The sequence below is a fragment of the Allosphingosinicella indica genome (assembly GCF_900177405.1).
GTDB lineage: Bacteria > Pseudomonadota > Alphaproteobacteria > Sphingomonadales > Sphingomonadaceae > Allosphingosinicella > Allosphingosinicella indica.
In genome coordinates this window covers 797,501-911,282 of the sequence record NZ_LT840185.1, presented here as the reverse complement: position 1 = coordinate 911,282, position 113,782 = coordinate 797,501, and the positions used below count along the sequence as shown (strand labels likewise).

The 113,782-nt window shown below is 67.2% G+C and carries 100 protein-coding genes, 2 tRNA genes and 1 pseudogene (2 of these 103 cut by a window edge); 53 read left to right on the top strand and 50 right to left on the bottom strand.

What is annotated here, in order from left to right:
* The 3 genes in view from B9N75_RS04560 to B9N75_RS04550 are tightly spaced (at most 55 nt apart) and all read left to right on the top strand, a layout consistent with a single transcriptional unit that may run on beyond the window.
* On the top strand, positions 1-1,924 hold the 3' portion of the coding sequence (locus tag B9N75_RS04560; RefSeq protein ID WP_085217723.1) for a S9 family peptidase. 119 nt of this gene lie to the left of the window's left edge; 1,924 of the gene's 2,043 nt are visible here — the last part of the coding sequence; its start codon lies beyond the left edge, outside the window; it ends in the stop codon at positions 1,922-1,924.
* A gap of 55 nt (positions 1,925-1,979) precedes the next feature.
* Complete coding sequence (locus B9N75_RS04555; RefSeq protein WP_157123693.1) at positions 1,980-2,387, top strand: endonuclease domain-containing protein; 408 nt, start codon at positions 1,980-1,982, stop codon at positions 2,385-2,387.
* Positions 2,384-2,776 carry an acyl-CoA thioesterase gene (locus tag B9N75_RS04550; RefSeq protein ID WP_085217722.1) on the top strand — a complete coding sequence of 131 codons (393 nt, stop codon included), beginning with the start codon at positions 2,384-2,386 and terminating at the stop codon, positions 2,774-2,776. Before B9N75_RS04555 ends, B9N75_RS04550 begins: the two co-directional genes overlap by 4 nt.
* Here B9N75_RS04550 and B9N75_RS04545 read toward each other — a convergent pair.
* The gene (locus tag B9N75_RS04545; protein ID WP_085217721.1) at positions 2,773-3,465 is read right to left on the bottom strand and encodes an alpha/beta fold hydrolase; all 693 of its coding nucleotides are present in this window, start codon (positions 3,463-3,465) and stop codon (positions 2,773-2,775) included. The genes B9N75_RS04550 and B9N75_RS04545 overlap by 4 nt on opposite strands.
* Positions 3,466-3,910: 445 nt before the next feature.
* Positions 3,911-5,170 (bottom strand): serine--tRNA ligase, encoded by a 1,260-nt coding sequence (serS, locus tag B9N75_RS04540; RefSeq protein WP_085217720.1) that lies wholly within the window; start codon positions 5,168-5,170, stop codon positions 3,911-3,913.
* Positions 5,171-5,269: 99 nt separating this feature from the next.
* Here serS and B9N75_RS04535 point away from each other — a divergent pair, with 99 nt between their 5' ends.
* The 3 genes from B9N75_RS04535 (at position 5,270) to B9N75_RS04525 (ending at position 8,287) form a co-directional block, all read left to right on the top strand.
* The gene (locus B9N75_RS04535; RefSeq protein WP_085217719.1) at positions 5,270-5,962 is read left to right on the top strand and encodes a glutamine amidotransferase-related protein; all 693 of its coding nucleotides are present in this window, start codon (positions 5,270-5,272) and stop codon (positions 5,960-5,962) included.
* 42 nt (positions 5,963-6,004) lie between these two features.
* Entirely contained in the window at positions 6,005-7,186 is a 1,182-nt protein-coding gene (locus tag B9N75_RS04530) for an LL-diaminopimelate aminotransferase (RefSeq protein WP_085217718.1), read from the top strand.
* A gap of 237 nt (positions 7,187-7,423) precedes the next feature.
* A complete protein-coding gene (locus tag B9N75_RS04525) occupies positions 7,424-8,287 on the top strand; it encodes a winged helix-turn-helix transcriptional regulator (protein WP_197685134.1) in 864 nt (287 codons plus the stop codon).
* Positions 8,288-8,290: 3 nt separating this feature from the next.
* Here B9N75_RS04525 and B9N75_RS04520 read toward each other — a convergent pair whose 3' ends face one another.
* The 7 genes from B9N75_RS04520 to B9N75_RS04490 are packed head-to-tail and all read right to left on the bottom strand — an operon-like array spanning position 8,291 to position 14,476.
* Complete coding sequence (locus B9N75_RS04520) at positions 8,291-9,997, bottom strand: class I adenylate-forming enzyme family protein (protein ID WP_085217716.1); 1,707 nt, start codon at positions 9,995-9,997, stop codon at positions 8,291-8,293.
* Positions 9,998-10,009: 12 nt separating this feature from the next.
* The gene (locus B9N75_RS04515) at positions 10,010-10,810 is read right to left on the bottom strand and encodes a DUF1295 domain-containing protein (RefSeq protein WP_172840809.1); all 801 of its coding nucleotides are present in this window, start codon (positions 10,808-10,810) and stop codon (positions 10,010-10,012) included.
* Positions 10,811-10,836: 26 nt separating this feature from the next.
* Positions 10,837-11,601 (bottom strand): SDR family oxidoreductase, encoded by a 765-nt coding sequence (locus tag B9N75_RS04510; RefSeq protein WP_085217715.1) that lies wholly within the window; start codon positions 11,599-11,601, stop codon positions 10,837-10,839.
* Positions 11,601-12,134: a nuclear transport factor 2 family protein gene (locus B9N75_RS04505; RefSeq protein ID WP_085217714.1), complete on the bottom strand. Its 534-nt coding sequence runs from the start codon at positions 12,132-12,134 to the stop codon at positions 11,601-11,603. The genes B9N75_RS04510 and B9N75_RS04505 overlap by 1 nt, the downstream gene beginning before the upstream one ends.
* 14 nt (positions 12,135-12,148) lie before the next feature.
* Positions 12,149-12,667: a limonene-1,2-epoxide hydrolase family protein gene (locus tag B9N75_RS04500; RefSeq protein ID WP_085217713.1), complete on the bottom strand. Its 519-nt coding sequence runs from the start codon at positions 12,665-12,667 to the stop codon at positions 12,149-12,151.
* Positions 12,664-14,061, bottom strand: a complete 1,398-nt coding sequence (locus B9N75_RS04495) for a spinster family MFS transporter (protein ID WP_085217712.1) — start codon at positions 14,059-14,061, stop codon at positions 12,664-12,666. The genes B9N75_RS04500 and B9N75_RS04495 overlap by 4 nt, the downstream gene beginning before the upstream one ends.
* 10 nt (positions 14,062-14,071) lie before the next feature.
* A complete protein-coding gene (locus B9N75_RS04490) occupies positions 14,072-14,476 on the bottom strand; it encodes a nuclear transport factor 2 family protein (protein WP_197685133.1) in 405 nt (134 codons plus the stop codon).
* Between the two features lie 179 nt (positions 14,477-14,655).
* On the opposite strand from B9N75_RS04490, the gene B9N75_RS04485 reads away from it, so the two are divergent.
* The 3 genes and pseudogenes from B9N75_RS04485 to B9N75_RS04475 form a co-directional block, all read left to right on the top strand.
* The gene (locus B9N75_RS04485; protein ID WP_085217710.1) at positions 14,656-16,923 is read left to right on the top strand and encodes a TonB-dependent receptor; all 2,268 of its coding nucleotides are present in this window, start codon (positions 14,656-14,658) and stop codon (positions 16,921-16,923) included.
* Between the two features lie 52 nt (positions 16,924-16,975).
* Positions 16,976-18,445: a carotenoid oxygenase family protein gene (locus B9N75_RS04480; RefSeq protein WP_085217709.1), complete on the top strand. Its 1,470-nt coding sequence runs from the start codon at positions 16,976-16,978 to the stop codon at positions 18,443-18,445.
* 321 nt (positions 18,446-18,766) lie between these two features.
* A pseudogene (locus B9N75_RS04475) lies at positions 18,767-18,955 on the top strand (carotenoid oxygenase family protein); the annotation flags it as partial.
* Positions 18,956-19,390: 435 nt separating this feature from the next.
* Here B9N75_RS04475 and B9N75_RS04470 read toward each other — a convergent pair.
* The 6 genes from B9N75_RS04470 to B9N75_RS04445 form a co-directional block, all read right to left on the bottom strand.
* Positions 19,391-19,798: a RidA family protein gene (locus B9N75_RS04470; protein ID WP_085217708.1), complete on the bottom strand. Its 408-nt coding sequence runs from the start codon at positions 19,796-19,798 to the stop codon at positions 19,391-19,393.
* 26 nt (positions 19,799-19,824) lie between these two features.
* Positions 19,825-20,313, bottom strand: a complete 489-nt coding sequence (locus tag B9N75_RS04465; RefSeq protein ID WP_085217707.1) for a VOC family protein — start codon at positions 20,311-20,313, stop codon at positions 19,825-19,827.
* Positions 20,314-20,399: 86 nt separating this feature from the next.
* On the bottom strand, positions 20,400-21,785 hold the full coding sequence (locus B9N75_RS04460) for an FAD/NAD(P)-dependent oxidoreductase (protein ID WP_085217706.1): 1,386 nt from the start codon (positions 21,783-21,785) through the stop codon (positions 20,400-20,402).
* On the bottom strand, positions 21,778-22,056 hold the full coding sequence (locus B9N75_RS04455; RefSeq protein ID WP_085217705.1) for a (2Fe-2S)-binding protein: 279 nt from the start codon (positions 22,054-22,056) through the stop codon (positions 21,778-21,780). Before B9N75_RS04455 ends, B9N75_RS04460 begins: the two co-directional genes overlap by 8 nt.
* The gene (locus tag B9N75_RS04450) at positions 22,053-23,228 is read right to left on the bottom strand and encodes an NAD(P)/FAD-dependent oxidoreductase (protein ID WP_085217704.1); all 1,176 of its coding nucleotides are present in this window, start codon (positions 23,226-23,228) and stop codon (positions 22,053-22,055) included. Before B9N75_RS04450 ends, B9N75_RS04455 begins: the two co-directional genes overlap by 4 nt.
* A 6-nt stretch (positions 23,229-23,234) precedes the next feature.
* Positions 23,235-24,158, bottom strand: coding sequence for a dihydrodipicolinate synthase family protein (locus tag B9N75_RS04445; protein WP_244552424.1), 924 nt, complete (start codon positions 24,156-24,158; stop codon positions 23,235-23,237).
* Between the two features lie 194 nt (positions 24,159-24,352).
* Between B9N75_RS04445 and B9N75_RS04440 the strand changes: the two genes are divergently transcribed.
* Complete coding sequence (locus tag B9N75_RS04440; RefSeq protein ID WP_085217702.1) at positions 24,353-25,276, top strand: LysR family transcriptional regulator; 924 nt, start codon at positions 24,353-24,355, stop codon at positions 25,274-25,276.
* Here the strand turns inward: B9N75_RS04440 and B9N75_RS04435 are convergent, their stop codons facing one another.
* From B9N75_RS04435 to B9N75_RS04415, 5 genes are read right to left on the bottom strand one after another with little or no spacing between them, the layout of a single operon-like run.
* Positions 25,277-26,734: a sodium:solute symporter family protein gene (locus B9N75_RS04435; RefSeq protein WP_244552423.1), complete on the bottom strand. Its 1,458-nt coding sequence runs from the start codon at positions 26,732-26,734 to the stop codon at positions 25,277-25,279.
* A complete protein-coding gene (locus B9N75_RS04430; RefSeq protein WP_085217701.1) occupies positions 26,731-26,985 on the bottom strand; it encodes a DUF3311 domain-containing protein in 255 nt (84 codons plus the stop codon). The genes B9N75_RS04435 and B9N75_RS04430 overlap by 4 nt, the downstream gene beginning before the upstream one ends.
* Entirely contained in the window at positions 26,982-28,448 is a 1,467-nt protein-coding gene (locus B9N75_RS04425; RefSeq protein WP_085217700.1) for an indolepyruvate oxidoreductase subunit beta family protein, read from the bottom strand. The genes B9N75_RS04430 and B9N75_RS04425 overlap by 4 nt, the downstream gene beginning before the upstream one ends.
* Entirely contained in the window at positions 28,448-30,571 is a 2,124-nt protein-coding gene (locus B9N75_RS04420; RefSeq protein WP_085217699.1) for a ferredoxin family protein, read from the bottom strand. The genes B9N75_RS04425 and B9N75_RS04420 overlap by 1 nt, the downstream gene beginning before the upstream one ends.
* A gap of 7 nt (positions 30,572-30,578) precedes the next feature.
* Entirely contained in the window at positions 30,579-31,367 is a 789-nt protein-coding gene (locus tag B9N75_RS04415; protein ID WP_085217698.1) for a cyclase family protein, read from the bottom strand.
* 106 nt (positions 31,368-31,473) lie between these two features.
* Between B9N75_RS04415 and B9N75_RS04410 the strand changes: the two genes are divergently transcribed.
* Positions 31,474-31,971, top strand: coding sequence for a MarR family winged helix-turn-helix transcriptional regulator (locus B9N75_RS04410; protein ID WP_085217697.1), 498 nt, complete (start codon positions 31,474-31,476; stop codon positions 31,969-31,971).
* On the opposite strand, the gene B9N75_RS04405 is transcribed toward B9N75_RS04410, so the two are convergent.
* On the bottom strand, positions 31,955-33,763 hold the full coding sequence (locus B9N75_RS04405) for a DUF885 domain-containing protein (protein ID WP_085217696.1): 1,809 nt from the start codon (positions 33,761-33,763) through the stop codon (positions 31,955-31,957). The genes B9N75_RS04410 and B9N75_RS04405 overlap by 17 nt on opposite strands.
* Positions 33,764-34,008: 245 nt before the next feature.
* On the opposite strand from B9N75_RS04405, the gene B9N75_RS04400 reads away from it, so the two are divergent.
* The 6 genes from B9N75_RS04400 to B9N75_RS04375 all read left to right on the top strand — a co-directional run bounded on the left by B9N75_RS04400 (position 34,009) and on the right by B9N75_RS04375 (position 42,950).
* On the top strand, positions 34,009-35,304 hold the full coding sequence (locus B9N75_RS04400; protein ID WP_085217695.1) for an amidohydrolase family protein: 1,296 nt from the start codon (positions 34,009-34,011) through the stop codon (positions 35,302-35,304).
* 16 nt (positions 35,305-35,320) lie between these two features.
* Positions 35,321-36,574: an amidohydrolase family protein gene (locus B9N75_RS04395; RefSeq protein WP_085217694.1), complete on the top strand. Its 1,254-nt coding sequence runs from the start codon at positions 35,321-35,323 to the stop codon at positions 36,572-36,574.
* A gap of 125 nt (positions 36,575-36,699) precedes the next feature.
* The gene (locus B9N75_RS04390; RefSeq protein ID WP_085217693.1) at positions 36,700-37,185 is read left to right on the top strand and encodes a hypothetical protein; all 486 of its coding nucleotides are present in this window, start codon (positions 36,700-36,702) and stop codon (positions 37,183-37,185) included.
* A 104-nt stretch (positions 37,186-37,289) separates the two neighbouring features.
* Positions 37,290-39,608, top strand: coding sequence for a TonB-dependent receptor (locus B9N75_RS04385; RefSeq protein WP_085217692.1), 2,319 nt, complete (start codon positions 37,290-37,292; stop codon positions 39,606-39,608).
* A 7-nt stretch (positions 39,609-39,615) separates the two neighbouring features.
* Complete coding sequence (locus tag B9N75_RS04380) at positions 39,616-41,145, top strand: tannase/feruloyl esterase family alpha/beta hydrolase (protein ID WP_210189348.1); 1,530 nt, start codon at positions 39,616-39,618, stop codon at positions 41,143-41,145.
* Positions 41,142-42,950 (top strand): DUF885 domain-containing protein, encoded by a 1,809-nt coding sequence (locus tag B9N75_RS04375; protein ID WP_085217690.1) that lies wholly within the window; start codon positions 41,142-41,144, stop codon positions 42,948-42,950. The genes B9N75_RS04380 and B9N75_RS04375 overlap by 4 nt, the downstream gene beginning before the upstream one ends.
* 10 nt (positions 42,951-42,960) lie before the next feature.
* Here the strand turns inward: B9N75_RS04375 and B9N75_RS04370 are convergent.
* Positions 42,961-43,053 (bottom strand) — tRNA-Ser (locus B9N75_RS04370).
* A gap of 182 nt (positions 43,054-43,235) precedes the next feature.
* Here B9N75_RS04370 and B9N75_RS04365 point away from each other — a divergent pair.
* Both B9N75_RS04365 and B9N75_RS04360 read left to right on the top strand, forming a co-directional pair.
* On the top strand, positions 43,236-44,000 hold the full coding sequence (locus B9N75_RS04365; RefSeq protein ID WP_085217689.1) for a DUF1134 domain-containing protein: 765 nt from the start codon (positions 43,236-43,238) through the stop codon (positions 43,998-44,000).
* 88 nt (positions 44,001-44,088) lie between these two features.
* Positions 44,089-45,597 (top strand): aldehyde dehydrogenase family protein, encoded by a 1,509-nt coding sequence (locus B9N75_RS04360; RefSeq protein WP_157123692.1) that lies wholly within the window; start codon positions 44,089-44,091, stop codon positions 45,595-45,597.
* Between the two features lie 77 nt (positions 45,598-45,674).
* On the opposite strand, the gene B9N75_RS04355 is transcribed toward B9N75_RS04360, so the two are convergent.
* Positions 45,675-46,580: a hypothetical protein gene (locus tag B9N75_RS04355; RefSeq protein WP_157123691.1), complete on the bottom strand. Its 906-nt coding sequence runs from the start codon at positions 46,578-46,580 to the stop codon at positions 45,675-45,677.
* Between B9N75_RS04355 and B9N75_RS04350 the strand changes: the two genes are divergently transcribed.
* On the top strand, positions 46,551-47,090 hold the full coding sequence (locus B9N75_RS04350; RefSeq protein WP_157123690.1) for a hypothetical protein: 540 nt from the start codon (positions 46,551-46,553) through the stop codon (positions 47,088-47,090). The two genes, B9N75_RS04355 and B9N75_RS04350, sit on opposite strands and share 30 nt — an antisense overlap.
* Before the next feature lie 51 nt (positions 47,091-47,141).
* Here B9N75_RS04350 and B9N75_RS04345 read toward each other — a convergent pair whose 3' ends face one another.
* Positions 47,142-47,393 carry a hypothetical protein gene (locus tag B9N75_RS04345; RefSeq protein WP_085217686.1) on the bottom strand — a complete coding sequence of 84 codons (252 nt, stop codon included), beginning with the start codon at positions 47,391-47,393 and terminating at the stop codon, positions 47,142-47,144.
* Positions 47,394-47,527: 134 nt separating this feature from the next.
* Here B9N75_RS04345 and B9N75_RS13910 point away from each other — a divergent pair, with 134 nt between their 5' ends.
* Positions 47,528-47,698: a hypothetical protein gene (locus B9N75_RS13910; protein ID WP_157123689.1), complete on the top strand. Its 171-nt coding sequence runs from the start codon at positions 47,528-47,530 to the stop codon at positions 47,696-47,698.
* Between the two features lie 7 nt (positions 47,699-47,705).
* Here the strand turns inward: B9N75_RS13910 and B9N75_RS04340 are convergent, their stop codons facing one another.
* Positions 47,706-48,395 (bottom strand): Crp/Fnr family transcriptional regulator, encoded by a 690-nt coding sequence (locus B9N75_RS04340; protein WP_172840807.1) that lies wholly within the window; start codon positions 48,393-48,395, stop codon positions 47,706-47,708.
* 208 nt (positions 48,396-48,603) lie between these two features.
* Between B9N75_RS04340 and B9N75_RS04335 the strand changes: the two genes are divergently transcribed.
* The gene (locus B9N75_RS04335) at positions 48,604-49,365 is read left to right on the top strand and encodes a sulfite exporter TauE/SafE family protein (protein WP_085217684.1); all 762 of its coding nucleotides are present in this window, start codon (positions 48,604-48,606) and stop codon (positions 49,363-49,365) included.
* A 21-nt stretch (positions 49,366-49,386) separates the two neighbouring features.
* Entirely contained in the window at positions 49,387-50,322 is a 936-nt protein-coding gene (locus B9N75_RS04330) for a peptidylprolyl isomerase (RefSeq protein ID WP_085217683.1), read from the top strand.
* Positions 50,323-50,414: 92 nt separating this feature from the next.
* On the opposite strand, the gene B9N75_RS04325 is transcribed toward B9N75_RS04330, so the two are convergent.
* On the bottom strand, positions 50,415-50,684 hold the full coding sequence (locus tag B9N75_RS04325; RefSeq protein ID WP_197685132.1) for a hypothetical protein: 270 nt from the start codon (positions 50,682-50,684) through the stop codon (positions 50,415-50,417).
* 206 nt (positions 50,685-50,890) lie between these two features.
* Between B9N75_RS04325 and acnA the strand changes: the two genes are divergently transcribed.
* Positions 50,891-53,572: an aconitate hydratase AcnA gene (gene acnA / locus B9N75_RS04320; RefSeq protein WP_085217682.1), complete on the top strand. Its 2,682-nt coding sequence runs from the start codon at positions 50,891-50,893 to the stop codon at positions 53,570-53,572.
* A complete protein-coding gene (locus tag B9N75_RS04315) occupies positions 53,569-53,838 on the top strand; it encodes a CBU_0592 family membrane protein (RefSeq protein WP_342039341.1) in 270 nt (89 codons plus the stop codon). The genes acnA and B9N75_RS04315 overlap by 4 nt, the downstream gene beginning before the upstream one ends.
* Before the next feature lie 109 nt (positions 53,839-53,947).
* Here the strand turns inward: B9N75_RS04315 and B9N75_RS04310 are convergent, their stop codons facing one another.
* The 3 genes from B9N75_RS04310 to ygfZ all read right to left on the bottom strand — a co-directional run bounded on the left by B9N75_RS04310 (position 53,948) and on the right by ygfZ (position 58,313).
* Positions 53,948-55,567 carry a DEAD/DEAH box helicase gene (locus B9N75_RS04310; protein WP_085217681.1) on the bottom strand — a complete coding sequence of 540 codons (1,620 nt, stop codon included), beginning with the start codon at positions 55,565-55,567 and terminating at the stop codon, positions 53,948-53,950.
* Between the two features lie 190 nt (positions 55,568-55,757).
* A complete protein-coding gene (locus B9N75_RS04305) occupies positions 55,758-57,413 on the bottom strand; it encodes a M28 family metallopeptidase (protein WP_085217680.1) in 1,656 nt (551 codons plus the stop codon).
* 168 nt (positions 57,414-57,581) lie between these two features.
* A complete protein-coding gene (gene ygfZ / locus B9N75_RS04300; protein WP_085217679.1) occupies positions 57,582-58,313 on the bottom strand; it encodes a CAF17-like 4Fe-4S cluster assembly/insertion protein YgfZ in 732 nt (243 codons plus the stop codon).
* Between the two features lie 56 nt (positions 58,314-58,369).
* Between ygfZ and B9N75_RS04295 the strand changes: the two genes are divergently transcribed.
* The 5 genes from B9N75_RS04295 (at position 58,370) to B9N75_RS04275 (ending at position 63,847) form a co-directional block, all read left to right on the top strand.
* Positions 58,370-59,698: a dihydroorotase gene (locus tag B9N75_RS04295; protein ID WP_085217678.1), complete on the top strand. Its 1,329-nt coding sequence runs from the start codon at positions 58,370-58,372 to the stop codon at positions 59,696-59,698.
* Between the two features lie 92 nt (positions 59,699-59,790).
* The gene (gene sucC, locus B9N75_RS04290; protein WP_085217677.1) at positions 59,791-60,990 is read left to right on the top strand and encodes an ADP-forming succinate--CoA ligase subunit beta; all 1,200 of its coding nucleotides are present in this window, start codon (positions 59,791-59,793) and stop codon (positions 60,988-60,990) included.
* 217 nt (positions 60,991-61,207) lie between these two features.
* The gene (locus tag B9N75_RS04285) at positions 61,208-61,957 is read left to right on the top strand and encodes an electron transfer flavoprotein subunit beta/FixA family protein (RefSeq protein WP_085217676.1); all 750 of its coding nucleotides are present in this window, start codon (positions 61,208-61,210) and stop codon (positions 61,955-61,957) included.
* Positions 61,954-62,883 (top strand): electron transfer flavoprotein subunit alpha/FixB family protein, encoded by a 930-nt coding sequence (locus tag B9N75_RS04280; RefSeq protein WP_085217675.1) that lies wholly within the window; start codon positions 61,954-61,956, stop codon positions 62,881-62,883. Before B9N75_RS04285 ends, B9N75_RS04280 begins: the two co-directional genes overlap by 4 nt.
* A gap of 46 nt (positions 62,884-62,929) precedes the next feature.
* Entirely contained in the window at positions 62,930-63,847 is a 918-nt protein-coding gene (locus tag B9N75_RS04275) for an energy transducer TonB (RefSeq protein WP_085217674.1), read from the top strand.
* Positions 63,848-63,866: 19 nt separating this feature from the next.
* Here B9N75_RS04275 and B9N75_RS04270 read toward each other — a convergent pair whose 3' ends face one another.
* Genes B9N75_RS04270 through nhaA form a run of 3 tightly spaced genes read right to left on the bottom strand, consistent with a single transcriptional unit; the run spans position 63,867 to position 67,442 of the window.
* The gene (locus B9N75_RS04270; protein ID WP_085217673.1) at positions 63,867-64,868 is read right to left on the bottom strand and encodes a histone deacetylase family protein; all 1,002 of its coding nucleotides are present in this window, start codon (positions 64,866-64,868) and stop codon (positions 63,867-63,869) included.
* A 13-nt stretch (positions 64,869-64,881) separates the two neighbouring features.
* The gene (locus B9N75_RS04265) at positions 64,882-66,174 is read right to left on the bottom strand and encodes a hypothetical protein (RefSeq protein WP_085217672.1); all 1,293 of its coding nucleotides are present in this window, start codon (positions 66,172-66,174) and stop codon (positions 64,882-64,884) included.
* Positions 66,171-67,442, bottom strand: coding sequence for a Na+/H+ antiporter NhaA (nhaA, locus tag B9N75_RS04260; RefSeq protein ID WP_085217671.1), 1,272 nt, complete (start codon positions 67,440-67,442; stop codon positions 66,171-66,173). Before nhaA ends, B9N75_RS04265 begins: the two co-directional genes overlap by 4 nt.
* Before the next feature lie 67 nt (positions 67,443-67,509).
* Between nhaA and B9N75_RS04255 the strand changes: the two genes are divergently transcribed.
* A complete protein-coding gene (locus B9N75_RS04255) occupies positions 67,510-69,000 on the top strand; it encodes a DUF389 domain-containing protein (protein WP_085217670.1) in 1,491 nt (496 codons plus the stop codon).
* On the opposite strand, the gene B9N75_RS04250 is transcribed toward B9N75_RS04255, so the two are convergent.
* The gene (locus tag B9N75_RS04250) at positions 68,997-69,473 is read right to left on the bottom strand and encodes a PaaI family thioesterase (RefSeq protein WP_085217669.1); all 477 of its coding nucleotides are present in this window, start codon (positions 69,471-69,473) and stop codon (positions 68,997-68,999) included. The genes B9N75_RS04255 and B9N75_RS04250 overlap by 4 nt on opposite strands.
* 101 nt (positions 69,474-69,574) lie before the next feature.
* Between B9N75_RS04250 and B9N75_RS04245 the strand changes: the two genes are divergently transcribed.
* Together B9N75_RS04245 and B9N75_RS04240 are read left to right on the top strand one after the other, a co-directional pair.
* A tRNA-Pro gene (locus B9N75_RS04245) sits at positions 69,575-69,651 on the top strand.
* Positions 69,652-69,751: 100 nt separating this feature from the next.
* A complete protein-coding gene (locus B9N75_RS04240; RefSeq protein ID WP_085217668.1) occupies positions 69,752-71,830 on the top strand; it encodes an amidohydrolase family protein in 2,079 nt (692 codons plus the stop codon).
* A gap of 140 nt (positions 71,831-71,970) precedes the next feature.
* On the opposite strand, the gene B9N75_RS04235 is transcribed toward B9N75_RS04240, so the two are convergent.
* A complete protein-coding gene (locus B9N75_RS04235) occupies positions 71,971-73,623 on the bottom strand; it encodes a tetratricopeptide repeat protein (RefSeq protein ID WP_085217667.1) in 1,653 nt (550 codons plus the stop codon).
* A gap of 113 nt (positions 73,624-73,736) precedes the next feature.
* On the opposite strand from B9N75_RS04235, the gene B9N75_RS04230 reads away from it, so the two are divergent.
* Both B9N75_RS04230 and B9N75_RS04225 read left to right on the top strand, forming a co-directional pair.
* Positions 73,737-74,273: a glycoside hydrolase family 108 protein gene (locus tag B9N75_RS04230; RefSeq protein ID WP_085217666.1), complete on the top strand. Its 537-nt coding sequence runs from the start codon at positions 73,737-73,739 to the stop codon at positions 74,271-74,273.
* Positions 74,270-74,554 (top strand): 3TM-type holin, encoded by a 285-nt coding sequence (locus B9N75_RS04225; protein ID WP_085217665.1) that lies wholly within the window; start codon positions 74,270-74,272, stop codon positions 74,552-74,554. The genes B9N75_RS04230 and B9N75_RS04225 overlap by 4 nt, the downstream gene beginning before the upstream one ends.
* A gap of 117 nt (positions 74,555-74,671) precedes the next feature.
* Here the strand turns inward: B9N75_RS04225 and B9N75_RS04220 are convergent, their stop codons facing one another.
* The 5 genes from B9N75_RS04220 to hslV all read right to left on the bottom strand — a co-directional run bounded on the left by B9N75_RS04220 (position 74,672) and on the right by hslV (position 80,722).
* Positions 74,672-76,510, bottom strand: a complete 1,839-nt coding sequence (locus B9N75_RS04220; RefSeq protein WP_172840805.1) for an autotransporter domain-containing protein — start codon at positions 76,508-76,510, stop codon at positions 74,672-74,674.
* Between the two features lie 124 nt (positions 76,511-76,634).
* Positions 76,635-77,942, bottom strand: coding sequence for a M20/M25/M40 family metallo-hydrolase (locus B9N75_RS04215; RefSeq protein WP_085217663.1), 1,308 nt, complete (start codon positions 77,940-77,942; stop codon positions 76,635-76,637).
* Positions 77,943-78,085: 143 nt separating this feature from the next.
* On the bottom strand, positions 78,086-78,655 hold the full coding sequence (locus B9N75_RS04210; RefSeq protein WP_157123688.1) for a RodZ family helix-turn-helix domain-containing protein: 570 nt from the start codon (positions 78,653-78,655) through the stop codon (positions 78,086-78,088).
* Positions 78,656-78,809: 154 nt separating this feature from the next.
* A complete protein-coding gene (hslU, locus tag B9N75_RS04205; protein ID WP_085217661.1) occupies positions 78,810-80,111 on the bottom strand; it encodes an ATP-dependent protease ATPase subunit HslU in 1,302 nt (433 codons plus the stop codon).
* A 74-nt stretch (positions 80,112-80,185) separates the two neighbouring features.
* Positions 80,186-80,722, bottom strand: a complete 537-nt coding sequence (gene hslV, locus B9N75_RS04200; RefSeq protein WP_085217660.1) for an ATP-dependent protease subunit HslV — start codon at positions 80,720-80,722, stop codon at positions 80,186-80,188.
* 132 nt (positions 80,723-80,854) lie between these two features.
* Here hslV and B9N75_RS04195 point away from each other — a divergent pair, with 132 nt between their 5' ends.
* Complete coding sequence (locus B9N75_RS04195) at positions 80,855-82,042, top strand: Yip1 family protein (protein ID WP_085217659.1); 1,188 nt, start codon at positions 80,855-80,857, stop codon at positions 82,040-82,042.
* Between the two features lie 116 nt (positions 82,043-82,158).
* Here the strand turns inward: B9N75_RS04195 and B9N75_RS04190 are convergent, their stop codons facing one another.
* On the bottom strand, positions 82,159-82,356 hold the full coding sequence (locus B9N75_RS04190; protein WP_085217658.1) for a DUF4170 domain-containing protein: 198 nt from the start codon (positions 82,354-82,356) through the stop codon (positions 82,159-82,161).
* An 8-nt stretch (positions 82,357-82,364) separates the two neighbouring features.
* Positions 82,365-83,645 (bottom strand): isocitrate lyase, encoded by a 1,281-nt coding sequence (gene aceA, locus B9N75_RS04185; RefSeq protein ID WP_085217657.1) that lies wholly within the window; start codon positions 83,643-83,645, stop codon positions 82,365-82,367.
* Between the two features lie 127 nt (positions 83,646-83,772).
* Between aceA and B9N75_RS04180 the strand changes: the two genes are divergently transcribed.
* Positions 83,773-85,173 (top strand): helix-turn-helix domain-containing protein, encoded by a 1,401-nt coding sequence (locus B9N75_RS04180; protein WP_085217656.1) that lies wholly within the window; start codon positions 83,773-83,775, stop codon positions 85,171-85,173.
* 7 nt (positions 85,174-85,180) lie between these two features.
* On the opposite strand, the gene B9N75_RS04175 is transcribed toward B9N75_RS04180, so the two are convergent.
* From B9N75_RS04175 to B9N75_RS04165, 3 genes are all read right to left on the bottom strand, one after another.
* On the bottom strand, positions 85,181-86,218 hold the full coding sequence (locus tag B9N75_RS04175; protein WP_085217655.1) for a hypothetical protein: 1,038 nt from the start codon (positions 86,216-86,218) through the stop codon (positions 85,181-85,183).
* Positions 86,215-87,594, bottom strand: coding sequence for a glycosyl transferase family protein (locus B9N75_RS04170; RefSeq protein ID WP_085217654.1), 1,380 nt, complete (start codon positions 87,592-87,594; stop codon positions 86,215-86,217). Before B9N75_RS04170 ends, B9N75_RS04175 begins: the two co-directional genes overlap by 4 nt.
* 124 nt (positions 87,595-87,718) lie before the next feature.
* Positions 87,719-88,096, bottom strand: a complete 378-nt coding sequence (locus B9N75_RS04165; RefSeq protein ID WP_085217653.1) for a YkvA family protein — start codon at positions 88,094-88,096, stop codon at positions 87,719-87,721.
* A gap of 55 nt (positions 88,097-88,151) precedes the next feature.
* Between B9N75_RS04165 and ppa the strand changes: the two genes are divergently transcribed.
* From ppa to B9N75_RS04150, 3 genes are all read left to right on the top strand, one after another.
* The gene (gene ppa, locus B9N75_RS04160) at positions 88,152-88,691 is read left to right on the top strand and encodes an inorganic diphosphatase (RefSeq protein ID WP_085217652.1); all 540 of its coding nucleotides are present in this window, start codon (positions 88,152-88,154) and stop codon (positions 88,689-88,691) included.
* 110 nt (positions 88,692-88,801) lie between these two features.
* Positions 88,802-90,784, top strand: coding sequence for an autotransporter assembly complex protein TamA (locus tag B9N75_RS04155; protein WP_085217651.1), 1,983 nt, complete (start codon positions 88,802-88,804; stop codon positions 90,782-90,784).
* On the top strand, positions 90,784-94,977 hold the full coding sequence (locus B9N75_RS04150; RefSeq protein WP_085217650.1) for a translocation/assembly module TamB domain-containing protein: 4,194 nt from the start codon (positions 90,784-90,786) through the stop codon (positions 94,975-94,977). The genes B9N75_RS04155 and B9N75_RS04150 overlap by 1 nt, the downstream gene beginning before the upstream one ends.
* A gap of 35 nt (positions 94,978-95,012) precedes the next feature.
* Here B9N75_RS04150 and B9N75_RS04145 read toward each other — a convergent pair whose 3' ends face one another.
* Complete coding sequence (locus B9N75_RS04145; RefSeq protein ID WP_085217649.1) at positions 95,013-95,561, bottom strand: type 1 glutamine amidotransferase domain-containing protein; 549 nt, start codon at positions 95,559-95,561, stop codon at positions 95,013-95,015.
* A 97-nt stretch (positions 95,562-95,658) separates the two neighbouring features.
* Between B9N75_RS04145 and B9N75_RS04140 the strand changes: the two genes are divergently transcribed.
* Genes B9N75_RS04140 through B9N75_RS04130 form a run of 3 tightly spaced genes read left to right on the top strand, consistent with a single transcriptional unit; the run spans position 95,659 to position 98,242 of the window.
* Complete coding sequence (locus B9N75_RS04140) at positions 95,659-96,675, top strand: DNA topoisomerase IB (protein WP_085219401.1); 1,017 nt, start codon at positions 95,659-95,661, stop codon at positions 96,673-96,675.
* Positions 96,573-97,865, top strand: coding sequence for a mechanosensitive ion channel family protein (locus B9N75_RS04135; protein WP_244552422.1), 1,293 nt, complete (start codon positions 96,573-96,575; stop codon positions 97,863-97,865). The genes B9N75_RS04140 and B9N75_RS04135 overlap by 103 nt, the downstream gene beginning before the upstream one ends.
* Positions 97,862-98,242: a VOC family protein gene (locus tag B9N75_RS04130; protein WP_085217647.1), complete on the top strand. Its 381-nt coding sequence runs from the start codon at positions 97,862-97,864 to the stop codon at positions 98,240-98,242. The genes B9N75_RS04135 and B9N75_RS04130 overlap by 4 nt, the downstream gene beginning before the upstream one ends.
* A 120-nt stretch (positions 98,243-98,362) precedes the next feature.
* Here B9N75_RS04130 and B9N75_RS04125 read toward each other — a convergent pair whose 3' ends face one another.
* Both B9N75_RS04125 and putA read right to left on the bottom strand, forming a co-directional pair.
* Positions 98,363-98,833 carry a hypothetical protein gene (locus B9N75_RS04125; protein WP_244552421.1) on the bottom strand — a complete coding sequence of 157 codons (471 nt, stop codon included), beginning with the start codon at positions 98,831-98,833 and terminating at the stop codon, positions 98,363-98,365.
* A gap of 140 nt (positions 98,834-98,973) precedes the next feature.
* Positions 98,974-101,973 (bottom strand): bifunctional proline dehydrogenase/L-glutamate gamma-semialdehyde dehydrogenase PutA, encoded by a 3,000-nt coding sequence (gene putA, locus B9N75_RS04120; RefSeq protein ID WP_085217646.1) that lies wholly within the window; start codon positions 101,971-101,973, stop codon positions 98,974-98,976.
* 91 nt (positions 101,974-102,064) lie between these two features.
* On the opposite strand from putA, the gene B9N75_RS04115 reads away from it, so the two are divergent.
* From B9N75_RS04115 to B9N75_RS04075, 9 genes are all read left to right on the top strand, one after another.
* Positions 102,065-102,520: a MaoC family dehydratase gene (locus B9N75_RS04115; protein ID WP_085217645.1), complete on the top strand. Its 456-nt coding sequence runs from the start codon at positions 102,065-102,067 to the stop codon at positions 102,518-102,520.
* Between the two features lie 41 nt (positions 102,521-102,561).
* Complete coding sequence (locus tag B9N75_RS04110) at positions 102,562-103,740, top strand: acetyl-CoA C-acyltransferase (RefSeq protein ID WP_085217644.1); 1,179 nt, start codon at positions 102,562-102,564, stop codon at positions 103,738-103,740.
* A gap of 29 nt (positions 103,741-103,769) precedes the next feature.
* Positions 103,770-104,696 carry a hypothetical protein gene (locus B9N75_RS04105; protein ID WP_085217643.1) on the top strand — a complete coding sequence of 309 codons (927 nt, stop codon included), beginning with the start codon at positions 103,770-103,772 and terminating at the stop codon, positions 104,694-104,696.
* A gap of 64 nt (positions 104,697-104,760) precedes the next feature.
* On the top strand, positions 104,761-106,005 hold the full coding sequence (gene hisS, locus B9N75_RS04100; protein WP_085217642.1) for a histidine--tRNA ligase: 1,245 nt from the start codon (positions 104,761-104,763) through the stop codon (positions 106,003-106,005).
* A 97-nt stretch (positions 106,006-106,102) separates the two neighbouring features.
* Positions 106,103-107,176 carry a peptide chain release factor 1 gene (gene prfA, locus B9N75_RS04095; RefSeq protein ID WP_085217641.1) on the top strand — a complete coding sequence of 358 codons (1,074 nt, stop codon included), beginning with the start codon at positions 106,103-106,105 and terminating at the stop codon, positions 107,174-107,176.
* Positions 107,173-107,994: a peptide chain release factor N(5)-glutamine methyltransferase gene (gene prmC / locus B9N75_RS04090; protein WP_172840804.1), complete on the top strand. Its 822-nt coding sequence runs from the start codon at positions 107,173-107,175 to the stop codon at positions 107,992-107,994. The genes prfA and prmC overlap by 4 nt, the downstream gene beginning before the upstream one ends.
* Positions 107,995-108,250: 256 nt before the next feature.
* Complete coding sequence (locus B9N75_RS04085) at positions 108,251-108,928, top strand: DUF4167 domain-containing protein (protein WP_085217640.1); 678 nt, start codon at positions 108,251-108,253, stop codon at positions 108,926-108,928.
* Between the two features lie 136 nt (positions 108,929-109,064).
* Complete coding sequence (locus tag B9N75_RS04080) at positions 109,065-110,492, top strand: DUF4139 domain-containing protein (RefSeq protein ID WP_172840803.1); 1,428 nt, start codon at positions 109,065-109,067, stop codon at positions 110,490-110,492.
* Positions 110,493-110,602: 110 nt separating this feature from the next.
* Entirely contained in the window at positions 110,603-112,108 is a 1,506-nt protein-coding gene (locus B9N75_RS04075) for a DUF4139 domain-containing protein (protein ID WP_244552420.1), read from the top strand.
* Here the strand turns inward: B9N75_RS04075 and B9N75_RS04070 are convergent.
* Positions 112,084-112,485 carry an acyl-CoA thioesterase gene (locus tag B9N75_RS04070; RefSeq protein WP_085217638.1) on the bottom strand — a complete coding sequence of 134 codons (402 nt, stop codon included), beginning with the start codon at positions 112,483-112,485 and terminating at the stop codon, positions 112,084-112,086. The two genes, B9N75_RS04075 and B9N75_RS04070, sit on opposite strands and share 25 nt — an antisense overlap.
* On the bottom strand, positions 112,475-112,780 hold the full coding sequence (locus B9N75_RS04065) for a hypothetical protein (RefSeq protein WP_172840802.1): 306 nt from the start codon (positions 112,778-112,780) through the stop codon (positions 112,475-112,477). Before B9N75_RS04065 ends, B9N75_RS04070 begins: the two co-directional genes overlap by 11 nt.
* 61 nt (positions 112,781-112,841) lie before the next feature.
* Between B9N75_RS04065 and B9N75_RS04060 the strand changes: the two genes are divergently transcribed.
* Positions 112,842-113,270: a CBS domain-containing protein gene (locus B9N75_RS04060; protein WP_085219396.1), complete on the top strand. Its 429-nt coding sequence runs from the start codon at positions 112,842-112,844 to the stop codon at positions 113,268-113,270.
* Here B9N75_RS04060 and B9N75_RS04055 read toward each other — a convergent pair.
* Positions 113,267-113,782, bottom strand: partial view of an oligosaccharide flippase family protein gene (locus B9N75_RS04055; protein WP_085217637.1) — the end only. 960 nt of this gene lie beyond the right edge of the window; only the last 516 of its 1,476 coding nucleotides appear in the window; the start codon falls outside the window, past its right edge; it ends in the stop codon at positions 113,267-113,269. The two genes, B9N75_RS04060 and B9N75_RS04055, sit on opposite strands and share 4 nt — an antisense overlap.

Here is a 113,782-nt window from a genome sequence, read left to right as displayed (position 1 = left end):
AGTCCTCGCCTATCTCCGCGAGGAGAATGCCTATTTCGATGCGGTGATGGCGCCGCATGCCGCGCTCGTCGAAACGCTGTTCGAGGAGATGAAGGGGCGGATCAAGGAGGATGATTCCTCCGTCCCCGTCCGTGACGGCGAATATTTCTACTGGTGGGCGTTCGATGCCGGCGCGCAATATCGCAAATGGTATCGCCGGCCGGTGGCGGGCGGCGCCGATCAACTGATCTTCGACGAGCCGGCCGAAGCGGCGGCGGCGGACTATTTCCGCCTCGGCGCGCTGGAGGTGAGCCCCGACGGACGGCTCGCCGCAACGATGATCGACGACGACGGATCGGAGCGGTTCAAGCTCCGCATCCGCGATCTCGCGTCGGGCGAGGATATCGAGACGGTCACCGAAGTCGGCATCGGCGCGCCGGTGTGGGCGGGCGACTCCGCTGCGATAGTCTTCACCGAGGTGAACGAGCAGTGGCGCAGCTACCGCGCGCGGCTGCACCGCATCGGCGATGCGCCCGGTGCCGCGACGACGCTATACGAAGAGAGTGAGGACAAGGGCTTTTCGGTCGGCGTATCGCGCAGCCACGACCGCAGCCTCATCTTCATCGGCACCGGCGACAATGCCTCGACCGAACTGCGTTTCGTGCCGGCCGACGATCCCGCCGCGCCGCCGGTGCTCGTCCGCCGCCGCGCCGCCGACGTCACCTATTCGGCCGATGCCGCGCACGGGAAGCTGTGGATCGTCGCCAATGACGATCACATCAACTTCCGCCTCGCCGAAGCCGAGGTTGCCGATCCCGGCGCATGGCGGACGGTGATCGCGGGATCGGACGACGTCTATATCCGCGGCGTTTCGGCCTTCCGCGACCATCTGGTGATCCAGGAGCGGCTGCACGGCCTCGATCAGATCCGGCTGCGCGGATATGACGGCGGCGATCGGCGCGTGACCTTTCCGGAAGCGAGCTACACCGCCTTCCTCGGCAGCAACCCGGAGTTCGCGCCCGCCGCCTATCGCATCGGCTATTCGTCGATGGTGACGCCGCTGACCGTCTACGATTACCACCCGGCGGACGACCGGCTGGAGGTGCTCAAGGTCCAGGAGGTGCCGTCGGGCTACGATCCCGACGGCTATGCGACCGAGCGGCTGATGCTGCCGACCCGCGACGGCAAGCAGGTGCCGGTCTCGATCGTCTATCCGAAGGGCTTCGCGCGTGACGGGACGGGCAAGCTCTACCTCTACGCCTATGGCGCCTACGGCTATGCCATCCCGCCGAGCTTCTCGACGGCGCGGCTCAGCCTGCTCGATCGCGGCTATGCCTGCGCCATCGCGCACATCCGCGGCGGCGACGATCTCGGCTACGGCTGGTTCCTCGAAGGCAAGGCCGAGAAGCGCACCAACACGTTCCGTGATTTCGTCGATGCGGCGAACGGGCTGGTGGCCGCGGGCTATGCCGCGCCGGGCCGCATCGCGATCCAGGGCGGCAGCGCGGGCGGCAAGCTGATGGGCGTCGTTTCCAATTCCGATCCGCACCTCTGGGGCGCAGTGGTCGCCGACGTGCCCTTCGTCGACGTGCTCGCGACGATGCTCGACGACACGCTGCCGCTGACGCCGGGCGAATGGCCCGAATGGGGCAACCCGATCCTCGACAAGGCGGCGTTCGATCTCATCCGGTCATACAGCCCGTACGACAATGTGAAGGCGCAGGATTATCCACCGATGCTGATCACCGGCGGCCTCAACGATCCGCGCGTCACTTATTGGGAGCCGGCGAAGTGGGCGGCGAAGCTCCGCGCCGCCAAGACCGACGACAATCTGCTGCTCCTCAAGATCAACATGGGCGCCGGCCACGGCGGCAAGTCGGGCCGCTGGGAGAGCCTGCGCGAAGTCGCCGAAGCCTATGCTTTCATCCTGACGCAGATCGGATAAATCCTCCCCCGGCCTGCCGGGGGAGGGGGACCGCGCGGAGCGCGGTGGAGGGGCCATGCTGAGCACGACGAAGCCTGCCGTCGCCAACGCCCGCAAGCTGCGGCGCAAGATGACCTTGCCCGAGGTGCTGCTCTGGCAGCGATTGCGGCTGCGGCCCGGCGGATGGAAGTTCCGGCGCCAGCATCCTTGTGGCCGCTTCGTACTGGACTTCTATTGTGATGCGGCGCGGCTGGCGATCGAGGTGGATGGGATGGCACATGACGGCGTGACGGCTCGGGAGCGGGACGCGGCACGGGACGTTTGGCTTGCGGAACAGGGCATCGCGACGGTTCGCGTGACCGCCGCTGAGGTGCTGGCGGATGCCGACGCGGTCACGGTGGAGATCGTGGCGCGTTGCGGCGGCCGCTCTACCCCTCCACCGCGCTGCGCGCGGTCCCCCTCCCCTTCAGGGAGGATTTCTTGACCCCCTTCGAGCTTTCCATCACGGCGCAGCCGGGCGACATCGACGAGCTGGGGCATGTCAACAATGCCGCGTGGGTGCGGTGGATCCAGGATGTGGCGACGGCGCATTGGTATGCGATCGCGCCGGCGGAATATGCCGATGCCCATGTCTGGGTCGTGACGCGGCACGAGATCGATTATCTGCGCGCCGCGCTGCCCGGCGAGACGGTGACGGGGCGGACGTGGGTGGCGGACCCGCCGAAGGGCGCGCGGTTCGACCGGCTGATGGAATTCACCGGCGCCGACGGCAAGGTGAAGGTCCGTGCGCGGACGACTTGGGCGATCCTCGACAAGACGACCGGCCGGCCGCTGCGCGTGCCGCCCGAAGTCGCAGCCGCCTTCCTCGCCTAGAAGCTGCGCAGCGCGGCGACGATCGCCGGATAGGCGCGGGCGCTGACGCCGAAGCCCATGTGGCTGCACGAGAGCTCAACCTGGCGATCGCTTTCCTCGGCAGTGCCGCGCGCGCAGGCGGGCGCGACCACGCCATCCATCCGCGACCAGAGCGCGAGCGTCGGCACGGGCGGCTTGTCGCCGAGCGTGACGGCCAGTGGCGGGTGATCGACCGGATGGCCGGCGACGCGCTCGTAGATCCGCCAGGCGTTGTTGGCGCGTGGATCGCCGGAGAAGGGCGATCCCATCGTGACGACCTTGGCGACGAGATCGGGGCGGAGCTTCGCCACTTCGCGCGCGAAGACGCCGCCGAGGCTCCAGCCGACGAGGACGACGGGAGCGCCGCCGCCGAAGGCCTCGAGCCGCGCGACAATCCGATCGAGCATGTCGGCGGTCGCGCCGCGGTTCATGCCGAGGCCCCAGCCGGTGACGCGATAGCCCGCGCCTGCCAGCGCGCGTTGCAGGCCGAGCGTGGTGTGATCGTTGGCGAGGAAGCCTGGGAGCACCATCAGCCGTGGACCGTCGGTCGGCCCGCGTTCGCCCAGCGGCCCCACCGCGCGCCACAGCCGCGCGGCGATCGCAAGCCCTTCGCGCAGCAACAGCCGCAGCGGCGGCGCGCGATGATCGGGATCGAGGGGCAGGGTTGCCATGTCGCCTAATATGACATTTTGGTTTCAGGATTCAAAAGGGGGTGGCGGTTTTCCCCGTTGATCCGAGGCGTCAAACGCAGCGGCGGGGCGCGAATGTTCCCAATGTTCGCAGTGACCATGGGGGTTCTCGGGACGAGGCCATCGTTGGACGGACAGCGGACGATGCGAAAGAGCCGGACGCGCGGACTATCGCAGAAATTCGCGGTGTAGGACATCGTCGAGTCAAAGCCCTCCGCCTCGATGGGGGAGGGTTGGGTGGGGGTGGTATCAATGCAGTCCGTGACTTTCCGGATACGCCACCCCACCCCAACCCCTCCCCATCAAGGGGAGGGGCTTTAGGCGACCATCGTCATTGCGAGGCGCGTAGTGCCGCGGCAATCCAGAACTCGCGCGGGATTTTTTGGTATTGCTGGATTGCTTCGCTGCGCTCGCAAGGACGGAGAGATTACAGAAACTCGCCGCCCATCAGGCCTTGCAGGGCCTTGGGCAGTTTCACCCGGCCGTCCGCCTGCTGATGGTTTTCGAGCAGCGGCACCAGGATGCGGGGGCTCGCCAGAGCGGTGTTGTTGAGGGTGTGGACGAAGCGGACCTTGCGGTCGCCGTCGCGCCAGCGGAGGTTGGCGCGGCGCGCCTGCCAGTCGTGCAGCGTCGAGCAGCTATGCGTCTCGCGATATTTGCCAAGGCTCGGCACCCAGCTCTCGATGTCGTTCATGCGGAACTTGCCGAGGCCCATGTCGCCGGTCGAGGCTTCGATCACCTGATAGGGGATTTCGAGCGCCTTCAGCAGCATCTCGGCATTGGCGAGCAGCCTGGCGTGCCATTCGGCGGAGACGGCATCGTCGTCTTCGCAGATCACATATTGTTCGAGCTTGTAGAATTGGTGGACGCGGAGAAGCCCGCGCACGTCGCGCCCGGCACTGCCCGCCTCGCGGCGGAAGCAGGGGGAATAGCCGGCGTAGAGGATTGGCAGCTTGTCGGATTCGAGAATCTCGCCCGAATGGAGGCTGGTCAGCGCGATCTCGCCGGTGCCGGCGAGGTAGAGATCGTCGGCGGGGACGGCATAGGCCTCTTCCTCATGGCCGGGGAAATGGCCGGTCGCGACGAAGGCTTGCGGGCGGGCTAGCGCCGGCACCGTCATCGTCGTGAAACCTTCCGCGGCGAGCTGCTGCTGCGCCCAGAACATCAGCGCCTGCTCGAGCATCGCGAGCCGGCCCTTGAGGGCATACATGCGGCTGCCGGCGACGTTGACGATGCGCGACAGGTCCGCCCAGTCGTTCATTTCGAGCAAGGCGACATGATCGCGCGGCTCGAAATCGAACGACGGGATCGCGCCTTCCTGGCGGACGATCGTGTTGGCGCTTTCGTCCGGGCCGACCGGCGCACCCTCCCACGGAATGCCGGGCAGGCGCAGCATCAGCGCATCGAGCGCGGCCTGCTTGTCGGCGAGCACCGCCTCGATCTCCGAGGTCTTCGCGCCCATTTCCTTGGCCTTCGCGCCCAGCGCGGGGCGCTCGGCGGGGTCGGCGGTCTTGAAGCTGTCGCTGATCGCATTGCGCTGACGGCGGAGCTCGTCGATCTCGGTCTTGAGGCCGCGCACTTCGCCATCGAGCGCTAGCAAGGCGTCGAGGTCCAGCGAGACATTCTTGTCGGCGATCGCCTTCTCGACGACGGCGCGGTTGTCGCGGATGAACGGCAGGCTGAGCACGAGCGGACCTTTGCGTTGGGATCGGGCGCCCGGTTACGGCGCGGTGTCACAGGGTGCAAGCACTTGCGCGGCGGTGGCGCAGCGGCGAAAGCATGCGCCATGCATGTCGGCATCCTCGTTACCGGCGATCCGCCGCCCGCGCTCGCGGAGCGCTTCGGCCGCTACGACGCGATGATCGCCGCGCTGCTCGGTGCCGGGTTCACGACGACCGCCTATCGCGTTGCGGAAGGCGACTGGCCGGCCGCGCCCGATGCGCATCCGGCTTATGTCATCACCGGATCGTCCGCCGGCGTGTACGACGATCTGCCGTGGATCGCGCCGCTGAAGCAGTTCCTGCGCGATGCGCGCGGGGTCGCGAAGCTGGTCGGCATCTGTTTCGGCCATCAGATCATGGCCGAGGCGTTCGGCGGCCGGGTCGAGAAATCGGACAAGGGCTGGGGCGTCGGCCTTCACCGCTACGACATGCTGGCCGAGCGGCCGTGGATGGACGGCACAGCGCCGATCGCCATAGCGGTGTCGCATCAGGACCAAGTCGTCGCGCCGCCGCCCGATGCCGAGGTGCTCGCGTCGTGCGAATTCACGCCTTACGCAATGCTCGGCTGGGGCGACGAGGCGCTGTCGATGCAATGCCACCCCGAGTTCGCGCCGGGGTTTGCCGCCGCGCTCTACGACAGCCGGCGCGAGCGCATTCCCGATGCCGACGGCGCGATCGCCAGCCTTGCCGCGCCTAACGACGAGACGCGCGTCGCGGGCTGGATCCGCCGCTTCCTAACGGAGCCGGGCACCCGATAATCGCGCTTGCTCCGGCGCGGACGCTCGCGCAGGAACGGCCGCATGAACGACGATTTCTACCGCATCCGCCGCATGCCGCCCTATGTGTTCGCCGAGGTGAACGCGATGAAGGCGGCGGCGCGGGCACGCGGCGAAGACATCGTCGATCTCGGCATGGGCAACCCCGACGGGGCGCCGCCGGCGCACGTCGTCGAGAAGCTCGCCGAAGTCGCCCGCGATCCGCGCGCGCACCGCTATTCGGCCTCCAAGGGCATCGCCGGGCTGCGTCGCGCGCAGGCGGCTTATTATCAGCGCCGTTTCGACGTCGCGCTCGATCCCGACAGCGAAGTGATCGTGACGCTGGGATCGAAGGAGGGGCTGGCCAATCTCGCGCAGGCGATCACCGCGCCCGGCGACGTGGTGCTGGCGCCCAACCCATCCTATCCGATCCACCAGTTCGGCTTCATCATCGCGGGCGCGGCGATCCGATCGATCCCCGCCGCGCCGGGGCCGGATTTCTTCACCCGGCTGGAGTTCGCGATCCGCTACACGGTGCCCAAGCCCACGGTGCTGGTGATCGGCTATCCGTCCAACCCCACAGCTTATGTCGCCGATCTCGATTTCTACCGGAAGGTGGTCGATTTCGCGCGCGAACATAAGCTCTGGGTGATCAGCGACCTCGCTTATGCCGAAATCTACTTCGGCGACACACCGACGCCCTCGATCCTGGAAGTGCTGGGGGCGAAGGAGGTGGCGGTCGAGTTCACCTCGATGTCCAAGACCTATTCGATGGCGGGTTGGCGGATCGGCTTCGCGGTCGGCAATCCGACGCTGATCGCGGCGCTCGCGCGGGTCAAATCCTATCTCGATTATGGCGCGTTCACGCCGGTGCAGGCGGCGGCGGTGGCGGCGCTCAACGGGCCGCAGGACATCGTCGCACACAACCGCGCACTCTACAAAGGGCGGCGCGACTGCCTGATCGAAAGCTTCGGCCGCGCCGGGTGGGAGATCCAGAAGCCCGAAGCCAGCATGTTCGCCTGGACGCCGATCCCAGAGCCGTTCCGCCATCTGGGGTCGATGGAGTTCGCCAAGCGGCTGCTCGCCGAGGCGGGGGTTGCGGTCGCGCCGGGCGTGGGATTCGGCGAGGAAGGTGAGGGGTTTGTCCGCATCGCGCTCGTCGAGAACGAGCATCGGCTGCGCCAGGCGGCGCGCGCCGTGAAGAAGTTCCTCGCCAGCGCCGACTAGGCGGGCTGCGCACTTGCGGTTTACTCGATACGGTCCTGCGCCCGTCTTGCCGGTGACGCGCTGCGGGAAATAATGGCGGCGCATCTTCTTTCGGCTTCCTATCCGCGCGGCATCGTTTATCAGAGGGCCGACTGGCTTGCATAAGAGTGCCGGCAAAAGGGGGCGGGTCTGTCCGGGGCGGCGAAGAGTGAGAGTGCGGGGATCGCAGCCAATTCGGCGCGGCGCGCGCTCAATATCGTGGGCGATCGCTGGGCGCTGATGATCCTGCACCTGGCGTTCCAGCGGGTGCGCCGGTTCGAGGATTTCCAGGGCCGCACCGGCATGGCGCGCTCGATGCTGACCGATCGGCTGCGGCGGCTCGAGGCGGGCGGCGTGCTCGAGCGGCGGCGCTACCAGAACCGACCGCCGCGCGAGGAATACCGGCTGACCGAGCGCGGCGCCGACCTGTTCGGCGCGGCGATGATGATCACCCGCTGGGAGAAGCGCTGGTTCCTCGATCTCGACATTCCGGCGCACCGGCTGGTGCACAGTTGCGGCAAACTCTGCACGCCCGAATTGCGCTGCCGCACCTGCAACGCCGAAGTCGATGCGCGCGAGGTGAGCGCCGAGCCGGGGCCGGGGGCGGGCTGGGATCCGCCGCAGCCGCCGCGGGTGCAGCGCCGCTCGGTCGTCGATCGCGGCGACCTTACCGCCAACCAGAAGATGCTGGAGCGCGCGATCGAGGTGCTCGGTGATCGCTGGACCGCGCACACCATCGCCGCTGCTTTCACTGGCCTCAAGCGTTTCAACGCATTGCAGGAGAGCCTGCGCGTCGCGCCCAACATCCTCTCCGAGCGGCTGGCCCGGCTCGTCGATCTCGGCGTGCTCGACCGGCGTCCCTACCAGCAGCGGCCCGAGCGGTTCGAATATGGGCTGACGGCACAGGGCCGCGATCTCTTTCCGATCATCCTCGAGCTGGTGCGCTGGGGCGATCGCTGGCTGGCCAAAGCGGGGCCGCCGGAAGTGCACCGGCACAAGCCGTGCGGCGCGATTCTCGAAACGAAGATCACCTGCGATCAGTGCGGCGAAGAGATCGTGCCGGAGTCGACCGGGCTGGTCTGAGCCTCAGCCGGCCAGCATCTCGATCACCGTCTCGCGCAGGTGGCGGCGCGAGACCTTGTTCATCGCGTTGCGCGGCAGCGCGTCGACGATGACGATCTGCTCGGGCAGCTTGAAGACGGCGACGCCTTGGTCAGCGAGGAAGCTGGTGATTGCATCGAGCGTCGGTGCGGCGCCCTCCTGCGGCACGGCGGCGACGCACATCCGCTCGCCCAGCCGCTCGTCGGGGAGGCCGACGACGGCGGCTTCCTTGAGCTCCGGGTGGCCGGCGAGGAGATCGTCGATCTCGGCCGGCGAAATGTTCACGCCGCCGCGCACGATGATGTCCTTGCAGCGGCCGACGAAGCGGTAGAAGCGCGGGTCCGGCCCGTCGCCCGCGATCTCGAACAGATCGCCGGTGCGGTAGAAGCCGTCGGCGTCGAACGCATTGGCGGTGACTTCCGGATTTTCCCAATAGCCGCCGAAGGTCGCAGCGCCCTGGAAGCGCAGCTCGCCGGGGCGGCCGGGCTCGGTGATTTCCGTCTCGCTGTCGAGATCGATCAGCCGGGTCTGGATCATTGCGCTCGACCGACTGCCCGGCCAGTCGATCCCTTTGACCCCCATGCGCGGGAAGAAGCGCGCGCGGTCGTGATGATCGGGCACCTGCCGCGCGTCGCTGAACAGCGAGGCGCCTTCGTTCGAGCCGTAGATGTTGCACACCTCGATTCCATAGCGATCGGCGAACCCCTCGATCATCCACGGGCTGAGCGGTGCCGAGCCCGAACCGATCGCGCGCAGCGAGGAGAGATCGACGCTGTCGAGCAGGCCGGGCGTCTTGAGCAGCGCATTGAGGATCGCGGGGGCGGCGATGGTGTAATTGACCTTCTCGGCGGCGATCTGGCCGAGAAACACCGGCAGGTCGAACGGATGGTGGAGGACAAGCGTGCCGCGGTTGAGCAGCCAGGGCGTCACCAGCCCGAAGGAGCCGATGTTGACGAGCGGGAAGGGGTTGAGCAGCACCTCGCCTTCGCGGATGTCGGCCGCCTCGGTGACCATCTCGGCATTGACGATCCAGTGGTTCTGGTCGCGCGGCACACCCTTGGGCCGCGCTTCGGTGCCCGACGTCCAGAAGATCGTGTAGACTTCGCCGGGCTGCGTCGGTTGCGCGTCGTGATAGGCGGCGGCAACCGCGGGATCGGCCTTGGCGATCGCAGCTTCTAGGTCGACCGCGCCCGCCGGGGCGTCGCCGCCCAGCACCAGCACCTTGCAATCGCGCGCGGCGCACAGCTCCAGCGCCATCGCCGCATGATCGTGGCCGGCGAAGCGGGCGACGGTAACGAGGGCCTTGGGCCGGACGGTATCGAGCACATAGCCGAGTTCATGCGCGCGATAGGGCATGACGACGGGGCTGATGATGAGGCCGATGCGCGAGCAGGCGAGGGCCAGCACCACGGTGTCGACGAAGTTGGGCGTCTGGTAAGTGAGGATGTCGTCCTTGACGAGGCCGAGGCCAAGCAGCGCGGCGCCGACGCGATCGACCTCTTCGCCCAGCTCCGCCCAGGTCAGCCGCCGCGGCGCATGGCCATCGAGCGCCGTGCGGTTCATCGGGTCGACCAGCGCCAGCCGTTCGCCGACTTCCGCGCGGTTGCGCTGGAGCAGATGGTCGAGCGTCAGATCACCCCACCAGCCGCGCGCGGTGAAATCGTCGATCCTCTGCTGCGGCGTCAGCTGCACCTTATCCTCCCGTCACACGCGCTTCGGCGGCCAAGGCACGAAGCCCGATGTCGTCTCGATATAGCGGACGTAATCAGGCTTCGTCTTGCGCATCCGAAATTCCAGCGTCGGCGCGCCGCTCCACTTCATCAGCGTCCAGGTCAGCAGCACCGGCCCCGGCAACGCCCACCAGCCGAGCGCAGTCTCCGCGCCGATCAGGAAGATGCCCCACCAGACCATCGCATCGCCGAAATAATTGGGGTGGCGGGTGTAGCGCCACAGGCCCGTGCTCAGCACCTTGCCTTCGTTCGCCGGGTTCTTGCGGAAACGGGTGAGCTGCCAGTCGCCGATCGTCTCGAACAGGATACCGGCGACGGCGACGGCGGCGCCGACATAAGCGAGCGTGCCGAGCGCGGCGGGTTCCGCGGGGATCTGGCCGAGCTGTGCTGGCAGCGCGACGATGAATTGCAGCGGCGCCTGCGTCGCGAAGACGAGCAGGAACGAGGCCTTGGCAAAGCCCCAGCCCTTGTTCGCCTCGGCCTTGGCGAGCAGCTTGACGTAGCGCCGGTCCGGCCCGTGATCGCGCCAGCGCCAGAAGAGGAAGCCGCCCAGGCGGAACGCCCAGATGGCGGTGAGCAGCAGAATCAGCGTCGCGCGCTCGCCCGGCGCATCGAGCTGGAGCCAGGTGGTAAGCGCGAGCAGTGCCATGCCGACCGCCCACCAGGCATCGACCATCGTCACGTCGCGGATCGCGGTGCAGACGATCCACAGCAGGATGAAGGCGGCGACCACCACCGCAAAGTTCACCGCCAGCAGGCCCGCGACATCCATCATTGCCATTCCCCCTTCGCTCCAGCGGCTCAGCGGCCGGTGGAAATCACATCCATGTCGAGCATCCGCGCGAGCGCGCGCTCTTGCGCCTTCGGGTCGCGCGCCTTGTGGGCGCGGACCTCGATCGCCATCCGGTCGGTATCGACCTCGTCGAGCCCGCGGCGGATCGCGGCGAGGCCGACCTTGGCGATATCCTCGGGCTTCTCCTTGGCGCCCGCGACATGCGAGGCCATGCGGGTATCGACCGACCCGACGATGAGCGCGCTGACGCTGGTGCCCTGGCCCGCCAGTTCGGCGCGAATCGAAGTGCTCGCGGCGCGGGCGGCGAATTTGGAGGGGCTGTAGCCGCCCATCGCCGGCACGGCGACGAGGCCCCCGGACGAGAGGATGTTGACGATCGCGCCGCCGCCATTGGCCTTCAGGATCGGCGCGAAGGCGCGGCACATGCCGAGCAGGCCGAAATAATTGACCTCCATCTCCTCGCGCGCGGCAGCGATGCTGTCGGCGGCGATGAGGCGCTGGTTGAGGAACGCGCCGGCGTTGTTGACGACGATCGAGACGTCGGTCGCGGCTTTGGCGGCCGCTTCGATCTCTTCGGGCTTGGCGACGTCCAGGCGCATCGCGACTGCTTTGCCCGGAAACTCGCCTTCCAGATGCGCCGCATTAGCGGGATCGCGGGTGCCGACATAGACCTTGGCAGCACCCGCGCCGATCAACGCGCGCACGAACGCTTCGCCGATGCCGCGATTGCCGCCGGTGACGACCGCCGTGGCGCCGCTGATCTCGGTCGCCATCAGGCCGCCTTCATCTCATAAAGGACGTCTGCGGGCTTCTTGCCCCCGCGCACCAGTTCGGTGCCTTCGGGGAACATCATCCCGCGGCCCCAGCTCTCGGTGAAGGGCATTTCGTGATTCCATTCCCAGGCGAGGCGGCGGAGCGCGATCTTCCACTTGCCGTCGCGCCGCTCGAACCGGTCGACGACGCGCGCCAGGGTGAGCGTGTCGAACTTCTCGCCCTCCTTCTTCATCCGCGCGAAGGCGAGGATGTAGGATTCGACGATGGCGCTGTCGCCGTCGAGCTCGATCAGCACGTTGGTGTTGAGGTGGTTCATGATGCCGCCCTTGGGCAGCACCTTCGCCATGATGGCGACATAGTCCGACGCCGGGCCGTTGTAGACGCCGCCATGATCCTCGATCGCGTCGGGATGATAGGCGTCGGCGATCAACTCCACGTCGGCGCGGTCGGCGCCGCGCAGGTAGCGGTTGAGGACTTCGGTGATCTCCTGCTTGTCGAGAAGCGCGCGGATCTCGGGGGCCATGTCGGTCATCGCATTACGCTCCGTCAGACCGTCGGGCGGGCGAGCATCGCCTCGACATGCTCGCTCACCGGCTCGCCGGCCACATGCATCTCCTGGAGGCGGCCGTCGAAATATTCGCGCCAATGCTTGATGAGCCCGTCCTCATATTCGAGGATCCCGCAATAGGGGATGGCGACGCGCTTGCCGTCGGCGGTGTCGAACTCGTCGACGCCTTCCATCCAGACCTTGCCGTCGGAATCGGCGACATCGAACAGCCGCCAGCGGTTGTTGCGGATGCGCCCCTTCATCGCTTCCAGCGTCTTGCGCATCACTGCCTTGCCGCGGATCGGCGCGCGGATGCCGCCCGAATTGTTCCAGATGATGTCGTCGTGCAGGTTGGCGAGCACGCCCTCGACGTCGGCGTCATGCCAGGCGGCGATCACGCGGCGGAGCGTTTCGATATTCTTCGACATGCCTGTCCTCTCCTTGGCCATCGCCGGCAAAGCGGCGAGAAATCCGGTGGCGACGGCGCCGGCCATTACCGTGCGCCGGCCCGCGATCATCGCGCGGGCTCCGAGTCAGTCTCTTTAAACAAGTGTGTGCCCATCGCTGGGCCGGCGTCAAGCCCGTTGATCTCGGCGAGGACGCTCTTGAACGGCTTGATCGAAAGCAGGACGAGCGTTCCGGCGAGTGGCGCGACGACTAGCGCGGTCAGCGCCAGCGCCGGGCCGAGCGCGTTGGGATCGCCGAACACATAATCGGTGAACAAAGCGACGGTCAGCGGGCCGACGGTGAGCCCAACGACGCCGAGCACGAAATAATAAAGCGCTGCGACTCGCCCGCGGAGGCGCCCGGGCGCCGCTTCCTGCAATGCCGCGACCGCGATCCCTCCGGAGGCGGTGAAGAACAGCATCGCGGGCGCAAGGATCGCGACGGCCATCCAGCCCGTCGAGGCGAGCCCGGCGGCGATCAGCAGCGGCGTCACCAGCAGGATCGACAGGCCGGTGATCTTGAGGCTCGCCGCCTCGACGCCCTTGCGGCTGAGATGCGAGGAGAGCCAGCCAGCGAAGCTGAGGCCGGCGCCGCCGAAGATCATCACGACGAGCCCGTAGCGCATCCCCACCTCGCCCGGCGTCCAGGCGAAGGTGCGCATGAAGAAGGCGGGCATCCAGGAAAGGACGCCGTAGATCAGCATGGTGTAGCAGGCCATGCCGCCGAGGTGGAGCAGGTGGAAGGCCGGATAGCGCTTGAGGTGGCCGACCAGCCCCTCGCCGGGCGCCTCCTTGACCACCGCGTCGCGCCGCGCGGGCTCGGAGACGAAGGCGAGCAGCAGCACGACGATGAGGCCGGCGAGGCCGACGATGACGAAGGTCGCCTGCCACGGCGCGACCACGCCGATCAGCGGCAGCGCGACCGGCGGCCCGCGCGAGACCATGTCGATGACGACGCCGCCGACCATCAGCGCGAGGCCTGCGCCGATCGCGCTCGCCATCGAATAGACGCTGATCGGAAAGGCGCGGCGTTCTGGCGGGAAATAATCGCCGATCATCGAGATCGCGCCGGGCGATAGGCAGGCCTCGCCCGCGCCGACGCCCATCCGTGCCAGGAACAGATGCCAGAAATTCTGGGCGAGCCCGCAGGCGGCGGTCATCAGGCACCAGAAGGTGACGCCGATGCCGATCACCCGGCGCCGCGAAGTGCGATCGACCAGCCAGCCGAGCGGCATGCCCATTACCGTGTAGAAAAGCCCGAAGGCGAGGCCCTGCAGCAAGGCGATCTGGGTGTCGCTGAGCAGCAGGTCCGCCTTGATCGGGTCGATCAGCAGGCTGAGAATCGTCCGGTCGATGAACGAGACGGTGTAGCCGAGCGTCAGCACGCCGACCGCGAACCAGCCGCGGCCGGGGCTCGGCCAATCGGCGGGGCGGGTGGAGACGGGCGGGACGGCCGCGGTGGTCATCGCTGCCGCCTCAGCGGGTTTCGTGGTCGAAATCCTTGGTCAGCCCCATTTCGCTCAGGAGCTGATTGCGATCGTAATATTCGGTCCAGACCTTGATCTTGCCGTCGTCGATATCGAGCACGCCGACGACCGGCACGGCGCCCGTCTTGCCCTGATAGACGAACCCGTCGACGCGCTCGGCGAACACCTTGCCGTTGACCACGCCGATATTCTTGATCTGCAGGTTGATCTCGCTCGCGCCCGCGCCGAGGCCCGAAATGCGCTGGTGGATCGCGTCGCGGCCGTGGATCGGCTCGACCATGACCGAGTGAAGAATCGCATCCTCGGCGAACATCGCCGCAGCCGCCTCCCAGTCCTTGCGGTTCCACGCGGCGATCTGGGCTTCGACCAGCGCGATCTTCTCGGCGTCCGACACGATTGCTCTCCCGGTTTGGTCTGTTTATGCAAGTAGGATGGCAGTGCGGACGAAGCGCTGTCAACCGGTAAGTCTTGACAAGCTAGTGACGTTGGCGCGAGTTTGAGGCGCTTGCACAATGCGACCGAGTGGCCGGAAGAGCCGCCGTGCGCGAGGATTGTCCGAAGGGGAGCCATCAGATGGGTTTTCAGTCTTCCGCGCGGGTCGTCAAAGCCGCGCTTCTCACCGCCAGCGTCGCCGCTCTCTCTAGCGGCAGCGCAGTTTACGCTCAGGTTCCCAACGATCCGCAGGAACCAAGCACACAGACCGAAGCCGAAGCACGCACCGCGCCCGGCGGGCTTCAGGACATCGTCGTCACGGCGCGCAAGCGCGAGGAGAGCCTGCAGGACGTGCCGATCGCCGTCACCGCGTTCAGCGGTGATGCGCTGCGCGAGGCACAGATCACCGATCTCTCCCAGATCGCGGGCCGCACGCCGAGCTTCACCTTCCAGACGCAGGGGCTGATCGAGCAGGAGGCGTTCATCCGCGGCGTCGGCTCGGTGCGCCTCACCAGCGCCACCGCCGATCCGTCGATCGGCCTGTTCGTCAACGAAGTCTATATCGGCCGCCGCGGCGCCGCATCGCCGCCGATCTTCGATCTCGAGCGCGTCGAGGTGCTGCGCGGGCCGCAGGGCACGATCTTCGGCAAGAACGTGGTCGGAGGCGCGGTCAGCCTGATCACCGCGCGGCCGACCTACGAGCCGTCGGCCGGCGCGCAGATATCGGTCGGCAATTACGGCGCGATCGCGTCCGAGGGCCATGTCTCGGGCCAGATCGGCGAGGGCATCGCCGCGCGCCTGGCGCTCTACCAGAATGCGCATGACGGCTATGCCAAGAATATCGTCAACGGGCAGGAGCTGGAGGATCTCAAATCCTTCGCCGGCCGCTTCTCGCTGATCGCCGAGCCGACCGAGAATCTGACGCTCTCGCTGATCTTCGACGGCAGCAAGGATCGCGGCGGCGGCCAGTCGCGCCATGCGGTCGACGATCCGACGCGGCCCGGCTTCGGCCCGATCACGCCCAACCTCATCTCGGACGATCCGCGCACCACCGAGACGCCCTATTTCCAGTACAACCGCCGCGGCACCTACGGCATCACCGGCCGGGCGGATTATGATTTCGGCGGCATGACGCTCACCTATCTCGCCGCGCTCCGCCACGGCGATGCGCGCCAGCGCTTCGCGCAGGCGGGCGCGGGGTCGCCGCCGTCGTTCACCGATTCGGTGCTCACCCAGCGCGAGGAATATCAGGGACTGACGCAGGAGCTGCGCCTCGCCTCCGATCAGGCGCAGCGCTTCCGCTGGCTGGGCGGCCTCTATTACCTGCGCGAAGAGACCGACCGCAGCTCGCAGAATACCGCGACGTCGTTCCTGCCCGGCGGCCCGGGCAGCACGCGCGACAGCCTCGATGGCGACAATGTCTTTACGCAGAACGGCGTCGCGCAGAATTATGCCGTGTTCGGCGAGGCGGAGTTCGACATCCTCGAAAATCTCACCGTGTCGGTCGGCGGCCGCTACACGGTCGACAAGAAGACGATGGACGCCCGCGCCGAGGTTCTGAGTTTCGGCCTGCCCGGCGACATCCTGTCGCCCGCGCCGCTGCAGGCGCCGTATAACATCTCCGTCCGCAAGACGTGGAAGGAGTTCACGCCCAAGGTGGCGCTGGAATGGCGGGCGACCGACAATGTGCTCGTCTATGCCTCGGCCGCGAAGGGCTTCAAGGGCGGCGGCTGGCAGAGCGCGACCGCCAACGCGGCGGCCGCCTCGCTCGCCTACGATCCCGAGACGGCGTGGAACTATGAGGTCGGCGTCAAGAGCGACCTGTTCGACCGGCGCCTACGCCTCAACGTCGCCGCCTTCCGGCTCGACTTCAAGGATCTGCAGGTCGAGCAGCTCGACGACGTCCGGCTGACCACCGTCGTCGCCAACGCGGCCGATGCGAAGATCCAAGGCATCGAGCTTGAGACGCAGCTCGTCGTCACCGAAGGCCTGTCGCTGTTCGCGTCCGGATCGGTGCTCGACGCCAAGTATAAGGAATATATCGACCGCGCGCGCAATCTGAACTTCACCGGCAACCAGCTGCTGCGCACGCCCGATTATCAGTACACCGTCGGCGCCGATTACCGCGTCGAGGTGGGCGAGAATTACGCCATCAAGGCGCATGTCGATTACACCTATCAGGACAATTTCTTCTACGGCCCGGACAATACCAATTTCGAGCCGGGCTACGGCCTGCTCGATGCACGGATCGGCTTCGGCGATTCCGAGGATCGCTGGTCGGTAACGCTCTACGGCAAGAACCTCACCAACAAGCTGTATCGCGTCAGCGTGATCCCGTTCCTGGGCGACGAATCGTCGCTCTACGGGCCGCCGCGAACCTACGGCGTACGGTTCGCGTCGAAATTCTAGCCAGTCGCCGGCGCGCCTTGCCGGGCGCTCCGGCCGAGAGGACCGCATACGCATGAAGATCACCCGCCTGCCTCCCATCGTCTCCGACTTCGGCGGCTCCAACCATCCCTATCTCTCGGGGGCCTGGACGCCGCTGCACGAGGAGGTCGATGCGGAGGATCTGGAGGTGATCGAGGGCACGATCCCCGACGACATCGACGGCGTCTACATCCGCAACACCGAGAATCAGGTGCACAATCCGCTCGGCCGGCACCATCCGTTCGACGGCGATGCAATGATCCACCAGATCAGTTTCTCGGGCGGACGGGCGAGTTACCGCAACCGTTTCGTCCGCACCCGCTGCTTCGTCGCCGAGCAGACCGCGGGCCGCTCGCTATGGGGCGGGCTCGCCGATCCGCCGGGCACCTCGCTGCGCCCGGGCTACGGCGCGCATGGCTCGCTCAAGGACAATGCCAGCACCGATGTCGTCGTCCACGCCGGCAAGCTGCTCGCCACCTTCTATCAGTGCGGCGAAGCCTATGCGCTCGATCCCGAGACGCTGGAGGACTTGGGCGTCGCACCTTGGGCGCCGATCGACGGTGTCTCGGCGCACCCCAAGGTCGACGAGCGCACCGGCGAACTCTTGTTCTTCAACTATTCCAAGCACGCGCCCTACATGCATTATGGCGTCGTCGGCGCGGACGGGCGGCTGAAACATTATGTGCCGGTGCCGCTCCCCGGCCCGCGGCTGCCGCACGACATGGCGTTCACCGAGAATTTCTCGATCCTCAACGACTTCCCGGTCTTCTGGGACGAGGGGCTGCTCAAGCGCGGCATCCACGCGGTGCGGCTGCACCCGGACGTCAAGTCGCGCTTCGCCATCCTGCCGCGCTACGGCCGGAGCGACGAGGTGCGCTGGTTCGAGGCCGATCCCTGCTACGTCCTCCACTTCAACAACGCCTATGAGGACGGCGACGAGATCGTCCTCGACGGCTATTTCCAGGAAGATCCGACCCCGCCGCCGCTGGCCGAAGGCGGGGTCGAAGGGCACGAGCATCTGATGGGTCTGCTCGACATGCACAGCTTCAAGAGCCGCCTCCACCGCTGGCGCTTCAACCTGAAGGACGGCTCCACGCGCGAGGAGCGGCTGGACGACCGGATCGTCGAGTTCGGCATGATCAACCAGCGCTTCGCCGGCCGGCCCTATCGCTATGCCTATTCGGTGACCTCGCGGCCCGGCTGGTTCCTGTTCAACGGCTTCGTAAAACACGATCTGGAAACCGGCACCGCGGAGGAACTGCGGCTGGAGGATGGCCGCTACGCCAGCGAAGCCCCCTTCGCCCCGCGCACCGGCGGGCGCGAAGAGGACGACGGCTATCTCGTCAGCTTCGTCATCGACGAGAACAAGGGCACGTCGGAATGCATCCTGATCGACGCCAGACGCTTCTCCGACGGCCCCGTCTGCCGCATCGCCCTGCCCCACAAGATCAGCAGTGGTACGCATTCCGTGTGGGCGGATCGGGCAACGTTTAGCGATTTTTGAGATTGTATCTGCAAGTCAAATCTTATTAAGATGTCTGATAAGGCCTACGATTATAACCGATATGACAGTAGCAAGCCCTAAAATCAGAAGGTAGGATAACTTACCGCTATAGAAATTATTGTATATATGATATGACAAGGCTGTTACGGCGACGGCCAGTAATGTAAGAAGGACGCGCAATATCTGCATTTTTCATCCTACTCTGATCTATCAAACCGGCTGAAATGCGGTTGCAGCGCAACCAGAAGAAATTTGGATGAAGCTCAGCCTATCTCTACGCTGTAGGTCAATTCACCCCTAGGCAGCCACCCCGCAACCGGCGCGAGCGAAGAGGACGACGGCTATCTCGTCAGCTTCATCACCGATGAAAACCGGGGTACGTCGGAATGCATCCTGATCGATGCCAGGCGCTTCTCCGACGGCCCCGTCTGCCGCATCGCCCTACCCCACAAGATCAGCAGCGGCACGCATTCGGTGTGGGCGGATCGGGGCTTTATCCAGCAGACTTGATCCGATCACCAACGGCAATACCGGGAATTGGCACCGGATAGTTCAAAAGCCGCCATCACGATGGCCCACTTGTTGTCGCCTAAGTATCATCAATGAGCCTAATAAGCAGATCGCTGCGTTTAAAAGCAGGTGTAAATTAGTAACGTCCTTAAAAATCATTATGCTCAATGTTGATGCGAAAAGACATCCCGATATTATTCGAAGGGGATGTTTATCCGGCGATCTAGCTATGTAGTAAACACATGTTATCATGCCGGCGATATATACAAAAACTGTTATGATGTACGAAACATGACTAAAGGGTGGTGTGTCATCTAATATCCAGGCACACATTCCGAGCATCGCGCATATAAAGAGAAATATCGCGCAGCCCCTTCTGGCGTCGATCATCGGCGTCGCTCCCGCGGCCAAATTAGGCCACGCTTAGCAATCCAATCAAGCCTCCAGCGCCGCGGTCGCCTCGATCTCGACGAGGAAATAGGGGAGGGCTAGCGCGGCGACGCCGATGAAGGTGTTGGGGGCGGGGGTGCCGCCGTCATAGAATGCGCCGATCTCGCCGAGCACGGGACCGAGCTTTTCGGGATTGTGATCGACGACATAGGTGCGCAGCCGCACGATGTCCGCCGGGGTCGCGCCGGCTTCGGCGAGCACCGCTTTGAGATTGGCGAGCGCCTGGCGGGTCTGCGCAGCGAGGTCGCCGCCGCCGACGACGTTGCAATCCTTGTCCCACGCCACCTGCCCAGCGAGGTGGAGCGTCCGCCCGCCTTCCTGCACCGCAGCGTGCGAAAAGCCGTAGCCGACGGCGTCGTACAGGCCGGCGGGGTTGATCTTGCTGTTGGCCATGTGCGCCTCCGTATTGGCTATTTAGGTCAGTCGACGATCTCGAGCTGATGCCCGAAGGGATCGAGCATGTAGACGTTCTTCTTGCCGGCCAGCGGGCCTTCGGAGATGTGGATCGTCTCCAGCGCGGTGCAGCCGTGCGCTGTGAGATAGGCGATCGCCTTATCGACGTCGTCGACCTTGAGGCCGAGATGATGGCCGCCGCGATCGCAATTGCGCGGCAGCTCCTGGCGGCGATCGTCGGGCTTGTCATACTGGACGAGCTGGAAGTTCATATTGTCGGTGAGCTTGAGCATGGCGAGCGTCAGCTTCGCGCCCTTCACGCCAACATGCGCCTCCATCCAGTCGCGGCCGTCGGCCTCGGCGGGCATGTCCGCGGCATCGAGCGGGCCCATGCGGAACAGCTCTTCCGCACCGATCACACCGCAATAGAAGCCGAGCGCTTCCTCCAGATCAGGCACCGTCCACGAGATGTGATCGACGGCGAGGAATGCGGGCTTCTCGGGGGCGGCGGACATCGGGGCTCTCCTTTGGCGCAAAGTGTGTCGGCGGGGTGAGCGGAGGGCAACGGGCAGCATCGAAAAGATCGTTGCCGCTTGTGCAATCAGCCAATGGGCAATCCGCCGGGCGGCGCGGCGAGATCGCCGATCGGGACCGGACGTGCGGGGAATCGCTGCGCGAAGCCGGGATCTTCGGGGCGGCCTGCATCCGCAAGCCGACGCAGCAAAGTCGGTTCGCAATTGCGCCCCTGGCACGGGCCCATGCCGCAGCGGGTGGCGAGCTTCACGGCGTTGGCGGTGCCGCCGTCGGCGATGGCGGCGTCGATCGCCCCAAACGTCACATTCTCGCAGCGGCAGGCGATGAGGTTGGTATCGGCAGCGGGCCAATAGCCACGGGGGTCGGCGACCGCATCGAGCAGCCGTGCGAAGCCGAGGCGTTTCGCATGGTCGCGCCGGGCGGACGCTGCGCCGCGCTCGGCGGTCTGTGCGTCGATCGTACCACTGTCGCGCGCGATGCCGATACCGGCGATGCGTCCCGCCGCCATCGCTGCGGGCGCGCCGGCGACGCCGGTCGTCTCGCCCGCGACCCACAAGCCTGGCACGCTGGAGCGCATCCAATAATCATGCTCCGCGGCCCAGCCCCCGGCGCGACCGGCGGGCCGCATGCGCGCACCAGCCATGCGCGGCAGCGCCGATTGCGGGACGAAGCCGTAGCAAAGCCCCACGCTGTCGCAGGCGATGGTTTGCGTATCGGTCGTCACCGCTCCCACGCGGCCTTCCCCGGTGATCGCATCGAGCGAGTGTCCATACAGGAGCGGAACCCCGGCACGGCGCAGCGCGCGTTCCGCATGCGCGGCGGCGAGGAGGTTGCGCGGGTGGGCAAGCGCGGCGCCAGGGTGTGCGAGCGAAGTGCGGAGCATCACGGCTCGCGGCTGGGCGAAAAGCACCGCCGCCAGTGTGCCGCCTGCCGCGACGATCTGCTCGGCAATGACGAGCTGCAACGGGTGCGTCCCGGCGAGCAGAATCCGCTCACCCGGCACAATCTGCTGGCTCTTGAGCAAGGTCTGGAGCCCGCCCGCGGTATAGACGCCGGGCAGCGTCCAGCCGGGAACCGGGACGGCGAGATCCTGGCAGCCGGCGGCGATCAGCACGCGCGGAGCGGTGAGGCGCGAGGCGCCCTCCGGACCGGACAGGCTGAGCGCGAACCCGCCGTCCTCGCGCGCCAAGCCCAGCACCGAGCGGCCGCCCAGCCATTCGACGTTGCGCAGCGCCTCGAAGGCGGCGAGCTGTTTCTTCAGCGGACCATATTCGTGGCCTTGCAGCCAGTCGCGGACCCGGAAGGCCGCGGGCGGCCGGCGGAGGATCTGGCCGCCGGGGCGCGGCTGCTCATCGACGACCGCGATGCGGACGCCCGATCCGTCGAGCGCCAGCGCGGCGGCCTGCCCGGCCGGCCCGCCGCCGACGATGACGAGATCATAGGCCTCAGCCATCCGTCACGACCTGCATGCCGCCTTGCACCGCGGTCACGCACGCGCGCACGCGCCGGCCGTCGGGCGCGAGGGTCACCATACATTCGCCGCAGGTGCCCATGTTGCAGAACATGCCGCGTGGACCCCCGTCGTCGCGGAAGCGATCGCGACCGGCGGCGAGCATCGCCGCGGCGATCGTCTCGCCCTCGAACGCGGTCATCGCGACGCCGTCGATGGTGAGCGTCACCTCGGCACCGCGTTGCACGCCCTTCTCGATCCGCGCGCCGCTCATCCCATGAACCCGTTCAGATGCTCGAACCGCGCGGGCGACAGGATGTCGAGCGGTTCGGCGCGCCCGCCCGTCATCGCCTCGGCGAGCAGCCGCGCGATGGTGAGGCCGAGGGTGAAGGCCGATCCGCCGCCCGCGACGTAGAAGCCGGGGAGCCGCGGCACTTCGCCGGCGATGGGTAGCTGGTCGGCGCTGACGGCGGTCATCCCCGTCCAACTCCGGATGAGGTTGAGCCGTGCCACCATCGGCACCGTGTCGATCGCCGCGCGGAGGTTGCCGGCGAGCGAGGCCTCGAGGATCTCTGGACGCGCCGAAAGATCGAACCCGCCTTCCGCCCGCTGGCGCATCCGCGACGGCCAGCCGCCGCCGATCAGGATGTTGCCGGCGTGCGCCTGCTTCATCGACAGCCGCCGCCCGGCATGCTGGATGAGGTGCGGAACTGCCGGCGCGGTGCGCTCGGTCGCGTTCATCAATAGCGCAACAGGAAACAGCGGCATGTGCAGATTGGCGAGCGCGCAAACGTGCTGCGTCCACACGCCGCACGCGACGAGGATGCGGTCGGCGGCATAGCTTTCCGCTTCCGTGCGCACGGTGAAGCCGGACGCGGCCTTATCGATGCTGCGCACGGGGGCGTGCGTCACGATTTCGGCGCCCGACTGCCGGGCGGCTGCGACGAGCGCGGGCGTCAGCGCGCGCGGATTGGCATGGCCTTCGTCGGGGGCATGGCAGGCGGCGAGAATGTGGGGGGCGAGATAGGGCGCGATGCGGCGCGCTTCGTCACCATCGATCAGGCGGCTGTCGAGCCCTTCGGCCGCTTCGCGTCGCGCCTTGGCTTCCAGCAATGCGACATCGGCCGGCGTCTCGGCGACCATCAGCCCGCCGTTCATCGCGACATGCAGGTCGGCGCCGAGCTCCGCCTCGATCCCGCGCCAATCGTCAACTGCAAGGCGGTTGAGCACGACGATCCGCGCCGCCTGGTCGGCCAGCGCATCGCCATGTTCGATGAAGCGCCGCTCGATCTGGAAATGCAGCGATCCCGCATTCTGGCCAGACGCGCCGGCATTGATGTCGCCGGCCTCGATCAGCGTCACCCGCGCGCCCGCCGCGGCGAGCCGCCATGCGGTGGCGCAGCCGATCAGCCCGCCGCCGATGACCAGCACGTCGCTTCGTTTCATGGCACCCTAGATGCGCTGCAGCGCGACCAATGTCTCCCGGATTCGCGCAGCGTCCTGCGCGGTGACGTCGCGCAGCGGCGGGCGGACGTGCCCGCCGGGTAGGCCCTGCGCATTGAGCGCGGCCTTGAGGATCGCGGGGCCGGAGCCGAAACGGCCGACCAGCTCGGGCGTGTACCATTCGTCGAGAATGACGCGATCACGCCGGCCGCATTCGCGCGCCGCGTCGATGTCGCCGGCCCACAGGTGGTTGTAGAAATCGGGGTGCGTCCGGCCGAGCACCGCGCCCGCGCCCATCGTGCCGTCGCCGCCGCGCGACTCGAGCAGCGCTATGCCGTGCTCGTCCATCGCATGGCCGAAGATGCGGACCTGATCGTTCAGGGCGAAGAAGGTCTCGACGAAGCGGCGGAGCTCGCCGGTCGATTGCTTGATCGCAACGACATTCTCCAGTTCGGCGATCCGCTTGAGCAGCTCCAGTGGCATGTCGATGCCGGTGCCCGGCGGCCAGTTGTAGACGCAGATCGGCAGCGGCGTTTCGGCGGAAATGTCGGAATAGAAGCCGACGATCTCGTCTGCGCTCGGCCGGAAATAGGGAGGTGGGGTGACCAGGATGCCGTCCATCCGGCTGTCCGCGGCGTGGCGCGCGAAGTCCAAGACTTCGGCGGCGGTGAAGGCCGTGCAGCCCGCGAGCAGCGGAAGCTTGCCGCCGAGCTGATCGCCGACGGCGGAGAAGAGCCGCTTGCGATCGTCCGCCGAGAGGCTCGGCCATTCACCCGTGGTCCCGGCGATGACGAGGCCGTGCATGCCCTCGCCGTGAAGCCATTCGAGCAGGGTGCCGAGCGCCTTCAGATCCAGCGCGCGATCGGCGTCGAACGGAGTGGTGATGGCCGGAATATAGCCGCGCCAATCGATGCGCGATCGCTTGTTCGTCAAACGCTTGAACCCCCTCCGAGGACGATGCGCCGCGGCGCTCGCCGGTGTGGACGCAAGTGTTGCGACGATCCGGGCCGAGCGGCAAGGGCAACAAAAGACGAATCTCATTGCGTAATCTGCAAACATCGCGCAGCATCGATCCGGGAAGGGGGCGCGGGGTGCGCCGGGGAGACAGAAAGTCAGCGGAGCGCGCGATGTGGGACAATGCCCTGCACTATTTCTATGAGGCCGCGAACCTGGGGTCGATGCGGCTCGCGAGCGACAAGATCGGCGTCGCCGTCTCGTCGATCAGCCGCCAGATCGCACAGCTGGAGGCCGACATGGGCGTCGCGCTCATCGAGCGCGGGCGGCGCTCGATCCGGCTGACCGAGGCGGGCAAGCTGGCATTCGACTATCATCGCGGCCAGCTCGCCGACCGCGAAGCGCTGATGAACCAGCTCCAGGAGCTGCGCGAGGTGCGCACCGGGCGGATCGACCTGGCGGTAGGCGAGGGCTTTCTCGGCGGCTCGTTCACCCAGATCATCGACAGCTTCCAGCGTCGCAATCCGGGCATCTCGGTGACGGTGACGGGCGGCACGACCGCCGATCTCGTCCGCATGGTGCTTGAGGACGAAGCGCACATCGGCATGATCCTCCACACCACCAGCGAGCCCAAGATCCGCACGCGCGCCTCGGTGGCGCAGCCGCTGATGGTGATCTGCGCGCCGACGCATCCCGTCGCCTCGCGCGATGTGCTGACGCTGGCCGACCTTGCTGGCTACGAGCTTTGCCTGCCGCCCAAGGGCTTTCGCATTCGCACGATCCTCAACGATGCGGAAAAGCAGGCGCAGACCTGGCTTTCGCCCAAGCTGGTGACCACCTCACTGCAGATGATGCGGGACGTCGCCAAGGCCGGCCGCGTTGTGACGGTGCTGCCCCGCATCTCGGTGCTGTCCGAGATCGAGCAGGGGACGCTGGTCGCGCGGCCGATCCACGAGGCGGCGCTCGAGCATACGACGATCAGCCTCATCCACCGGCTCGGCCGCCAGCTCGATGGCGCGCCGGCGCGGCTGCTCGGCATCCTCGAAGCGAAGCTCAAGACGTGGACGGAAAGCGATCAGATGGCCGAAGCCGCCTGATCACGCCGCAGCGGGCACCGCGGGCTTGCGCATCCCGAACAGAAGGCAGGCGACGACCGCGACGATCGCATCGACGCCCATCGCGACGAGGCCGTGATCCCATTCGGGGAGGATCGTGTTCCACAGTTCCTGCGCCTGGGGCAGCAGCAGCGCGACATAGCCCGCGACGATCCCGGCGAAGATGCCCGGAGCATTGGCTTTCGGCCACAGGAAGGCAAGGAACACGCCCGGCGCGAGCATGCCGATCGCGGCGTAGGCGGAAAGGCCGATCTCGACGAGCGATCGTGATCCGCCGAGCGTCAGCCACACCGCGATGCCTGCGAAGACGATCATCGACGCGCGCGAGATGAGCAGGGTCGCTCGCTCCGACAGGCCGGGGCGGAACGGCAGCACGACGTTGCGGCTGAAGATCGATCCCGCGGTCAGCAGCAGCACCGATCCGGGCACCAGCGCCAGCAGGCATGCGGTGCCTGCGAACAGGCCGACCGCCCAGGCGGGATAGCTGTCGGAGACGAATTGCAGCAGCACCGCATTGGTGTCGCCGCCCTCGGGCTGCGTCCCGGCGAGCAGCGCGCCGAAACCCAGCAGGATGATGAAGAAGTAGGACAGCGAATAGATCGGCTGCCAGATCGCGTTGCGGCGGATCGTCGTACGGCTCCCCGCGGCGAAGCAGAGCTGGAAGAGGTGCGGCAATATCCAGTTGCCGAGCGCGACGTTGAGCGCCGCGGTCATCAGCCAGACGGTCGAGAGGCCTGCCTCGGGCTTCATCCCCGGGAAGCTGCCGATGCCGGGATGCGTGTCCTGCGCGAGCCGGTAGACGTCGAGCATCGACGAGGCGCCGACCTTGGAGGCGACGGTGGTGCAGAGGCCGACGACGATCAGCACCATCAGCACGTCCTTCACCGCCGCGGCGAAGGCGGCGGAGCGAAGGCCTGCGACATAGACGAAGGCGAGCATGACCGCAGCGGCGATGATCGCGGCGAGCGTCGGCGACACTTCCGGCCCGAGCGTCAGGCGGACGATCAGGCTCAAGGCAACGATCTGGATCTGCACATAGACGATGAGCGCGGCGATGCCCGACACGCCGACGACCACGCCCAGCCACGTCGCCTTGTAGTGATGCGCGAAGAAATCGGCTTGGGTGACGAGATCGTGCTTGCGCCCGGCTTCCCAGATGCGCGGCATCAGCCAATAGCCGATCGTCGCCGACAGCGAGACCGAGGTGAAGGCGAGATAAGCGGGCGCGCCATAGGCCCAGGCGAAGCCCGAGATGCCGAGCACCGCGAAAGTGGTGTAGATTTCGCCCGCGTTCAGAAACCAGAAGATGATGACGCCGAAGCGCCGTCCGCCGACCGCCCATTCGGTCATGCTCTGCGCGCGCGTCTTGCGGTGGCCGTAGAGCATCGCGCCGGCCATCGTGCCGAGGACGATGGCGAGGGTCAGGACGATGACGGTCAATGGAGGTCGCCCGCGGTGCCGGCCGCTTCATCGCGATCGGCGGGCTCCTGCTTCTTGTCGATCAGGAAGACGATGGCGATCACGATCGAGGTGACGATGATCCCCGCCATCTGCCAGACCATCGGGAATGGCAGCGAGAAGGGCCGCCAGGCGACATCGTTGACGAAGGGAACCATCCCGACCTGCCACAGGAAGGGAATGACCAGCAGCCATCGGTGCATCAGGCTGCGCGGGCGCGCGTCTTCACTCATGCCATTGCCCTTCGTTCGCCGCCGGCGATCGCCGCGGCCAGTGTCGTCCCTTGATCGTCGGCCAGCGCCGCGGCGCGCAACCGCGCGACGGCATCGGCGTCCAACGCCGGCGCCGCGGCCATCACGATCTCGAAATTCTTCAGGCCGCGCTCGAACGTGTCGCCATAGCCTTTGACCAGCCCTTGCGTCCGCGCGATCTCGGTGGCGAGCGCGGTGTCGCGCGCGGCGGCATCGCGGATCGCGCCCAGCCAAGCCTCGATCCGCGCTTGCTCCTCGGCATAACGCAGGCTCGCGCGTCGGAAGCGGCGCATGCCGGCGAGGATGCGCAGCATGAGGAACCAGCGCAAGCTGGTTGTTTCGACATGCCGCCCCTTGCGGAACAGCGGCTCGAGGATGCGGGTCAGCCGCGGGCTGTGGAGGATCGCGCGACCGAGGGCTGCGGGCAGCGTCTCGCACACTTCGCGGAGGCGCGGGTGCATGAATTCGGTAACGGCGACGACCTGATCGTCGCTGACGCGCACCTCATCGCGTACGCGCGCGAAGCGGCTTGCGCGGATCTTGAGATCGGCGACGCGGATCGTGTCCTCGTAGCTCATCCAGAGCGCCAGATGCCGCGCCGTCTCCGTCGTCAGCAGTGGATCGCCGAAGCCTGCCACGAGGGTCAGCCGGTCGAGATAGAGGCCGGCATAATCGGCGTCCTGATAATCGGTCAGCCGTGCGGCGCCGTGAAGCGCATTGGGCTGTGCGTCCTGCGGCAACGCGGTGACCCGATCCGCCAACGCGCGGCCTGCCGCCGTCGTCGGTCGCGGCGGCGGCGCCACGGCCTCGCCGGGAAGCGCCGCCTCGGACGTTTTCGCAGCAGCAAGCCCCGCGGAAAAACCGCGCAAGTTCGCGTCGATCGCGATGCCGCCCGCGCGAATCGCTTGCTCATAATCTGCGCGTGCGAACGGCAGCGCGCCGCTCCCCGCCAGCGCGCCGAACATGATCGAGCTGATTACGCTACCCGCACGCGCGGCCTCCGCGTCCATGTCGAAGCCGATGAAGCGCTTGGCCCGCTCGCCGCAGGCAGCGAGGATGCGTTCGCTGGAAGCACGGCCGTCGGCCATCGCCGATTTCTCTGCGATCGCGAAGATGCGGTGCGTGGAGCCGATCAGCGTCGTCTGGTCGCGCGTCACGAAACCGCGCAGGATCGCGCGGCCCGCTTCCATCAATTCGGAGGCGATGACAATGTCGACATCGCCCGGCACCGGCATCAGCGCCAGCACGGGATCGGCGGCCGCATCGTCGGGCACCAACTCGATATAATAGATGGTCGATCCGGTGCGCTGCGCGACGCCCGGCACCGATGTGCCCTGCGCGCGCCAGCCTTTCGCCTCGGCCAGCGCCAATATCCAGTCGGCAAGAACGCCTCCGCCCTGGCCGCCGAGCGCCAGGATCGCGATGGTGATCCGCCGCCGCTCCATCAGAAGGCGCGCGCCGCACGGGCGGCGTCCATCCGCCGCTGCATCCAGCCGATCAGCGCGCCGCGCACGCGTTGCTTGATGCGATCCCAGCGATCGGGGTTGGTAACGATCCGTGCGCGGTAGAAGCTCGGGCAGAGCACCGCCGCGTGGCTCGCCTCGCCGCAAAGGCCGCAGCCGACGCAGCTATTGTCGACGTGCGCGATCGGGTCGCGGCGCAGCGGATCGGGATTGGGTTTGATCGTCAGCGAGGGGCATCCCGAAAGGCGGATGCAGCTATGATCGCCGGTGCAGGTGTCTGGATCGACCCCGAACCGATCACGCACGACGCGGCGCCCAGCCTTGATCGCTTTCGCCTTCGCCGGCTTCTCGCGGCGCTGGCGGTTGAGCATGCACTCGGACGAAGCGACGATGACCTTGGGGCCCTTTTCCTTCGCGGTCAGTGCTTCCTTCAGCGTGTCGCGCATCGCCTTCACATCATAGGTGCGGTCGATCGTCCGCACCCAATCCGCGCCGACGCCGCGCACCGCGCGGGCGATGGGGTGGTTGGTCGCGCGCACCGGATTGGTTGCGCGCGAAGAGAGGATGTCCTGCCCGCCGGTCGCCGCCGAATAGCCGTTGTCGACGATCAGGGTGACGGTGTCGTCCTTGTTGAAGACCGCGTTGCCGATGCCGGAGGTGAGGCCGTTGTGCCAGAAGCCGCCGTCGCCCATCACCGCGATCGCGCGCTTGCCTTCGGGGCGGAAGGCGGAGGCGCCTGCGGAGCCCAGGCCATAGCCCATCGTCGTGTTGCCGATGTGGAAGGGCGGCAGGATCGAGAAGAGGTGGCAGCCGATGTCGGCGGAGACGTGGCTCGGCCCCAGCTCGCGCTCGACCAGCTTCATCGCGGTGAAGATCGGCCGCTCGGGGCAGCCGGTGCAGAAGCCGGCGGGGCGCTGCGGCACGTCCTTGGGCGTGACGGCGGGCGGCGTTGCGGACTCTTCGGGCGGCGCGATCGTGGGCGCCCAGGCGCGGAGGAATTTGGCGACGCCGTCGCGCAGAACCGCGCCCGAATATTCGCCGGCGCGCGGCAGCACGTCCTTGCCGACGATGCGCGTCTGCAGGTCGGCGCGGCGGAGCAGGGTGTTGAGCTCATGCTCGATGAATTCGGGCTGGCCTTCCTCGACGATCAGCACCGCCGATTTGCCGCGGCAGAAATCGGCGACCTCGTCGGGCACCAGCGGATAGGTGACGTTGAGGCAATAGATGGGGAGCCTGGCGTTGCCCTCGATATCCGACAGGCCGACCAGCTCGAGCGCGCGGTTCAGCGTGTTGAACAGGCCACCCTGGACGATGATGCCGACATCGCCCTCCGCCGGCCCGAACCGTTCGTTGAGCCTCTCGCGCGCCACGAAATCCACCGCCGCCGGCCAGCGCTTCTCGATCTTCTCGACCTCGTGGAGAAAATTGGCGGGCGGCAGCACGATCCGCTCGGTATCGCGCGTCGGCCGGTTGGCCGCGTCGGCGACCGTCATCAGCGGCGGCACATTGTCCTTGGCGGTAAAGCGGCCGGTGACGTGGCAGGCACGCACGCGCAGCTCCAGCATCACCGGCGTGTTCGAGGCTTCGGAAAGCTCGAACCCCTTCGCCACCATGTCGACGATGCTGCGAAGGTTCGGCCGCGGATCGAGCAGCCACATCTGCGATTTCATCGCGAAGGCGTGGGTGCGCTCCTGCATGATCGAGGAGCCTTCGCCATAATCCTCGCCGACGATGATCAGCGCGCCGCCCGTGACACCGCCCGATGCGACGTTGGACAGCGCGTCCGATGCGACGTTGGTGCCGACCACCGATTTCCACGCGACCGCGCCGCGCAGCGGATAGTTGACCGACGCCGCGAGCATCGCCGCAGCCGTCGCCTCGCTCGCGCTCGCCTCGAAGTGGACGCCGAGTTCCTTCAGCAGCGGATCGGCGTCGGCAAAGACGTCCATCAAATGGCTGATCGGCGATCCCTGATAGCCGCCGACATAAGCGACGCCGGCTTCGAGCAGTCCCTTGGTGACGGCGAGAATGCCTTCGCCCTCGAAGGTCTCGCCCGCGCCGAGGCGCAGGCGCTCGACCTCTTTCTTGAAGGACCGCTCGGCCATCCGTGCGTCAGTCGGCGACGAGCGCGAGGACGCGGAGCGGGCTGCCCGATCCGCCCTGGATCTTGAGCGGCGCGGCGACGATCACTGCGCCCGTCGGCGGCAGCTTGTCCAGATTCTCAAGGCACTGGAGGCCGTACCGTCCCGCCGCGTGAAACAGCGTGTGCGCGGGATAGGCCGGCTTCAGCAGATGCGCCTGGCCAGCATCGGTGCCGATCGTCTCGACGCCGAAGCCGTGCGCGTCGCGCTCGTCGACCAGAAACTTCACCGCCTCGGTCGACGGCCCCGGTGTATGCGCGCCGTCGTCGCGGCGGTTGACGTAATCCTCGACCGACCGCTTCGACCAATCCGTGCGCAGCAGCACCCAGTGACGCGGCGGGATGCGGCCATGCTCCGCCTCCCACGCTTCGATGTCCGCAACCGTCAGCAGATAGTCGGGATCGGCAGCGCATTGCTTGGATACGTCGATCACCACCGCGGGCGCGACGAAGTCGGCGGGCGGCGCGGTGTCGACGCAATTGTTGTCGAGATCCTTGCCCGTCACCCAGTGGACCGGCGCGTCGAAATGCGTGCCGGTATGCTCGCTGACGGTGAAATTGTTCCAATACCAGGCAACGCCGCGCTCGTCGTAGCGGCTGATCTCCTCGACCTTGAACGGCGAGCATTGGCCGAACTCGGGCGGCAGGACGAGCGTCGGCGTGTCGGGCGACAGCGTCTGCGTCAGATCGACGGTGCGGATCGACCCGCCGGCAATGCCTTGAGCGAGCGATTGCAGGGTCTGGCTGGCTTGGCTGGTCATGCGGATCTCCTTGTGCCCGGACTCGCGCCGGTTGATCGAAAGACTGGCATATTCACTTGCATATGCAACTATTATATCGTTGCCTGCGTGACAACGGGGGCGGGTGATGAGTGAAGGCGAACCGATGATGGACAGCCGCCGGCTGGGCGATCCCGGCACCGCGCTCTTCCATCTCGACAAATACCCCTTCTACCTGCTCAATCGCGCGGCAAGCCGCTACAACCGGATCATCGAAGCGCGGCTGCGGCGGATCGGCGTGGACGTTCCGACCTGGCGGGTGCTGATGATCCTGGGCGAAGCGGAGCCGCGCAGCATCGGCCGCATCGCCGACAGCGCGGTGATCAATCTTTCCACGATGATGCGCATTGTCGAGCGAATGGAGAAGGGCGGGCTCGTCGTCACCGCCGCCAATCCGGACGACGCGCGCGTCACCGACGTCCGGCTAGCCTCTGCTGGGCGCGAGCAGCTCGCCGCGGCGCGGCAGGTGACGGCGCCGGTCTACGCCAAGCTGATCCGCGGCTTTTCGGCGCGCGAGTTCGATCGGCTGCTCGCGCTGATCGGCAAGCTGCAGGCCAATCTCGACGCGATCAACGCGCCGGAGTGAACCCGCCGCCGCCGGCCTTGATCCAGCCGTCGATCTTCGCGTCCAGCACCGCCATCGGCAGCGCACCGGTGCCGAGCGCCTGATGGTGGTAATCGCGCACGTCGAAGCGCTTCCCAAGCGCCTTGGCCGAGCGTTCGCGCAGCTCGCGGAACTTCAGCTCGCCGATCTTGTAGGCGCAGGCCTGGCCCGGATAGGCGATGTAGCGATCGATCTCGACCGCGACGTCGCGCGGCGCCATCGACGTATTGTCGAGCATGTAATCGATCGCCTGCTGCCGCTCCCACTTCTTGGCGTGGAGCCCGGTATCGACCACCAGCCGCACCGCGCGCAGCATCTCCATGTCGAGGTGGCCGAAGAGCTGCATCGGATCGCCGAACATGCCGAGTTCGCGGCCCAGAGATTCCGCGTAAAGCCCCCAGCCTTCCGAATAGGCCGTCGACGATCCGTAGCGCAGCAGCGGCGGCAGCGCCTCGTTCTCGCGCGCCAGGGTGATCTGGAAATGGTGGCCGGGGATGCCCTCGTGCAGCGTCAGCGTCTCCAGCGTCGGGATCGGCCGCGTGTTCAGCATCGACATGTTGAAGAAGAGGATGCCGGGCGAGACGCCGTCGGGCGGGCCGGGGCGGTAATAGCCGGTGCCGCGCTGATCGCCGAGCGCGGGGAGCGGGCGCACCTCGAACGGCGCCTTCGGCCGCTCGTGGAACAGCTTGGGGATCGCCGGCCAGATCTTCGCCTCGATCGCCTCGAACCGCGCGATCAGATCCTCGGGCTTGGTATAATAATATTTGGGATCGGTTCGGACATGCTCGAAGAAGGCCTTGAGGTCGCCCTGGAAGCCGACCTGCTTGCGAACCGCCTCCATGCCGGCGCGGATGCGCTTCACTTCGGCGAGGCCGAGCGTGTGGATGTCGTCGGCGGAGCGGGTCGTCGTGGTGTGGCGCTTGAGCTCCCATGCATAGAGCTTGCCACCATCCTTCATCGCCCAGCGACCGGGCGCCGCCGACGTGGCGGGGAGATAATCGTCGCGCAAATAGGTCTGCCACAGGCGGTAGCCAGGATAGACCTTGGTTTCGATCGCCTGGCGATAGGCGGCGGTCAACCGCGTCCGGTCCGCGGCAGCAATGCCCTCGGGCATCCGCTTGATCGCGGCGTAGAAGGGGCTCTCCTCCACCGGCAGCTTGAGCATCGCATCGACTTGCGCGAGCACATTCTCGACGACGATGCGCGGCTGGACGTAGCCCGCCGCGCGCCCGGCCTTGAGCTGGCCGATCGCGTTGGTCAGATAGCCGGCGAAGCCATCGAGGCGCACGAGCCCGGCCTCGTAATCGGCGACGGTGGCGAAGGGCGCCGCGCCGCTGGAAACGAAGTCGGGAAACTCGACCTGCAGCCCGAAGGAGGGGTTGAGATTGGCCTTGCGCTGGACCTCGAAGAGGCCGTCGTCGAACAATTCGAGCGTCTGACGAGTACGATAGTCGAACACGTCATAGGCAATGCGGTCGACGGCGCTCAGCGCGTTGCGGTTGATCGCCTTCAACGCAGCAAGCTCGCGCCGCTTGTTCGCCTCCAGCGCGCGGGCATAGGCATCGCCGAGCGGATCGACGAACGGCTCGGCGGCGGCATCGCCCTTGCGCACGGCGCCAAGTGGATCAAGCCGCGCGTCAGCCGCTTCGCTCTCTTCCAGCAGAGCACGCAGCCGTGCATCGGGACCACCCTGCGCCAGCGCCGGAGCGAAGGGCAGCGCCGCCCCGGCCATGAGCAGCGCCACCGCGCTCCGCCTCGAAATGCCGTGCCGCATTACCATCCCCTTCGTTTGCCGATGCCGCATTCCTGCGTCGGGGCGGCGGGAATGCAAGAGGCGGCCATCGCCCCGCGCCACTGGGCGGGACGACCGGTCGCGCCCGGAAAGCGCGCTCTTCCTTGCTTTGTGCGAAACGCAAATCGCGGCATGTTGCGCTCACTGCAATGAACTAGGGTCGCGCGGCGCATTGTGCGATCGCGCATCGATCCCGCAATCTGCCGGGCAACAAGAGGGGCCACACCATGATCTTCAAGACAATCGCCGCCATCGCCGCTGCCGCGTCGCTCGTCGCCGCGCCTGTCGCGGCGCAGGCGCCCGCCAAGCTGGTGACCGCGCTCGTCGGCGGCAATGTCGTCGCGATCGACGGCGGCGCGCCGATCCGCGACGCCACCGTGCTGATCGAAGGAGATCGCATCGCGCAGGTCGGCCCGTCTTCATCGATCACCGTTCCTGCCGGCGCCAAGGTCGTGCCCATGCAGGGCAAGTGGCTGGTCCCCGGCCTCATGAACATGCACGTCCATTTCGGGCTCAAGCTGCCGGGCGCCGCGGGCAATGCGCTCGTCAACGAGACCGACGCGGAGCAGGCGCTGCGCATGGCGGACAATGCCCGCCGCTCGCTGCTCGCCGGCGTCACCACCGTGCGCCTCACCGCCGAAGATCACGGCAACGACTTTGCGCTGAAGCGCGCGATCGAGGCGGGCCAGACCGACGGCCCGCGGATCGAAAGCGCGGGCGAGCTGATCGTGCCGACCGGCGGTCACGGCTTCCTGGAAGCCGACGGGCCGGCGGAATTCTCCAAGGCGGCGCGCACCCAGATCAAGCGCGGCGCGAGCTGGATCAAGATCGCGATCTCGGGCGGCATTTCCGACACCCACGGCAGCATCTCCGCCGCGCCGATGACCGATGCGGAGCTGTCGACGCTGATCGAGGTCGCGCACCGAAACGGCGTCAAGGTCACCGCGCACAATGGATCGACCGAAGCGGCGAAGCAGGCACTCAAATATGGCATCGACTGTTTCGAGCACGGCTATCATCTCGATCAGGACATCTTGAAGGAGATGAAGGCGAAGGGTGTGTGGCTGGTGCCGACGATCGTCGTCAGCCAGCCCGGCGCCTATGAATTCTACAGGAAGATCGGATCGCCCGACTGGTATCTCGACCGCGTCGCATCGACCGGCAAGGATCATTGGGCGATGCTGCAGAACGCGATCCGTATGGGCGTGAACATCGCGCTCGGCACCGATCAATTCCCGTTCGAGCCGAATGGCGGCACCACCGCCACGGTCGCCGAAGCCGAGCTGTACGTGAAGGCGGGAATGACGCCGCTGCAGGCGCTGCAGGCGGCGACCATCCAGCCCGCGAAGATGCTGGGGCTCGACAAGGATGTCGGCCGCATCAAGCCCGGCCAATATGCCGACATCGTCGCCGTCGCCGCCGATCCCACCGCCGACATCGCGGCGCTGCGTGGCATCTCCTTCGTGATGAAGGGTGGCACCGTCTATCGCGACGACTCCGATCCCGCGCTCGTCGCGCAGTGATTTCAAGGAAACTGCCATGAAGCGTTTCGCAAGCGCGGCGCTCGCCGCCGCCCTCGTTGCCGCGCATCCCGCCGCGGCGCAGGTCACCGCGCTCGTCGGCGGCAATGTCGTCGATCTCGACGGCAAGGCGCCGGTGCGCGATGCGGTGGTGCTGGTCGAAGGCGGCAAGATCACCGCGATCGGCCCGGCCGCTTCGACCCCGGTTCCGGCGGGCGCGACGGTGGTGCCGATGCAGGGCAAGTGGCTCGCGCCCGGCCTCATGAACATGCACGTCCACCTGGCGCTCAACCTGCCGGGCTCGGCGCGCATCTATAACGAGAAGCCGGAAGCCAAGGCGCTCCGCATGCTGGAAAATGCGAAGAAGTCGCTGCACGCCGGCGTGACCACCATCCGCTCGACCGGCGAGGACGGCGGCATCGAATTCTCGGTGAAGTCGGCGATCGACAGCGGCCGCTTCCAGGGGCCGCGATGGCACACCGCCGGAGAGTCGATCGTGCCGACCGGCGGCCACGGCAAGCTGGAGGCGGACGGGCCCTATGCGATGGCCAAGGCGGTGCGCGAGCAGATCAAGCGCGGCGCCACGTGGATCAAGCTCGGCATCTCGGGCGGCATCTCCGACGAGCGCGGCGCGATCGCCGCCTCGCCCTTCACCGACGAGGAGATGAAGACCGCGATCGAGGTCGCGCATCGCAACGGCGTCAAGGTGACCGGCCATACCGGATCGCCGCAGGCGTCCGAATATGCGCTGGAGCAGGGCATCGACGCCTTCGAGCACGGCTATTTCTTCACGCCCGAGCTTTTGAAGAAGATGAAGGCGAAGGGCACCTGGTACATCCCGACGATCGTCGTCAGCCAGAAGGGCGCGCTGGAATTCTACCGCAAGATCGGATCGCCCGACTGGTATCTCGCGCGTCAGGCCTCGGTGGGCAAAGTGCATTGGGAAACGCTGAAGGCGGCGATCGCGGCGGGCGTGAACATCGCGCTGGGATCGGACCAGTATCCGTATGAGCCCAACGAAGGCACCAACGCCACGGTGCGCGAGGCAGAGCTTTATCAAAAAGCGGGGATGACTTCGCTGCAAGCGCTGCGCGCCGCGACGATCGAGCCGGCGCGCATGCTCGGCGTCGACAAGGAAGTGGGCGCGCTGAAGCCAGGCTATCTCGCCGATATCGTCGCGGTCGATGCTGATCCTGCCGCCGACATCCGCGCCCTGCGCACGATCAGCTTCGTGATGAAGGGCGGCGAAATCGTCCGCAACGACGCGCCGTAATAGTTTGCGCCATACGCAACGAACATCGCTTTGCAATGCCGTTGCAACAACACTGATACTGACGGACAGTGTGAACAAGACGGTGGCCGCGAGAGCCCCGCGAACCACAGAAGGGGTAAGGGGTCATGAAGCCATTCGCCATTCTTGCGTGTGCCGCGGCGCTTGCGATCGGCGGCGCAGCTCCGGCCGCGGCGGAAATGCCGGCGACCGACGCGCTGTCCAAGATGTTCATCTGGTGGAACCAGGCGTTCAAGACGCCGGGCGCCTACACCGCCGAGAATTTCTCGAAGCATTTCACGCCCGACGCGACGCTTGTGCTGGAAGGCCGCACCGTGATCGACGGTGTCGACCAGTGGGCGACGCACTTCCAGAAGATCCAGTCCGGCGGCGGCGACGTCGAGATCGTCGTGCCGTTCAAGCAGGTCTTCGAGAAGGACGGCCTCATCTACAATTATCACGTCATCCGCGCACGGCGGGACGGTAAGACGAGCTGCTCGCTCGCCGCGGGCCATGCGGTGCTGCGCGACGGCAAGATCGCTTCGATCGTGCTCGTCCGCCACACGCTGGATCCGGCGAAAGATACGCTCGATCCGCAGTGCTGGAAGGAATGATCGCGTAAAGCGCCGAGCCGGCAAACGACCGGCGCACCGGAGGGAATTTCCAAAAGATCGATGTCGGCGAGCGAAAGGCTCCCGGCAGCAAGAGGGGGTTTGACATGACGACGGCACGAGCGGTTCGGAACAAGGCGGCGCGGTTTGCGGGGCAGGCGGCAGTGGCCGCGCTCGTGGCGGGGCTCGCGGCGCCAGCGCTGGCGCAGGACGTTCCGCCCGAAGAGCCGACCGCGGCAGCCGAGCCTTCGGCGACGCCGCGGGCGCCGTCGGGCTTCGGCGACGAGATCATCGTCACCGCGCAGCGTCGTACGGAGTCGATCCAGGACGTGCCGATCGCCATAACCGCCATCGGTAGCGAGCTGCTGAAGGCGCAGAACGTCCAGAGCGTCGAGGATTATTTCGCGCTGACGCCGAACGTCAGCTTCCAGTCGAACGGTTCGCGCGATCGCCGTGATCTTTCGATCCGCGGCATCTCCAACCAGCTCAACCCGCTGTCGGACGTCCGGCAGGGCAGCTACGCCTTCTACATCGACGAGTTCAACGTCGCCGCCGGCACCAGCAACCCGCAGATCGTCGATCTCGAGCGGATCGAGGTTCTGCGCGGCCCGCAGGGTACCTATTTCGGCCGCAACTCCGTAGGCGGCGCGATCAACGTCATCACCAACAAGCCGGTGGACGAATGGGAAGGCGAGGTCGAACTAGGCTATTCGAGCTACGACACGTGGCGCGCGCAGGGCGTGCTCAACGTACCCGTCGCGCCGGGCATTCTCGCGATCCGCGCCTCGGGCCAGTACGAAGAATCCGACGGCTACATCAAGAACATCAACCCGATCGGCGGCGGCAACGACAGCCGCTATTATACCGGCCGCGTCCAGGCGCGCTTCACGCCGCTTGAGAACCTCACCTGGGACTTCACCTACAGCGCATCCGACGAGCGTGTCGGCATGCGCAACGGCGTGCCCACCGGCTATCTCACAGCGACTTGGCGAGCGGTCTATTACGGCAACCAACCGGGCGACATCGCCGATCCTGACGGCGTCGGTTTCTATCCGGAGAACCGCACGCGGGTGAACTTCAATCGCCCGCAGCGCGTCGGCAGCAAGTTCGATTATTTCAGTACCCGGGCGGTCTGGGATTTCGACGTCGCCGCGCTGACCGCGGTGTTCGGCCATCTCAACGCCGACGTGTTTAACTTCGGCGACGTCGACGGTGGCAGCAAGGACTTCTTCTACGAAGACCTGGTGCTGAACCGCAAATCGACCAGCGGCGAACTCCGTCTCCAGTCGCAGGGGGAGAATGTCATTGATTGGAGCATCGGCACCTCGGTCGGCAAGGACACCGGCAAGACCGACCAGTCGACTTTCCACGGCGCGCAAAGCCCGCTTTGCCCGGCGTCGACTGGCGGCCGCTGCGAAGGCTTGGAGGTCACCGGCCTCGATTCCGATAGCTCGACCAATTACTTCGCATTGTTCGCGCAGGGCACCTACAACATCACCGATCAGCTCTCGGCGACGCTCGGCCTGCGCTATTCATATGAGCGTACCGAGAATCTGTCGCAGACGCGGTCCAACAATGTCGTGACCGGCATCAATGACCGCGCCGCGGACTTCGAGGACATTTCGCCCAAATTCACGGTGAGCTACAAGCCGCAGCCGGGCCTGCTGTTCTTCGCCACCGCCTCGAAGGGCTTCAAGTCGGGCGGCACGCAGATCACCAACAACGTCAACCTGCCGAACTCGTTCGAGCCGGAGACGCTGTGGAATTACGAGCTCGGCACCAAATTCGATCTGCTCGACGGCCGGATGCGCGTTGACATCACCGGCTTCTACATGGACTGGAAGGACGTCCAGCAGACCGTCCGCTTCCAGTTCATCGATCCGGTCACCGGCCTGCTCCGCTCGGTCAGTGGCATCGAGAACGCCGCCTCGGCCAAGAGCTACGGCATCGAGGGCAGCTTCGATCTGCGCGTCACCGACGAACTGCGCCTCAGCGCGAACGCGGGCTACAACAAGTCCGAATTCGGCAGCTATCCCAACGCGCTGATCGACGGCATCGTCATCGACATTTCGGGCCGGACGCTGGTCAACGCGCCGCGCTGGACGCTCGGTGCGCAGGCCCAGTACACGGTGCCGGTGACCAACGATTTCGACGGCTTTGTCCGCGCCGAGTGGAACTTCCGCGACAAGATGCTGTCGACCCCGCTCGCCTACCGCTACAACGAATATCCGTTCATCTCGCCAAGCTATCACAATGTGAATCTTCGCGTTGGCGTCGAGAACGATAAGATCCGCGCGGTGGTCTATGTCGAGAATCTGTTCGACGCGAACTACTTCGCCAACACCTACGAAAAGGCCTTCTACTCGGGGGTGCAGGTGGAACCGTCCTACCGCACGATCGGCGTCAACCTCGGCTACAAGTTCTAAGCCGACGGTGGGCGTGATCCGCCGCTCGCTCGCCGCCGCAGCCTTTGCGCTGCTGGCGGCGGGTCGCGCGGAGGCGGCGCCCGTAGAAAGCCCGGTCGAGCCGGCGGCGTGCGCCGCGCTCGCTACCGCAAAGCTCGAACTTCCGCCCGAAGCGCCGGCGCACATCACCGGCGCGAACGCGTTGACGGCGGATGGCCAGCGCCCGGCGATCTGCCGCGTGCGCGGCTACGTTTCGCCCAATACCGGTTTCGAGATCGTCCTCCCCACCACCGGGTGGAACGGCAAGCTGTTCTACGCCGGCTGCACCGGATCGTGCGGCATCGCCGGCGAGAGCATCTGGGCACGCGAGTGCGATTATCCGCTGCGGCGCGGCTATGCCTGCATCATCTCCGACATGGGGCATCGCTCGGGGCCGGGCGACGGCCTTTGGGCGTGGCGCAACATCGAGGCGAAGATCGACTTCGGATATCGCGCCACGCATCGCACCGCGCAGACCGCCAAGGCGGTCGTCGCCGCGTTCTACGGCGCCCGGCCGAAGCATTCCTACTTCATGGGCTGCTCGACCGGCGGGCGGCAGGCCCTCGTCTCCGCGCAGCGCTTCCCGCACGATTTCGACGGCATCATCGCGGGCGCGCCGGTGGTGAGCGAAGCCGGTACGGTGATGAGCTTCGTCTGGACGCTCCAGCAGCTCGCGCGCGCCGACGGCAGCCCTATGTTCGACCGCGCCGCGATTGACTTGCTCCACGGCGCCGCGATCGCGAAGCTCGATGCGCGTGACGGACGCCGGGACGGCGTGATCGACGATCCCCGCCGCGGCTTCGATCCCGCATCCTTGCAATGCCGCGACGGCCAGGAAGGCGGCTGCCTCAACGCCGAGCAGGTTTCCGCCGCGCGCGCAGTCTATACCGGGCCGATCGACTCGCAGGGCCGCCCTACCTATTTCGGCGGCGGCTTTCTGCCGGGATCGGAGCAGGGCTGGCTCGCCTTTCTGCCGCTCGACGGCAAGCCGGCGGGGGCGACGCTCTCCGGCACCGACACCACACGCTACATCCAGAGCGACTTCGGCCCCGGCTGGGAGGCGAGCGCCTTCGATTTCGATCGCGATCCCGAACGCCTCCGCGAAAATGAAATGCTTTACACCGCCTCCAATCCAGACCTGCGCGCCTTCCGCGACGCGGGCGGCAAGCTGCTCATCTATCACGGCTGGGCCGACGCCCGCGTCGCGCCGCTCAACAGTGTCGATTATTATGGCGCGGTGACGCGGACGATGGGCGGCGCCAGGGCGACGCGCGATTTCGCGCGGCTGGTGATGGTGCCGGGCATGGAGCATTGCTGGGGCGGCGACGGCGCCTTCGCCATCGACTATATTGCCGCGATGGAGGCCTGGATGGAACACGGCGAGGCGCCCGATCGCCTGCGCGCCGCGCACCGTACCGGCGCTGCCGATCCCGAAGGCCCGACCTTCATCCAATCCTTTCCCGCGCCCGCCGGCAGCGAGCGGGATGTCCGCATGTTGAACGTCTGGAGTTCCGAATGATCGACCGCCGCATCTTCCTCCAGGGCGCCGCCGCGGGCGCGTTCGCCGGCGCGATCCCCGCAGGTGCGTTCGCCGCCGCCGGCGATACCGATGCGGCGCTCGCGGCGCTGCTCCAGCGGCATAGCGAAGCCTATCTCCGCCGATCGCCCGAGGAAGCGACCGGCAATGATTATGACGTCGGCGCCAATGCCGCGCTGCGCGCCAGGCTCGACGACCGCTCGCTCGCTGCGCGCGCCACCGATCGCGCGGCGATCCGTCAGGCGATCGCGGACCTCAAGGCGATCGACCGCGCCCGCCTGACGCCGCGCGGCGCGCTCGATTACGACGTCGCGGGTTTCGTCTACGAAACGCTCGACGATCTCCTCGCGCGCTACGGCTATGTCGACGGCAACCTCCGTCCCAGCCCCTATGTCGTGAGCCAGATGAACGGCGCTTATTACTGGCTGCCGGACTTCATCGGATCGCGCCACCCGATTGAGACCAAGGCGGATGCCGACGCGTGGCTCGCGCGGCTTTCAGCGCTCGCCGTCGCGATCGATCAGGAAAGCGCGCGCATCGCGCACGATGCCGGCATCGGCGTCATCCCGCCCGATTTCGTCATCGCCCGCACCCTGCCGCAGATCGAAGGTCTGCGCGACGGCCCGCCGCTGCAATCCGCGCTGATCGCGCCGGCCCTCAAGCGCATCGCGGACAAGGGGCTCGGCGATTACGGCCCGCGCGCCGCGGCGATCTTCGCCAAGGAGATTGCACCCGCGCTCGACCGGCAGGCGGCGGCGCTGAAGGCGGTGGCGCCGCGCGCGGTCGATACCGGTGGCGTGTGGCGGCTTCCCGACGGCGATGCCTATTATGCCGCCGCCGTCCGCGCCAACACCACGGCCGACATCGCGCCGGGCGAGTTGCACAAGGTCGGCCTCGCACAGTGCGAGGAGTTGATCGCCGAGATCGACACGCTGCTGAAGGCGCAGGGCCTGTCGCAGGGCAGCGTCGGTGCGCGGATCGCGGCGCTCAACAAGGATGCACGCTTTCACGTCTCCGACGACGATGCCGGCCGCGCCAAGCTGATCGCGCTCGCCGAGGCGCAGATCAAGCAGGTGGTCGAGCGGCTGCCGCGCGCCTTCGGCAATGTCGCGGTCGATCCCATCGTCGTCCGCCGCATCCCGCCCGCGATTGAATCCGGCGCGCCTGGCGCTTTCTATTCGGATGGCGGCCCGGGTCAGCCCGGCGTCTATTCGCTCAACCTCAAGAACCCCGGCGAGCATGCGACGTGGCGGCTGCCGACGCTCACCCACCATGAGGCGGTGCCTGGCCACCATTTCCAGTACAGCGTTCTCGCCCACGCGCCGGCGCTGCCGTTGTTCCGCAAGATCGTCCGCTTCTCCGCCTATACCGAAGGCTGGGCGCTCTACGCGCAACAGGTCGCGGACGAGCTCGGCATTTTCGAAAGCGATCCGTTCGGCCGCATCGGCCATCTCCAGTCGCAGTTGTTCCGCGCCGCGCGGATCGTCGTCGATACCGGCATGCACCACGAACGGTGGAGCAAGGACAAGGCGGTGCAGTGGATGGTCGACAATGCGGGCGAGCAGCCGCTGGCGACCGAGCGCGAAGTGACGCGCTACGCCGTCTATCCGGGGCAGGCGTGCAGCTTCAAAGTAGGCGCCAACCGCATCGTTGCCGCACGAGAGGCGGCGCGCAAAACGAAAGGCGCCGCCTTCGACGTCCGCGCGTTCCACGATCTGGTCCTCGAATCCGGTCCCGTGCCGCTGGCCGTACTGGAACGCGCCGTGGCGGATTGGGCGAAGGGCTGAGCGGCGCTGCTGGCGGAGACGGAGGGATTCGAACCCTCGGTAGGAGTAATCCCCCTACGGCGGTTTAGCAAACCGCTGGTTTCAGCCACTCACCCACGTCTCCGAAGCGCCGAAGCGCGGGCTATAGCGGCGGCTTCGCTTGGGGGTCAACGGTCGTTTGCGGCGCGGCGATCCGCCGCACGCCGGACTCGTTTCGGCGCGCCATCGACTCGCCCTGCCGCCCGTTCATTGCCGGGAAAGCCGCGCGCGCGTTAACCTTGCCCCCTGTCTCGGGGGATTTGTGCCATGATTACCGCCTCGCTCCGCTCGCTGCTTGCCGCGGCCGCGCTGTCGCTCGCCGTCGCCGGGCCGGCGCCGGCGCAGATCAACCAGATCGATCCCAACAGCGCCGGCGATTATCGCGCCCCGGCCGATGCGGCGCCGCCGCCGACCAACACCTACCAGTCGGACGCTTACGATCCCTATCAGAGCGCGCCGCCGGCCCAGGAGTATACGCCGGTCGATCAGGGCGGCAGCTACGCCGCGCCCGCCCAGCGCGCGGCCGATCCGCCGCTCACCGCGCCCAGCGACACGCTGCCGCGCGAGGACGTGTTCAGCGCCGCAGAGGGCGTGTTCGGCAAAGGCGCCGAGGGCCTCGCCGGCCTGCTCGAGAATATCCTCAAGGATCAGGGCGAGCCGGTCGCCTATATCGCGGGCCAGGAAGCGGGTGGCGCGTTCGTCGTCGGCGTGCGCTATGGATCGGGAACGATGCGGCATCGCATCGAGGGCGACCGGCCCGTCTACTGGACCGGCCCGTCGATCGGCTTCGATGCGGGCGCGGACGCGAACAAGGTGTTCGTCCTCGTCTACAATCTCAACGACACGCAGAAGCTTTACCGCCGCTATCCGGCGGCTGAAGGGCGCGCCTATGCGGTCGGCGGTTTCGCCGCGACCTATCTCCGCCGCGGCGACGTGGTGCTGATCCCCGTGCGGCTCGGCGTCGGCCTCCGCCTCGGCGTCAACGCCGGCTATATGAAGTTCACCGAGAAGACGAACTGGATACCGTTCTAAACGGCTGACCGGTTTCCGGGGCTGGGGGTTTGCGGCGCGGCTGTGTATAGGCCGCGGCACGCCATCCCCAAAGCTTCAGGAAGCCTCCATGAACGAGATGCCCAAGATCGCCACCCAGCCCGCTTATTCCGATGCGGTGCAGGCCTTCCTCAAGCGCGCGCCGAAGCTGTTCATCGACGGCGAATGGGTCGAATCCTCGCACGGCAAGCGCATCCCGGTGTTCGATCCGTCGACCGGCAAGGAGATTGTCGCGATCGTCGACGCGTCGGACGCGGATGTCGATCGCGCCGTCGCCGCGGCGCGCCGCGCCTTCGACGATGGCCGCTGGTCCGGATTGCCGCCATATCAGCGCCAGCGCCTGGTCGAGAAGCTCGCCGACCTGCTAGAAGCGAACATTCCCGAGATCGCCGAGATCGAGTCGATCGACAACGGCAAGCCGCGCAGCGCCAGCCAGGGTTACGATCTTCCCAAATGCGTCGCTGCGCTGCGCTACATGGCGGGCTGGGCGACCAAGCTGACGGGCGAGCATATCGAGCCATCGGGCATGCCGACCGGCAGCATCCACGCCTATGTCCGACGTGAGCCGATCGGCGTCGCCGCGCAGATCGTGCCGTGGAACTTCCCGCTGATGATGGCGGTGCAGAAGATCGCGCCGGCGCTGTCGGCGGGCTGCACGGTGGTGCTGAAGCCCGCCGAGCAGACATCGCTTTCGGCGCTGCGCTTCGCGGATCTGGTGGCGGAAGCGGGCATTCCCGCGGGCGTGCTCAACATCGTCACCGGCGACGGCGAGACTGCGGGCGACCGGCTCGTTCGCCATCCCGACGTCGACAAGGTGGCGTTCACCGGATCGACCGAGGTCGGCAAGATCATCAACCGCGCCGCGACCGACACGCTGAAGCGCGTCACGCTGGAGCTCGGCGGCAAATCGCCGGTGATCGTGCTTCCGGACGTCGACATCGAGAAGACGGCGGCGGGCGCCGCGCGCTCGATCTTCGCCAATGCGGGGCAGGTGTGCATTGCCGGATCGCGGCTGTTCGCGCACCGCGACGTATTCGACAAATTGCTGGAGGTGGTCGCCGACAATGCCGGCAAGTGGAAGGTCGGCCCCAGCCTCGCCCCCGATACGATGATGGGCCCGCTGGTCTCGACCGAGCAGCATGAGCGGGTGCTCGGATATATCGATCAGGGTCGCAAGGCGGGCGCGACGGTGCTCGCCGGCGGCGACACGCCGGGCGGCGACGGCTGGTTCGTCAATCCGACCATCCTTGTCGACGTGAACCCCGACATGAGCGTGGTGCGCGAGGAGATCTTCGGGCCGGTGCTGACCGCGCAGCGCTTCGACGATCTCGACGCGGTCGCCAAGGCCGCGAACGACACCAATTACGGCCTCGCCGCCAGCGTGTGGACGCGCGACGTGTCGGCGATGCACAAGCTTGCCGCAAAGGTCAAAGCCGGCATGGTCTGGGGCAATTGCCCCTCGGCGGCGGACACGTCGCTGCCCTTCGGCGGGTTCAAGCAATCGGGCTTTGGACGCGAGAGCGGGCGCTACGGCATCGAAGCCTATACCGAGCTCAAAACGGTCGCGATCGCGCTGTAATCGGGCCCCGGCGAAAGCCGGGGTCCAGTCTCCCTGTTATGCGGAACACTGGACCCCGGCGTGCGCCGGGAACATGTTCAGCCCAGAAGCGAGGGCAGCAGGGCGCCGGCGAGGCCACCGCCGCCCAACCCGCCGAGCCCGCCCAGCGCGCTGCCGCCCGTCGCGTAGGGATCGGAACCGGCAAGCAGCGTCTCGGAGGTGCCGAAGCCGCCGCCCAGCGCGCTCGCGACGATCGGCAGCAGGCTTTCCGTGCTGCCGAGACCGCCGCTGCCGCCGAGCAGCCCGCCGCCGAGAAGACCGCCTAGGCCGCCCTGGTCGTAACCGGCGTCTTCGTAGCCGCCGCCCATCGCGTCGTAGCCGGCATAGTCGCCGTAAGTCGGATAGCCCTGATCGGCATAGGCATAGCCGCCATAGGGATTGTCATAGGCGTAGCCGGCGTCCTGATAGCCATAGCCGTCGGTATCGCCGGTCAGCCCCGTCAGGCCGCCGAGGCTGTCGCCAAGCCCGATCTGGCTAAGCAATACGGGGAGGAGTCCGCTGAACAGGCCGAGCGAACCGCTGCCGAGCAGCCCGCCTCCGCTGTCATAACCGTAATCTTCATAGCCATAAGCGTCGTAGCCATAGCTCGGTGCATAGCTGGCATAGCCATATTGTGGCGTGTAGCCATAAACCGAGGCGTAGCCATATGACGGGGCCGCGACATAAGCAGGCGTAAGCGCATAGGCGGGGGCGAAATTGTATTGCGGGCCGATCGCGCGCGGGCCGCGCTGCGCGAAGGCCCGCTGCCAGCGCGCCTCACGCTTCTCCGCCGCACGCGCGAAGGCGCGATCCGCCTTGCGCATATCGCGCAGCCGGTGCTGTTCGCGCTTGGCGAACGCGCGATAGGCGCGGCGATCGTCGTTCCAGACGGCGCGGGCGGGAACGGCGCGCGCCCGGTCGAAGTCGCGCCGTCCGTGGGCGCGCCGATCCTCAGTGCGGGCCATGCGCCGCATCTCGCGCCGCGGCTCGGCACGATGCTGCTTCGCGAAACGATTGTGCTGGCGCGCCTCGGCCTTGGCGCGACGATCGGGGCCGCGCTGCGCCTTGCGGGCGTTGCCGCGATCGGCGCGTGTGAAAGCCATGCGATCGGCGCGCGGCTGCTGTCTTGCCTGCTTGGGCCGTTCCTGACGCCGCTCGGCCCGTACGAAATCGCGCCGCGCGGGTCCACGATCGGGGCGGGCCTCGCGACGCTCGGCGCGCCGTTCACCGCCGCGGCCACTGCGTTCGGCGCGAGCAGCATTGCCGCCGCCACGCGCCGCGCGCATCTCGCGCTGGCCTCCGCCACGCCGTTCACCGCCGCCGCGCGCCTCGTGGCGCTCGGCCCGGGCGTCCTTGCCGCCGCCGCGACCGTGCTTGGGTTCGGCCAGCGCCGGGGTGATCGCCGTCGCAGCCATAAGCATCGTGATCAGGATCTTACGCATCACTCGTCCTTTCGGTCGAAACGACCAATCTAGATCAAGGCCGTGAGTTCCCCCTGAACCGGCCGTTCATGGCGCGGCAAGGCGTCAGCGGCGCTCGCAGCGGCTGTAATCGGGCGCGCGGTCCTCGCGGCGAGCGCGGCGATCTTCCTTGCCGACGCACTCTTCATATTTGCGGATCTGGCGGCCGCGTTTCTCGTCGGCTTCCGATTGGCTGGTGGTCAGCATGTCGACCCCGCCCGACACCGCCTTCACCGGCAGCGTCACGATATCGACGGCGGTTCGCGCGACGCAGCCCGGCAAAGCAAGTGCCGAAATACAAAGCACAAAGTTACGCACGGGCCGTCTCCATAGCTGTCCGCCACGATAGTCCGCCATCACGATTACCACCAGTGCGGCTGATCCATTTGATTCGCTCGCTTCGGCGTGCGGTGCTATATTTCGTCTCTCACCGAGTCCCGGGGGGATCTGCGATGGATAAGACCGACCGCGATTATTATCTGAGCCGGATCGCCCAGGAGGAGATTGCGGCGCAGCGCGCCACCGATCCTCGCGCCGCCAGCAGCCACAAGCATCTGGCCGAGGAATATGCGAGCCTGATCGTCGCCTCGGGCCAGCAGGAAGCCGCCGAGAGCGACGCCTGACCACAACTCACATCGGCAGATAGGTATCGCTGAATGCGCCGGCGGCGCGGAGCGCGGCGAGATCCGGCACTTGCAGCGTGCGGCTGTGGATTTCGATCAGCCTGTCGCGACGGAGCGCGCGCAGCGTCCGGTTGACGTGGACCGGAGTCAGTCCCGTGGCGTCGGCGAGATCGACTTGGGTGAGCGGAAAATCCACGCTTCCGCCGCGTACGATCTTGCCCGATGCGCGCACGAAGGTTTCGCAGAGCAGGTGCGCGATGCGCTCGTAGGCGGAGCGCTGGCCGAGGTTGAGCAGCCATTCGCGCTGCATCCGCGCCTCGGCGAACACCGCGTGGCGCAGCATTCGCCTCAGCGGCCTGCGGCTATCGACCAACATGTCGATGTCGTCGCGCCCGATCTGGGCGACCTGTACCGGGGTTATGCTTGCGATACTGTGATCCGCCTCGCTGTCGTTGCCCCACCCCATGTAGGCGATGTCGCCGGGCAGCAGAAAGGAAAGGATCTGCCGGCGTCCGTCGTGCAACGCCTTGTAGCGGCAGGCCCAGCCTTCGATGATGATCGCGAAGCCGCGCGGGGGATCGCCCTCGCGGATCATGTCGCGGCGCGGGCCGACATCCCGCACCGTGCGGGCAGCGACCTGTTCCAGCGCAGCGATGTCGGCTTCGTCCAGCAACCGGGCGAAGTCAGGCTTCAGCACTCGTCGAACCCCCTGAGAACACGGCCGCGGGATCGCCACGGACCGCATCGTCTTAGGCAAGCCGGACCGAGCGGGAGACAAACTATGTTATGCACCGGCTCCGGCGCGCAATTTTCACGTTCGCGACAAAGCGCTTGCGCGCGGTGCGCTTAGCCGGAATCCTTGGCGGGCCGTGCCGGACAGTCCCGCGGCGAGGGCAGGGGGGCGCATGTTCGAAGCCGGCATCAGCATCAACGACCTCCTTCCGTTCATCGCCATCGGCTTCGCCGCGCAGCTTATCGATGGCGCGCTCGGCATGGCGTTCGGCGTCATCTCCTCCACCTTGCTGATCAGCATGGGCGTGCCGCCCGCGGCGGCTTCGGCCGGGGTTCATACGGTGGAGACGTTCACCACCGCGGCGTCGGGGATCAGCCATCTGGCGCATCGCAACATCGACGGGCGGCTGTTCGCGCGGCTCGTGATCCCCGGCATGATCGGCGGCGTGTGCGGCGCCTATCTGCTGACCCAGATCCACGCCGACACCGCACGGCCGCTGGTGCTCGCCTATCTCTCGGCGATCGGTTTCTATCTGCTGTGGCGCGGCATCCGCCATGCCCACAAGCCGCGCCAGCCCAAAGTGATCGCCCCGCTCGGCCTCATCGGCGGATTTCTCGATGCGGCGGGTGGCGGCGGCTGGGGCCCGGTCGTCACCAGCAATCTGCTCGTCCAGGGCGCCGATCCCAGGAAGACGATCGGCACAGTCAACGCCGCCGAATTCTTCCTCACCGTCACCATCTCCGCCACCTTTCTCGCCGCGCTGGGGCTGGAGGCGTTCACCATCGCGACTGGCGGCCTGCTGATCGGTGGCCTCGTCGCCGCGCCGTTCGGCGCCGTGATCGCCCGCCGCGTGCCCGCCCGCGGGCTCATCCTCATGGTCGGCGTCGTGCTGACGCTGACCAGCCTCTACGGCATCTATCGGGCGCTCGCCTGATCTTCCCGAAAGGACCGCTCCATGCTCCGCCTCGCCGTTTCCGCCTTCGCGCTCGCCGTTGCCGCCTGCAATCCAGCGCCCAAGACCGAAGCACCGGAGGCCGGGAAGGGCTGGACGCCGGCCCCGGTCAAGGGCGCGACCGAGCCGACCGCGGTCGTGGCCGCGGCGCCCGCCGATGCGTGGCGCGACGTGGCGCCGGAAAATCTGCTGCTGATGGAGCTGGGCGACGGATCGAAGGTCGCGATCGAGCTCGCGCCCGAATTCGCGCCGGTGCATGTCGCCAATATCCGCGCGCTCGCCAAGGCGGGCTGGTGGGACGGCGCCTCCATCTACCGCGTGCAGGACAATTATGTCGTGCAATGGGGGGTCAACGCCGGCGACAGGCCTTTGCCCGCCGGCGTCGTCAAGGCGCCGCCGGCGGAATATGTCCGTTCGCTCGACGGCCTCGCGATCCGCCCGCTCGGCTATCCCGACAGCTATGCCAGCGCCGCGGGTCATGCGCTCGGCTGGCCGGTCGCGTACGATCCCGCGGCCAAGACCGCCTGGCTTGCGCATTGCTACGGCATGGTGGGCGCGGGGCGCGATCTTTCGCCCGACACTGGCACCGGCGGAGAGCTATACGCGGTGATCGGTCACGCGCCGCGCCATCTCGATCGCAACATCGCGACGGTCGGCCGCGTGCTGGAGGGAATCGAGACGATGACGGCTCGCAAGCGCGGCACCGAGGCGCTCGGAATGATCAAGGAGGCGCGCGATCATATCCCGATCAAGAGCGCCGCGATCGCGGCCGACCTTCCGGACGCTGCGCGGCCGCGTTTCCAGGTGATGCGCACCGACAGCGATGCTTTCTCGCTCTATGTGAAGGGCCGCGCCAACCGCGGCGGCGAATTCTTCGACGTGCCGGCAGGCGGCATCGACCTTTGCAACGTCAACGTGCCCACCCGCCGCGCGCAATAAGCAAGGCGCCGGCCCTCGCCCGATGCGAGAAGGACCGGCGCCGCGCGGCGGCGGCCCATTCCCCGCCGCCGAAGGCTAGACCTGCGGAAGGATCAGGCGGCGAAGGCCTGCTCGACCTGCGGCATCATCGGCCGGCGCACGGTACGGACGATCTGGCCGCCCGCAACCAGCGGCGCGGTCTCCAACGGCAGCGCAGTCTGGCAGAAGGCGCATTCCGCCATCACCCGGCCGATATACCAGTGCGTATGGCCGCAGCCAGGGCAATGGTTCACCTGATGCTCGCGATAGACAATGTGATACCCACGCTGCGCTGCCTGAGGGATGATGCATCCGCCGCGCGCTTCTACGATGCTGGTCGCCATACTTCGGCTCCTTGTTCAGTTGCGGGTGTAACGAGTTGGGAGTCGATTGGGTTGCATCGGCCTGTCGCAGCGGATCGCTCCGCATCTTCCGCGCGACGATTTTCGCGTGTCGCCTTTCGCGACTCCGCCGCTCTTGCTAAGGCGCGCGTAACAGGGGGCCGGGCGGCGCTGCCCGGCTGAAAGTTCCACTTTCAGACGAGGGATTTATGACCGCCACCGGACAGGACAGCCTGAACACCCGCTCCACGCTCCAGGTCGGCGGCAAGAGCTACGCTTATTATTCGCTCGAAAAGGCGGCGTCGGCGCTCGGCGACGTCTCGCGCCTGCCCTTCTCGATGAAGGTGCTGCTCGAGAATCTGCTGCGCTTCGAGGACGGCACCACCGTCACCCGCGCCGACGTGCAGGCGATCGTCGATTGGCAGCGCGAGAAGACCTCCACCGCCGAAATCCAGTATCGTCCCGCGCGCGTACTGATGCAGGATTTCACCGGCGTTCCCGCGGTCGTCGATCTTGCCGCGATGCGCGATGCGATGAAGGCGCTCGGCGGCAATCCGGAGAAGATCAACCCGCAGGTGCCGGTCCATCTCGTCATCGATCACAGCGTGATGGTCGACGAGTTCGGTACGCCCAAGGCGTTCGAAAAGAATGTCGCACTGGAATATGAGCGCAACATCGAGCGCTACGAGTTCCTGAAATGGGGATCGGGCGCGTTCGACAATTTCAAGGTGGTGCCGCCGGGCACCGGCATCTGCCATCAGGTGAACCTCGAGCATATCGCGCGCTCCGTCTGGTCGTCGAAGGACGCCTCCGGGCAGGAGGTTGCCTACCCTGACACGCTCGTCGGCACCGACAGCCATACGACGATGGTCAATGGCCTCGGCGTGCTCGGCTGGGGCGTCGGTGGCATCGAGGCTGAGGCCGCGATGCTCGGCCAGCCGGTGTCGATGCTGATCCCGGAAGTGGTCGGCTTCCACCTCTCGGGCGCGCTCAAGGAAGGCATCACCGCGACGGATCTGGTGCTCACGGTCACCCAGATGCTCCGCAAGCGCGGCGTCGTCGGGCGGTTTGTGGAATTTTACGGCCCCGGCGTGTCGGCGCTGTCGATCGCCGATCGCGCGACCATCGCCAACATGGCGCCCGAATATGGCGCGACCTGCGGCTTCTTCGGGATCGACGACAAGACGCTCGACTATCTGCGCCTCACCAGCCGCCCGGCCGAAGAGATCGCGCTGGTCGAAGCCTATGCCAAGACGCAGGGCTTCTGGCTTGATCCGAACGCGGCGGAGCCGGTGTTCACCGATACGCTCCAGCTCGACATGGGCACGGTCGAGCCGTCGCTCGCCGGCCCCAAGCGCCCGCAGGACAAGGTGCTGCTCGCCGATCTCCATAAGGAATTCGCCGACGCGCTGGGCGGTGAATATGGCGGCAAGGACGGTTCGGAGCGTTTTCAGGTCGCGGGTGAGGCGCATGACCTTGGCCACGGTGACGTGGTGATCGCGGCGATCACCTCATGCACCAACACCTCCAACCCGTCGGTGCTGGTCGCCGCCGGCCTCGTCGCCCGCAAGGCGCGTGAAAAGGGGCTCGACAGCAAGCCCTGGGTCAAGACCAGCCTCGCGCCGGGCAGCCAGGTCGTCACCGACTATCTCGAGAAGGCGGGGCTGCAGGACGATCTCGACGCGATCGGCTTCGATCTCGTCGGCTACGGCTGCACCACCTGCATCGGCAATTCCGGCCCGCTGCCGGCGCCGATCTCGAAGACGATCAACGACCATGATCTGGTCGCCGCGTCGGTCCTCTCGGGCAACCGCAATTTCGAGGGCCGCGTCTCGCCGGACGTGCGCGCCAACTATCTCGCCTCGCCGCCGCTGGTCGTCGCTTATGCGCTGAAGGGCGACGTGCGCGGATCGATGGTCCACGACCCGATCGGCCGGGATCGCGCCGGAGAGCCGGTGTACCTCAAGGACATCTGGCCGACCAACGACGAGGTGCGGACGCTGATCGACGCGCACGTCAACGCCGACATGTTCGCGACGCGCTATGCCGACGTCTACAAGGGTGACGATCAATGGCGCGGCATCGCGGTGACCGGTGGCGAGACCTACGCCTGGTCCGCGGGTTCGACCTACATCCAGAACCCGCCCTATTTCGAGGGTATGTCGATGACGCCCAAGCCGCTCACCGACATCGAGGCGGCGCGGCCGCTCGCCATTTTTGGCGACAGCATCACCACCGATCACATCAGCCCGGCGGGCTCGATCAAGGCGGACAGCCCGGCCGGCACCTATCTCACCGGCCATCAGGTGGCCCGCGCCGACTTCAACTCCTACGGCGCCCGCCGCGGCAATCACGAAGTGATGATGCGCGGCACCTTCGCCAACATCCGCATCAAGAATGCGATGACGCCGGGGATCGAGGGCGGCGTCACCCGTCACGTTCCATCGAACGAAGTCATGCCGATCTATGATGCGGCGATGAAATATCGCGACGAGGGCACCGCGCTCGTCGTCCTCGCGGGCAAGGAATATGGCACCGGCTCCAGCCGTGACTGGGCAGCAAAGGGCACCAACCTGCTCGGCGTCCGCGCGGTGATCGCCGAAAGCTTCGAGCGCATCCACCGCTCCAACCTCGTCGGCATGGGCGTGCTGCCGTTGCAGTTCCTGCCCGGCGAGAACCGCGAGACGCTGGGCCTCACCGGCGATGAGCGCTTCACCATCACCGGCGTCGCGAACCTGTCGCCGCGGCAGGAGATCGAAGTGAAGGTCGAGCGCGCCGACGGCAGCAAGACCAGCTTCGCGGCCCGCGTTCGCATCGATACCGCCAACGAGCTGGAATATTTCCGGCACGGCGGCATCCTGCACTATGTGCTGAGGAATCTGGCTGCTTGACCGCGATCGCGGTCGCCGTCGAAGCCATCGGCTGGGTGGCGGCGCTGATGATATTGGGCGCCTACTGGCTGCTCACCACCGGCCGCGTCGATGCGCGTTCGCCATTGTATCAGTGGTTGAACGTTCTGGGTGCGGCCGGCTTCATTTTGAACAGCGGCTATAACGGCGCTTATCCGTCGGCGGTGCTCAACGTCGTGTGGGCCGGGATCGGTATCTACGCGCTGTGGGCGATCGCACGGAGCCGGAGGGCGCCGCCCGCGGTCTGATCGCGCGGCGCTACCCCTTCTTTTGTCATTCCCGCGAAAGCGGGAACCCAGCAACGGCGGTGACCGATGAAACTGGGTCCCCGCTTTCGCGGGGACGAGAATGTTCGCGTCAGCGCGCTTCGGGGCGGCGCTGGGGACGGTTGCCGTGGTGGCGCGGTCCGCGCTGCCCGTTGCCGCCTTCACGACGCGGGCCGCCCTCGCGGCGCGGGCCGCGATGATCGGCCGGGCCTTCGCGGCGCGGACGCTGCTCGCCATGCGGCCCCTCGCGACGCGCACCTGCCGGCTGGGCGTGGTAGCGCTGCGCCGGGCGTGGATGGCGGGCCGGGGTGCGGCCTTCCTCGTTGCGCTCCGGACGGGCGGCGCCGAGCGGATCGAAGCCGGCACCGTCGCGGCGCGGCATATGCGCATCGCGTGGGCTTCCACCACGATGATCCGGGCGGCGTGGACCGCGATCGGGACGGCGCGCACCTTCGTTGCGATCGCCATAGCCGCGATATTCACCGCGCCCGCCGCGATCGCCATGCCCGCGATGACGCGGCATCTCGTCGCGCTCGGGGCGGACGGCGACACGGCTGTTCTTGACCTTCTCCGCTTCGATCATGAAGCCGGCCGGCAGCGGCACGACCTCGACCTTCTGGCGGATGAGCTTCTCGATATCGCGAAGATAAGACCGCTCGTCATCGGCGCAGAAGCTGACCGCGATGCCCTCGGCGCCAGCGCGCGCGGTGCGGCCGATGCGGTGGACATATTGCTCGGGCACGTTCGGCAGCTCGAAATTGAAGACGTGGCTGACGCCCGAGACGTCGATGCCGCGCGCCGCGATGTCGGTCGCGACGAGGATCGGCACCTGGCCCGAACGGAAGGCGGCGAGCGCCTTCTCACGCGCCGGCTGGCTCTTGTTACCGTGGATCGCATTCGCCTGGATGCCGTTGCCGGCGAGCAGCCGCACAACGCGGTCGGCACCATGCTTGGTGCGGGTGAAGACGAGCGCGCGGTCGATCGCGGGATCGCGGAGCTGGATGGTAAGCAGCGCCTGCTTCTCCGCCTGGTTGACGAAGGTCACCTGCTGCGACACGCGCTCGGCGGTCGAGGCGGCGGGCTTCACCGAAACCTCGGCGGGATTAGTGAGGAAGGCGTCGGCCAGCTCGCGGATCGACTTCGGCATGGTAGCCGAGAAGAAGAGGCTCTGCCGCTTCTTCGGCAGCAGCCGGACGATACGCTTCAGCGTGTGGATGAAGCCCAGGTCCAGCATCTGGTCCGCCTCGTCGAGCACGAAGATATCGAGCCCGTCGAGCCGCACGATGCGCTGATCGATGAGGTCCATGAGACGGCCGGGGGTGGCGACGAGGATGTCGACGCCGGGCTGCATGGCGCGGCGGTTGCGGCCGATCGGGGTGCCGCCGAACACGCAGGCGACCGAAAGCCGTGCGAAGCGGGCATAGGCCCGCGCGCTGTCGGCGATCTGGCTGGCGAGCTCGCGCGTGGGCGCGAGCACCAGCATCCGGCACGAGCCGGGCATGGGCGGGCGGTTGGCGGCGACCAGGCGGTCGATCGACGGCAGCATGAACGCCGCCGTCTTGCCGGTGCCGGTCTGCGCGATGCCCAGCAGATCGCGGCCATCCAGCAGGGTCGGGATCGCCTGGCTCTGGATCGGGGTCGGGGCGCCGTAATTCTTCTGCTCGAGCGCCTTGAGAACGGGCTCAGAAAGCCCGAGTGACTGAAACGTCATTATGTCTGTAACTCACAAATAAGGCCATGGCCCGGACACGCAGATGCGGCCGGGTGGCGGGGTGATAGCGCCCCGCGTGATATGGGAAGCCTTGGATAAATCCTGACGAGGCGGAGCCGGGGCCGGTTGCGGCCCGATCACGCTGCATGGCGCCTCGATGCGGGCCATGTGCGTGTTGCGGCGCAAAAAGTCAAGGCAAAGCGCGATCCGCAGCCGTCTCGTCGCGCACCTGCTTGAACTCGGAACCGTCCTTCCAGCCCGGCCAGCGGTTCGAATTTGCGAGCTCGACCGCAAGCTGGCGGACGAGATCGATGTCCTCGATCGCGCCAGCCAGGTTCCAGCCCTCGTCCCAGCGATCGCCGGGGGTGTGATAGCGTTTGGCGGTATAGTCGGCGACCCACGCCTCGCCGGCTGCGCGCCCGCCTTCAATCAGGTCCGCGCCGCCACCGAGACCCATCATCAGCAGCACCGGCACGCCGCGCTTGGCGAGCGGGAAGTGGTCGGCGCGGTAGAAGAGACCGCGCTCGGGCGCGCTGTCGGGCGTGATCGTGCGCCCTTGGCCCTTGGCCAGCCGGGCGAGATCGTCCTCCAGGCTGTTCTGCCCCTTGCCGATCAGGATCACATCGCGCGCACGGCCCGCGGTCTGCAGCACGTCGACGGTCAGGTTCGCGACTGTCTTGGCGTGCGGATAGAGCGGGTTGAGCGCATAATATTCGGAACCGAGCAGGCCGCGTTCCTCGGCCGTCCAGGCGGCGAAGACCACCGTCCGGTCCGGCGCCGGCCCCGCCTTGAAGGCGCGCGCGATCTCGAACATCGCGGCGAGGCCGACGCCGTCGTCGTTGGCGCCGGCGCGGACGGTGCGGCCCTCGGCATCGGGCGCGCCGATGCCATAGGCGTCCCAATGCGCACCGATCATCACCGTCTCGTCGGGCCGTGCCTTGCCGGGGATCTTGGCGATCACGTTCTGGCTCGGCACCACGTCCTGCTCCACCGGGAAGGCGGCGCTGAACGTCGCGCCTTTCAGCGGCGCGGCGGTGAAGGCGGCGGTGCGCGCGCGGACACGCTCCTTGGCGAGATCGAGCCCGGCGCGGCGGAACAGGTCCGCGGCGGCCTCGCCGCTGATCCAGCCCTGGAGCTGGAGGCTCGTCACGTCCTCCGGCTTGCGCGCGATGTCGTAATTCTCGGCGCCCGGCGCGATGACGGTGGACCAGCCGTAGCCCGCGCCCGGCGTGTCGTGGACGATCAGCGCGCCGACCGCGCCGCGCCGCGCCGCCTCCTCGAACTTGTAGGTCCAGCGGCCGTAATAGGTCATAGTCCGCCCGCCGAACGTGCCCGCGACCGGCTCGCCCTTCTTCGCCTCGAAATCGGGATCGTTGACGAGGAAGACGGCAACCTTGCCCTTGAGATCGATGTTGCCGAAATCGTCCCACTTCCGCTCCGGCGCGTTCACGCCATAGCCGACGAACACCATTTCGGCCTTGTCGATCGCGACGCGGTTCGCGGGCTGGAGCGTCGAGACGTACACGTCCTTGGCGAAGGTCCACGGCGTCTGCTGACCGCCGACACCGACGCCGAGCGTCTCGGGCTTGCCGAGCTTGGTGTGGAGCAGGTTCACCTGCTGCGTCCAGCCGCCGTCCTCGCCGCCCGGCTCGAGACCCAGCGCCTCGAACTGGCCGATCAGATAGCCGACGGTGATCGTTTCGCCCGGGGTGCCCGGCGCGCGGCCCTGGAACAGATCGGAGCCGAGGATCTTCACCGCCTGCTCGATCCGCTTGGCGTCGATCGGGTTGGCGGCGGCGGGGGCCGTCAGGGTGAGGGCGAGTGCGGCAAGGCCAAGAAAACGCATGACGGCTCCGTGGATGGGATGCGGGCACCTTGCGCTTCCAAGAGCGCGAAGGGCAACCCCGCTACCCACCGTTTGTCATTCCCGCGAAAGCGGGAACCCAGAGAGGCGGGGCGTTGCAAGTTGCAACAAGAAGGCTGGGTTCCCGCTTTCGCGGGAATGACAGGTGAGTTAGTTCTGCTCGGTCGCCGCAAGCGCCGCCGCTAGCCACTCGGGGATGATCGCGGCCCCAAGATCGTCCACGCGGTGGTGCTCGACGGCAAGGCCGAGATCGGGATAGCGAACGCGCAGCCGCTTCTCGTCCGCCTGATCCAGCGGGGTCACGACGAGGCGGCGATTGATCTTCTGCCGCCAGTTCATCCGCGCGGTATTCTCCTGGCCGACGTAGCAGCCCTTGGCGAAGCTGACGCCGTTCAGCTCGGCGGCATTGCATTCGAGCCAGAGCGTCTGGTCCTGCCCCAGCTCGGCCACGCCTTCGGTGACGCCGAGCGACAGCCGGTGCGCCCGCCAGCCCGTCGCGGCCTCGCCCGGCGCCGCGATCCAGCGCCGGCCGAGCGCGGCGAGGCGCGGGTCAGGGGTTCCCTGATTGCCTTCCAGCGCCCAATGCACCGCCAGCCCCTCCTCCCGCGCGATCGTGATCGGGCGGCGCAGGCGATAGAGCGTCAGCCGGCGGGCGAGCGCATCGGCCTGATCGGCCTCGCAATCCACCAGTACGTCGTCGCCGTCCGCCCACAGCAGAAAGTCGAACAGCGCCTTGCCCTGCGCGCCGAGCAGCCCCGCCCACAATGGCGCATCGGACGCGAGCGCATTCAGATCGTTGGTGACGAGCCCCTGGAGGAAGCCGCGGACGTCCTCTCCATTGATCCGGAGAAGCGCGCGATCGGTGAGGGTGGTGGCAGCCATGCGAAACAGTTAGGAGCCGGGCGAGCATCTGAAAACCCGCCATGGAGAGTCGCGCAATGGCGCAAACCTACGATCTCATCCTCAAGAACGGCATCGTCTGGACGCCCGGCGGGCCGGTGGAGGCCGATGTCGGCGTCATCGGCGGCAAGATCGCGGGCATCGGCGTCCGCGGCGATGCCGGCGAGACGATCGACTGTGCCGGGCTCACCGTTCTGCCCGGCGTGATCGACAGCCAGGTCCATTTCCGCGAACCGGGGCTGGAGCATAAGGAGGATCTGGAGACCGGCAGCCGCGCCGCGGTGCTGGGCGGCGTCACAGCAGTGTTCGAGATGCCCAACACCAAGCCGAACACCGACAGCGTCGCTGCGCTCGAGGACAAGCTGGCGCGGGCGAAGGACCGGATGTGGTGTGACCACGCCTTCTACATCGGCGCGACCTCGGCCAATCCCGCGGTGCTCGCCGAGGCCGAGCGGCTGACCGGCTGCGCGGGCGTCAAGATCTTCATGGGCGCATCGACCGGCGATCTGCTGGTGTCCGAGGACGAGCCGCTGAGCCGCGTGCTCGCCTCCGGCTTCCGCCGCGTCGCGATCCATGCGGAGGACGAGGCGCGGATGAACGCGCGCGCCGGCGAGCGGATCGCGGGCGATCCCTCCAGCCACCCCGTCTGGCGCGACGACGAGAGCGCGCTGATGGCGACCAGGCGGATCATCGCGCTGGCCCGCGCCGCGCGCCGCCGCATCCATGTCCTTCACGTCACGACGCCCGCCGAGCTCGAATATATCGCCCAGAACAAGGATATCGCGACCTGCGAGGTGACGCCGCAGCATCTGACGCTGGCCGGTGAGGAGGCCTATCCGCGGCTCGGCACGCTCGCGCAGATGAACCCGCCGATCCGCTCCGGAGCGCATCGCGAGGGCCTGTGGCACTGGCTCAACCAGGGCGTGCCCGATGTGATCGGCTCCGATCACGCGCCGCACACGCTGGAGGAGAAGGGCAATGCCTATCCCGGCAGCCCGAGCGGGATGCCGGGCGTGCAGACGCTGCTGCCGCTGCTGCTCGATCATGTCGCGAAGGGGCGCACCACGCTCCAGCGCGTCGTCGAGCTGACGTCGGCGGGGGCGCAGCGCATCTTCGGGCTGGTCGGCAAGGGGCGGATCGCGGCAGGCTACGACGCCGATTTCACCATCGTCGACCTCAAGGCCGAATGGACGATCGAGCGCGAATGGCTCGCTTCGCGCGCCGGCTGGTCGCCGTTCGAGGGCATGCGGCTGACCGGCAAGCCCGTCGGGACGATCATTCGCGGCCGCCGGGTGATGTGGGACGGCGTGCTCGCCGCAGCCGCGGAAGGGCGCCCGCTGCGCTTCGAGGCGACCGAATTTCGTTGACCCTGCCCGCCCGCGTCCCGCTTGCTCCGCCTCCCCAGTCTATGCTTTAGGGCCACGACTCCCCGTTTCCCCGTGAAGGACGTTTTCACCCCATGAACATCCACGAATATCAGGCGAAGGAACTGCTGGCGAAATTCGGCGTGCCGGTGCCGGCGGGCTTCGCCGCGATGAGCGTCGAGGAAGCGGTCGCCGCGTCGAAAAAGCTGCCCGGGCCGCTCTATGTGGTGAAGGCGCAGATCCACGCCGGCGGGCGCGGCAAGGGGAAGTTCAACGAATTGGGCCCGGACGCCAAGGGCGGCGTCCGTCTCGCCAAGAGCGAGGATGAGGTGCGCGCCGCTGCTACCGATATGCTCGGCAACACGCTCGTGACGGTGCAGACCGGCGAGGCCGGCAAGCAGGTCAACCGCCTCTACGTCACCGACGGCGTCGATATCGACAAGGAATTCTACCTCGCTCTGCTCGTCAACCGGGCGAGCGGGCGTATTTCGATGGTCGTCTCCACCGAGGGCGGCATGGACATCGAGACGGTGGCGCACGACACGCCCGAGAAGATCCACACGATCGATATCGACCCGGCGACGGGCTTCATGCCGCATCACGGCCGCGCGGTCGCGGCGGCGCTCGGTCTCACGGGCGATCTCGCCAAGCAGGCGGCGAACGTCGCGGCAAAGCTCTACGACGCGTTCCTCGGCACCGATGCCAGCCAGATCGAGATCAACCCGCTGGCGATCACGGGTGACGGCAAGTTGATGGTGCTGGACGCCAAGGTCGGCTTCGATTCCAACGCCATGTTCCGCCACAAGGATCTCGCCGACTTGCGCGACGAGACCGAAGAGGATCCGATGGAGATCGAGGCGTCGAAGCACGACCTCGCCTACATCAAGCTCGACGGCAATATCGGCTGCATGGTCAACGGCGCCGGCCTCGCCATGGCGACGATGGACATCATCAAGCTGAACGGTGCCTTCCCGGCCAATTTCTGCGATGTCGGCGGCGGCGCCTCGAAGGAGAAGGTCGCGGCCGCGTTCAAGATCATCCTTTCGGATCCGGCGGTGAAGGGCATTCTGGTCAACATCTTCGGCGGGATCATGCGCTGCGACATCATCGCGGAAGGCATCATCGCCGCCGCCAAGGAAGTGCAATTGAGCGTGCCGCTGGTCGTCCGCCTCGAAGGCACCAATGTCGCGGAGGGCAAGCGCATCCTGGCGGACAGCGGCCTCGCCATCGTCCCGGCGAACGATCTGGACGACGCGGCGCGCAAGATCGTCGCCGAGGTCGGCAAGGCGGCGTAGGTCGATTTTCCCTCGCCCCTTGAGGGGAGAGGGTTGCGGAGACTTGGCAGCGTGCTGCCTAGTCGTAGCTGGGTGAGGGGTGAGCGCTCGCAAGATGCGGGCGCGCGGCGCCGAGGCGCCGCCCGCCCTCATCCAACCTCCGCTAAGGCGGCGCTGCCGCCAAGCTGCGGTATCCTTCTCCCACCGGGGAGAAGGGAGAGTTTGAGAAGGAGCGAGCATGAAGCTGCTGGTCCCGGTGAAGCGGGTGATCGATTACAACGTCAAGCCGCGGGTGAAGGCCGACGGCACGGGCGTCGATCTCGCCAACGTCAAGATGAGCATGAACCCGTTCGACGAGATCGCGGTCGAGGAAGCCATCCGCCTCAAGGAAAAGGGCGCGGCGACCGAGATCGTCGCGGTCTCGATCGGCCCGGCGAAGGCGCAGGAGACGCTGCGCACCGCGCTCGCGATGGGCGCCGATCGCGCGATCCTCATCCAGACCGACGCCGAGGTCGAGCCGCTCGCCGTCGCCAAGCTGCTGCAGAAGGTCGTCGCGGAGGAAAATCCCGAGCTGGTCATCCTCGGCAAGCAGGCGATCGACGACGACAGCAACCAGACCGGTCAGATGCTCGCCGCGCTGCTCGGCTGGGGGCAGGGCACCTTCGCCTCGAAGGTCGAGCTCGCGGACGGCGCCGCGACGGTGACCCGCGAGGTGGACGGTGGCCTCGAGACGGTGAAGCTCAACCTTCCCGCCATCGTCACCACCGATCTGCGACTCAACGAGCCGCGTTATGCGTCGCTGCCCAACATCATGAAGGCGAAGTCCAAGCCGCTCGCGACCAAGACGCCGGAGGATTACGGCATCGACATCGCGCCGCGCCTCCAGACGCTGAAGGTCGAGGAACCGGCCAAGCGCCAGGCGGGCGTCAAGGTTGGCACGGTCGACGAACTCATCGGTAAACTGAAGACGCTGGGAGTGGTGGCATGAAGACCCTCGTTCTCGTGGAGCATGACGGCGGCCAGGTGAAGGACGCCACGCTCGCCACGGTCACCGCCGCAGCCAAGCTCGGCGAAGTGCATTTGCTGGTCGCCGGGCAGGGCGTCGGCGGCGTCGGCGAGGCGGCGGCGAAGATCGCGGGGGTGTCGAAGGTGCATGTCGCCGACGACTCCGCTTATGCCAACAATCTCGCCGAGAATGTCGCGCCGCTGGTCGCCGATCTGATGGGCCATCACGACGCCTTCCTGGTGCCTGCCACCACCACCGGCAAGAATGTCGCGCCGCGCGTCGCTGCGCTGCTCGACGTCATGCAGATCAGCGACATCCTCTCGGTCGAGAGCGAGGACACGTTCACCCGTCCGATCTACGCCGGCAACGCGATCGCGACGGTCAAGTCTTCGGACGCGAAGAAGGTCATCACCGTGCGCGGCACCGCGTTCGAAAAGGCCGCAGCCGAGGGCGGCAGCGGCACCGTCGAGGCCGTCTCCGGCGGCGGCGACAAGGGCCTCTCCTCCTACGTCGGGTCGGAACTTTCCAAGTCCGAGCGGCCGGAGCTCACCAGCGCCAAGATCATCGTATCGGGCGGCCGCGCGCTCGGCTCTTCGGAGCAGTTTCACGCGCTGATCGATCCGCTCGCCGACAAGCTCAAGGCCGGCGTCGGCGCCAGCCGCGCGGCGGTCGATGCGGGCTACGCGCCCAACGATTATCAGGTCGGCCAGACCGGCAAGATCGTCGCGCCCGAAGTCTATATCGCGATCGGTATCTCGGGCGCGATCCAGCATCTGGCGGGCATGAAGGATTCGAAGACCATCGTCGCGATCAACAAGGACGAAGACGCCCCGATCTTCCAGATCGCCGACGTCGGACTGGTCGGCGATCTGTTCAAGATCGTCCCTGAACTGACCGAGAAGCTGTAATCGTCTAGCGCTTTACGTGCGCACGGTCGCAATCTAGGCTGGCCGGATGATCTCGCGATTATCCGGCCGCCTTATCGCTGCATTGGCCTTGGCCGGTTCGGTCGTTTACCCGGCTAATGCTGCACGAGAGCCAATTCAGCTCGCTCCGTCTTCGCAATGGGAGATCAATTACGCAGCCGACAGTTGCCGTCTCGCTCGCCAGTTCGGAACCGGCGACTGGACGACGCTGCTGATATTGGACCGGTTCGAACCGGACGATTATTTCCGCGTCACGATGGTCGGCAAACGTCTCAAGCGGCGGGGCGAGAGCGGAGATGCCAAGCTGCAATTCGGTCCAACCGAAGCTGCACAGAAGATAGACTTCCTTGTCGGTGAAACGGCGAACCGACCCTCACTGGTTTTTTCGCAGGCGATGCGGATAACCCCTCTTACGGATAGTGAGAAAGAGAAACTGGAGGCCCAGTATAATCCGGACGTGCGCCGGTGGTTTGAACTGCCGCCGATCGCGCCCGAACGCGAAGCTGCGATCATGTTCTTGTCGTTGCAACTGTCCGGCATGCCCAAAGTGGTGTTGGACACGGGCTCGCTGGGCGCACCAATGAATGCGTTTCGCAAATGCATGGACGAACTTCTTTCCCATTGGGGCATCGACGTGGCCCGCCATGCGTCCCTGAGCAAAAAGCTGATGCCGGCCGAGGCGCCAGCGAACTGGCTTCGGTCGTCCGATTATCCGATGGATCTGCTGCGTAAGGGTGCGCAGGGCCTCGTGCACTTTCGGTTGAGTGTGGACTCGGAAGGCAAACCCACCGATTGTCACATCCAGCGCTCTACGCGGCCCGAAGGGTTCGATACGGCCGTGTGTGCGGCCTTGAAGAGACGAGCGCGCTTCGAGCCCGCGCTCGACAAGGAAGGCAAGCCGCTGGCATCCTATTATGTGAACTCGGTGCGCTTCGAAATTCCCTAGCGCCGCAGAGCATCCCGATTCAGAACCCGCTGAGGAACGCCTCTACGTTAGCGCCCAGCGCTTCCACCGCATAGCCGCCTTCCATCACGATCATGGTCGGCAGGCCAGCCGCGGCGATGCGGCGGGCCATGGCGGTGTAGTTCGGTGTTTGCAGCGTGAAGAAGCTGATAGGGTCGTCGGCGTAAGTGTCGGCGCCGTAGGAAACGATCAGCAGGTCGGCGCCGAAATCGGCGATGGCCGCCAGTGCCTGATCGAGCGCGGGTTCGTAGGCCGTCCAGCCGGTGCCCTGCGGCAGCGGGAGGTTGAGCGTGCCGCCTCGGCCCGCGCCTTCGCCGCGTTCGTCGGCATGGCCCCAGAAGAAGGGGTAATCGGTCCGGGGATCCGCGTGGATCGAGGCGAAGAAGACGTCGCCGCGCGCGTAGAAGATGTCCTGGGTGCCGTTGCCGTGGTGATAATCGACGTCGAGGATCGCGACGCGGCGGCCTGCGGCGGTCGCTGCTTCGGCGGCGATCGCGGCGCTGTTGAGATAGCAATAACCCCCGAGATAATCGGCGCCGGCGTGGTGGCCGGGCGGGCGGCAGAGTGCGAAGGCGGCGGTGTCACCGGTGAGCACTGCGCCGAGCGCCGAAAGTGCGGTCTGCGCCGACCAATATGCGGCGTCCCAGGTGCCTTCCGCGATCGGCGTCGATCCGTCGTAGCTGTAGAGGCCGAGCTTCGCGTCGATCCGGGCGAGATCGAGCGCCCGGCGGCGTGCGACCGGCCAGGCATAGCCCGCCGCATCGCCTTCACGGCCCGCCGCCCGCCAATCGGCATGCGCGCGCTTCAGGAAGGCGACATAGGGCTCCGGGTGGACGGCGAGGATCGGCGCCTCGCCATGATCGCGCGGCGTTACGGTCGGGCCGATCGCCGCGCGGATTGCAGCGAGGCGGCCGGAATGCTCGGCATAGGGGACGAAGGCGCCGTTGTGCAGCTCGACCGCCGGCGCGTGGCCGGCCTGCCGGTCATCGAAGAAGCGGCGCATCAGCCGTTGCCGATCACGAGGCGACTGCCAGATCGCTGGGCAGCGTCGGCTCGCTGATCAGGCGTTCGAGCGCCTTCCAGCGCGTCGTGCCGTCCGGCCCCTGCGCCTCGACCCAGCGGCGCGACATCTCTTCGCCCAAGCCGTAGTTGATGATGTAGCTCCGGTAATTGTCGATGAAGCGCAGCGACTGTTCGGCCCGCTCGCGCGAGACGAGCTGATATTTGCGCAGGAGCCGCACCGCCTCCGCCTGGTCGATCCGCTTGGCGAGATAGTCGGCGGCGATCGTGAACCGTGCGCCGGAGAGATCCTTCATCGCTTGCTGGAGCGCGAGATATTCCGCCGCCCGAGCGGTCGGCAGGCCGGCAAGCGGGTAGAGCGTGCCGGTCTCAAACGCGAGCCGCTCTTCGCCCGGGAAGGCCAGATCCGCGCCGTAATTGGCGGTGCCTTCCGCGATCAGCGACTGCGGCGAATAGAGCGGATAGACGCTGAACTCGACCCAGCCGCGCTCCTTGGTCAGCTTCTGTTCGAGCAGCGAGTTGAGCGCATGGTGGCCGGGATAGCCCTCGTGGCAGCCGAGATCGATCGCGCGGTCGATGCGGATCGGCAGATCGGTGTTGATCTGGATGAGGCTGTGGGCGTTGCCCTGATAATAATTGTAGCCGCCCCAGCTCTTGTCCTTGACCAGCTCCAGCGTGAAACGCTCGCCCGCGGGCATCGGAATATGCGCCAGGCTGCGGCGACGGCATTCGGCGATCGCCGCGTCCATCACCGGCCGCACCTTGTCGGCGGGGATCGAGAAGCGGTTCTGGAAAGCGTCGACGCGGTCCACGAGCGCGCCCTTGCCGGGCACCAGCCGCTCGATCTTGGCGAGTATCGGATCGTAGCTCGAAAGCGGCTTCAGCTCGGGCCGGACGCCGAACAGCCCTTCGGCCTCATCCTCGAAGCTCAACGTCTCGCCACGCAGCATCCGCAGCCGCGTCTCGGCGGCGGTGAGCTGCGCGATCAGAAAGGCGCGGCGGCGCTGTTCCCAGCGGTCGAGCGCCGCGGGTTCGACGGCATCGAGCCGCGCTTTCAGCGTCACCGCTTCCTCGCTCAGCTTCTCGAGCGATCGCGGCGCGGCCTTCGCCGCCGCCTGCCATTCGGCGGGGCCGTAATAGGCATCGATATAGCCGGGCTCGCGCTCGCCGATCTCGAGCTGCATCTGCACATAGTCCGACGCGATCTCGGCCAGACTGTCGCGCTCGACGCTCCGCCCCGCACAGCTCGCCAGCAGCAGCGCCGCCGCCAGCATCCCGCAAAGTCTCATCCGCGCTCCTCCAGATGTTGCACGTCGCCGTCCACGGCGATCTCCCGCTGCTTCGCCGCCTCCTCCTGCCACCGGTCGCTCGCCTGCGGTGCGAAGCGGAGGATCGCATAGCCCGTGATCGCCGAAAGCAGCGATCCGAGCAACACGCCGATCTTGGCTTCCTCAATCAGTTCGGGCTGGCCGGGAAAGGCGAGGGCGCCGATGAACAGGCTCATCGTAAAGCCGATGCCGCAAAGCATGCTCACGGCATAGATTTGCAGCCAGGTCGCGCCGCGCAGCTTGGACGCCATGCCGAAGCGCACCGCTGCCCAGACCGCGCCGAAGATGCCGATCTGCTTGCCGATGAAAAGGCCCGCGGCGATGCCCAGCGGCAGCGGCGCGAGGATGTCGTCGACGCCCATGCCGGCCAGCGACACGCCAGCGTTGGCGAAGCCGAACAGCGGCACGATGCCGAACGCGACCCACGGCGCGATGGCATGTTCCAGCCGGTGCAGCGGCGAATGCGGCGCATCGGGGGCGCCAGGCGTCTTCACCACCGGGATCATCGCCGCGGCGAGGACGCCGGCGATGGTGGCGTGAACCCCCGACAGCAGGATCGCATACCAAAGGCAGGCGGCGAGGATCAGATAGGGCCAGAGTTTCAGCACGCCGCTTTTCCCCAGCACATGCATCGCTGCGAGGACCGCCGCGGCGGCGCCGAGCGCGAGCGTGTTGATCTCGGCGGTGTAGGCGACTGCAATGATCGCCACCGCGCCCATGTCGTCGACGATGGCGACGGTCGTCAGGAAGAGCTTGAGGCTGGTCGGCGCGCGCTTGCCGAGCAGCGCGAGCACGCCGATCGCGAAGGCGATATCGGTCGCTGCCGGGATCGCCCAGCCGTTGGCAAGGCCGGGCGCGCGGCTCGAGACGAGGAGATAGAGGATCGCCGGCACCGCCATGCCCGCGGCGGCGGCGAGGAAGGGCAGGCGTCGCTGTTCCCAGGTGACGAGCCGCCCGTCGACGAACTCACGCTTTATCTCCAGCCCGACGAGCAGGAAGAAGATCGCCATCAGCCCGTCGTTGATCCAGAGATGCGCCGTCATCGGCCCGAGCTTCTCGGTCAGCACCGGCCCGGTCGGCGCGTGCAGCGTGTGATGATAGAGATCCCAGAGCGGCCCGTTGGCGACGATCAGCGCCAACGCCGCCGCCGCCATCAGGCAAATGCCCCCGGCCGCCTCATTGCCAAGAAATGCCCTTAATGCGGAACCGCGTTTCAAATTTTGCGTCATTCTGCCTTCCGGTTGCCTCCAAATCGTGTAGCGGCCACAGGGAAGGGGGCAACCCCGGGGAGAATGAATGGCGATCACGGCGACGCTGACGGGCAACCGCTTCTGGCGCTGGTGGCAGATGAAGGTGTTGCGCGACGTCGATCACGAGGCGGTCGTCGCGAAGGTCGTGGCGGAGGCGCGGTGGAGTTCGCGCTACGCCTTCATGGTCGTCATCTCGGCGGCGATCTCCATTCTTGGTCTGCTGCTGCCGTCCAGCGCCGTCCTGATCGGCGCCATGCTTATCTCACCCCTGATGATGCCGATCATCGGGCTGGGCTTCGCACTCGCGACCTTCGATTTCGAAGAGATACGCACCGCGGCATTCGCGCTCGCGGCGGGGTCGCTGATCGCCATTGTCCTTTCCGCGGTATTCGTCGCGCTTTCACCGCTCCAGACGGTGACGACCGAAATCGCCATCCGCACCAAGCCCAATTTGTTCGATCTGCTCGTCGCGATGCTCTCGGCGATCGCCGGCGGCTATGCCCTCATCCGCGGCCGCGGCGAGACGGTGGTCGGCGTCGCTATCGCCATCGCCTTGATGCCGCCGCTCGCAGTGGTCGGCTTCGGCATCGCGACGGCCAATTGGACGGTGTTCGGCGGCTCGCTGCTGCTCTTCTTCACCAACCTCATCGCGATGGCGCTGACCGCGGCCTTCATGGCGCGGCTCTACGGCTTCGGCGCGCATCTCTCGCCCACCCAGACGCGGCTGCAGGGCGCGCTGATCATCCTCGGCATCGTCGCGCTCGCCATTCCGCTCGGCCTCGCGCTCAAGCAGATCGCGTGGGAGACGGTCGCGTCGCGGCAGCTTCGCGATGCGGTGCTCGCGCCCTTCCCGCAGGGGGCGCGAATCAGCCAGATCGAAATCGACTATTCGCACGAGCCCGTGCAGGTGCGCGCCGCGGTGCTGACGCCCGCGCTCGCCAGCGCCGCGGACTCGAAGGCCAAGGCGCTCGCCCAGCGCGCGACGGGCCGGACGCTCGATCTCCACATCGATCAGATCCGCGTCGGCACCGAGACGGGAGCCAGCGAGCAGGCCCAGATCGCCGCGGCGCAGGCGCGCGACGGGCGGACGCGGATCGACGACGCCGTCCGCCAACGGATCGGCATCATCGCGGGGGTCGAGCCCGGCGCGGTGATGCTGGATTCGGGGTTTCGCACCGCATCGGTGCGTCCGGCGCCGCTGCCCGGCGCGTCGCTCGCCACCTATCGCTCGCTCGAGCAGCGCGCGCAGCAGGGCGCGACGGGCTGGGCGGTGCGGTTCGTGCCGCCCGCGGCGGCGCTCCCGAGCGTGAGCTTCGACGGCGATGCGCCGGACGATGCCGGCCGCCGCGCCGTCGTGACGGCGATCTGGGCGGCGCAGCGCACTGGCCTTGCGGTGGGCGTCGATGGGAGCGGGGACCGCGCCGACGTCGTCGAAGCAGCCTTTGCCGACGCGGGCGTCGAAGCGCGCCGCACGGGCAACGGCAGCGGCGACGTTGCTCTATCGTGGTTGCCGCCCGAGGCGCCGGAGACGCGCTAGCGCGGGCGGAGAATGATCAGCGTCGATGTGCCGTGCGCGATGAGCCGGCCGTCGGGGGCGCGAAGGCTGGCTTCGGCAAGCGCGATCTGTGCGCCGGCGTTGAGCACCTTGCCTTCGCAGACATAGGTGCCGCCATCCGGCTTCGCGGCGCGGGTGAAGTTCACCTTGGTTTCGACGGTGGTGTAACCGACGCCGGCGGGAAGCGTGGTGTGCACCGCGCATCCGGCCGCGCTGTCGATCAGCGTCAGCGCCCAGCCGCCGTGGACCGTGCCGAGCGGATTGAGGATATCGGGCCCGGGAACGCCCTCGAACCGCGCGAGGCCATGCTCGACATGCGCGAGGCGGAAATGCAGCCGCTCGGCGATCGGCGCTCCTGGAAAGCGGCCCGCGGCCATCCCTTGCAGCAGCTCCAGCCCGGTCAGGCTCGCGACCGTTTCCTTGTCGACCAGCCCGAAGTGCGGCGCGTCCGCCATCCCGTTCCTCCAAAGGTTTCGATTCAAAACTGGCAGCGCTTGCGCGGCGGGTCAAGCGGCTTGCCTTCAGGCACGCTCCGGCCTAAACGCGCGCCCTTGGTCGGGGCGTAGCGCAGCCTGGTAGCGCATCACACTGGGGGTGTGGGGGTCGCAGGTTCGAATCCTGTCGCCCCGACCAGCCTTTCATCGAAGGATGCGGAAGAACCCGCCGTGTTGCGCTTGCAAAACGGCGGCCGCCGTGCACCCATGCGGCCCTGGGATTTTCAGGGGAATCGCACATGCACCGCACGCTTCGCGCCACCGCCGCGCTCTGGATCATCGCTGCCTTCGCGCAGCCCGCGCTGGCGCACGAGACGCCCGCGGCACCGGCCGCGGTAACCACCGCCGCGAAGCCAAAGCTCGCGACCCCGCCCGCTACCGGCGCCACCGTCTGGACGATCAGTTCGCCGGGCGGCAAGCACGGCACCGTCACCGCCTGGACAGACAAGGACGGCACGCGCTGGCTTCGGGAATCGATGATCCTGCGCGGCTTCGAGACCGACGTGGAGGAAAAAGCGATGCTCGCGCCCGACGGCACGATCCGCAGCCTCGCCATCCGCGGTACCACGCCGAGCGGCGATGCGACCGAGGATTTCGCGATCGAGAACGGCATGATGCGGTTCAAGAGCCCGGTCGACAGCGGCGAGGCTGCGCACAAGGCAGGCACCTTCTACGCGCCCTACGGCGGTCTTGCCGGGCCGAGCCTGCTGCTCGCCGAGGCGCTGCTGAAGGCGCCGAACAGGACGCTGACTCTCGCGCCCTCGGGCCAGGCGACGCTGACGCCGCTCGTCGAGAAGACGGTCAGCCACAACGGCCAGAGCAAGACGCTGATCGCCTATACGCTCGACGGCGTCAGCTTCTCGCCCTTCCCGATCTGGTTCGAGGGCGACAAGCCGTTCGGCATTGCGAGCTTCCTCAACTTCCTGCCTGCCGGATGGGAGCCGGTCGCCGCCCAGCTCAGCGAGGCGCAGGATGCGGCGCTTGCGGCGCGCGCCCCGGCTCTGATGGAGAAGCTCGCGCCGCGTGTGTCTGGCCCGGTGGTGTTCGAGAATGTGCGCCTCTACGATGCCGACACCCGCGCGTTCCGCGACGGAGTGACCGTGGTCGCAGAAGGGGGCAAGATCACCTTCGTCGGCAGCGCCGCGGCGGTGCAGGTGCCCGCAGGTGCGAAGCGGATCGACGGCGCGGGCAAGACGCTCGTCCCGGGCCTGTGGGACTCGCACATGCATTACGGCGACGATCTCACCGGGCCGATGCTGCTCGGCACCGGCATCACGTCGGTCCGCGATCCCGGCAACAAGCCCGAGGAGTCGATCGCTCGCAAGAAGCGGATCGACGCCGGCCAGTTGCTCGGCCCGCGCATCACCCCGGTCATGCTGATCGACGGCCCCGGCCAATATTCGGCGCAGATGGCGGTGGTCGCCAGCGATCCCGCCAGCGCCCTCGCCGCGGTGCGCAAGGCGAAGGACATGGGCTTCACCGGCATCAAGCTCTACGGCTCGCTCGACAAGGCGCTGGTCCCCGCGATGACCGCCGAGGCGAAGCGGCTGGGCCTGCGTATCCAAGGCCACCTGCCGCACCACATGATGCCGCTGGAGGCGGTGCGTGCGGGCTATAGCGAGCTCACCCACATCAACATGGCGATGATGCAGTTCATGCCGGAGGACGTGGTCGCCAACACCAACAATCTGAAACGTTTCTACGGGCCGGGCCGCTATGCCGGCGAGATCGATCTCAACTCGCCCGAGGTCGCCGCCTATATCGCCGAGCTCAAGAAGAACGGCACCGTCGTCGATCCGACGCTCGCGATCTTCGAGGGGGGCTACATGCCCGATCAGGGCGCGATGTCGGCTTCCTACACGCCTTATGCCGGCATCCTGCCGCCGGTGGTGGAGCGCGGCGTAAAGGGCGGTGCCTTCGCGGTGACCGAAGAGGTGAGCCGCGATCAGATGCGCAAGAGTTTCGCCAAGATGCAGGCATTCACCGTTCAGCTCTACAAGGCGGGCGTTCCGATCGTCGCGGGCACCGACGGCTACGGGATCGAGCTGATCCGCGATCTGGAGCTTTATGTCGACGGCGGGCTGACTCCGGGCGAGGCGCTGGCGACCGCGACGATCATTCCCGCACAGGTGTTCGGCTTCGAGAAGGAACGCGGCTCGATCGCGGTGGGCAAGATTTCCGATCTGGTGCTGATCGACGGCGACGTGAGCAAGGATGTCGGCGCGCTCCGCCATGTCGAGACGGTGATGCTTGGCGACCGGCTGATGAACGGCGCGGAGCTCCGCAAGGCGGCAAGCATCGCGGGCACGCCGAAGTAAGAGACTCCTCCCTCTCCCGCTTGCGGGAGAGGGTCGGGGTGAGGGTGCGAAGGGCGAGAATAATCGCGGGCGGTTGGGCTGACGTTCAAAACTAACCCTCACCCAACCCTCTCCCGCAAGCGGGAGAGGGCTAGACGAAGCTAGATTACGCTCAGCGGCACCTGCTCGACGTCGCCGGCCCAGCCTTTCTTGGCTGCGGCGAGCGCGGCGGCTGCCGCGGCGGTGTCGCCACGTTTCGCCTCGGCTTGCGAAAGCGCCCATAGCGCCAGCGGGTCCTCCGGCCAGCGTTTGAGGCTGGCGAGAAGCTGGAGCCGGGCACTGCGCGCATCGCCGGCGGCGAGCGTCGCGGCGCCGAGGCTGCGGCGGACCGGAAACCACCAGGTCGGCGGATCGAAGCCGAAATCGGCACCCTGCTGGATCTGCGTCGCGCGGCGAAAGGCATTCGCGGCCATACGCGGCTTGCCCGCCAGCATGTGTGCACGCCCATCGAGCACCAGAGCGGCGATCTCGACATAGGCGCGGCCCGCCTTCCCGCCGGCGCCGACCAGCGGGAAGTCGCGCATCTTGAGCGCCGCGCGCACGGCCGCCGCCTGCCGCCGCACCCCGCCGACGTCGCCCGCACGTGCGGCGCGCTCGCCAAGGCCATAGGCGGCTGCGGCTTTCATCAGCGGGCTGCGGCCCGGATCGGGCATCGCGTCGCCGCCAATGCCATGGACGACGTAGGTCGCGGCATGGAGCAGCGCCGCATAAGGCGGCCCGCCATCGGGGAAGGAGGTGGCGAATTCGCGCGCGCCCGCGAGCGCGCTCGCCGTGTCGCCATGCATGAGGCCGCTCTGCATCACGAAGTGGGCATTATGACCCATCAGGCCGGTGCGGTAATCGGTGGGCGGCGGCTTGACGGTGGCATCGTAGCGCCGCCCCGCCGCCAGCGCGGCGAGATTGACCTTCATCGCGTCGCCATAGCGGCCGACGCCGAAGAAGGTGTGCGAGGGCATGTGCACGAGATGGCTTGCCGCGGGCGCGATGCCGCCCAGCCGGTCGGCATAAGGCTCGGCCAGCTTCTGGCGGTCGATCGCGTCGGTGAGGTGAATGTAGAAATGGATGGCGCCGCTGTGATCGGGATTGCGCGCGAGCACGCCCTCGAGCAGCGTCTGCGCCGGCGATCCGAGCTCGATCTTGTCCCAGTCCGCGTCGGTCATCCACGCGTCGGCCGCCATCGTCGCGACAGTGTCGTCGTCCGGATAGCGCGACGCCAGCGCGACCATGGTGCGGGCGTAATCGGCCTTGCGGAACGTCCCTTCGCCCGATGCGCGTAGCCGGATCGCATCGACCAGCGCCTTGTCGCGCGGCGGCAGCTTGGCGGAGAGCGAAGCGGCGCGATCGGCCGCCTTCTTCGCTGCGGCGAGTTCCTCCGGTCGGTCGGTGAGGTTGATCGTCGGCCCGCGCGCCCAGGCTTCGCCCCAGAAGCACATTGCGCAATCCGGTGCGATGCGCTGCGCTTCCTGGAAGGCGCGCACGGCCTCTGCTTCGTCGAACGCCCAGATCAGCGCCACGCCCTGATCGAACCAGCGCCGCGCCTCGGGGTCGGCAGTGTCGGGTGTGATGCCCGAGAAGCCGAGACCGGAAACGAGCAGTGGCTTCGCGGCTAGAGCTAGCGCAACCTGAGCGCCGGGCACCACGCACGCACCTGTCTGTGCCAGTGGATCGGTCTTGAGATCCTGCCCCATGCCGGCCGCGGCCGGCAACGCGCCGGCCGCAAGCAGCGCCGCGGCGGTCGCCACAGTCTTCAACATCCCCTGCTCCCTTTTTTCGCGAGAATAACCGAAGCCTCTGGGCGCGGATAGCTGTCCTACAACAAACCAAACAGGTTATCGACGTTGGATAGCAAGAGCCGGAGACGTAGGGAATGATCGAACAGCAGATCGACGAGTTGATCGCGCGAGAAGGCGGATATGTGAACCATCCGGCAGACCGCGGCGGGCCGACGCGATGGGGCATTACTGAAGCCGTTGCTCGCGCGCATGGCTATGCCGGGCCGATGCGGGAATTGCCGCGCGTGGAGGCCGAGGCCATCTACCGGCGGCTCTACTGGCTGCGTCCCGGCTACGACCGAATCGCGCCGATCGCACCAAGGATTGCCGCCGAACTGTTCGACACCGCAGTCAACATGGGCGCCGGGGTGGCGGGCGGCTTCCTGCAGCGCGCGCTTAACCCGCTCAATCGCAATGCGCGCGATTATCCGGACCTCGCGGTCGATGGACAGGCCGGCGCCAAGACGCGCGCGGCGCTGTCGGCGTTTCTGAAGTTGCGCGGCGCGTCCGGGGAGGGCGTTCTCCTGACCGCGCTTAACGCTCTGCAGGGGGAGCGCTATATCCGCCTCGCCGAACAGCGGCCGGCGAACGAGGCGTTCGTCTACGGCTGGCTCGCGGCGCGCGTCGGATGAGCGCCGCCCCGCGCCGCCGCCGGTCGAATGAACCGGCTAGCGACCCGTGGACGGCGCGGGCGCGGCCGATGTTTCTTTACGTCATGTACGTGATGTTCGGCGCGGCGCTGCCGATCGGGTTGCTCTCCGCGCTGTCACCCGAAATCGGCGCGCGCATCTCGCAAGGCATGACCGCCTATCTCGCCGCGATCCCCGACGAGCTCTATGCGGTCTTCGCGACCGGTTATTTGGGCTACACCGCCGCCCGCCAATGGGGGAAGGTGAAGGGGGTGGAGCGGTAGGCTCTCGCCTCCGCCGGTCCCCGCGTTTGTCATTCCCGCGAAAGCGGGAACCCAGCGAGCTGCCGCGCAATGCAAACGCCGTCTGGGTCCCCGCGTTCGCGGGGATGACATTGAAGTTTAGAACGCCGCCTTCAGCCCCACGAAGCCCGAGAAGTCGTCGCCGCCGCGGCGGCTGAAGCTGGTGCCGCCGTTGACCTGCAGCGCGAAGCCGCCGCCCAGCGAGAAGTCGGCGCCGCCCATCACCCGGCCGTAGGTGTCCTTGGGCCGATCGGGCAGGACGAAGCTGTTTACGATCCCCGGCGTCGCGGTGGCGGCGTAGCGGATGGTGCGGCTGTCGCCTTCGAAATCGCGCTCGGCGGTGAGCGAGAGATAGGGCTGCACGGCGAGCCCGCCGGCGTCCCACTCGCCGCGGACTTCGGCGCCGAGGCTGCCGACCAGGGTCTCCAGTCGCTGCGCGCCGATATTGTTGGTCAGCACCGGATCGCCCGCTTCGGTGTAGGCGTCGAGCTTGGCGCGGGCATATTGGAGGCCGATCACCGGGCCGGCGCGCAGTCCGCCGAGGCCCATCAGATAGCCCGCCTTGGCGCCCGCGGTGACGGTATCGCCGTCCGTCTTGCCCGCGATATCGTCGATCACCGCCTCGCGCCGCGTCTTGAGATCGAGCCAGCCGAGCCCGGCATAGCCCTGGACGAAAGCGGCGGGCCCGGCCCAGCCGGCATAGACGCCGACCTGCCAGGCATCGGCCCGCGCACGCGCGTTGATCGTGTCGAAATCGGCCTTGGGGCGCGAGTAGTTGAGCGCCGCACCGACGGTCGCGCCATTGCCCATGCCATATTCGAAGCCGCCGGTGACGGCGGGAACGTCGATGTCATAGGCGTAGCTCGCCGCGGTGGTGCGCGTGTCGCGGCCTGCGAAGCTGCCGAGCAGATAGGCGGAGAGCCCGTCCTGCGCCTCGCCGCCGCGCCGCGCGGGCGAGAGGTCGAGCCGGCCGATCAGCGTCGATCCGAAGGCCTGCGCGGTCTGAATGCCGAGATCGCTCTGCGCCTGGAACTGGAGTGGCGCCTGAAGCTGGCGGACCGCATAGCGGCCGACGATCGCGAAGCCGGCCGAGGTCAGATGCACCTGATCGACATAGAACAGATACTGGCTCTGCAGATTGGGATTGGTGACGCATTCGACGGGGCAGGCGCCCGCGCTGGTGAGGCCGTAGGCGCCAAGGTTCGCCTCGACCCGATCCCCGATCAGGTTGAGATCGAGATAGTTCACGATCACGCCTCCGGCGGCGAGATTGCCGAGCTGCGTCTTGATGCCGTTGTTGAAGCTGGTGGCGAAGGCGGTGCCGACCGCGGCGATCGGCGTGCCGCGCACCTCGGGAAGCCGCCCGACGTCGCCCGCCAGGAAGGTAATGTTCTGCGCGCCCGCGCCGACCAGCGAGCGGAGTCCCGCGGTCGCCTCGCCGACACTGATCGCCGCCGCGGCGGGTGCGCCCGCGACAGTGCCGCCGTTGAACTGGTAGTAGCGCGCGTCGTTACCGCCGATCGAGACGACGACGAGATCGGACGCGTCGAACGTGCCCGATACGCGCGGGAAGGCGGCAGGCCCGCCGCCGGCGAGATAGGCGCCGACTTCAGTGGGAAATCCGGGAATGCCGGGGCCGTTGATGTTGGTGAAGCCGGTGTTGCCCGGCCCGGTGAACGCGCCGCCGATCGCGAAATTGTCGATCGGCACGGTCAGGAGCTGGCCCATCGTGTCGACGAAATTGGTGCCGCCGCTGAACCGACCGGTGGGGTAGACTTGGGGCCGCGGGATGCCGAGCAGTTCGAACAGATTGCCGTCGTCGGCATAGGAATCGCCGAACGCGACGATGCGATCCACCGATTGCGCGGCGGCGGGCGTTCCGGCGAGGAACGCGGATGACGCTACGGCAGCCAGAAGCCTTGCGGAAAATGACGGCATATCACCCCTCCCTGATCGGCCCGGCGGACATCCGCCGGAGCTCATTTATTCGGGAGGATTGCGCCGATTTCCGCCTATCTACAAGAGTGTCCGCAAAGTCTCGGCAGACCGTTGCAGTGGCGCCTCAGCGGGCTGGCTCCTGCGCCAGCCGCGACATCAATATGGCGGCGCGCTTGGCCTGCCGCGCAATGCTCGGCAGATCGACGGACTCGCCCGGCGCGTGCGATTTCTCGCCCGCCGGGCCCATGCCGGCCAGCCCGTCGGTGTCCTTGGCGACGAAGCTGATGTCGGCGGCGCCGCGCTTTGCCGGATCCCATTCCGCCATCTCGGGCAGGCCCATGTCGCGATTGACTCGGTTTAGGGTAGCGAGCAGCGCGCGATTGCCGTCGGTGGGCGCCATCGGCGGATAGCCGTCCTCGGCAAAGGTCAGCTCGGCGCCGGTACCGGGCAGATGCTTGGCGACGATCGCCTGCATTTTCGCGCGGGCGCGGGCGTCCTGCTCGTCGGTGAGGCTCCTGAGATCGCCGCGCGCGATAGCTGTCTCGGCGACGATGTTGGTCTTGCCGCTTGCCGCGATCTTGAGGCCCTGCTCGTCGATCGCGGCGGGGGTGCCGCCGCCGATGACGCCAACATTATAGGTGAGGTTCGGCTCGCGCAGTTCCTCGCGGAAGGCATCGAGGATGCGCGCCATTTCGTAGATCGCGCCGAAGCCCAGCCCTTCGCCGAAGACGCCGCTCGAGTGGCCGGTGCGGCCGGTGGTCTTGAGCGTCCACGACGTCGAGCTGCGTCGCGCGATGGTGGCGAAATCCTTGCCGCCGTCGGTGGCGAGACCTTCGAACTCGAGTGCCACATCGGCCCATTTGCCCGCGGCGATCAGGTCGGCGCGCGCCTTGTCGATCGGTGATCCCGGCCGCTCCTCGTCGCCGGTCAGCGCGACGACGATGTCGGCATCCTTCAGCGTGCCGGCCTGATGCATCGCGCGCAGCGCGGCGACGATGATCGCGATGCCGCCCTTGTCGTCGCCGACACCCGGCCCGATCGCGCGATCGCCCTCGCGCTTGAAGGTCTGGAACGGCGAATCCGGCTCGAACACAGTGTCGAGGTGCGCGATCAGCACCATCTTCTTGCCGCGGCCGCTGCCCTTGTGGGTGGCGAAGATGTGCCCGGCACGCCCCGTTTCGGGAAGCGGGATCCATTTGACGTCGAAGCCGAGCGGTTCGAGCTCGGCGCGAACCATCTTGCCTACGGCCTCCACTCCCTGAAGGTTCAGCGTTCCGCTGTTCTGGTTTACCATGGTTTCGAGAAACCGGATCGTCCGGTCCTGCTCGGCATCAATGGTTTTCGTCATCGCCGTCTCGGCCGACGAGAGCTGCGCAGCCACAGGTACGGAGGCGATGGCCATCAACACGGCGGCAAGCGAAGTCAGACGCATAGAGAACTCCCGGTGAGGGAGGTAGGTTAGCCTCCATCACCGGGAGCGCAACCGGACGAGCCGGTATTTAATCGTTGAACTTAGCGGAAGGGCCGCACCGGCAAGGGGAAAAACCGGCGCGGCCCCGCCTCGCGGGCAATCGATTAGGAAGGCGAAGCCTGCGAAGCCGCGGCGTCGAGCTGCGCCTTGGTCATCGCGAGCACCAGACCCTTGTCGCTCTTGCCGAACGAATTCACCGGAATCTGGACGCGGCTCTGGCCGGTGGAAACCACGGCGCCACTGGCATCGACGGACTCGACGGTGCCGACCGCATCGCCATTCTGGTCGACGACTTGAGCACCGGCCGTGACGTCGGCGGTAGTCGCAGCCATCACCGCACCACTGGCGGTCGAGGCGTCACTCTGGGTCTGCGCGCTGGCCATCGGATCAGCCGTCGGGCTGGTCTCGGTCGCGCTCGGGGCCGTTGCGTTCGGAGCGGAGGCATCGGGCGTCGCGGTCGTCGCACTGCTGTCCGGCGTGACGGCCGTGTCGGTAGCGCTGTTCACGCTATCCTGCACCGGCGCCATGCTGTCCGAAACCGGAGCGTCCGTGGTCGCTTGGACACCGGTCTTGGCTTCAGCGGCCGGATCGGTGGTCTGGGCGGTCGCTGCAAACGGCAGCGCCAGAGCGGCAGCCGAAGTCAAAGCAGCGCGAATAAGAAGGTTGCGAGTCATTAGGTATCTCCTGAATGGGATTTCCCCAATATAACGACGCGCCCCGACTTCGGTGCCGCGGACTCGGCGAGTCGTGCGGCGCTGTCGCTGAATCGACACACGAAAAACAATTTCGATAATTCGTGCAATTTTGGCGATCTAGTGCGGAACCTTTTCAAAGAACATATTTACTGAGATCGCTATTGCGCGCCACTTCGGCGAGCTGCTTGTCGACATAGGCCGCATCCACGACGATGCTTTCGCCGGCACGAAGATCGGCATCGTAGCTGACATCCTCGAGCAGCTTTTCCATCACCGTCTGCAGGCGCCGCGCGCCGATATTCTCGATCTCGCCATTCACTTCGGCCGCGAGCCGGGCCAGCGCGCGGATGCCGTCTTCGGCAAAACGCACCTCGACGCCTTCGGTGGCGAGCAGCGCGCGATATTGATCGGTCAGGCTGGCGCGCGTGGAGGACAGGATGCGGACGAAATCTTCCTCGGTCAGCGCCTTCAGTTCGACGCGGATCGGGAGGCGGCCCTGCAACTCGGGCAGCAGGTCGCTCGGCTTGGCGACATGAAACGCGCCCGATGCGATGAACAGGATGTGGTCGGTCTTCATCGGCCCATATTTGGTGGCGACCGTCGTGCCTTCGATCAGCGGCAGCAGGTCGCGCTGGACGCCTTCGCGGCTGACGCTGCCGCCGCGGACGTCGCTGACCGCGATCTTGTCGATCTCGTCCAAAAAGACGATGCCGTTCGCTTCCGCGTCCTTCAATGCGGTGCGCGCGACATCGTCATTGTCGAGGCGCTTGTCCTGCTCCTCCTCGACCAGTTTGTCCCACGCCTCGGCGACGCGCATTTTGCGCTTCTTCTTCGGCGCTTGGCCGAACGCCTTGCCCATCATGTCGGAGAGATTGATCATGCCGACCTGGCCGCCCATGCCGGGGATCTCGAACGGCGCGGCCGGCTGGTCGGAGACTTCGATCTCGACCTCGGCGTCGTTCATGTGATTGTCGGTGATGCGCTGCCGGAAGCTTTCGCGCGTCGCCTGGCTCGCATCCTTGCCGGTCAGCGCATCGAGCAAGCGCTCCATCGCCGCCTGGCTCGCCGCCTCGCGCACCGCGTCGCGGCGGCGGTCTTTCTCCAGTCGCACCGCTTCCTCGACGAGATCCCGCGCGATCTGCTCGACGTCGCGGCCGACATAGCCGACCTCGGTGAACTTGGTCGCCTCGACCTTTACGAACGGTGCGTCGGCGAGCTTCGCCAGCCGGCGGCTGATCTCGGTCTTGCCGCAGCCGGTGGGGCCAATCATCAGGATGTTCTTCGGCGTCACTTCCTCGCGCAGCTCGGCGTCGAGCCGCTGGCGGCGCCAGCGATTGCGCAGCGCCACCGCGACGGCGCGCTTGGCCTCGGTCTGGCCGACGATATGCTCGTCGAGCGCGGCTACGACGGCGGTGGGAGTAAGAGAGTCTTTCATAAGCTTTTCGTCATTCCGGCGAAGGCCGGAATCCAGTCCGGCGCGTGTCATAAGGTAGCGAGGCTCCGACCGCGTCAGTCGATGATTTCGACGGTCAGCCGGTCATTGGTGTAGACGCAGACGTCCGCGGCGATCTTCATCGCCTTTCGCGCCAGCACTTCGGGATCGGCCTCATATTCCTCGAGCGCGCGGGCGGCCGCGAGCGCGAAATTGCCGCCCGATCCGATCGCAGCGACGCCGCCATCAGGCTCGAGCACATCGCCGTTGCCGGTCAGGATCAGCATCGTCTCCTTGTCGGCGACGATCATCATCGCTTCCAGGTTGCGGAGATATTTGTCGGTCCGCCAGTCCTTGGCGAGCTCGACAGCGGCGCGCATCAACTGGCCGTGATGCTGCTCCAGCTTGCGCTCCAGCCGCTCGAACAGGGTGAAGGCATCCGCGGTCGCGCCGGCAAAGCCACCGATCACCGCGCCGCCGCTGCCGATGCGGCGGACCTTGCGCGCATTGGGCTTGATGATCGTGGACTGCAGCGAAACCTGCCCGTCGCCCGCGATCACCGTCTTTCCATCCTTGCGCACGCCGAGAATCGTCGTGCCATGCCAGGCTTCCATAGCTGCTCCCGCTCTTGTCGTCCGCCATGTGGGAAGCGCGGCCTCCTCCCGCAACCGCAATTCCGGGTCTAGCCGCGGCGCGCATTTGCCGTCATTCTGGCGCCGTTCCAACCAGGGGTGGGGGAATCGAACATGGATTTGGACGTTAACAAGCCGGGCAGCCACGGCCACCGCATCAAGCGCATCCTGCTGAGCCCGAAGGAAGAATGGCCCGTCATCGACGCCGAGCCGATGACGACGGGCGACATCTACAAGAAGTGGGTGATCCCACTCGCCGCGATCGGCCCGGTCGCGGGGCTGATCGGCAGCCTGGTCTTCGGTTACGGTGCCTTCGGTATCACCTATCGGCCGAGCGTTGGATCGGCGCTCTCGATGGCGGTGACGAGCTATCTGATGGCATTGCTAGGCGTCTATGTGATGGCGCTCATCTACGATGCACTGGCGCCCACGTTCGGCGGCACCAAGAACTTCATATCGGCGCTCAAGCTCGCTGCCTTTTCCTGCACGGCTGCGTGGCTGGCGGGAATTTTCCAAATTCTGCCGGCGCTCTCCTTTCTGGCGATCCTCGGGCTCTACAGCCTCTACTTGCTTTACGTAGGCGCGCCGATCCTGATGAAGCTGCCGCCCGACAAGGCGATGGGCTATGTCGTCGCCGCCATCGTCGCCGCGGTCGTGATATTCGTGGTCGCCGGCGCGATCGTCGCGCGGGTCGGCACCGCTTTCGTCCCCGCCTATCCGATGGCAGGCGGCGATGTGTCGGGCACGATAAAGATACCGGGCGGCGGCGAGATCGATCTCGGCAAGATGGAGGAAGCCAGCCGCCAGATGGAGGCGGCCGCCAACCGCGCGCAGGCCGCGGCGGCAAGCGGCGCGGTTGCCGCCGGCGCGACCGACAGCGGCGCGCTCCAGGCGATGCTCCCCGCGGCGCTCGGCGGATGGCAGCGCACTGAAGTCTCCAGCAGCAGCGCCGGCGCAGCCGGGGTGGGCGGGTCGCAGGCGGAAGCGCGCTACGAGAATGGCGAGCGCTCGTTCCGCCTCTCGGTGACCGACATCGCTGCCGCGGGCGGCCTCGCGGCGATGGCGGGGGCGTTCAACGTCGAGTCGAGCCGTGAGACCGGGACAGGCTATGAGAAGATGGGATCGGTCGACGGGCGCATGACCACTGAAGAGTGGGACCGCCAGCGGGGCGACGGCAAGTTTGGCGTGCTCGTCGCCAACCGCTTCATGGTCGAAGCCGAAGGCCACGCCGACGGGATCGACACGCTGAAGCAGGCGGTCGCCTCGGTCGATATCGCGCGCCTCGAGGCGATGGCGCGCTAGTCCTGGCCGTCATGCTGAACTTGTTTCAGCATCCATTTCGATGACGGTCGCGACCGTCGCCGCCATGGACCCTGAAACAAGTTCAGGGTGACGGCATGGCGGGTCGGCGCAGAGAATTAGCGCAACGTCTCCGTGGTGATCGCATAGCGCGTCGCGGCGGTGGCGGCGGGGGTGCAGGAGAGCCGGGTCCATTCGGTCTCCGCCTTGCGGCGATCCTGGTATGGGCCGGACATCCGCTCGGTTCCCGGCACCAGCGCAGCGAAATCCGCGCCCTGATATTCGCCGCCGATCACCCAATAACGCTTGGTCATCATCGCCTCCTTCAGGCTGCCTGCTTGGTGAACTGATCCGCCTCGGTCGATTCCGCGAGCGCGGTGGTGGAGGCTTCGCCGCCCGACACCGCCTGCGCGACGCGGTCGAAATAGCCGGTGCCGACCTCGCGCTGGTGGCGGGTCGCGGTGTAGCCGTCCGCCTCGCTCGCGAACTCGGCCTGTTGAAGCTCGGAATAGGCCACCATGCCACGGTCGCGGTAGCCGCGCGCCAGCTCGAACATGCCGTGGTTGAGCTGGTGGAAGCCGGCCAGCGTCACGAACTGGAACTTGTAGCCCATAGCGCCCAGCTCGCGCTGGAACCTGGCGATCGTCGCCTTGTCGAGCTTGGCCTCCCAGTTGAAGCTGGGCGAGCAATTATAGGCCATCATCTTGCCCGGATGCGCCTTCTGCACCGCCTCGGCGAAGCGCCTGGCGTCCTCCAGGTTCGGGTGGCTCGTCTCCCACCACAAGAGATCGGCGTGTTCGGCAAAGGCGATGCCGCGCTTGATGCAATGATCGACGCCGGTGCCATCCTTCAGGCGGAAGAAGCCCTCGGGCGTGCGCTCGCCGGTCAGGAATTCATGGTCGCGCTCGTCGACGTCGGAGGTGATGAGCTTGGCGCTTTCCGCATCGGTGCGCGCGACCAGCACCGTCGGTACGCCGCAGACGTCGGCGGCGAGCCGCGCGGCATTAAGGTTGCGGATGTGCGCCTGGGTCGGGATCAGCACCTTGCCGCCCAAGTGGCCGCACTTCTTTTCGGAGGCGAGCTGGTCCTCGAAATGGACGCCTGCCGCGCCCGCCTCGATATACGCCTTCATGATCTCGAAGCAGTTGAGCGGCCCGCCGAAGCCGGCCTCGGCATCGGCGACAATCGGCACGAACCAGTCGCGCTCCGCGCCGCCTTCGGAATGCTCGATCTGGTCGGCGCGCTGCAGCGTGCGGTTGATCTTGCGGGCAAGCTCCGGCCCGGCATTGGCGGGATAGAGCGACTGATCGGGGTACATCGCGCCAGCGGTGTTGGCGTCGGCGGCGACCTGCCAGCCGGAGAGGTAGATGGCTTTCAGGCCCGCGCGCACCATCTGCATCGCCTGGTTGCCGCTGAGCGCGCCGAGGGCGTGGACATAATCCTCGGTGTGAAGCAGTTCCCACAGCTTCAGCGCACCGCGGCGTGCCAGCGTATACTCGATCGGTAGCGATCCGCGGAGCCGCGCGACCTCGTCGGCCCCGTAGGCGCGGTGGATTCCGTCGAAGCGGCCTTCCGGCGCCGGGACGAGGTGGCTGAAATCGGTCATGGCATACCCCCGCGAGATCAAGTTGTCGCAAGAGAGAACGACAAATCGAAGCGTAAAGCAGCCGTGAAAAGCGTCGTGAGGTAACAGCGTGTCTTGCGACGGTTGTAAAAAATTGACAATGTGACACATGGCTGAGCGCAAGCTTTACCTGGGCGGGCGGGTGCGCCGCCTGCGCCGCGAACTGGGGATGAACCAGAGCGCGATGGCGACCGAGCTGGGGATCAGCCCCAGCTATCTCAACCATCTCGAGCGCAACCAGCGGCCGGTGACGGCGCAGGTTCTGCTACGGCTCGCCGAAAAGTACGACGTCGATCTCAAGAGCCTGACCGCGGACAGCGAGGGCACCGGGGTCGACCAGCTCGCCGAAATCTTCGCCGATCCGATGTTCGCCGATCTCGGCATCCCGCGCTACGAACTGCTGGAGGTGGCCGACAATGCGCCCTCGGTCGCCGATGCGGTCGCGCGACTCTACACCGCGCTCGCAGACCGGCGGCGGCAACCGACGGGCGATCCCGATGCAGCGGCGATGGTGACGCCCGAAAGCTGGGTGCGCGACCATATCCAGGCGAGCCGCAACCATTTCGCTTATGTCGAGGAGGCGGCCGAGACGCTGGCCGGCGCGCTCGGAGAGCCGCATGGTCTGTTCGCGGCGCTGACCCGCAGGCTCAAGGAAGCGTTCGGCATCGACACGCGCGTCGTGCCGCCCGAATTGCTCGACGCCGCCAGCCAGCATTATGATTTCCACCGCAAGCGGCTGATGCTTTCGGCGCTGCTCCGCCCGGAGAGCCGCACCTTCGCCGCCGCCTATCAGCTCGCACTCGTCGAGTTCCGGCCGCTGCTCGACCGGATGATCGAGAGCGCCGCGCCCCCCGACGATCCCACCCGCCGGCTGCTCCACATGAGCCTCGCCAATTATGCCGCGGGCGCGATCCTGATGCCTTATGCGACCTTCCTGGCTGCGGCAGAGCGGCACCGGCACGACATCGACCGGCTGTGCGCGGAGTTCGGCGCCAGCGTCGAACAGGTCGCACACCGGCTGACGACGCTGGGGCGGAGCGGCGCGCGGGGCATCCCGTTCTTCATGCTGCGCGTCGATTCCGCGGGCAACATCTCCAAGCGGTTCGCGGGCGAGAGCTTCCCCTTCTCGCGCTTCGGCGGCACCTGCCCGCGCTGGAACCTGCACACTGCCTTCCGCACCCCCGACCGCACGGTGACGCAGATCGTCGAGACGCCCGACGGGGAGCGCTATTTCACCATCGCCCGCGCCGTCGAGCGCGCGGTGCGGCTCGACCCGCGCGAGGCGGACCATCTGGCGATCGGGCTCGGCTGCGATCTCAAACATGCGCCCCGGCTGGTCTATTCAGACGGGCTCGACCTGTCAGAACCCTATGTCACGCCGATTGGCCCGGCGTGCGTCATTTGCCCCCGCGCGCGGTGCCCGCAACGCGCCTCGGCACCCGCCGGGCGGACGCTCACCGTCAACGCGATGCAGAAGACAATCTCGCCCTATCCCTTCCTCGGCGGCTGAGAGCTAGTCAGAAATCGGCGGCGAGCGTGAGCGCGGGGCCGGATGCGGGCGCGGCATCGCCCGCGATGCGGAACCGCCAGTCGGCGAGCAGACGGAGATTGGTATCCTTGACCGGCACCCGGTAGGAAAGCTGCGGGCCGACATCGAGCCGCTCGGCCCCCGGCTGTGCTGCGCCCCATAGCCCGCCCCCGATCCGCAAGCGATCCGTGCCATCCACCGGCACGCCAGCCCGGACCGCGCCGTCAACGAAGAGGTCGCGCGATCGGGCGCCGACGACCCCAGCCTGTGCATAGGCTTCCAGTCGCGCCGGGCCGAACGCCCGGTCGTAGACTCCGCCATAAGCGAGCAGCGCGAAAGCCGAGCGCCCGCCGTCGCCAAGCGACTGCCGACGCTCCGCCAGCAGGCGTACCGGCGCCGCGCTCGGCTGCCATTCGATGCCGAGCGCCGCTTCCGCACCGGCAGGCCGCGAGAGCGCAGTGCTGACGCGTGCAGTGAGGGTGATCGGGCGATCGGCGCGGTCGTTCAGCCGGTAGGAAAGGCGTGCGCCGATCTGGCTTCCGCCGAGCAAGCCGCCGGTTGCGAGCGGCGGCGCGCCATCGTCGCGGATCAGCGCCCAGGCCGAACCGGACCAGCGATCGGGGCGGGCTGGAGGCAGTGCGAGGCCCAGCGGCGCCTCGATTGAAGGCGGGGCTGCGTGTTCGCGCGAGACAGATGGGGGCGCTGCTGCCGGGGCGATCAAATCCGCCTCTGCATACACGACGGATGATGTTGGGGCCTCGACTACGCGAGACACAGAGCGAGGGGCGGGCGCGTTTCGGGTGACCGGCAGTGCCGCGGCGAGTTCGGCGCGTGTCGGCTCCGGCAGACCGGCAGGGTCGGCCAAAGCCGGTTCGGGCACCAGCGTCTCGGCGAGGCGTGCGACGGCGCGGTCGAAGCCGCGCATCCCGCTGTCCCGCGCGTCACCGATCAGGATAACCCCGCGCGCAAGCGTCCAGCCGCCGAGCACCAGCACCAGAAAGCGGAGCGGCGCGGCGCGCTGCGTCATTCCGCGGGTAGCACCTGGGGGAAAGCGTGGCGCGTCTTGTCCCACTGGACGAGCCCGGTACGTCGTATGCCGAGATAGGACGTGAGCGCACGCCGCGCGGCCATCATTGCGATGATGTTGCTGACAACGACGCGGGGAATGGCGCGCAGCCCCTCGCGCCAGCCATAGGCGCGTGTTACGAAAAGCCAGCGCATCGCGAGCCGCCAGCCCAGCATCGCGAAATTCACGGCGAGCAGCAACGAGATCGCTGGCGTCAGCGGCGCCGGGCGGTGCAGGCCCACGATCCGCGCGCCTTCGAGCAGCACGAACAATGCCAGCGCGAGATAGCCCGAGACGAGCAGGATCGCGGCGAGCACCGATTGCCGATCGCGCAGCCGCATCCAGCGTTCGGCGAGGCTGCCGCTCCAACCCAGCCGATCCCAGCCCGCGAGCGCGATCCCCGCCATCCACCGCGCCTTCTGGCGCACCGCCGCGTCGACGGTCGCCGGGAAATATTCGCGTGTGACGATCGCCGGGGCGCCACGGCGCGGGCGGAGCGGCACGAATATCCCCCTGCGCCCCATCGCATGGAGGCGGAGGCCGAGTTCGTAATCTTCGGTCAGGCAGTCGGGATCGAACGGGCCGGGGCGCCCGGCTGCGATCTCGCCGAGCGCGGTGCGCGAGAAAGCGCAGCCGACGCCCGCCGACGGCAGCGCCGCGCCGAGCGCCATGCGCACGATCAACTCCTTGCCATGCGACTCCGCGAATTCGTCGGCATAATGGCCCGCGACCCACCGTGAATGCTCATCGATCAGCGGCAGAACGGGTAGCTGCACCATATCGAACCGCCCGATCAGCGCGTCGAACAGGTGCAACTCACCGGAGTGAACGATGTCCTCGGCATCGTGTAGGACCACTGCCTTGGCTTGCCCGGCGATCCGCTCGTCCGCCATCAGCGCCTGCCAGACGTAGTTCAGGCAATCGGCCTTGGTCGTCGGGCCGGCCGCCGCGCAGATCACCAGCCGAATGCGTGGATCGACGACCGAGCGGACGGCCGCAATTGTCTCGGGATCGTTGGAGTAGCAACCAACGTAAAGCCGATACCGGGGGTGGGCGAGTCGATCGAGTGCGGTGCAAAGCATCTCCGCGATAACGCCGTCTTCCTGCCACGCCGGTATGAAAACGGCGGTCCAGCCGGTGTCGGCCGGTGCCGCGCAAGTGTCAGGAAAGACGGGCGCCGCGGTGCCGAACATCCGCCGACGAAAAACGCCGCATATCCATATCAAGTCGATCAGAAGATTGCTCGCGCCGAGCAAGAGGAAACCGGCGCCGGCCAGCGCGGCAGCCTCGCGCGCCGCGAATTCCATACCGATGAACAGCGCCCCCCACCCGTCCATGCCCCCTCCAATCTGGAAGAGGCATAATCCGTTATTGATTTCAGCAGTTCAACCTAAATCAAAACTACGATAACCGGACGGTCTTTCAAGTAAGGGTCGAGGATCGTGGTAAGCGTGATGCACGCTAATCGAAATCGAACCCGAGAATCCGTGCGACGGTCAAGGCGACGAGCAGCCAGATACAGATCACGATCGCCGCGCCCCAAGCCGATCCGGGTCTTTCCGCGGCTTGTGCAGCGACCACGCGATGCTCGGCAAACAGGCCAGGCGGCAGCATCTTCACGAACAGCCAGATGCCCAGCGGCACCAGCACGGCATCGTCGAGGAGCCCGATCACGGGGATGAAATCGGGGATAAGGTCGATCGGCGACAGCGCATAGGCGGCGACGAACAGTCCCCACGCGCGTGCATACCAGGGCGTCCGGCCATCGCGCGCAGCCAGCCACGCCGCATGGGCGTCGATCCGCACGCGCTGGACGAGGCTGATGGAGGCTTTGCGCATCGCGCCTTCTAGCCATTGCCGAGGCCCGGCCAAGCGCCTAAGGGCCGCGGCCATCATGAACATCGATCTTATCCCGATCGGCGATGATCCGCCGAACAGCATCAACGTCATCATCGAAGTGCCGGTCGGTGGCGAGCCCGTGAAATACGAGTTCGACAAGAAATCGGGCGCGATCTGGGTCGACCGGATCCTGCACACGCCGATGCGTTACCCGACCAATTACGGCTTCGTGCCGCACACGCTGTCGCCCGACGGTGATCCGCTCGACGCGATGGTGGTGACGCGCTCACCCTTCATTCCGGGCTCGGTGGTCCGCGTCCGGCCGATTGCGGTGCTGCTGCTGGAGGACGAGGCGGGTGGGGACGAGAAGCTGCTCACCGTCCCGGTCGACACCACTTTCCCTTATTATCATAACGTCCAGCGCGCCGAGGACCTGCCGCCGATCGTGACCGCGCAGATCGAGCATTTCTTCACCCACTATAAGGATCTCGAGAAGGAGAAGTGGGTGCGGGTCGGCAAATGGGGCGACCGCGATGAGGCGTGCCGGATCGTCATGGAGAGCATCGACCGCGCCAAGGCCGCCAAGTCCGCCTGAACCGGCTTCGCGCTCTGGCCCTGCCACGCTCCGTCGTCCGTGCTGCACAGCCGGGCGATGGCGCGATTCTGCGCTGGCTATGCCTTCTCGGCACGGCTAGATTCGCCGACATGGATCAAGTCGAGGCGGGGCGGCTTGTGGCGGCCGGTTTCGCCGCCGTCGCCCTCTTATCCTTTTCCGGCACCGCGGCCGCGCAAACGGCGGACCCGTTCCAGGAGCTGGAAGCGCCGCTCGACCCGTCCGCGCCGCTCGATCCGCTTCCAGATCTCGGCGTCGATTGGCCCGACATGGAAGAGCGGCCCGACGACGGCATTCCCGATCTTCCCGACACCAGCATCGCCGACGCCGCGACCGAGCGCAGCTACGCCGTCGCGGTGAGCGGCCTCGAGTCCGCCGACGTCGGCGGGCTGATGACGCAGTTTCGCGCGCTGTCGACGCTCGAGCAGAACAAGGACGATCCCGCCAACGCCGCGCAGATCGACCGGCGCGCGCGCGAGGACGCCGAGCTGCTGGCAGAGCTGCTCCGCGCCTATGGCTATTATGACGCGCTGGTCCGCACCCGCGTCGAGCCCGGCAGCACCGCCAACCACCTTTCGGTGCGGCTCGAGGTCGAACCGGGGCCGGTCTATCGCTTTGCCGAGGTGGAGCTGCCCGGCATCGATGCGGCGGGGCAAGATGCGGCGGCGTTGCGCGAGGCCTTCGGCGTTCGCGCCGACGATGCGGTCAATGCGGCGAGCGTCGAGGCCGGCGAAGCGGCGCTGCGTGCCGAACTCGGCAAGCGCGGCTATGCCTTTGCCGAGGTCGGCGCGCTCGACGTCGCGGTGGACCACGACACGCGCACCGCCGCTTTGGTGCTGCCCGTCGATCCAAACGGGGCGCGGCAATTCGGCGGGATCCGCGTCGAGGGCACGCCGCTCTTCGACGCGCGCCACATCTCGCGGATCGCGCGCTTCAAGCCCGGCGATCCCTATCGCGCCGACCGGCTGGAGGATCTCCGTCGCGCGCTCGTGCAGACCGGGATCGTCTCATCGGTGGCGCTGCGTCCGGTCGATAATCCCGAGACAAAGGCGGTCGATCTTGCGGTGGCGCTCGAACCGGCGCCGATGCGGACAATCGCCGGCGGCGCGGGCTATGGCACCGGCGAGGGCCTGCGCGTCGAGGGAAGCTGGCAGCACCGCAACCTCATCCCGCCCGAGGGCGCGGTCACACTGCGCGGCGTGCTCGGCACGCGCGAGCAGCTCCTTTCCGCAAATCTCCGCCGCAGCAATTTCCGCAAGCGCGACCAGGTGCTGACCGCGCAGGCTGCGGTCAGTCATATCGATCGCAATGCCTATGATGCACGCTCCGTGCTGATCGGCGCGGGGATCGAGCGGCAGACCAACATCATCTGGCAGAAGGTCTGGACCTGGAGCCTCGGCGCGGATCTGATCGCGACCGATGAACGCGACGTCGATCTCGACAGCGGGATGCAGCGCCGCCGTACCTTCTTCATCGCCGCGCTGCCTTCGACGCTGTCCTACGATGGGTCCAACGATTTGCTCGACCCCACCACCGGCTTCCGCCTCTCGGGCCGCATCTCGCCCGAGATGTCGTTACAGGGGTCGCCGTTCGGCTATGTGAAGGGGCAGGTCGACGGCAGCTTCTATTATCCGGCGACGGAGCGCGTCACGATCGCCGGCCGCGCGCGGCTCGGCACCATCCTCGGCGCGAGCCGCGACCGTATCGCGCCCTCGCGGCGCTTCTATGCCGGCGGCGGCGGATCGGTGCGCGGCTTCGGCTATCAGAGTCTGGGGCCGCGCGATCCGGTGTTTGACGATCCGGTCGGCGGGCGCAGCCTTGCCGAATTCGCGCTGGAGGCGCGGATCCGCGTCGATGCGTTCAACGACAGCCTCGGCATCGTCCCCTTCATCGACGCCGGCAACATCTACACCTCCGCACAGCCGCGGATCGATGACCTGCGTTTCGGCGCGGGCATCGGCGTCCGCTATCATACGCGGTTCGGGCCGATCCGCGTCGACGTCGGCACGCCGCTTTCCAAGCGCAGCGGCGATGCGCGCGTCGCCGTCTACGTTTCGCTCGGCCAGGCCTTTTGATGGACGAGGCGGTCGAAGCTCCGCCGCGGCCGCGCGCGCGCCGCCGCTATGCGCGGGTCGGCGCCTCGTTCGTCGCGAAGACGGTGGTGGCGATCGCGGCAGGCGTACTGATCCTGATCGCCGCGGCGATGGCGCTGCTCGACACCGCGCCGGGCCACCGCTTCATCGCCGATCGCATCGCCGCGCTGACGCCGGAATCCGGCCTCGACATCCGCATCGGCCGGATCGAGGGGTCGATCTGGGGCGAGACCAAGCTGCGCGACGTGCGGCTCTACGATCCGCAGGGGCTGTTCCTCGAATCGCCCTTGGTAACGCTCGACTGGCAGCCGCTCGCCTTCCTCACCAACCGGCTGCTGATCGACCGTGCCGAGGCGGACCTGCTGACGGTCCACCGGGCGCCGCAGCTCCGCCCGAGCGCAGAGCCGAAGCCGTTGCTCCCCGATTTCGACATCTACATTGGTCGGCTGGAGGTGCGCCAGCTCCGCCTTGGCAAGGCGTTCGGCGGGCGCGAGCGGATCGGCAGCCTCGCCGGCGAGGCGGACGTGCGCAAAGGCCGCGCGCGTCTCAAGGTCGAGGCGGCGATGCAGGATGGCGGCGACCGCCTGTCGGTCAGCCTGGACGCCGAGCCCGGCCGCAACCGCTTCGATCTCGACGCGCGTCTCGTCTCGCCCGCCGACGGCGCTCTCGGTGCGATGATCGGAACGCGGCGGCCATTCGATCTCGTCGTTCAGGGCGACGGCACCTGGGCGCGATGGGGTGGCACCGCGCGACTCGATGTCTCCGGGCGCCGCTCCGCCGATTTCCAGCTCGAGGCGCGCGAGGGACGCTATCGGCTTACCGGCTACGCCGCGCCCGCGCCGTTCTTCACCGGCAAGGTCGCAAGGCTCACCACGCCGCGCATATTGCTGAGCGGCACTGCGACGCTTGCCGACCGTAGGCTCGATACGCGCTGGTCGCTGCGCTCCTCGGCGCTCAAGCTCGAAGGCAAGGGCGTTGTCGATCTCTCCACCAGCAGTTTCGACGGCGTCGCGATCGGCGCCGATCTGCTCCAGCCGCCGGCGCTGTTCCCCAATATGAGCGGCCGTGCCGTGCGGCTCGCGCTGCTGCTCAACGGCTCCTTCGGATCGGCGAACTTCGCCTACCGGCTGACCGCGCCGCGCGTCGCCTTCGACGATACGGGGTTCGAGGATGTGCGCGCGGAAGGGCGCGGCAAGTGGGGCAAGCTGCCGGTAACGGTGCCGCTGCGCCTCACCGCGCGGCGCGTGACCGGGGTCGGCGATGTCGCGGGCGGCATCCTCGCCAACCTGCGCGTCGAGGGTGCGCTCCGGGTCGACGCCAACCAGCTTCGCGGCGACGGGCTCAGCCTCTCATCCGACAAGCTCAAGGGCAAGCTCGCGCTGCTCGTCGATCTCAAGACCGGCGCTTATTCGGTGATCGTCTCCGGCGGCCTCACCCGATACCTCATCCCGGGCCTCGGCATCGTCGACGTCACCAGCGAATTGAAGGTTGTGCCCGGCGCGGGCGGGCGCGGCACGCTGGTCACCGGCACCGGGCGCGCGTGGGTGCGGCGCTTCGACAACCGCTTCCTCGCCGGGCTCGCCGGCGGCCTCCCGCAGATCGAGACCGGGCTGATGCGCGGCCAGGATCTGGTGCTGTACTTCCGCAACCTCCGTCTGACCGCGCCCGATATCCGCATCGCGGGCAACGGCTATCGCCGCCGCGACGGCAGCTTCCTTTTCGAAGGATCGGGGACGCAGCGTACCTACGGGCCGTTCGCGATGACGCTCGACGGACCGATCGACAGGCCGACGATCGCGCTTCGGCTCGATCGCCCCAACGACGCGATGGGGCTCGAAGATGTGCGGCTCGATCTCAATCCCACCGCGGAGGGCTATGCCTATCGCGCCGCGGGGCGCTCGACGCTCGGGCCGTTTACCTCCAATGGCGCGATCCTGCTGCCACGTGACGCCCCGGCGACCATTGAGGTCGCGGCGCTGGATGTCGCCGGCACCAGCGCCAAGGGCACGCTGCGCTCCGATCCCGGCGGGTTCAGCGGTCGGCTCGATGTCTCGGGTGGCGGGCTCGACGGGCGGCTGCTGTTCAGTCCGGTCGGCGAGCGCCAGCGGATCGAGGCGCATCTCACCGCCACCAACGCTCGCTTCCCCGGCCCGCCCGCGATCGCGATCCGCCGCGGCCAGCTCGATGGCGTCATCCTGCTCGATCCTGCCGGAACGTCGATCGAAGGCAAGGTCACCGCGCGCGGCCTCAGCCGCGGCCCGCTGTCGATCGCCAATCTGGAAGCGGAAGCGAGCCTGCGCGGTGGCGCCGGGCAGGTCCGCGCAAGCATTTCCGGCACGCGCGGGCGTGATTTCAGCTTCCGGGGCGTCGCCGATCTGACGCCCGATCGCGCGCGTATCACCGGCAGCGGCACGCTCGATCGCCGGCCGCTCGAGCTGGCATCCCCGGCCGAGATTGCATGGGTCGAGGGCGGCTGGCGGCTGTCCCCCACATCCTTCCGCTATGCCGGCGGCGATGCGCGCGTGTCCGGCCTGTTCACCGACGCGCAGACCCAGCTCGATGCGCGGCTGGAGGCGATGCCGCTCGGCGTGCTCGACATCGCCTGGCCCGATCTCGGTCTCGGCGGCGTCGCATCGGGGACGCTCAACTATCGCCAGTCTAGCGAGGGATCGCCCGAGGGCGCGGTGAATCTGCGCGTCCGCGGTCTCACCCGCTCCGGGCTCGTGCTTTCCTCGCGGCCCGTCGACGTCGGCGTCGCGGCGCGGCTCAACGGCGGCAGTGCGGCGATGCGCGCGGTGGCGGTGAGCGAGGGGCGAACAATCGGGCGGGCGCAGGCGCGGCTTGCGCCAGTCGGCGGCACCGGCGATCTCGCCGATCAGCTCCAGCGCGCGCCGCTCTTCGCGCAGCTCCGCTACAACGGCCCCGCGGATACCTTGTGGCGGCTCACCGGGCTTGACCTGCTCGACCTCTCCGGCCCGATCGCGGTCGGCGCCGATGCGCGCGGGACCCTGGCCGATCCGCAGATCCGCGGCTCGATCCGCACCGAAAAGGCGCGGCTCGAAAGCGCGGTGACTGGAACGGTGATCGAGAATATCAGCGCATCGGGCCGCTTCGGCGGATCGCGGCTCGTCATCGACAGCTTCACCGGCACCACAAAGCGCGAGGGCCGCGTCTCGGGCCGCGGCGCCTTCGATCTTTCCGCCGCGCGCGGTGTCGGCATGGACCTCGCGTTCCAGGCCGATCGCGCCCAGCTCATCGACCGCGACGACATCAAGGCGCAGGTCACCGGGCCGATCACGATCAAGTCGGACGGATCGGGCGGCGCGATCGGCGGGCAGCTCGATCTCGTCACGGGCAGCTTCAAGCTCGGCAGCGCCACCGCCGCGGCCGAAGTGCCGCGCCTTCCCGTGCGGGAGCTCAACCGCCCGGCCGACGAAGGCGCCGCGCCCGCGCCTGCCGCACCGTGGCGGCTCGCGCTCGACGTGAATGCACGCAACCGGCTGACCGTCACCGGGCTCGGCATCAACAGCGAATGGGGCGCGAAGCTGGCGATCGGCGGGATGATCAACGAGCCCAGCATCCGCGGCCAAGCAGATCTCGTGCGCGGCACCTTCGATTTTGCCGGGCGGCGCTTCGATCTGGAGCGCGGAACGATCCGTTTCCGCGGCGAGACACCGGTCAATCCCGAGCTCGACATCGTCGCCGAGGGCGGCATCCAGGGCCTGAATGCCACGATCCGCGTCACCGGGCGCGGGCAGCGGCCCGAGATTGCCTTCGCCAGCACCCCTGCGCTGCCGCAGGACGAACTGCTCTCGCGGTTGCTGTTCGGGACCTCGATCACCAATCTTTCGGCGCCCGAGGCGCTGCAGCTTGCTGCCGCGGTCGCGTCGCTCAACGAGAGCGGGCCGAGCCTCGACCCGATCAACGTCGTGCGCTCGGCGACCGGGCTCGATCGCCTCCGCATCCTACCGGCCGATGTCGTCACCGGGCAGGGCACGTCGATCGCCGCCGGAAAATATATCGGGCGGCGGGTCTATGTGGAGGTGATTACCGACGGGCGGGGCTATTCGGCAACGCAGGTGGAATATCAGATCACGCGCTGGCTCTCGATCCTGTCGAGCATCTCGACCATCGGCCGCGAGAGCGTGAACGTGCGCGTCAGCAAGGATTATTGACGCCCCGCCCGGCCGCGGGCGGGGCGTCTATCAGGTCAGGCGGTTTCGAGCCGCGCGTCGGCCTTCTCGACCAGACCGATGAACGCCTTGGTGAAGGCGGGGATGTCGTCGGGGTTGCGGCTGGTGGTGATATTGCCGTCGGTCACCGATTCCTGATCATGGACGATGCCGCCGGCATTGTTGAGATCGGTGCGGATCGACGGCCAGCCGGTCACCTGCTTGCCGCGCACGACGTCCGCCTCGATGAGCAACCAGGGTGCGTGGCAGATCGCGCCAACCGGCTTGCCCGCGTCGACGAACGCCTTGATCAGCGCGACCGCCTTCTCATCCATGCGGAGCTTGTCCGGGTTCTTGGTGCCGCCCGGCAGCAGGAGCGCGTCATAATCGCCCTCATTGCTGTCGGCGATCGTCTGCGTAGCTTCGATCATGGTGCCGTTGTCACCTTCGATCTCGCCGGTTTCGAGCGAGGCGAGGGTGACGTCGGCGCCGGCGTCGATCAGGCTCTGGCGCGGCTTCATCAGTTCCGAATCCTCGAAACCGTCGGTGGCGATGATGAGGATGCGCGCGTCGGCGATTGCGGTCATGGGCTAACTCCTTGTGAAGCGGGGGTTCGAAATGGCCAACGGCTCGCGCGGCAGGCCGTTCCGGGAACCGCGGCCGCTCCGCGCGCTTTTAGCCGCTATGGCCGCATCCAAGCTTTGCTACGTCGACGACGCGCTTCCCGGCATCACCCGCAAGCGCAGAGGCCGTTACTGGCAATATTTCGATGCCAAGGGCGATCGCATCACGGACCGCGAAGAGATCGATCGGCTGAACGGCATCGGCCTGCCGCCTGCCTATAGCGATGCATGGTTCTGCCCATCCGCCAACGGACATATTCAGGCGATCGGCTGGGACGAGAAAGGGCGCAAGCAATATCGCTACCACCCCGATTTCCGCGCCAAACAGGATGCGGAGAAATATGATCTGTGCGCCAGCTTCGGCCGCGCGCTGCCGCTTCTCCGGGCGCGGATCCAGAACGACATGGCGGGCCGCAAGCTCAGCCGCGACACAGTCGTCGCGACGGTCGTACGCCTGCTCGATGTTGGCATCCTGCGCGTCGGCAACAAGGCCTATGCCGAAGCGAACAACAGCTTCGGCGCGACGACGCTGCAGGACCGGCACGTCAAGGTGCGCGGCGCGACGCTGAAAATGCGTTTCAAGGCGAAATCGGGTAAACTGCGCGAGCTGACGATTACCGACAAGCGGCTCAGCCACATGGTCAAGCGCTGCCAGGATCTACCCGGCCAGCACCTCTTTCAGTTCGTCGACGAGGACGGCGAGCAACGCCCGGTCAGCTCGACCGATGTCAACGATTACATCCGCGATGCGATGGGCGAAGAGTTCACTGCCAAGCATTTCCGCACCTGGGGCGCCAGCGCGATCGCGTTCGAGGCGTTGTGCGGTGCCGGTGACAAGGGGCTGACGCTCAAGCAGTTGCTCGAGCCGGTCGCCGAGGCGCTCGGCAACACCCCGGCGATAAGCCGCAAATCCTATGTCCATCCCGCGTTGATCGAGGCGGTGAAGGACAGCAAATGCTTCGCCGCGGGCGTCCAATGCCCGCGCGCGACCAAGTATCTCAGCAGCGCCGAGCGGGGCCTGATCGATTTCCTCGAGAATGGCCGGCGCAAATCCAAAACCAAAGCCAAGGCAGCCTGATGACCAATATAGCGACGAACGCCGGCGTGGGCGACGCAGCGGAGGAGTTCGGCGACAGCGCCACCCTGCTTGTCACCGATACCGCGAGCTGGATTTCCACCCACTGGCTGCAGATCGCGATCGCGGCAGGCATCGGAACGCTGATTGCCCTGTTCCTGCTCTGGGTGAAGGCCTTTGGTCACAAGCTTGTCGGCGACGATCCGGCCAATGCGCAATGGCGCGCCATCATCGGGCGGGCGTTGTCGCGCACCAGCTTCTTCTTCATCGTCATGGTTTCGGCCGAGCTCGTCTCGCGCTATGCCGACACGCCGCCGACATTGGCGCGGACGATCCAGTTCCTCTTCATCATCGCCGCCGCCTTCCAGGCCGCGATCTGGGCGCGCGAGTTCATTCTAGGCTTCATCGCACACCGCGTTGGAGACGATCAGAGCGCGTCCACTCTGGGCAGCGCGATCGGCCTTATCCGTGTGCTGGTCAGCATCGCCCTGTTCGCGATCGCGCTGATCGTCATTCTCGATAATCTCGGCGTCAACGTCACCGGCCTCGTCGCCGGCCTCGGCATCGGCGGCATCGCGATCGGTCTAGCCGCGCAAGGTATCTTCAAGGACCTGTTCGCCTCGCTGTCGATCATCTTCGACAAGCCCTTCCGCCGGGGTGACGGTATCAAGTTCAACGACATCAGCGGATCGGTGGAGAATATCGGGTTGAAAACCACGCGCATCCGCGCGCTGTCGGGCGAGCAGGTCGTCGTTTCCAATGCCATACTGCTCGATCAGGAAGTGCATAATTTCGCGCAACTACATCATCGCCGCATCGTGATGACGCTGGGGGTAATCTATCAGACGCCTCCGGAGGTTTGCGCCCGCATCCCCGACATGTTGCGCGAAATCGTCGAGAGCCATGAGGATGCGCGACTGGTCCGTTGCGGCATGACCCAGTTCGGCGCGTCGAGCCTGGACTACGAACTGCAGTTCGACGTGCATTCCACCGATTACGAGAAGGTCTTCATGACCCGCCATGCGATCTGTATTGCGATCCTTACGGCGTTTAATGCGGACGGTATCGAATTTGCCTATCCAACGCAGACCAGCTTCACCGCCGCGCCCGATGGCAAGCTGGTAATGCCTTATCCCGACGTGCAGGCGGTCACTGACGTCACGAACCGCGTCGAACAAGAGCAAGCGACATGAGCCTGAAGGATAAGACCTCCTCGGCTATCGTAGCGGTGAGCGATCTTGCCCGCGCCAGGGCCTTCTACGGCGGGATGCTCGGGCTGAAAGAAGGCGACGAGGCCGAGCCAAGCGTCGCGAGCTATCGCACCGGCAATACCTGGCTGGTCGTCTATCAGTCCGAGAACGTCCGGCCCGGCACCGGCAATGCGGTCGCATCGAGCGCCGGCGGCGATGTAGAGGCGATCGCCGACGATCTTCGCGCCAAGGGCGTATCGCTGGAGGAGTATCCCGAACTCGGCATGGAGATCGAACGTGGCGTCCACCGCTCGGGTGATTTTCGCGGTATCTGGTTCAAGGACCCGACCGGCAACATCCTGCACGTCAACAGCATGTGAAATTATTCCCCCTCTCCGTCATCCCCAGGCGGGGATCCGGCCCATCGGCGCTCTGCGGGGACGCCGGGCCGGCTTCCAGTGCGGGCTGGAAGGACGGGAGGAGGAAACGCGGGACCGCGTTCAGGCCGCGTCGGCGAGAAGGTAACGCCAGTTGGACGCGGTCATCGTGTCGAGATATTCGCGCTGCATCTCGGGCGTCAGCACTTCGATCATCTGGCACCCTTCGATCCACAGTTCGATCACGCCGAACTGCCCGCCACGGCGGCAATATTTGACCGGCCAGCCTTCGCGCAGCGCGATCTTGTAGACCGCTTCGATATCGAGATCGGTGGCGATCGCCGCGTGGGTGGCGTTGTTCCTGTGCGGCGCGCTTGCCAGTGCAATTGCGTCGGCGTCGCCCGGCGCTTCGTGCAGCGCGGTGCCGCGCGGATAGACTTCGAGGATCGTGTTCCGATCGTCGTTGGCGAAGGCGACCCAGCTTCCATCCGCCACCGGCGGGAAGGGCAGCGCTTCGCCGCGCCATATCTCGGCGACGACCTCGGCGACCCGCCTGGGATCATCGGCTTCGATCGAAACGTGAAACAGCATCATATTCCCCACACCCTTTCGTGTCGGGGAACGGAATGCGCGCCGCCGGCGAATGCCGACATCATGGCGCGACCGGCCTGCGCTTCCTTTCGATCAACCGCCGCGGCGTGCGACAGACACGCCGGATCGCCCGACGAAGCGCGTCAGATGCCGACATCCTCCAGCGAGAGCAGAGTCGCATTGCCGCCCGCCGAAGTGGTGTCGGTGCTGGTCACCCGCTCGGCGCAGAAGCGGGGCAGATAGTTCGGCCCGCCCGCCTTCGGCCCGGTGCCGGACAGCCCCTCACCGCCGAACGGCTGCGAGCCGACGATCGCGCCGATCATCGAGCGATTGACGTAAAGGTTACCCGCTTCGCCCAGATCCTCGATCGTGTCGGCGGCGCGCGCGATGCGGCTATGGAGGCCCATGGTGAGGCCATAGCCCGAGGCGTTCACCCGCTCGATCGTCTCGGCGAGCTTGCCCGACTTCCAAGTCGTGACGTGGAGCAGCGGGCCGAACCATTCTTGCTGGACGTCCTCGATCCGCTCGACGCCGATCAGCGTCGGCGGGACGAAGAGGCCTTGCGCGGGCACCGGTAGCGTCTTCAGCCAGCGGCTTTCCATGGCCGCGCGGTGCCCCATCAGCCGGTCATAGGCCGACTGGTCGATCACCGGCCCGACATCGGTGCGCGGATCGCCGGGATCGCCGACCACCAAAGTGTCCATCGCACCACTGAGCATCTCCAGCGTGCGGTCCGCGATCTCCTCCTGCAGCACCAGCAGCCGCAGAGCCGAGCAGCGCTGTCCGGCCGAACGGAACGAGGAGGTCACGACGTCGGCCACCACCTGTTCGGGGAGCGCGGTCGAATCGACGATCATCGCGTTGATGCCGCCGGTCTCGGCAATCAGCGGCACGATCGGACGCGCGTCGTCCGCCACCAGGCTGCGCGCGATCCGCTTGGCGGTGGCGGTCGACCCGGTGAAGGCGACACCGGCGACGCGGGGATCGGCGACCAGCGCGGCGCCCATATCGGGCCCGCCGGCCGCATAGACGAGCGCATCCTCGGGGATCCCCGCGCCGTGCGCGAGGCCCACGGCAAAGGCCGCAATTTCGGGCGTCTGCGGGGCGGGCTTGGCGATCACCGTGTTGCCGGCGACAAGCGCGGCGCTCACCTGGCCGAGGAAGATCGCCAGCGGGAAGTTCCACGGCGCGATGCAGACGAAGGCGCCGCGCCCGCCCATGCGCAGCACGTTGCGCTCGCCGGTCGGCCCGGGCAGCTCGATCGGCTGCAGGCGGCTGCGCGCTTGCGCGGCATAATAGCGGCAGAAGTCCACAGCCTCGCGCACCTCGGCGAGCGCATCGGGGATGGTCTTGAACGCCTCCTGTACCGCCAGCGCCATCAGCGTGTCGCGCTCGCGCTCGAGAAGATCGGCCAGCCGGTCGAGGCAGGCGGCGCGGTCCTCAACGCTGCGCCGCGACCAGGCGGGAAAGCCGCGCAACGCCGTGGCGACCGCGGACTGCGCCCGGGACGCGTCGTCGCCCTTCGGCGGTGCCTTCTTGTCGAGGAAAGGCAGCGGCGCATTCACCGCCGCCTTCACCCGCGCCAGTTCTGTATCGTCGCTGAGATCGAGGCCGCGGCTGTTCTTGCGCTCAGGCATGAACAGATCCTCGGGCAGCGGAATCGAAGGGTGCCGCGTGCCGCCTACCCGCGCGATCTTGTCGACCGGATCGGTGAGCAGATCGACGTCGGTCAGCGTCGTGTCGGCGAGCTGGTGGACGAAGCTGGAGTTGGCGCCATTCTCCAGCAGCCGCCGGACGAGATAGGCGAGGAGATCGCGGTGCCCGCCGACCGGCGCGTAGATGCGCGTCGCATAGCCCTGATCGCGGACCAGCGTCTCGTACAGCCCCTCGCCCATGCCATGCAGGCGCTGGAACTCGAAATCGCGCGCGGCGCCCGCCCATTCGAGGATGGTCGCAACGGTCAGCGCGTTGTGGGTGGCGAAGGCGGGGCGGATATATTTCGCCGCCAGCATGTCCTTCGCGCAAGCGAGGTAGGAGACGTCGGTCGCCGCCTTTCGGGTGAACAGCGGATAATCGGTGAGGCCGCCTTCCTGGTTGCGCTTGATCTCGCTGTCCCAATAGGCGCCCTTTACCAGCCGGACGGCCATCGTGCGGCCGGTCGCTGCGGCGACCGCGTCGGCCCAAGCGATCGTCGGCCGCGCGCGCTTGCCATAGGCCTGCACCGCCATGCCGAGCCCGTCCCAGCCCTTGAGCGCCGGCAGCTTCGCCACCGCCTCGATGATGTCGAGGCTCATCTCGAGCCGCTCGCTCTCTTCGGCATCGATGGTGAGCGGGATCCCGACGTGCGCCGCTAATGTCGCCAGCGCTTCGACCTGCTCGATCAGCGAGGGGACGCAGCGATCGTATTGCGTGACTTCATAGCGGGGATAGAGCGCGGAGAGCTTTACCGAGATCGAATGGCCCTGCTCGGACACCCGCCCGACCGCGCGAATCGCATTCTCATAGGCCGCGAAATAGCGTTCGGCGTCGGGCGTCGTCCGCGCCGCCTCGCCGAGCATGTCGAAGCTGGCGGTAAAGCCGCGGTTGTCGCGCTTGCCCATCCGGCCGATCGCTTCGTCGATGGTGCGGCCCATCACGAATATCTCGCCCATCAACCGCATCGCCGCGCCGACGCCCTGGCGGACGAACGGCTCGCCGGCGCGCGACAGGAGGCGCTTCAGCGCGCTCGCCTGCTCGCTTTCGCTGACCAGCGCGCGGCCGATGACGAGACCCCAGGTGGCGGAATTGACGAGGCCCGAGTGCGAGCGGCCGGTGTGCGCACGCCAATCGCCGTCGCCCAGCTTGTCGGCGATGAGATCGTCGGCGGTCTCGGGATCGGGGACGCGGAGGAAGGCTTCGGCGAGGCTGAGCAGTGCGACGCCTTCCGACGTGTTGAGCCGATATTCCTGGAGGAACTGGTTGACCCAGCCGGTCGACTGCGCGGCACGAAGCTCGGCAAGCATGCCAAGCGCACGATGCTCTACGCGGCGACGCGAATCAGGATCGAGCGCGGCGTCCTTCAGCAGCGGCGCCAGCACCTCGGGCTCGGGCAGGCGATACAGCCGGTCGATCTCGCCGCGCGCGCGTGCCGTAGCGTCCGCCATTCCATGCACTCCCGAAACTTGAGTCCTGCCGCGCTGCGGCCCTACAAGCGCCCGTTAGCCAGTCGCGCGGGGCGCGACAATCGGGGGACGGATGCAACAGACGACCATCGCGGACATTCAGGCACGGGTCGGCTCCGATCTCGGCGCATCCGGCTGGATTACCATCGACCAGGCGGCGATCGACACCTTCGCCGAAGTGACCGACGATCATCAGTTCATCCATGTCGATCCGGCCGCCGCTGCGCAGACGCCGTTCGGCGGCACCGTCGCGCACGGCTTTCTCACGCTTTCGCTGCTGAGCCGCATGGCCGCCGATGTCATGCTGGTTCCCGAAGGGCTGAAGATGGGCGTCAACTACGGGTTCGAGCGCGTGCGCTTCATCTCGCCGGTCCGCGCCGGCAAGCGCGTGCGCGGCCATTTCCGCCTCACGTCCGCCGAGGAGAAACGCCCCGGCCAGTGGCAATTCGTCCACGAAGTCAGCGTCGAGATCGAGGGCGAGGAGCGCCCCGCATTGACCGCCGAATGGATCGGCATGATCTTCATCTAAAACCCCGCCGCGCAGCGAGCGCCAAGGAAAAGGAACCAGCAATGACCCGCGACGCCGTGATCGTCTCCACCGCCCGCACCCCGATCGGCAAGGCCTATCGCGGCGCGTTCAACGCCACCCCGTCGCCGACGCTCGCCGCCCACGCCATCCGCGCCGCGGTCGAGCGTTCCGGCGTCGATCCGGCGGAAGTCGACGACGTGGTGATCGGCGCCGCGCTCCAGCAGGGCGTGCAGGCGACCATCGGCCGCACCGCGGCGCTACGCGCCGGCCTTCCCGTCACCGTCGCGGGCATGTCGGTCGATCGTCAGTGCGCGTCGGGCCTGATGGCGATCGCCACCGCCGCCAAGCAGATCATCGTCGACCGCATGGACGTCTGTGTCGCGGGCGGCGTCGAATCGATCAGCATGGTGCAGACGCCGGAGATGCGTCTCGGCTCAGATCCCGAGCTCGTCGCGATGCACAAGGACATTTACATGCCGATGATCGGCACCGCGGAAGTCGTCGCCAAGCGCTACGGCATCGGCCGCGCCGAGCAGGACGCCTATGCGCTGCAATCGCAGCAGCGCACCGCCGCGGCGCAGGCAGCGGGCAAGTTCGACGACGAGATCGTCTCGGTTAGCGCCACCATGCTCCACAAGGACAAAGCGACCGGCGAGACCTCCAAGCGCGAAGTGACCATCGGCAAGGACGAGGGCAATCGCGCCGACACGACGCTCGAAGGTCTTACCAGCCTTCAACCAGTGATGGGGCCGGACGCGGTGATCACTGCTGGCAATGCCAGCCAGCTTTCCGACGGCGCCTCGGCATCGGTGTTGATGGAGGCGAGCCTTGCCGAGAAGCGGGGTCTCAAGCCGCTCGGCCGCTATGTCGGCATGGCGGTGGCGGGCACCGAGCCCGACGAGATGGGCATCGGCCCGGTGTTCGCGGTGCCCAAGCTGCTCGAGCGCTTCGGCCTCAAGATCGAGGATATCGACCTTTGGGAGCTGAATGAGGCCTTCGCCGTGCAGGTGCTCTACTGCCAGAACCGGCTTGGCATTCCGGGCGACAAGCTCAACGTCAACGGCGGTGCGATCTCGATCGGCCACCCCTACGGCATGTCGGGCGCGCGGATGACCGGCCATGCGCTGATCGAAGGCAAGCGCCGGGGGGCGCGCTGGGTGGTCGTCACCATGTGCGTTGGAGGCGGCATGGGCGCGGCGGGACTGTTCGAAGTGCTTTGAGCACCAAAATTATCTGTTAGGGTGCGGCGATGATCCGCCGCACCCTGCTGGCCTTGGGCCTGAGCCTGACCTTGAGCGCGGCGGCACCGGTTGCCAGCGATCTCGCCTTTGTCGATCTCACCGACGATTTCGCGAAGACTTGGGACGCGACGCAGGCGCTTGACGACGCCGCGCGCGTCACCGCGTTCAAGCAGGCGTTCGCGGCGAAGCTGCCGGGCTTCTACGATCATCGCCGGATTAAGGTCGATGAGGCGTTATACGACAAGCATCTGCTGAAGGCGCTGAAAGCTTATCCCGAAAACCGCGACGCGATCGCGAAAGTCAGTGCGCAATTCGCGTCGTCGATCGCGCCGGCGCTGGCCAGTTTCGAGGCCGAGTTCGGGCCGATGCGCGGCTATCCGCCGGTCTATCTGGTCAACAGCCTGGGCGAATTCGACGGTGGCACCCGCAACCTTCCGGAGGGTGTGCGGCTGCTGTTCGGCGCGGACATGCTCGCCAAGCTGCACGGCGACGACAGCATCCAGCCCTTTTTTCATCATGAGCTTTTCCACCTGCTGCACACGCGCACGTTCCCGGAATGTGATCAGATGTGGTGCGCGCTCTGGGCGGAGGGACTCGCGGTGCATGTCGCGAAGACGCTCAATCCGGGTGCGGACGATGCCGCGCTGCTGCTGACCCAGCCTGAGCCGATCCGCGCAGCGGTGGACGCGAACCGCACGCACGCAGTGTGCGCGGTCCTGACCCGGCTCGATTCCACCGACCCCAAGGATTATCGCGCGCTCTTCAGCAGCGGCCGGCTGGACGATCGGCTGCCGCCACGGTTCGGCTATTATGTCGGTCTGCTGGTCGCCCAGGACCTGGGCCGCACACGCGATCTCAAGCAACTTGCGGTGATGGATGCTGCCACCGTCCGTCCCCTGCTCGAACGCAGCCTCAAGGCGATGGGCGACTGCTGACGCCCAAAACCGCGGATGGATTTCCGCCTTTCGCGCGCATGGCGGTGTGGCTAAGGCGCAGCGCATGAGCAAGAAGCCGCAGCGGATACGGGGAACGCAGGATATTTTCGGCGAGGAGGCGGATCGCTTCCATGCCGTGACCGCCGCGTTCGATCGCGTGCGGCGGCTCTACGGCTTCCGCCGCGTCGAGGTGCCGGTGTTCGAGGCCACGGACGTGTTCGCGCGCTCGATCGGCGAGACGACGGATGTGGTCTCGAAGGAGATGTACACGTTTGACGACAAGGGCGGCGATTCCATTACGCTGCGCCCCGAGTTCACCGCCGGCATCTGCCGCGCTTATCTTTCGGAAGGCTGGCAGCAACACGCGCCGCTCAAACTCGCGACCCACGGCCCGGTATTCCGTTATGAGCGGCCGCAGAAGGGGCGCTACCGCCAGTTCCACCAGCTCGATGCCGAGATCATCGGCACCGACGCGCCGCAGGCCGATGTCGAGCTACTCGCCTTCGCCGACCAGCTTCTCCGCGAACTCGGCATCGCCGACGGCATCACGCTCCAGCTCAACACTTTGGGCGATGCGGAGACGCGCGAGGCGTGGCGGCGTGCGCTGGTCGATCATTTCCAAGGCCATCGCGGCGATCTTTCCGAAGACAGCCTGGCGCGGCTCGACAAGAATCCGCTCCGCATCCTCGACAGCAAGGATCCGCGCGACCGGCCGATCGCCGATGCCGCCCCCGCGATCGATGATTTCCTGACCGGCGAGGCAAGCGACTTCTTCGCCGCGGTCACCGCCGGGCTCGACGCTGCCGGTGTCAAATGGACGCGCAACGGCCGGCTGGTGCGTGGGCTCGATTATTATCGCCACACTGCGTTCGAGTTTGTCACCGACCGGCTCGGCGCGCAGGGCACGGTGCTGGCGGGCGGGCGCTACGACGGGTTGATCGAGGCGCTCGGCGGTCCGCACACGCCTGCGGTCGGCTGGGCAGCGGGGATCGAGCGGCTGGCGATGATGATCGATGCGCCGGAAGGCGACCGGATCGACGTTGCCATCATTCCGCTCGGCGAAGCAGCGGAAGCGGCAGGGGGACGCATCCTTGCCGAGCTGCGTCGCGGCGGCGTTACCGCCGACATGGCGTGGCGGGGCAACATGAAGCGCCGGATGCAGAAGGCAAATGACATGCGCGCACGCTACGCGATCATCCTCGGCGATGATGAATTGGCGCGGGGCGAGGCGTCGGTGAAGGATTTGAAGAGTGGCGCTCAGCGTGCCGTAGCGATCACGGCTTTGGCCGGGGAGCTAAAGGACAAGTGACCTCTCACTGTCATCCCCGCGCAAGCGGGGATCCACCTTTCGCTTCACGATCCGCCCGCTGGGTTCCCGCTTTCGCGGGAATGACAAGGGGGGTGGCGTGACCTCCATTTCCGACGAGCGGATCGCGCAGATCGAGGCGCGGCGGGAAGAGCTTGCCAATGCAATGGCGGCGCCGGGCCTTGCACCCGACGCCTTCGTCAAGCTGTCCCGAGACTATGCCGAGATCGAGCCGGTCGCGGATGCAGCGCGCGTGGTGCGCGATTTGCGGGCGGAGAAGGTGTCGCTGGGCGAGATGCTCGTCGATCCCGAACTGAAGGACATGGCTGCGGAGGAGCTGGCGGCGCTGGAGGCGAAGCTCCCCGGCGCCGAGCGCGATCTGGCGCTGAAGCTGCTGCCGCGCGATGCGGCGGACGAGCGCGCCGCGATGCTGGAAATCCGCGCCGGCACCGGCGGCGACGAGGCCGCGCTGTTCGCGGGCGATCTCTTCCGAATGTATCAGCGCTATGCCGAAAGCCGCGGCTGGCGGGTCGAGACGATCTCGGCGAGCGGCGCCGAAGTTGGCGGGTTCAAGGAAGTGGTCGCTTCGGTCACCGGGCAAGGGGTGTTCGCGCGCCTCAAGTTCGAGAGCGGCGTCCACCGCGTCCAGCGCGTGCCCGTCACCGAAAGCGGCGGGCGCATCCACACTTCCGCCGCCACCGTCGCGGTGCTGCCCGAGGCGGAGGATGTCGACGTGCAGATCGACGAGGCAAAGGACTTGCGGATCGACGTCTATCGCTCGTCGGGGCCGGGCGGGCAGTCGGTCAACACCACCGACAGCGCGGTGCGCATCACTCACCTGCCGACCGGGCTGGTAGTGATCCAGCAGGACGAGAAATCGCAGCACAAGAACAAGGCCAAGGCGCTGAAGGTGCTGCGCACCCGGCTCTACGAAGCCGAGCGCGAGCGGCTGGCGAGCGAGCGCGCCGGCGCGCGCAAATCTATGGTCGGATCGGGCGACCGCTCCGAGCGGATTCGCACCTACAATTTCCCGCAGGGCCGCGTGACCGATCACCGCATCAATCTGACGCTTCGTCGGCTGCCCGAAATCCTCGAAGGTCCGGGGCTGGATGAAGTCATCGCAGCGCTGATCGCCGAGGACGAGGCCGAGCGGCTCGCCTCGATCGATGCGTGATATCCCGAGCGGACGCTTTAGCCGCCGCCACTAAGCGGCTTGCGGCGGTCAGCGATACGCCGCGCCTCGATGCGGAGGTGCTGATGGCGCATGCGCTTGGCGTCGAGCGCGAGGCGATGCTGATCGGGCCGCTGGACGCGCCGGTGCCGCCCGCCTTCGCTGCGCTGGTCGATCGTCGGATGGCGCACGAGCCGATCGCCTACATCACCGGCCGCAAGGGCTTCTGGAGCATCGACATCGCGGTCGCGCCCGGCGCGCTGATCCCGCGGCCGGACAGCGAGACTTTGATCTACGCTGCGGTGGCGCATTTCGGCAAGGTCGGGCCGCGCCGCATTCTCGATCTCGGCACCGGGCCGGGGAGCCTGCTGCTCGCCGCGCTTGCCGAATGGCCGGGCGCGACCGGGCTAGGCATCGACCGTTCCGCCGACGCGCTCATGCAGGCGACAGCCAATGCCGATCTTCTCGGCCTCGCGGATCGAGCGCAATTCCGTATCGGCGATTGGGGGGAGGGGATCGATGAAGCCTTCGACCTCGTCCTGTGCAACCCGCCTTACGTGGAGAGTGACGCGGCGCTGCCCGCGGACGTCGCGGAATGGGAACCGGCGGGCGCGCTGTTCGCCGGACCGGACGGGCTCGACGATTATCGCCGCCTCGCGCCGCAGATGCCTCGGCTTATAGCGCCCGGCGGGATAGCCTGCGTCGAAATCGGCATCGACCAGGCCGATGCTGCAGGCGCGCTGTTCCGTGCCGCCGGACTCGACGTATCGGTGCGCAACGACCTTACGTCACGGCCGCGCTGCCTCGTCCTGGCGCACTGATCTTTTCTGCTTGGTTTTTGTTGGTGGGGTAGTTACATAACGTTCCAGGGACCGGGGCCATTCACAGCAAAACCTGCTTGAAGCCTCCTGTCGCCGACCCCCGATTGCTGCATCGCACCAGGCGAATGGCGTGAGGAGGCGGGAACTGCGTTCGCGCAGGCTCGCATCGCGCTGTGCCAAGGACAGAGCGGCAGGGCCAAAGGCCGATGTTTCCGGCCAGTGGAGTGGCAGTAACGACCACCAGACGAGGACCGACTTGATCAACAATCGTCAAACCGGCCGCAGGCGCGGCCGCGGCGGACCGCGTTCGCCGAACGCGATGCCGAGCCAGGGCAATCGCCAGGACAATCGCTCGCGCGGCAATGCGGCGCAGCTTCACGAGAAATACAAAGCGATGGCGCGCGATGCGCAGCTTGCCGGCGATCGTGTCCAGACCGAATATTTCCTGCAGTTCGCAGACCATTATCATCGCGTGCTGAGCGAAAGCCGCGCTCGTTACGAGGAGCAGCGCCGCCAACGCGACGACGGCTCCGATGACGACGACGGCGACGATTACGAAGCCGCCGATGAGCGTCAGGAGCGGCCTGAGCGCGCCGACCGTCAGGATCGCCAGGACCGTCAGGACCGGCGCCCCCGCCGTGATGAGCGCCGCTACGAAGAGCGCGCCGCCGAGGACGACCAGCCCCAACGTCCGCGCCGCGAAGAGCGGTTCGAGCGCGAGGCCGGCGACGAGGGCGAAGAGCGCAACGGTGAGGCGCGCCCGCGTCGTGCCCGCGCCCGCCGCCCGCGCGAGGACGAGAGCAATGGCGAAGAGCGGATCGCGCTCGACAGCCTGCCGCCCGCGATCGCGTCGGAAGGTGGCGACGAGGCGCCGCGCCGCCGCACCCGCCGTCCCCGACCGGCCGAAGATGGCGACATCGCCCCCGCGGCCTGATCGCGCGTCTGGCTGACCGGATCACCCGTTCGAGAAAGGCGGCCCTTCCACCCGGAAGCGGCCGCCTTTTTCTTTGCGTTGACAGGGCTTGTCGCTTCCGATCACCTGTTCGACGGCTGATCCGAGGGGAATGTCGATGCGGGGTTTGTTGTTGCTCGCGGGGGCGCTCGCTGCGCCTGGGTTTGCGCAAGGCGTGCTGCCCGCACCGGGCCGCTCGGCACAGGGCGATGTCTCGGTCACCATCTACAACGACAATCTGGCATTGGTGCAGGACGTGCGGCGGGTCGATCTGCCGGGTGGCCGCTCGCGCCAGGAGTTTCCCGACGTGTCGGCGCAGATCCGCGCCGAGACCGTCACCCTGTCGGGCGACGGCTTCGGGATCGTCGAGCAGAATTTCGACTATGACCTGCTGTCGCCCTCCGCGCTGATGCAGAAGGCGGTGGGCGAGGAGGTGACGCTTGTGCGCACCAATCCCGCGACCGGCGGCGAGCAGCGCGAGCGGGCGCGGGTGCTGGCGGTCAACAACGGCGTGGTGCTCCAGATCGGCAACCGGATCGAGGTGCTGCGCGATGACGGGCTTCCGGTCCGCGTGATCTTCGACAAGGTGCCGCCGAACCTGCGCGCCCGGCCGACGCTGTCGGTGACGGTGGAGGCGAGCCGCGGCGGCAGCCGGCCGCTCACTTTGAGCTACCTGACGCCGGGTCTCGGCTGGCAGGCGGATTACGTCACGCTGTTCGATCGCGCCGCGGGGCGGATCGACGTGCAGGGCTGGATCACGCTTACCAACAACACGGGTACGACCTTCGACAATGCCGAGACCTTGCTGGTCGCCGGATCGGTGCAGCAGCAGGGCGGCAATCCCTATGCCGGCAATCGCCGCTATCCGCCCCCCCCGCCGCCGCCACCCCCTGACCGGGTCGTCCGGCCAGGTACCGAGAGTGCGGACCGCGAGCGGCTCGGCGATTTCTATCTCTATCCGCTGGAGGCGCGCACCACGATCGCCAATGCGCAGCAGAAGCAGGTGAGCTTCCTCGATGTCAGCGGCGCGCCTGGGAGCGCGGGCTATGAATATCGCAATTCCTGGCTCGGCAGCAGCGAGGAGCCGCAGAGCGCCGCTTCGGTGATCCGCTTCTCGACCTCGCGCGATCAGGGGCTTGGCGATGCGCTCCCCGCCGGCACGGTGCGCGTCTACATGAAGGACGCGCGCGGCGCCGCGCAGTTCATCGGCGAAAGCGCGATCGGGCACACGCCGATGGGGTCGGATCTGTCGCTCAAGACCGGCGACGCGTTCGACGTGAAGGTGCAGCCGACGGTGGAAGCGCGCGAGCGGCTCGGCGACAGCCGATGGCGCACGACCATGCGCTACACGCTGACGAATGCGCGGCCGGAGGCGGTGACCGTCGATCTCAAACAGGGCGGACTCGACGCCTGGTGGGACGACACGCGGATTACCGCCGAAAGCCAGAAGAGCGAGCGGCTTTCCTCCAGCGAGGCGCTATGGCGCGTCGCGGTTCCTGCCAACGGAACCGCCACCGTCACCGCCACTTTCGATACGCGCTATTGAGGCGAAGGCTCATGTCCTTCCTTCGTCATCCCCGCGAAAGCGGGGATCCCGCTTGTTTCTTTATGGGTGCTGGCAAGAAGCTGGATTCCCGCTTTCGCGGGAATGACGTGATGGGGATGGCCGCTGCGATATGGTTGGTATCAGGTATCCAGCCCGTCTCCGCTCAGCCCGTCGTCACCTCCGCTGCGCCGTCCTCCGTCGCGGTGACCATCTACCGCGATCCCGATCGGCCGGCGCGACAGGCAATGGATCGCGACTGGCTAAACGGCTTCGCGCTGGTCAGCGAGTCGCGCACGATCGCAGTGCCGCCGGGCGGTGGCGAGATCCGCTTCGAGGGCGTCGCCGGCGGCATCCTCCCGCAGAGCGCGATCGTCACGGGACTGCCCGACGGCGTCGTCGAGAAGAACCAAGATGCGATGCTGCTATCTCCGGGCAACCTTGTCGCGCGCTCGCTCGGCGAGCGCGTGCATCTGCGCCGCACATCGCGTGCCACCGGCGACGTGATCGAACAGGAGGCAGTTGTTAGATCCGGCCCGGACGGCGCGGTAGTGCTGCAGACCGCGGCCGGGTTCGAGTCATTGCGCTGCACCGGCCTCGCCGAGACGATCGTCTACGACAAACTTCCGGATGATCTTTCCGCCAAGCCGACGCTTTCGGTGCGGACGGCGGGCGGAGCGGGTGGTCCTGCCACCGTGACGCTCTCCTATCTCGCGACCGGGTTCGACTGGCAGGGCAATTATGTCGCCGAGCTCGCGCCGTCGGGCGATCACGTCGATCTCTTCGCCTGGGTGACGCTGGCGAGCGCCGACGAGACATCGTTTGCAGACGCCGAGACGCAGACCGTCGCTGGGCGGCTCAACCGCGCGCAGATGGCGAATGTGATCCGCCCGCAGGCGCCGCCGCTCCATCTGCAATGCTGGCCGGAAGGCACGACGAGCGATGGATTAGGCGTGGACGTGATCGTCGTTACCGGATCACGTGTCGGCGGGGCTCCGCCGCCCGCGCCCCCGCCTCCACCCGCCGCACCGATGATGATGCGCATGGCGGAGGCGGTGATGGTCGCGCAGCAGGAGGAACTCGGTGACCTCAAGCTCTATCGCATCCCCGAGCGCGTCACGGTCGCGGCCAAATCGCAGAAGCAGGTCGCGATGCTGGTGAAGCCGGGGGTCCGCGTCCGCCAGCTCCAACGCAGCCGCTTTGCCGCAAGCGGGGAAGGCGATGTCGCAGTTACGCGCGTGCTCGCGACGCGCAACCGCAGCGCCGAGGGGCTCGGCGTGCCGCTCCCGGCGGGCGGGGTGGCCTTGTTCGGAACGTCGGAAGGGCGCCGCATCCTGCTGGGCGAAGGGTTCGTCGAAGACCGCGCAGTGGGCGAGGATGTCGAGATCGCGATCGGCGCCGCCACGCAGATGATCGCGCGAATCGCCGCGCCGGCCAAGGACCGGCGCGTGCTGACGGTCACCAATGCGACCGCCGCTCCAGTTCGCTACGAGGCGGAGATCGATGGCGAAATCTCAGGCGCCAGACTGGCGCGGCGCAACGGCCGCGGATTGTGGAGCGTCACGATCCCCGCGAACGGCAGCGCAAGCCTGAGCTATCGGGTTCCCGGCACGTCCTGATCGGTCGCTTTGACCGGACGCGGGCGGTGATTCTCGTCGAGCGCGACGAAGGTGAAAACGCCTTCGGTCACCTTCACTTCGCGCGTGCCGCGGTCGCGGCTGGCGACGACTTCGATGCGGATCGCGATCGAGGTTCGCCCCATCCGCTCGACCTTGGCATAGACGGAAATGAGATCGTGCAGCAGGATCGGCGCGATAAATTCCATCGCGTCGATCGCGACGGTTGCGACTGCTCCGTTCGCCTCGCGGCTGGCGACGATGCCCGAGGCGATGTCCATCTGGCTCAGCACCCAGCCGCCGAAGATATGGCCGTTGGCGTTGATGTCGCCGGGGCGCGGCACCACGCGCAGGATCGGTTCGCCGCGGTCAGACGTCATCTTCGTTCTTTCGTGTCGTCGCGGCATCGTCATGGCCGCTGTTGTTGGAGAAATAGACGAGACCCATCAGCCCTGTGCCGAGCAGCACCGAGAAGCCAACCCCGGCGATCGTGGCGATCACCATATGGATGGGCAGCGGCGACCCCGTCGATTTGAGCCAGGCGAGGGCGAGGATGGCGCAAGTCGCGGCGGCGAGCGCCATCCAGCGCATCAGGCGCTTGTAGCGTGTCCAGGCGATCGCGGTGCGCTCGAGATCGCGGCGGGGAATCGGGTCATGCTGCGGCATGCTTGCCATGTGGCGGGCGCGCATGGGATCATCAAGCCGACTCGGCGAAAACGACAAGGAGGCCGGAGCGATGACGATAGCCGCGATCCTGAAAGGGCGGACGGGCGAGATCTTCAGTGTGACGGGGGACATGCCGCTGCGCGATGCGGTGGCGATGCTCGCCGAACACCGGATCGGCGCGGTGCCTGTGCTGAAGGACGGCGCCGTCGCCGGCATCTTTTCCGAGCGCGACGTGATTTATTGCCTGAAGAGCGATGGGGCATCCGCGCTCGACTGGCCGGTGGAGAAGGTGATGACCGCCCCGGCGATCACCGTCACATCGGACGTCGGCGTCCTGTCGGCGCTGTCGCAGATGACCAAGCGGCGCATCCGCCACCTTCCGGTGGTCGAAGGCGATCGACTGGTCGGCATCGTCTCGATCGGGGATCTGGTGAAGTATCGGATCGACCGAATCGAGGAAGAAGCCGAAGCGATGCGCGAATATATCCAGAGCGCTTAGGCGCCGCGCCGCGCCGGGATGCGTGCCGCGCCGCCGAGCATGGCGATCATTGCAATGACTTCGTGCCGCACCGGGTGGCGGATGATGAAGAGGCCGGCAAGCCAGGCGAGGCAACCCGCAGCGCCGCTGGCCGCCAAGGTCAGGAAGCCGACCTCCGCGGGCGGCGGCCCGAAGGCGTAGACGGCGAGCAGCGGCCCCGCGGTGGCGAGGCTCAGCAGCGCGCTTTTCCAGTAGATCGCGACCATGCCGCCCCAGCCGAAACCGATCAGGCGGCGCATGAAGCCGGCATAGATGACGAACCAGGCAGCGCCGTAGGCGATGCGGGAGAGCGCCGCGCCTTCGAGGCTGAACCAGGCGCCGACCAAGAGCAGGCTCAGCGAGGCGACGGTGTCGAGGATGTTGAGACCGAGGAGCTTCTTCATTCGCCCCATCAGCACCGGGATCTCCATGTGGAGCGGCAGCGCGGTGAAGGCGAATTCGCTGAGCGCGATCCAGACGAGCAGCGGCGCGAC

Coding starts and splice junctions, on each gene's coding strand:
- B9N75_RS04555 (WP_157123693.1), top strand. CDS start 1,980: ATGCTGAGCACGACGAAGCCTGCCGTCGCCAACGCCCGCAAGCTGCGG.
- B9N75_RS04545 (WP_085217721.1), bottom strand. CDS start 3,465: ATGGCAACCCTGCCCCTCGATCCCGATCATCGCGCGCCGCCGCTGCGG.
- B9N75_RS04535 (WP_085217719.1), top strand. CDS start 5,270: ATGCATGTCGGCATCCTCGTTACCGGCGATCCGCCGCCCGCGCTCGCG.
- B9N75_RS04530 (WP_085217718.1), top strand. CDS start 6,005: ATGAACGACGATTTCTACCGCATCCGCCGCATGCCGCCCTATGTGTTC.
- B9N75_RS04515 (WP_172840809.1), bottom strand. CDS start 10,810: ATGATGGATGTCGCGGGCCTGCTGGCGGTGAACTTTGCGGTGGTGGTC.
- B9N75_RS04510 (WP_085217715.1), bottom strand. CDS start 11,601: ATGGCGACCGAGATCAGCGGCGCCACGGCGGTCGTCACCGGCGGCAAT.
- B9N75_RS04505 (WP_085217714.1), bottom strand. CDS start 12,134: ATGACCGACATGGCCCCCGAGATCCGCGCGCTTCTCGACAAGCAGGAG.
- B9N75_RS04500 (WP_085217713.1), bottom strand. CDS start 12,667: ATGATCGCGGGCCGGCGCACGGTAATGGCCGGCGCCGTCGCCACCGGA.
- B9N75_RS04495 (WP_085217712.1), bottom strand. CDS start 14,061: ATGACCACCGCGGCCGTCCCGCCCGTCTCCACCCGCCCCGCCGATTGG.
- B9N75_RS04485 (WP_085217710.1), top strand. CDS start 14,656: ATGGGTTTTCAGTCTTCCGCGCGGGTCGTCAAAGCCGCGCTTCTCACC.
- B9N75_RS04480 (WP_085217709.1), top strand. CDS start 16,976: ATGAAGATCACCCGCCTGCCTCCCATCGTCTCCGACTTCGGCGGCTCC.
- B9N75_RS04470 (WP_085217708.1), bottom strand. CDS start 19,798: ATGGCCAACAGCAAGATCAACCCCGCCGGCCTGTACGACGCCGTCGGC.
- B9N75_RS04465 (WP_085217707.1), bottom strand. CDS start 20,313: ATGTCCGCCGCCCCCGAGAAGCCCGCATTCCTCGCCGTCGATCACATC.
- B9N75_RS04460 (WP_085217706.1), bottom strand. CDS start 21,785: ATGGCTGAGGCCTATGATCTCGTCATCGTCGGCGGCGGGCCGGCCGGG.
- B9N75_RS04455 (WP_085217705.1), bottom strand. CDS start 22,056: ATGAGCGGCGCGCGGATCGAGAAGGGCGTGCAACGCGGTGCCGAGGTG.
- B9N75_RS04450 (WP_085217704.1), bottom strand. CDS start 23,228: ATGAAACGAAGCGACGTGCTGGTCATCGGCGGCGGGCTGATCGGCTGC.
- B9N75_RS04440 (WP_085217702.1), top strand. CDS start 24,353: ATGTGGGACAATGCCCTGCACTATTTCTATGAGGCCGCGAACCTGGGG.
- B9N75_RS04430 (WP_085217701.1), bottom strand. CDS start 26,985: ATGAGTGAAGACGCGCGCCCGCGCAGCCTGATGCACCGATGGCTGCTG.
- B9N75_RS04425 (WP_085217700.1), bottom strand. CDS start 28,448: ATGGAGCGGCGGCGGATCACCATCGCGATCCTGGCGCTCGGCGGCCAG.
- B9N75_RS04420 (WP_085217699.1), bottom strand. CDS start 30,571: ATGGCCGAGCGGTCCTTCAAGAAAGAGGTCGAGCGCCTGCGCCTCGGC.
- B9N75_RS04415 (WP_085217698.1), bottom strand. CDS start 31,367: ATGACCAGCCAAGCCAGCCAGACCCTGCAATCGCTCGCTCAAGGCATT.
- B9N75_RS04410 (WP_085217697.1), top strand. CDS start 31,474: ATGAGTGAAGGCGAACCGATGATGGACAGCCGCCGGCTGGGCGATCCC.
- B9N75_RS04405 (WP_085217696.1), bottom strand. CDS start 33,763: ATGCGGCACGGCATTTCGAGGCGGAGCGCGGTGGCGCTGCTCATGGCC.
- B9N75_RS04400 (WP_085217695.1), top strand. CDS start 34,009: ATGATCTTCAAGACAATCGCCGCCATCGCCGCTGCCGCGTCGCTCGTC.
- B9N75_RS04395 (WP_085217694.1), top strand. CDS start 35,321: ATGAAGCGTTTCGCAAGCGCGGCGCTCGCCGCCGCCCTCGTTGCCGCG.
- B9N75_RS04390 (WP_085217693.1), top strand. CDS start 36,700: ATGAAGCCATTCGCCATTCTTGCGTGTGCCGCGGCGCTTGCGATCGGC.
- B9N75_RS04385 (WP_085217692.1), top strand. CDS start 37,290: ATGACGACGGCACGAGCGGTTCGGAACAAGGCGGCGCGGTTTGCGGGG.
- B9N75_RS04375 (WP_085217690.1), top strand. CDS start 41,142: ATGATCGACCGCCGCATCTTCCTCCAGGGCGCCGCCGCGGGCGCGTTC.
- B9N75_RS04365 (WP_085217689.1), top strand. CDS start 43,236: ATGATTACCGCCTCGCTCCGCTCGCTGCTTGCCGCGGCCGCGCTGTCG.
- B9N75_RS04360 (WP_157123692.1), top strand. CDS start 44,089: ATGAACGAGATGCCCAAGATCGCCACCCAGCCCGCTTATTCCGATGCG.
- B9N75_RS04355 (WP_157123691.1), bottom strand. CDS start 46,580: ATGGCCCGCACTGAGGATCGGCGCGCCCACGGACGGCGCGACTTCGAC.
- B9N75_RS13910 (WP_157123689.1), top strand. CDS start 47,528: ATGGATAAGACCGACCGCGATTATTATCTGAGCCGGATCGCCCAGGAG.
- B9N75_RS04335 (WP_085217684.1), top strand. CDS start 48,604: ATGTTCGAAGCCGGCATCAGCATCAACGACCTCCTTCCGTTCATCGCC.
- B9N75_RS04330 (WP_085217683.1), top strand. CDS start 49,387: ATGCTCCGCCTCGCCGTTTCCGCCTTCGCGCTCGCCGTTGCCGCCTGC.
- B9N75_RS04325 (WP_197685132.1), bottom strand. CDS start 50,684: ATGGCGACCAGCATCGTAGAAGCGCGCGGCGGATGCATCATCCCTCAG.
- acnA (WP_085217682.1), top strand. CDS start 50,891: ATGACCGCCACCGGACAGGACAGCCTGAACACCCGCTCCACGCTCCAG.
- B9N75_RS04310 (WP_085217681.1), bottom strand. CDS start 55,567: ATGACGTTTCAGTCACTCGGGCTTTCTGAGCCCGTTCTCAAGGCGCTC.
- B9N75_RS04305 (WP_085217680.1), bottom strand. CDS start 57,413: ATGCGTTTTCTTGGCCTTGCCGCACTCGCCCTCACCCTGACGGCCCCC.
- ygfZ (WP_085217679.1), bottom strand. CDS start 58,313: ATGGCTGCCACCACCCTCACCGATCGCGCGCTTCTCCGGATCAATGGA.
- B9N75_RS04295 (WP_085217678.1), top strand. CDS start 58,370: ATGGCGCAAACCTACGATCTCATCCTCAAGAACGGCATCGTCTGGACG.
- sucC (WP_085217677.1), top strand. CDS start 59,791: ATGAACATCCACGAATATCAGGCGAAGGAACTGCTGGCGAAATTCGGC.
- B9N75_RS04285 (WP_085217676.1), top strand. CDS start 61,208: ATGAAGCTGCTGGTCCCGGTGAAGCGGGTGATCGATTACAACGTCAAG.
- B9N75_RS04280 (WP_085217675.1), top strand. CDS start 61,954: ATGAAGACCCTCGTTCTCGTGGAGCATGACGGCGGCCAGGTGAAGGAC.
- B9N75_RS04275 (WP_085217674.1), top strand. CDS start 62,930: ATGATCTCGCGATTATCCGGCCGCCTTATCGCTGCATTGGCCTTGGCC.
- B9N75_RS04270 (WP_085217673.1), bottom strand. CDS start 64,868: ATGCGCCGCTTCTTCGATGACCGGCAGGCCGGCCACGCGCCGGCGGTC.
- B9N75_RS04265 (WP_085217672.1), bottom strand. CDS start 66,174: ATGAGACTTTGCGGGATGCTGGCGGCGGCGCTGCTGCTGGCGAGCTGT.
- nhaA (WP_085217671.1), bottom strand. CDS start 67,442: ATGACGCAAAATTTGAAACGCGGTTCCGCATTAAGGGCATTTCTTGGC.
- B9N75_RS04255 (WP_085217670.1), top strand. CDS start 67,510: ATGGCGATCACGGCGACGCTGACGGGCAACCGCTTCTGGCGCTGGTGG.
- B9N75_RS04250 (WP_085217669.1), bottom strand. CDS start 69,473: ATGGCGGACGCGCCGCACTTCGGGCTGGTCGACAAGGAAACGGTCGCG.
- B9N75_RS04240 (WP_085217668.1), top strand. CDS start 69,752: ATGCACCGCACGCTTCGCGCCACCGCCGCGCTCTGGATCATCGCTGCC.
- B9N75_RS04235 (WP_085217667.1), bottom strand. CDS start 73,623: ATGTTGAAGACTGTGGCGACCGCCGCGGCGCTGCTTGCGGCCGGCGCG.
- B9N75_RS04230 (WP_085217666.1), top strand. CDS start 73,737: ATGATCGAACAGCAGATCGACGAGTTGATCGCGCGAGAAGGCGGATAT.
- B9N75_RS04225 (WP_085217665.1), top strand. CDS start 74,270: ATGAGCGCCGCCCCGCGCCGCCGCCGGTCGAATGAACCGGCTAGCGAC.
- B9N75_RS04220 (WP_172840805.1), bottom strand. CDS start 76,510: ATGCCGTCATTTTCCGCAAGGCTTCTGGCTGCCGTAGCGTCATCCGCG.
- B9N75_RS04215 (WP_085217663.1), bottom strand. CDS start 77,942: ATGCGTCTGACTTCGCTTGCCGCCGTGTTGATGGCCATCGCCTCCGTA.
- B9N75_RS04210 (WP_157123688.1), bottom strand. CDS start 78,655: ATGACTCGCAACCTTCTTATTCGCGCTGCTTTGACTTCGGCTGCCGCT.
- hslU (WP_085217661.1), bottom strand. CDS start 80,111: ATGAAAGACTCTCTTACTCCCACCGCCGTCGTAGCCGCGCTCGACGAG.
- hslV (WP_085217660.1), bottom strand. CDS start 80,722: ATGGAAGCCTGGCATGGCACGACGATTCTCGGCGTGCGCAAGGATGGA.
- B9N75_RS04195 (WP_085217659.1), top strand. CDS start 80,855: ATGGATTTGGACGTTAACAAGCCGGGCAGCCACGGCCACCGCATCAAG.
- B9N75_RS04190 (WP_085217658.1), bottom strand. CDS start 82,356: ATGATGACCAAGCGTTATTGGGTGATCGGCGGCGAATATCAGGGCGCG.
- aceA (WP_085217657.1), bottom strand. CDS start 83,645: ATGACCGATTTCAGCCACCTCGTCCCGGCGCCGGAAGGCCGCTTCGAC.
- B9N75_RS04180 (WP_085217656.1), top strand. CDS start 83,773: ATGGCTGAGCGCAAGCTTTACCTGGGCGGGCGGGTGCGCCGCCTGCGC.
- B9N75_RS04175 (WP_085217655.1), bottom strand. CDS start 86,218: ATGACGCAGCGCGCCGCGCCGCTCCGCTTTCTGGTGCTGGTGCTCGGC.
- B9N75_RS04170 (WP_085217654.1), bottom strand. CDS start 87,594: ATGGACGGGTGGGGGGCGCTGTTCATCGGTATGGAATTCGCGGCGCGC.
- B9N75_RS04165 (WP_085217653.1), bottom strand. CDS start 88,096: ATGCGCAAAGCCTCCATCAGCCTCGTCCAGCGCGTGCGGATCGACGCC.
- ppa (WP_085217652.1), top strand. CDS start 88,152: ATGAACATCGATCTTATCCCGATCGGCGATGATCCGCCGAACAGCATC.
- B9N75_RS04155 (WP_085217651.1), top strand. CDS start 88,802: ATGGATCAAGTCGAGGCGGGGCGGCTTGTGGCGGCCGGTTTCGCCGCC.
- B9N75_RS04150 (WP_085217650.1), top strand. CDS start 90,784: ATGGACGAGGCGGTCGAAGCTCCGCCGCGGCCGCGCGCGCGCCGCCGC.
- B9N75_RS04145 (WP_085217649.1), bottom strand. CDS start 95,561: ATGACCGCAATCGCCGACGCGCGCATCCTCATCATCGCCACCGACGGT.
- B9N75_RS04140 (WP_085219401.1), top strand. CDS start 95,659: ATGGCCGCATCCAAGCTTTGCTACGTCGACGACGCGCTTCCCGGCATC.
- B9N75_RS04135 (WP_244552422.1), top strand. CDS start 96,573: ATGCCCGCGCGCGACCAAGTATCTCAGCAGCGCCGAGCGGGGCCTGAT.
- B9N75_RS04130 (WP_085217647.1), top strand. CDS start 97,862: ATGAGCCTGAAGGATAAGACCTCCTCGGCTATCGTAGCGGTGAGCGAT.
- B9N75_RS04125 (WP_244552421.1), bottom strand. CDS start 98,833: ATGATGCTGTTTCACGTTTCGATCGAAGCCGATGATCCCAGGCGGGTC.
- putA (WP_085217646.1), bottom strand. CDS start 101,973: ATGGCGGACGCTACGGCACGCGCGCGCGGCGAGATCGACCGGCTGTAT.
- B9N75_RS04115 (WP_085217645.1), top strand. CDS start 102,065: ATGCAACAGACGACCATCGCGGACATTCAGGCACGGGTCGGCTCCGAT.
- B9N75_RS04110 (WP_085217644.1), top strand. CDS start 102,562: ATGACCCGCGACGCCGTGATCGTCTCCACCGCCCGCACCCCGATCGGC.
- B9N75_RS04105 (WP_085217643.1), top strand. CDS start 103,770: ATGATCCGCCGCACCCTGCTGGCCTTGGGCCTGAGCCTGACCTTGAGC.
- hisS (WP_085217642.1), top strand. CDS start 104,761: ATGAGCAAGAAGCCGCAGCGGATACGGGGAACGCAGGATATTTTCGGC.
- B9N75_RS04080 (WP_172840803.1), top strand. CDS start 109,065: ATGCGGGGTTTGTTGTTGCTCGCGGGGGCGCTCGCTGCGCCTGGGTTT.
- B9N75_RS04075 (WP_244552420.1), top strand. CDS start 110,603: ATGGGGATGGCCGCTGCGATATGGTTGGTATCAGGTATCCAGCCCGTC.
- B9N75_RS04070 (WP_085217638.1), bottom strand. CDS start 112,485: ATGACGTCTGACCGCGGCGAACCGATCCTGCGCGTGGTGCCGCGCCCC.
- B9N75_RS04065 (WP_172840802.1), bottom strand. CDS start 112,780: ATGGCAAGCATGCCGCAGCATGACCCGATTCCCCGCCGCGATCTCGAG.
- B9N75_RS04060 (WP_085219396.1), top strand. CDS start 112,842: ATGACGATAGCCGCGATCCTGAAAGGGCGGACGGGCGAGATCTTCAGT.